Genomic DNA, 115343 nt, shown 5'->3' on the forward strand with positions numbered 1-115343 from the left:
TAATCAGTTTGAAAAAGCAAGGGTTAGTGCACTTAGACTCATGGCAGCATGATCGCTTTTCTCGCTACGACGATCCCAAGCAGCTATTGACGGATCTGAAATCGGGTAAGTTAGATATTGCGTACGTCCCTGACGATATTGTCCATAGTTTGATTGCACAGGACCAGGTCGATGGTTTAGTCATTAACGAGCATGACGCACTGACATTCTCTATCGCTTTTGCGGTGTCTAACCACAATACGCAGCTGAAAAACATGCTCGATAGTGTCATCGACACGATTGATTCAAACGAAATAGAAAAGCTACTTCGCTCACACCGAAACTTCAATTTAGTCTATGGCTATGACGATGAACACATGACAAGAATCGTTGTGTCAGGCGTCGTGGCGTTTATTGTGCTGTTAGTTGTGGCGTATTTTGTCTTAGCTCATTTGAAGTTAAAGGTAAATTTGGCCGAGCTGAATGCCAATAACGAAGAAAAAGAAAAGCAGTGGCTTATGGAAATTATTCAGGAAATCAACAGCCTGGTATTTATCCATGACGAGAATAACCACTTGGAGATGAGTAACTGCGCCCGCCACAAACATGGTCAATGCCAAGGCTGTAGCCTACAAAGTTGTGCGACGGGTCTGCGCCTTGTCGATAACGAAGATGAGCTGAGCAGAGTTATTGAAGGAGAACGCATTACCGAAGAGGTTGCGTCGGCAGGATGTAAGTTAGGCATTAACCATGTCTACCGAGAGCGAAAATCAATCTCTTCTCCGAGTGGTAAGAAAAAATTCGTCCTTACTGTAGTACAAGACATTACGCATCAGAAGGAACGTGAACAGGCACTTATCGATGCGCAAGAGAAGGCGCAGACGGCTGTGCGGGCTCGTGAAAACTTTTTAGCAACCATGAGCCATGAGTTGAGAACGCCATTGTCAGCGGCGCATGGCATTCTCGATTTGCTTCAGCGTCAGGTAGAGGATACGTCAAACCGTGAGCTTATCTCTCAGGCGATGCTAGCCCTAAATCATTTAAATACCCTGGTTGATGAAGTTCTGGATTATTCCAAATTGGAAGCGGGGCAGTTAACTGTCGTACCAGTACAAACGGATTTGTTATCAACACTTTGCGACGTTTTACGTAGCTTTGAGCCAAAAGCGTTAGATAAAGGGCTGGATTACAAGGTAACAGTTAAGCCTTTCAGACACCGTCTCGTGGAAATTGACACACTAAGACTCATCCAGATCATCACTAATCTGTTGTCTAATGCAGTCAAATTTACCTCTGAGGGTGAAATTGCGATTAGCGTTATTTTGCATGAGTCGCAGTTGACCATAAAAGTAGCGGACACTGGCATTGGAATGACAGAAAACCAGTTAAAAGGCGTTTTAGATCCTTTTGTTCAGGCCGATGACACGATTACGCGTAAATATGGTGGAACTGGACTAGGGCTCAGCATTGTCGATCGCTTGATCCAATGTATGGGCGGAGACCTCACGATTGACTCTCAATATGGTCTGGGAACGACGATGGTTGTGAAGCTACCGGTAACCTTGTGTGAACTCAACTACGAGTACTATCCAGAGCTAACTTACAGTGAAGCATTACCACTGTCTGTTCGTCAGTGGTGTGAAATCTGGAATATGAAAACACCGAATGAACCGTCTGACATAACGGCGAATTTAATCCCTGAAAAAGATCAGCAAGGGCGCTGTAAAGGCGTTCTGTTTAGTCAGCATGAAATCGCACCTATTTGTCTTTCATTGCGTGAGATTCAGTACCCAGACACCCTGTTAAGCTTGTTCGATCAAAGCCATCAGAATGTGATTTCAACGGAATTACCCCAAGAATCTATCGCTTGGGTTAAGGGTACCGTTTTAATCGCGGAAGATAACCCGATCAACCAGAGCATTATTTTGATGCAGATGCGTGAGCTTGGTATTGAACCCGTGATCGTCAATAACGGTCGTGAAGCATGGAAATATCTGCAGCGGAACGAACAAGTCTCCGCACTTCTGACGGATTTTCATATGCCAGAAATGGACGGCTTCGAGTTGGTTAAGAGAGTGAGAGCTTCACAGGTTTTTGAAACGCTGCCAGTTATCGGCGTAACGGCTGAAGATTCCCGTCTGGCAAGTGAGAAAGCGAACGAGCTAGGTATGGATAATGTGCTTTATAAGCCGTATGACTTGGATAAATTGAAGGCCATATTGCTTCCTTTTTTAGGTCAGAAAGAAAAAAAACCATCAATAAACTGGATTGATAAGTTTACCTCACAAGAAGCCAGAGAAATTGCTCAAGTGTTCCGCCAATCGATGGCGACGGATGTGGCTAAGTTGAAGAAAGCGACCACAGACAATGACAAAAAACGAGTGATTCACGGGATTAAGGGAGCGGTAGGCGCAATAGGCATTTCAGTGTTAACCGAGCTTTGCATTAAGGCAGAGAAGGTCAGTGCTACAGAATTGGATAAATTTGCAGCGGAACTCATTATACATATCGAGCAGGAGATCGAGAACGTACAGAACTGGACAGAAATACATGAACAGAACATTTAGTGCCATGGTGATCGACGATCATCCCCTTCAAACCACTTTGCTAACCCATGCCTTACGCAAGCATGGTGCTTTTGTTGCCCCATTTAACTGCGTAGATAAAGCAATTATGTGTGCGGAAACCACGCAATTTGATGTCATCTTCTGCGATATCATGATGCCCGGAAGAGATGGGGTCGACATGATGGAGTTGCTTGATGATATAAACTATCAAGGCAAGGTCGTGATAGTGAGTGCGATGGACCTGACGATCATTTCAGCGGTTAAAGCCATGTGCAATGACTTTAGCTTTGAGGTGGTTGGTAAGTTACAAAAGCCTTACGATCAACTTGAAGTCGCTGACATTGTTGACAAAATGCAGCAAGACACACAAAAGAAAGTGACATTTATTCAACCGATCGAAGTCGACGATCATGAGTTTATCTGGGCGTTGGATGAGGGGCGAGTAAAAAACTACTATCAGCCATTGGTTAGTACGAAAAGTGGCGAGGTGCTTGGTTATGAGGCTCTTGCGCGCTGGTATCATCCCATTTATGGCGTGCTATCACCTTACCACTTTTTGCCAATTGTTGAGCGCTGTGGTCTGTCGAAAGCGCTTTTTGATGCGGTATTTAACAATGTCATCTACGACATCAAACATCGTGGCTTTACACAAAAAGTATCCATCAATGTTGATCACGCCAACTTAGAAGATCCGCAGTTTGCGAGCCGTTTTCTTTCCCGGTGCCATGACAATGATATAGAGCCGGAACAAATCACGATAGAAATTACTGAACGTGATACGTTCCAGGCGAGTACCTCAATTTATAAAAACTTACTCAAGCTACGAATGAACGGTGTCACGGTGTCTATTGATGACTTTGGCACTGGCTCGTCTACGTTTGAAAAGTTAGCGCAACTGCCTTTTAACGAACTCAAAATCGATCGTTCTTTTGTACACGGTGTCGAAAGCGATCCCAAAAAACGAAATATTGTCGTTGCCATTCGCTCTTTAGCAAAAAGCTTAAATATTCACGTTGTCGCAGAAGGTGTTGAAAACGAGGCGACGATGAAAGTGATGCGTGAATACGGAATCGACCTTTGCCAAGGTTTTTACATCAATAAACCTATGCCCTTAGAAGCCATAACCATACTGAGCTAAAAAATGAATAGACTAAACTGCTTAATTTTTGACGATCATCCACTTGTTTGTGTTGCCATTAAATACCTGCTTGAAGAGTTAGGCGTCGCCAATGAAGTGATTACAGCCACTTCTTCGAGAGCAGCACTGACAGCAATTAAAGAGTGCGACATCGAATTACTAATACTAGATGTGAATTTATCCGATTGTGACGGCTTCGACTTCTATAAACGCATCAAATCACACGGTTATGCTGGGAAAGTGATTTTCTTCTCTGCTGAAACAAGCCAAATGTACAGCCAAATGGCATTTCGCTCGGGCGCAGATGGGTATGTATGTAAATCAGAAAATCACGAAATATTGAAAGATGCCATCGAAGCGGTATCGAAAGGGTACTCATTCTTTAAGTTTAAACAGGTGGCCAGCGAAGTAAGAGCGGCACCACAGCTTTCAAGCCGAGAGAGCTCGGTAATGAAGTACCTGTTACAAGGTAAATCGAACCGCGATATCGCAGAAGTATTATCTATCAGCGATAAAACCGTCAGCACGTATAAGCGCCGCGTGTTAGACAAATTTAATGTCGACAATATTGTTGAGTTGACAAGGGTTGCGGGAGATTTAAAGGACGTGATATGAACGTGAATCTAAGAAATGTCTCGTTGTCATTCTTCATCGCTACTTTACTGTTTGTTACGTCGGTCGTCACTATTGGCGCGGTAGTGTTCTCATACGAGAACAAGCAGTTTCGCTCTTATGTCGAGGGTTTATCTAAGGTAAAGCAGCAAGTGATTCTGTTAGGCTTGCTGACAGAATCTCAGCTTGATCAGCACCAGAATAGCAGCGCTGAAAGTATAGAATCGCAAACGAGCTTAAGTTTTCGCGATGCGATATATTCTTTAGATTCCAGTAAAAAGCTCAATTACGTTGAAGCAGTCGCACGTAAAGTGTTCCATGAGGCGGAACAGTATTTATCGAATGTTTATAAAGACACTGCATCGGTACTGTACTTTCGTTCTTACACCGGAAATAAACTGATCGTTGAGCGTCCGGTTGAAGGGCTGGAAAACAACAAAAGTGCATTCGATTTAGAAGTGTGTAAAGAGAATATTTCTTGTGCAAAGGAAGCATGGAAAGGTCAATTAACAGATCGTGTGTTGTTCTCAAAGCCGTTTAAGAGCAGCTCTACAGGTGAATACGCATTGAGCGTCATGAGCCCTGTGTATCATCATGATGAACTGGTGGGTGAATTCTCGACTCAGATGCATTTAACTGCGCTTTACCAAGAAGGAAAAGCGGTAAAGTCGATCATCAATAATGGTAATAAACAGTTGATCATCTACTTTCCGGGTTATCCATGGACGCATTTTTCCTATACCCAGTCGTATATGGCAGACAACAATAACCTGATCGTTTACCAATATCCTTTCAGTAAACTGCTGGTGGATTATAGCTATCTGTATGTGATCTTTTTTATTGTTGCGTTCGCTTACTTTTCCAAGGCTCATGAGTCAAATCAGAACAAAATGCAGCTTGCTAACGCATTAACTGATGTGACAAAAGATGAACTTACAGGCTTATATAATCGGAGGTTATTTAAAGATAACACCTTTAAAAACCGATTAGCTGAAGCCTCTTACTCGGTGATGGCGATAGACGGCAACCGAATTAAGAAAATTAACGATTGTTTTGGGCATCATGTTGGTGACGACGCTATCGCTATCATTGCTGAGTCGATGAAAAAAGTATTCAGAAACAGCGATTATCTTGTGCGAACCGGGGGAGATGAGTTTTTGGCTATCTTGCCTAGTTGCAGCGAAAGCCAGGCGTCCGTACTTGCTAAAAAATTACAGGGTGTCATAAAGGACAATCGACTAAAAGCGCTCGATATTGAAATTAGTGTTTGTACCGGCTTGGCCACAAGCGAAGAGCACGAAGTCCTTGAAGATGTGATTATTCGTGCGGACGAAGAGCTGTATGAGATGAAAAAGCGACGAGATTAGCACCGCAGGGCTGGTTTAATGTTGAGCGTATATGAAACGACAAACAGTGTGATGACATAACCATTTGATAAAGTTGACCAAACGAGAACTTTAGTCTTTTATATTAGGGCAGCCGCTTGTTAAAAGTCGGCTGCCTTACTTTTTCTGATAAAGAACATCCGACGTAAGTGGTGCCTCGTTTTGAATAAAGACCTCGATCTTAATCTATTAAAAATACTGGTTTTGCTAGAAAAGCATCGTCAGCTCAAACCCGTTGCTAAAGCTCTCGGGAAGAGTGAAGCATCAATCAGTAAATATCTCGCCCGCTTACGTGAACAGCTGAATGATGAATTATTTATTCGCCATCCCCATCGCTTTGAACCCACAGATTACCTGATACGCCAATTGCCTCAGATTGCTGACGCGCTTGATCAATTAGAAACATGCTTGCTTCGCTCTGAGTTTGATCCAGAAAACTACGAGAAAGATATCACCATCTCTTTGCCTCAAGTCGCACAATACTCGTTTGGTCACTTGCTCGCGATGGAATTGATGGCGGTGTTTCCGAAAGCTCATATCACGATCACAACTAATAATGATCATACAGTTGAGGACATATTGCTTGGTAAAGTGGATGTTCAACTGCATTATTTTAATGATGAACTGCCAAAATCCATTTACCAGCACTTTGTCGGTTATGCACCAGCGGTTGTTGTTGTGTCAGAGGAATCCGGTATTACCACTTTAGAGGGTGCCGCCGAATTACCTTTTGTGATGCTTGGGCTAGTCGGCTGGAAAGAGCGCGAACAAATAGCGAAACGAGTGATGGAAGAGAAAGGTCTCACCATCGACAGGGTTGCGACATTGGATAACGTCAGTGCGGTCCTCAAGCTCGTCAAAGAGATGGGCGCAGCAACCGTATTACACGAGTTTCAATCACCAATAGATGGTTATCGTTTTATACGTGTTCCTGAATCTTACTACGTGGATGGTTGGCCGAAAGTCGTGTTACAGATGAAGCAAAGCCATCGCTACGATGCAATGCACCAGATTTTAACTGGTGCCATTGCAAAACATATGGCGATTTAACCGAAAACCCGAGCGTTTTCTGATTGCGGAAGCGTATGCAGTAACTCTATTAGAGAAGTCGCATGGTACTTTTTCAAAATTCTTGTTTTATAAGTACTGATGGTTTTTGCACTCAGTGATAACTGCTCAGAAATTCGCTTGTTTGAGTAGCCCTGAGCTAAGTAGTGGAAGACCATTGCTTCTCTTTTCGACAAGGCAACACTGTTTGAAGACTGTGTGTGTTTCAGTTTAAACATCGAGTAACCACGAGAAACACTGACGATAGCGTCCATAATGGTTTGTTTACTCTCGTTCTTGTTCAAAAAGCCGTTTGCGCCAAGCTCGTAAGCCGCTTTAGACAAGCTTGAATAGTCTTTGGAAGAGATAAACAGAATCTTACCCTGGTACCCGGTCGCTAAAATATTTTTTGCTAAACGCATACCGTCTCTATCGCCAACGACCACGTCTAAGATAATTAAATCAATCCGTTGATTTCGAACTAAGTCCATCACTTCTGCGCTGCTTGTAGACTGTTTTACGTCTGCAGTATTCATTACATTGTTTACAAGTGTCGCAAGTGCGTCACTGTAAAGCGGTTGTGCATCAATAATAAGAACGTTTTTCACAGTGGACCTCATTTAATTATTAAAGTTAATTGTTTGCCCGCATACAACCTTATCGGATTGATTATGATTGTAGGAAAATTCCTGATTATTTGAAGGAAAATGACATTTTCGAAAAACGAAATTCACAAAAAATATTTTATATATCAAAGAATAAGTGGTTTTTTCTTATTTGAGGCTTTACGATAAGACTCTATTTTAAAATAATTTATGTAATTAGATTACAAAATTGACTACTTGAAGCTGCGAGTTAACTCTCACATTTAATGAAGATGAATTATGGGTGAGATTGCATAATAAATATCAGAGTAATTGTCTTTGAGTTGTAGAGCACACATTGTGCTGCGGGAGTAAGAATGACGAAACAGCGAGTTTGGATTGAACGTGGGGCTATTGTTAGTAAAAACAGCCCAAAACCATTAGCCATTTCCAACGTAAAAAATATTTACGTTAAAGAGTACGACAGTAAGAGCAAGGTAAAACGCGCTGCGCTAATAGGGTTTGTATTTAGTTTTGTTGCTGCTTTAGCACATCCAATACTGTCGGTAGTTGTATTTACGATTGTGTTTGGCTCAAGCTATCTCCTGACTAAGAAATATGAGCTTCGTGTTTCCGTTTACAATAATGAGGAGATCGGCGTCGTTGAGTCGGGACTGTGCTTGAGTAACGATCGCTCTGAGTTTGATAAAGTCGTTACTCAGGTACACGAGTTAAAATCAGAACAGCAAGAATCTTAAGTGTTTATAAGCACGTTAGCGGCTAATTCCTAACGCGCTTTTGTCCATTCCAGCCTAACTGTTTAATCTAATGTTATCTTTTGCAGACTGATACATCGCTGCGTAACTCATGGTGCTCAGTTCATCTCGGCTATATGCAGTCGTGACCACTTGATCACACTCATTAAGCTTAGTAAAAATTCGGTATTCACCGTGATAGGCAAAGGGACGAAGTGACGCCAGTTTTACGATGGCTAAGCAAATTTTTTCTGAGTGAGGAAAAAGATCATGCAATTTGAAATAGTGGTCGAAGTGAGAAGTCATTCCAAGTGTTGCGTTAGATTTTTTTTCAGACAGCTGTTTTCTTATTGAGTCGACTCTTAACTGAGCCTCCAGCAATCGCTCCTTCAATTTCTTTAACATATGCATCTGACTTCGACGAATACTTGGGTGCTGTAAATCCGAAATGGCCGAATGAGCGAGCGGTAGGACAGATTCCATTTCCTCCAAAAGTGAACAACGCTCAAGTAAGACACAAAGGTGATACAAGTCGTAAAAGTGCGTTAACTCATTCGTTTTTAGAGCTTGTTTTATACCAGACGTTGCAGATTTTAAGTCCCCGCGAATGAGTGAAATATGTGCTGATAGCAGAAGAGCATGCGTTTTAAATTGAGGGTGACTGTGTATATCACTGATTATCGGATTTAAACCAGACAACAAACTTTCAAAACAGTTACTCAGAGGGTTATTTAGCGCACGATATAGATAACACCGCGTGAAATTGAGCTTCGTGTATATCTCGTCTCTGAAGGTGTGAGCGTTTTTTTCTTCATAGCGTCTAATATAGGTCACGGCATCATCGTATGACTCGTTTGCTAAGGAGAGATTAGTGATCACCAGTTCACGTTCTGCCTCTGAATCTACAAGTGCGATCGATTGTTTAAGGTGTTTTATTGCTGTTGTGAAATCGTCTTTTTCAACCGCGATTTTAGACATCTCGTCGTGATAATAAGGGTTCTCTACTTGATCGTTAACCGAGTTGAGAACCTGCTGGGCTTTTTCTAGCTGATTGGATTTGATTAAGGTGTTTGCCAGTGCAATCTTAACCCAGTCAAAACCGTAATCGTCCAGTAGTCCTTGATACTCTTCTTGGGCGGCAACAAATTGCTTGCTGCTGACCAACGCCAGCGCACGATATTGCTTGATGACAATTGAATACTCAGGGTAGAGGGGAAGCAATGCGTCACAGGCTTCTGTTGCGCCGCTAAAATTCAGCCATTGAAGCTGCTTGTAAATAGGTAAAAGTGCAGCCCGTCTTTCCATCGCCGACAGAATTCGATTGCGAAAGATTTTAAAGTTTAAAGGTTTGAAAAAGTAATCGTCAGCGTCGCTGTCTTGGATGGAACGGATGATCTTTGGGTTATCTTCTCCACTGAGGAAAACAAACGTTGTATGCGCAGGAAGCAGTTTCGAATATTGCAATTCCTCTAAAATCTGGAACCCGTTAAGAGAAGCCTGAAAATTATAGTCGCAGAGGATCAAATCAAACTGGGTTTGCTCACATAGCCGGATTATTTCTTCCGGTTTGTGCGCATAACTAATGTCATCCATTCCTGATTGTTTGAGGATTGACGTTATGGTGCTGGTGACCAGTTTTGAGTCGTCGGCGATTAGCACTTTACGCTTGTTAAGGTTAGGGAGCATGGCGCTATCCTCAGGCATCAAACTTAGTGAATGAGATGAACATTTTGGTCCTACTTGAGATTTTAATAACAGTAAACCTTAGGTGAGTTGGCTTTTCGTGCGTTGTAAGCCTTCCAATTTTTTACATCGACGATGCTCTGTTTCACCTCTTTCATTAGCGATGATAAGGCGACCGAGTAATCAGGTGAGGCAAGCTTGCCGAGTTTTTCGGTATAAATAGCCGACTGGTTTATGGTTCTTAAACCTATTTGCGCCGTGCTGCCTTTTATCTTGTGCAAGATGGCTAATGCATCCTGAGTACTTGTTTCGCCCATTAATAACAACTGTTCCAACTGAGTGACGTCGTGGTTCATGGTTTCGATGTAGGTTTCCGCCATATGAATTCTCATATCTTTAGGGAAATTGAGTAACCATTGTGTGTTTAACATAGCGCGAGAATTCATAGTAACTGGTGGTCAACGGTAGTTTTAAAACGCCTATGATCGTGTACAAATTCACCAGATAGGTCAAGGTTATCAGTATTGGCCTTAATTTATAAGTTATTGATATATATTGCTTAATTTTTATGTAGGAGTAATCCTACAGCAGTTTAGGACAATATTGACTACGGGCATGATTTTCGTAGCGGAATATTTGTAGGACATATATCTTTGAGGCTACCCATAAGTGGCTGTTGAGATATTTTCGTTGAGTAAGGTTTCTCGATGTAAATTGGGATAAATACGTTGTATTTTCATTTACTTTCATGAATGCTACACGAGGTTAAGCGAACCACGTACGTAAGAGACTTGGTGACGCTTTCGATGTCTCATTAAAAATAAGAATGGCTCGATGGAATTCGATTCGATAAACTTGGTTGCGTTAGGTTTGATCTTTCTTGGATCCTACGTTCAAACCGCTATTGGCTTTGGCTTAGCAATTGTTGCTGCTCCTTTACTTATTATCTGGTCTCCAGAATATGTCCCTGCGCCTATCTGTTTAGTCGCTTTATTTATTTCTTTGATGAATGCAGTTAAACACCGCAGCAGCGTAGAAATTGGTGGCTTGAAAATGGCGTTGATAGGACGTATTCCGGGCTCTATTGCTGGTGGCGTCATGTTGTTCTTTGTATCAACCGAAGCACTTACGCTGTGGATTGGTATTCTAGTATTGTTCGCCGTGATTGTGAGTGTTTTGCCGTTTAGAATTGAACCAACGCCAACTCGTATGACATTTGCGGGTTTCTTTTCTGGCTTGTTTGGTACGAGTTCAGCGATAGGGGGGCCACCAATGGCGCTCTTGTTGCAACATCAAGAAGCTAATCAGTTACGCGGTAACCTATCGGCTTTCTTCGTCGTCAGCTCTATCATTTCATTGATCGTTCAGATACCCGCTGGCTTTTTCACGTGGAATCATTTAGTTATCACTATTCCTCTGCTGCCTGCAGCGGCGCTTGGTTATTGGCTAGCGATTAAAACGACTCAGTCTTTACCAAAAGAAAAAATCCGTGTTGGTGCGCTAACACTCTGTTTTGTTAGCGGTTTTACGGCCATTGTGCAGGGAGTGAACTTGTAGGTTGTCTGATGCCGCGTCGTGGATTAACTATAGTGATAGAACGATAAATCAAAAGGAATGGATATGATTACCGCTCTCTACGCTTGTATTTTGACTGTACTACTGATTTGGCTGGCAATTCAGGTTATTAAACTGAGACGCAAGAATAAGGTCGCTTACGCAGATGGTGGGGTCGAAGCGCTTCAAATAGCGCGAAGTGCGCAAAGCAATGCGAGTGAATACATTCCCATTACATTGATATTAATGGCGCTATTGGAGTACAACGGCGCGCAACCAGTTTGGATACACCTCACCGGAATCATCTTCGTGATTGGGCGTATTATTCACGCGCGAGGTATTTTGCAAGAGAGATTTAAAGGGCGGGTTAAAGGGATGCAGCTGACTTTTCTAATCATGGTTGCGTTGGTTGTTTTGAATTTGATTTATCTGCCTTACGACAAGATTTGGTAACAAGCCCAGCATGAGTGTTTTCTGCCGGGCCTGTTATTTTGATTAATCGCTTTTAAGCACTTCTGCGCGCGAAGGGTAATCGAATATGTCGACCAAACGCGTTAATCATCGCACCTGTGACGATTAACCCTGCGCCAATGTACGTCCATACTGACGGTAGCTCACCAAAGACGACAATACCTATCAGGCCAGAGAAGACTATCTGAATATAAGAGTAGGCTGAGGCTTTACCTGCTTCTTGAGTCTGCATCGCTTTCGTCATACCAAGTTGACCAATTTGGGTGAAAACACCAATTAAAACCAACATGATGGTCAGATAAAGATCAGGTACAACAAAATTGTCTCCCATCAAAACTATCGACGCTGGCAGGGCGACAAGTGGGAAATAGAAAATAATGACTGAACTGTCTTCTGTCCGGCTCAATTTTCTGACGATTACATACGCGATAGAGCTACCAAACGCGCCTAACAGTGCCATCATGACGCTAAATGGAGGCAGGGCATGTTCGGCTGATGCACCAGTTTCGGGGCGGACCATCACATAGATACCAAGTAAACATAACGCGATACAAACCAATGTTGATGGTTGAATCCGCTCTTTTAAGAAAAATACCGCGAGCAAAGCGGTAAATGCCGGATGAATATATTGGAATATGGTCGCTTCTGCCAAAGGTAAGGTGGTGACAGAGTAATAAACACAGACCAACGCAACGGTACCGACAGCACCACGTACGAGTAATAATGGTTTGTTGTTTCCCCAGATAGAAATTCGTTTACGCTTCACGTCTAAGTAACTGATCACTAAGGAAACCAGAGCCCTTGCTGCAACGATCTCAAATACGGGGATACCGTATAAACTGACGTGTTTAACCGTCGCGGACATCAGTGCGAAGCCAAAGGCAGAAAGAACCATAAAGCGAACACCAATGGGAACCATGGCGCTTAAAGAATTAGACATGAGAATGCTCGATTGTTGCGTGAGATCTCACTTTAACATACTAAGTGGTTAAAATAAGCCACTAGATAAAATGAAATTTGCCGATAAAATGAGATTGCACTTTGATATCTATCCGCTTCGCCAATCAATAGCAATTCATTGATACATTACGTTTTATGGTTGGTATAAATTTGCCTAACTCACAAGGAAATAACATGATTCCAGTACAAGCAACCCACGTGTCAGGTGTCGTCATTTCTGAGATTGATGGCGTGATCAAAATGTTGCTCTTAAAACGCGTGAAAGGCGGCTACTGGTGCCACGTTGCGGGCGGCGTGGAAGAGGGGGAGTTAGGATGGCAAACCATCTTAAGAGAACTTGAAGAAGAAACACAGATAACCGATGTAGAGCTGCATACCGCCGACTTTCTGGAGCAGTTTTATGAAGCGAAAAAGAACCGTGTCATGGTGATCCCTTGTTTTGTTATGTTCTGCCAGCCCAATCAAGGTGTTACGCTAAACCACGAGCATACTGAATATCGCTGGTGTACATTAGAAGAAGCGAAACAATTGGCGCCTTTTTCAAATCAACACAAACTTTATGAACACGTGTGGATGCATTACGTTGATAAGTCCAAACTGACTCCTTTCACACTCATAGAACAAGACTAAAGGAAGATAATGCTGCAAGCCGATGATTTAGAACAACGCTTTGCGATATCTGACAGAATATCGATGGAGCCGTTAGCGTCGAAACACACCTTAGAGCTGCTAGAAACCGTCAATGCCAATCGTGAAAGGTTAACTGTTTATTTACCCTGGCCTGAGTTTGTGACCAACAGACGTGAAGCTCGCCACTACATTTCACAAAGAGTGGATAGCAACGCAGTCGATGCGTATTGGTTTGCCATTTATTTTGACGACCGATTTTCCGGCGTGATTGGCTCAAAAGGGGTCGATCCAGAGACGTACGTGACCGAAATAGGTTATTGGCTTGCGGATCATGGCAGAGGTAACAAATTGATTGATCAGGCTCTTTCTGTTCTCATCCTTTATCTTAAAAAGAGAGGCAATGCCAAATCTGTCCAATTCCACTGCTTGGAAGAAAATATAGCGAGTATCAAAATTGCCGAGCGTACCGGGGCGAAATTGAAACACTATCTGGACCATGATTTCGATATGTTGGATCGCTCTCAGCGGTTGGGAGTTTATGAGTTGCCTCTGAGATAAAGTATTTAAAAAACCGCCTTAGTAGGCGGTTTTTGTTTTTCGAAAAGGCCTTCGCCAGACTTACCAAAGTCCAAGTAATTTCCACCATGCGCCGCCCACGAAGATAAATACTGGGATAACGATTAGTGAGAATATAAAGCCAATTTTCCACCAGCTTTGCAGGCTGTGGAATCCTGCGCCAAACAAGATTGGGGCTGGGCCAGAAGAGTAGTGGGTCGTTGACATGTAAAGGTTGCTGAAAATACCCAGTACGATAGCGGCCAGCATTGGTGGTGCGCCTGCTGAAATTGCAATCGCCAAGAATGCTGAATACATGGCGCTAATATGAGCCATTGCACTCGCCATCAAGTAATGGCTGTAGTAGTAAACCAGTAGCAGTACAACGACCGTTGTAACCCAGCCAAATCCAGACAACGAATCGCTCATTGACTGGCTAACCCAGCCGATAAAGCCAAGGCTGTTAAGTTGTGCTGCCATCATTACCAGAACGGCGAACCAAGTAATGGTATGCCAGGCTTCTTTTTCACCCAGCACCGCATCCCAGGTAATGGTGCGTGTCATAAGCAAGAACACCAAACCCAATAGTGCAGTAACGGTTGCATGAATGCCTAGTGTTGGGCCAAGAACCCAAAGTGAAACCATACCAACGAACGTGATACCAACCATGACTTCATCACGAGTCATCTTGCCCATTTCTGCCAATTTCTGACGAGCGATTTCGCGCATCTCTGGCGTTTTCTTTAATTCAGGCGGGAAAACAAAGTACATAACAAGTGGAATCAGGAACAAACACAGCAAGCCAGGTACGATTGCCGCTGTTGCCCAACCCGCCCATGTGATCTCAACGCCCTGTTCTTTTGCAAAGTTAGCAGCGAGAGGGTTACCTGCCATTGAAGTCAGGAACATCGCACAGGTGATCGCATTACATTGGAAGATACACTGAACCAAGAAAGCACCGATGCGGTTTTCTGTACCTTTTTCTGGATCAGAATCGTATGCGCTGGCGACAGAACGGAATAGAGGAGAGATGATGCCGCCACAGCGAGCCGTTGTACTTGGCGTTGCAGGTGCAAACAGTAAATCGGTTAAAACAAGACCATAAGCAAGACCGAGCGAGTTGTGGCCTAATTTTGAAATAAACCAGTAACCAACGCGTCGTCCAAATCCGGTCGTGATAAAGCCACGCGAGATAAAAAACGCAGCGGCGATCATCCAGATCGTCGGGTGAGCAAAGCCCGTGAGAGCGGTTTTAATCGGTAACACACCAAGTAAAGTCGCTACGGTTAAACCCGTTAAGGCCATTGCCCCAAGAGGTAAAGGGGCGAGAATCAAACTCAGCACCGTTGTGACAAAAATTGCCATCATTTGCCAGGCTTGATCAGACAGTCCTTCAGGGGTTGGGATAAACCACAATATACAGCCTATCGCCACCAGCAGGAGCATCTTCATTTTGGAATCATTCATACATCCATCTCCAAGTTAATTTTTCTCCATAATAGGGTCTGGATGGTGAGGAAAACTGAGGCAAATCAATTTCATGAGGAAGTGGTTTTTGCACTTGTATAACTTGGGTGCTGAGGTCGATTCGGGCTGCAAACGCATTGAGAATAAACTCATTAAAATAATAAAAATCATAAAATTCATCATTGAGATATCGGTCAAGTTTTATCGCGTATTCCTCAATAATTGGTACAGACTTACGGTAAGCTTGGGCTAGGCAACCTTTAGGAATTCTCACGTGTCTTTAACCTCTTTCAGCTTCACTAAACAACTGGCCGCTTTACTGAGTGGCGTAATGCTATTGGGTATGTTGAGTTGGTGGAGCTACAGCGCGTATCAGTTGGATGAAATCCTCACACATCAAATCAGTTTGCGAGCACAAGTCCAGTCTCAGCAGCTATCTCAGTTACCGAGCCTCGTTACCGCTGTTTCATCTGGAAAAGCCGAAGCGGTGTCAGAGATCATCACCGCAGTTCAGGCGGTAAGTGATGCCGACTTTATTACCGTTAGCGATAAAAACGGTATCAGGTTGGCACACCCCGTAGAGGAACGTATTGGTCTTCATGTTACTGGTGGCGATATTGAAAGAGCGCTAAGTAGTGGGGAATCTTACCTATCGTACGGTATTGGTTCTTTGGGGCCTTCCATTCGATACATTTCACCAATTTTGTCTGACGATGGCAGTGTGATTGGCATGATTAAAGTTGGCTATCTTATTGATACTTTGGATTTATGGACCAGCGAACGCCTGTTACCTTTGTTTATTTTCGGACTTGGTGCTGTATGCATCTGTATTTGGTTATCCTGGAAGTTTTCACACTATGTCAGAAAACAGATGCAGGAGATGGAACCCTGGCAGCTTAGGCAGGCATTAAAAACTTATCAAGGGGTTTTGCAAGCGACTTACGAGGGGTTAGTCGCGATAAATTCACAAGGGCAGTTATACCTAATTAATGATTCCGCTCGTTCGATGCTGAATTATAACAAAGAGCCTGGGGACGAATTCATCGAGAGTATTGATAACCCGACCTGTTTTTCTCTGGACGGGGAAGATTACATCAATGGTTTAATTCGCGTGAACGGTAAAAACTTGGTGGTAAACCGAGTGACACTGCGTACCTCTGGCGGAGAACCTTATGGTGCTGTGTTTAGCTTACGTGACCAAAATGAGATGCACGTACTCTCAGAGAAAATCAGTCAGGTAAACCAGTATATGGAAAACATGAGAGTCACTCGACACGAATATCAAAATAAACTCTCGACCATTTCTGGCTTACTCCAGATGGGGGCTTACGAAAAAGCACTATCAGTGTGTTTGTCTCAAGCGAAAGCCAGTCAGTCACAGTTGGATTCATTGCATGCCCTTCATAACCGGCCAGCTTTGTCTGCGCTGATTCTGGCTAAAGCAAGTAAAGCGAATGAACTCGGCGTTGCGTTTAGTATTGATTGCCAAAGCGATTTGAGTCGGCTCTCTAAGCGTTTATCCGAAGAGCAGTTGTGTGGTCTGATCGGCAATTTGGCACAAAATTCATTGGACGCAGTCAAAGGAAGAGAGAATGGCCGCGTGGATATTCATATCTCAGAATCTGAGTGCGAGTACACTATCCAAATAGTCAACAATGGACCGATGGTTGAAAGTGAACTGGAAACCTTGTGCGAGCTGGGTTTTACTAGCAAACAGAACAAGTCGGAACACGGAGTAGGAATGCACATTGTACGTTCGATTGTTGAGCAAGGGCTTGGCCATATGGAACTCGATAGCGATGAGTTAGAAACGGCATTCACCGTGTATTTTTCTAAGGAGATGGCATGATAAAAGTTGTGATTGTAGAAGATGATCCCAGCATAGCTGAGCTGCATCACCACTTTGTAGAACAGGTCGAACAGTATCAGGTGGTTGGTATCGCTGGTAGCGTCCATATCGCTCGCCAATTGGTGGAGAGAGTGCAACCAGACTTGGTCATCGTCGACAATTATCTTCCCGACGGCTTGGGCGTTGATTTGGTGTATCAGTGGCTCAATAGCGAACACAGACCAGAATGCATTTTGGTGACGGCGGCAAACGATGCCGATACGGTTCAAAAGGCCCACCGATTTGGCGCATTTGATTATTTGATTAAGCCAATGGATTATTCTCGCCTCACCGAAAGCTTACAACGATTAGCGAAAGTGAAAAATCATATGAGCAGCCAGGGTTCTTTTCGTCAGTCGCAGTTAGATGATCTGTTTCATTCAGGCAAGTCTAATAAGGTTGAACTGAATCACGTCGAGTTAGCAGGGCTAGACCCTTTTATGTATCGGCAGGTTATCGATCTGTTCACTCACATTAATATTGAACATACTGCCGCCAGCGTATCGGAACAATTGCCGATCAGTAAAAGTACATCTCGCCGCTACTTAGATAAAGCGGTAGAGCAGGGCGACTTGGTGGCATTTCTAGAGCATGGAAAGGTAGGTCGTCCGACCCGGGTTTATCGCAATAAGCACATCTCAGAAAGTTAAGTTTTCTAGATAAAAATAAAGGCTCTTAACGCAGAACGAAAAGAGCCTTTGTCGAGGTTTGGGGGAGCATCAATGTAGAACCTCACTACTGAACCTTAGGTATTTACAGTCGTTCATCAACTCTTTAAACGACTCTCTGTCTAGTTTGATCAACGTTTCATGGTCACCCGCTTCTAGATAGACATGATCCAGATTTGCTAATCTTTCATCGCACACCGTTGCCATGTGATAAGGGCTTCCAATTGGCGGAACCGCACCATGTTCACAGTCGGTAAAAAGTCGATAAACCATGCTTTCTTTAACCAAATGGAAAGAAGCGTTGAACTCATCGTTGAGTCTTGACAAGCTGATTTTATTGTTGGCTGGTAATACCGCCATCATATGATGACCTTCATGATCTTCAAGGATCACGGCTTTCGCCAAATTCATCAAAGGTATACCTGCAGATACACCACTTTGAAGCGAGCTATGACTGTGGCTGTGATTCACTGTTTGAAAGTGAATATTGTGATCAGTCAGGTATTGATCTAATCGGGTTGCAATCGTCATAAAGCCTCCACGTGTATTACACCTCTAAAAGTATAGGAGAGATGTGAAGCAAACGCTTATTTTCTCTATGTTCAATGACGCTTATACGCACCTGTCCTACGCTTACGTTAACGCCTGCGATAACGACAGGTGGTAACAGAACTGGAGGCAACATGAGTAAACCAATTATCGCCGATAACAAGCCAATCAAAGTCAACTTGGTGGAAGGGCAAGAATATTACTTCTGTCGTTGTGGGCGCTCCAAGAGCCAACCTTATTGTGATGGCTCGCATTCAGGGACCGGTCTGAAGCCGATGAGCTTTGTCGCCGAAAAGAATGAAGAGGCTTACTTATGTCGCTGCAAACAGACTTCTAACGCTCCATTTTGTGATGGTACCCATAAAAAATTTACGGCAGAGCAGGTAGGGCATGAAGCGCCGGAAGCAAAGAAAGAAAAAAGCGGAAAACCAGTGGCGGCGTCAACACAAGAAGAACCTACATTGGAGTTTATTCATCAACTGGCGAGAGAAGGGTTATCTAAACTCGGGCATCATGGCCCCATGGCTGCTATGGGGGTACCAAGACACCTGTTACCGCATTGGGACGCGATACAAATTATGGTCGCTCAGATGGCCACTCAGCCATTGATGGAAGATGTGCCAGTCGCAACCGAGTTAATTGTGGGGCCGAATGCACGTAAGCCTCTCAAGTCGGCGATCCCTTTGTTAGTCTCGGACATGAGTTTTGGCGCGTTATCGGAAGAGGCAAAAATTGCGCTCTCTAAAGGCGCAGAATTAGCAGGTACAGGAATTTGTTCCGGTGAAGGGGGCATGTTGCCTGAAGAGCAAGCCGCAAACTCTCGGTATTTTTATGAGCTTGCCAGCGCACAATTTGGCTATGAGGAGTCTAAATTGCATGGCGTACAAGCTTTTCATTTTAAAGGCGGACAGGGCGCGAAAACGGGAACCGGAGGACACCTGCCGGGTAGTAAAAACGTAGGTAGAATATCGGAAATACGTGGCATTCCTGAGGGCGAGCCCGCGATATCACCACCGACATTTAAAGACCTCCATTCCGCACGTGACTTCAGGAAACTTGCTGACAGAGTACGTGCCATCACCGGAGGCATACCCATCGGATTCAAACTCAGCGCGAATCATATTGAGCAAGATATTCAGTTCGCTCTGGATGCCAGTGCGGATTACATCATTCTTGATGGTCGTGGCGGTGGTACGGGATCGGCACCATCCATGTTTCGTGATCACATCAGTGTTCCAACCATCCCTGCTTTAGCGCGTGCTCGTAAATATTTGGATCAAAAAGGCGTTAGTGACAATGTCACGTTAATTGTGACTGGTGGATTGAGAGTGCCAATGGACTTTGTTAAAGCCATGGCATTAGGGGCTGATGGCGTCGCTATTGCAAACAGCGCAATGCAATCTATCGGGTGCGTCGCTGCGAGAATTTGCAACACCAACAACTGTCCCGCAGGTATTGCCACGCAAAACGCCGATTTAAGGCAGCGTCTTGATATCGACAAATCATCGAAACAATTGAAAAACTTTTTCGACGCGTCTGTCGAGCTGATGCAAGTGATGGCGAGGGCGTGCGGGCACGATGCGCTTAGTCAGTTCAACATAAATGATTTAGCGACATGGGATAGAAACATGGCGCAGTTATCTGGCGTGAAGTATTCGGGCGTCACTGATATTTATCGTTGATTGATGTTAACGCTAAATAGATACACGTTTAGTGACACTTACGTATTTCAGACATAACAAAATATTGACCAAAAAATCATCAGCAATCTGGTGTATAGACTACGCTGTTATAAATGAATATTTCTATTCATTTGATCGAGTAACGATTTTTATTAGCGGCTTCTGTGCCCCTAACAAAGGAGTTTTTATGAGCGACACAAGCGGCGGTTCAGTAGGTAAATGTCCGGTCATGCATGGTGGGCAAACATCTACAGACAAGTCAGTGATGGATTGGTGGCCAAATGCGTTAAATTTAGACATCCTGCATCAGCATGACTCCAAAACAAATCCCTATGGAAACGACTTCGATTACAAAGAAGAATTGAAAAAATTAGACGTCGATGCGCTTAAGAAAGATTTGAAAGATTTGATGACAGACAGCCAAGACTGGTGGCCAGCAGACTGGGGTCACTATGGCGGTCTTATGATTCGAATGGCTTGGCATGCTGCAGGTAGCTACCGCATTGCAGACGGTCGTGGTGGCGGTTCAACGGGTAACCAACGCTTTGCTCCTCTAAACTCATGGCCTGATAACGCTAACCTGGATAAAGCAAGACGACTCCTTTGGCCGATTAAAAGAAAATACGGTAACAAATTAAGCTGGGCGGATTTGATCCTTCTGGCCGGGAACATGGCTTATGAATCGATGGGCTTCAAAACCTTCGGTTTCGGATTTGGCCGTGAAGATATCTGGCATCCTGAGAAAGACACGTACTGGGGTTCCGAAAAAGAGTGGTTGGCACCGAGTGGTGGTGAAGGGACACGTTACTCAGGCGAGCGTGACCTAGAAAACCCACTTGCAGCAGTAATGATGGGGCTTATATACGTAAACCCTGAAGGGGTTGATGGCAATCCAGACCCATTAAAAACAGCCGCTGATATGCGTGTGACCTTTGCGCGTATGGCGATGAACGATGAAGAAACCGTTGCGCTTACCGCTGGTGGCCATACTGTCGGTAAATGTCACGGTAATGGTGATGCCGCAAATGTTGGCCCCGATCCAGAGGCTGCGGACCTTGAAGAGCAAGGCCTTGGCTGGATGAATCACACTACGCGTGGAATTGGTCGTGACGCTGTAACTAGTGGTTTGGAAGGCGCATGGACCACGCATCCAACCCAGTGGGATAATGGTTATTTCCACTTGTTGTTTAAGTATGACTGGGAACAGAAAATGAGCCCGGCTGGCGCTCATCAATGGGAGCCTGTCAATATTGACGAACAAGATAAACCCGTTGATGTTGAAGACAGCTCGAAACGCTATAACCCAATCATGACCGATGCCGATATGGCTCTGAAAATGGATCCTGAATATCGCAAAATTGCAGAGCGTTTCAAAAACGATCAAGCGGCTTTCGAAGATGCGTTTGCTCGCGCCTGGTTTAAGCTAACACACCGTGATCTGGGGCCGAAATCTTGCTACCTAGGGCCAGATGTTCCGGCTGAAGATCTGATTTGGCAAGATCCAACGCCTGCGGGCAGTACAGGTTACGATGTTGATTCAGTCAAAACCAAGATTGAAGCGAGTGGTTTAAGCATTGGTGAACTGGTCAGCACGGCTTGGGATAGCGCACGTACATTCCGTGGCTCGGATCGCCGTGGAGGTGCCAACGGTGCTCGAATTCGTCTCGCTCCACAAAAAGACTGGCAAGGTAACGAGCCACAACGTTTGAGTAAAGTGTTACCGGTTCTTGAAAAAATCGCTGCTGAATCAGGATGTAGCGTAGCAGATGCTATCGTTCTTGCTGGTAACGTTGGTGTTGAGCTTGCCGCACGTGCAGCAGGTTACAATGTCACGGTTCCATTCTCGCCTGGGCGTGGTGATGCGAGTCAAGAAATGACTGACGTCGACTCATTTGAGGTTCTCGAACCTCTGGCAGACGGATACCGAAATTGGTTGATGAAAGATTACGTCGTCAAACCAGAAGAATTGATGTTGGATCGTACTCAGTTAATGGGTCTGACTGCACCAGAAATGACCGTGCTCGTAGGTGGTATGCGTGTGATGGGCACGAACTATGGCGGTAGTGCAGATGGCGTATTTACTGACCGCGTCGGCAGCTTGACTAATGACTTCTTCGTTAACTTAACCGATATGGCATACCAGTGGGTTCCGAAAGGTGAAAACCAATACGAAATCGTCGATCGCAAGTCAGGTGCAGTGAAATGGACGGCAACCAGAGTCGATCTTGTGTTCGGGTCTAACTCTATTTTACGCTCCTACTCAGAAGTGTATGCACAAGATGATAATCAGGAAAAATTCGTTCATGATTTCATCAAAGCGTGGGTAAAAGTGATGGATGCCGATCGCTTTGATCTATAGGAAAACATACGAGTTCTCTTAATTAACTGTCATACGATAAATACAGGCGGACTTAATGTTCGCCTGTTTTTTATTGGTATTGTCGGCATCCCATCTGATAATCAAACCAGTTCTGAACATTAAGCGTCTGGAAATCAAAGAAAGTAGAATGAACAGCGATTAAACTGCATTGAACGACCAACCAAAGTGCCAGAGTTATGACTCAAAACGCTATTAACGAAAAAATCGCCAGCTTCTCTCGCATAGAAGACGCGTTGAATTATTTCGAGATCGAATTCGACAGCCGGTTTATCGAGAGTCATCGCACCGAATTAGTAAAGCGGTTTAACGGCTATTTAATTTTGACCAAACCCGATGATTGGTTCTCAGCACGTCGCGCACTCAAAAACGCTTACTGCAAAGTACAACGCAGCTTGCTGGACAAAACAACCCGATCAGCCTGTCGAGGCTGCACGTCGTGTCAAAGACGCTAAGTCAGTTATACGCTGTTGAATGTCTACATACTGCAAACATAGATTACTCGCGACTTCCGCCAGAGTATTTGGCATATGCTAATTACACATTTTTAGACCGTGTAAAGTGCCACTATGCTTACAGATACTGAACGTCATAAACCTCATCAGTCCCATGACCATTGCGCAGTGTGCGCACCAATTGAAAACAATCCCTACTCTTTATCCGTCCATTACCAACAGCTTTCAGATCATTCCATTTTTGGCGAATTCGATGTGCTTAACCGTCATCAAGGTTACACAGGATTGTTGCATGGTGGTATCGCCAGTTCATTGCTCGATGGCGCGATGACCAATTGCTTGCTGTCGATGGGTGTTGAAGCACTGACGGCTCAGCTCGATGTCCGCTATCACGCGCCTATTGCTTTAAAGGAACATATTGAAATTACCGCGCGTTGCGAAAGGGAAAAGCGGGGTGTTTATCAGTTAGTCGCTCAGCTAAGTGTCAATAAAGAAGTCAGAGTCAGTGCAATGGGAAAATTTATTCGCCCTAAAAGTTAGCTAACCGTATACTCGTAGCTAATGACTATTCCATGGAGGGAATATGAAAGAATTTGATGAACTACTCTCAATCGCGACGAGGAAGTCAGAGTTTGATCTGACCAATACCTGGTTTAAAGGTGTCGAAACCTATCTGGTTGCAATTGGTAAAGAAGTCGAAGAAGTACGTGAAGAGATAGCTGAAGATCGTCTTTGTTATCTGGAAGATGAACTTGGCGATGTGCTATGGAATTATTTGAATGTACTGAAAGCGCTGGAAAGAGAGAAAGGTATTGACCCTAAGAAAGTTCTCGATAGGGCTTGTAAGAAATACGAACAGCGCGTGTCCGCTATCGAATCAGGCAGCAGTTGGGAAGACGTCAAATTGAAACAAAAAGAAGCGTTAAGTATCGAGTTGGCAGAGCAGTCAGAAAACAAGCAGAGCGTCATCTGACGAAACAGGCGCGTACAGGTTCGGACTGCAATTGGCATAAGTCTTACTATAAACAGACAAAACCAGATGGTAAACTACACGTCTGTTTTACTTAGTGATTAAAGGTAATTTGATGAACCCGATTCTTGCAATGCTGAAAGAGAATAATATCAGTGATGCTCAGATTAATGAGCTATTTCAGGCGTTGACGCAAAACCCTCTGGCAGCAATGGCAACTATCAGCCAGTTGGGTCTACCTCAGGAGCAGCTTCAAGCGTTGATGGCGCAAGTGATGCAAAATCCTGTGTTAATTAAAGAAGCGGTTGAAGAGTTAGGTTTGGACTTTTCAAAAGTGGTTGAAGCAAAAGAAAAACTTCAGCAGTAACAGAGTATCCTCAAACAAATCTAAAAAGCCGCTAAAATATTACGTTTTAGCGGCTTTATTTTTACGCGATTTCTTATTTGCTTGTCAGCGAATGAGGTTAACCATAAGCAACACTAGGGAACCACAACACCAATTGTGGCCATATAACCAGACAGATTAACGCGATTAGCTGTATAGCGATAAACGGAATCACACCGCGATAGATATCCTTCAGGGAAACACCTTCAGGGCAAACGCCTTTTAAATAGAACAGAGCGAAGCCAACCGGTGGGGTAAGGAAACTGGTTTGCAGCGCCATTGCGACGAGCATAACAAACCATACCAGACTTGGGTTATCCACCACGCCATGACCATCAAGCTCAATGCCTAAACTTGCTACCACAGGTGCTAGCAGCGGCAGTGCGATAAGGGTGATTTCTATCCAGTCGAGGAAGAATCCAAGCAAAAATACGATTAACAGAATAAACGCGATAATGCCGTATTGACCGAAAGGTAAGCCACTCAGGAACGACTCGATCAGTTCGTCACCGCCTAACTCCCTTAGCACCAAAGCAAAGCAGGAGGCACCCAAGAAGATCATGAATATGTAGGCAGTCGTTCCGTATGAAGAAAGCATCACCTCCTTCAGAACTTTTAAGTTGAGCTTTTTATTATATGCCGCAAGTAGTGTCGCCCCTAAAGCGCCTATGCCAGAAGCTTCTGTTGGAGTAGCAATACCCGCAAATATTGAACCTAACACGCAGAAAATCAGGATAACGGTCGGTGTGATATCTTTGAATACTTGTAAGATAAGCTTCCAGTCAACAGGCTCTACATTTTCTGGAATTGGTGCTTTGCTCGGGGTCATTTTACCAACGGTAAGGATATACATAATGTATAAACTGCCCAGTAACAGACCCGGCATAATCGCGCCCATAAACAGATCGCCAACTGATAACCCAAGTTGGTCGGCCATAATCACCAACATGATGGAAGGTGGAAGCAGTATGCCTAATGTACCTGCTGAGGCGACCGTTCCAAGTGCCAGAGGAAGATGATAGCCCTGACGCATCATACTCGGCAGAGACATCACCGTTAACAGCACAACCGATGCACCAATGATGCCTGTAGAGGCGGCGAGTATGATACCAATCGCCATCACCGTAATGGCTAAACCACCGTGTACTTTGCCGAATAGCGCCTGCATCGAGGTCATCAGTTTTTCAGCAATGCCGGACTTATCTAGCATGTTGCCCATAAAGATAAACATCGGTAGGGCAACTAATATCCAGTTATCCATCACCTTATAAATACGGTTAACAACGAGACCAAGGGTGGTGTAATCGAGCCCGGTAAACGTATCAAGATAGAGATCGGCAAAATAACCGATTGCCGCGAAGACGATGCCGATCCCACCGAGCACGTACGCTACCGGAATACCAGTGAATAACAACAGGATGAACGAGCCAAACATGGCGATAACAATCCATTCATTCGCTTCCATGGTCGTCTCCTTTGATTAACGTATCCAGATCGCGTAATAATTTCGCCACCATTGAGAGCAACAGCAAGCTAAAGCTTAAAGGGATCACGGCTTTTATCATCCAGCGATAAGGTAAGCCGGAAGGTGCGGCTGAACTCTCGTTGACGCGCCAAGCTTCGTAAGCGAAGTCGTAGGAATGGAGAATGACGATAACAACAAATGGTGCCGCGAGAAACAGAATGCCGAGTATGTCGACTAGGGCTTTTTTGCGAGCGGAGAACTTGTGATAAAACAGGTCGACTCGAACGTGTAAGTTGGTCACCTGTGCATAAGCGGTTCCGAACATGACTGCTGTGGCATAGAGGTGCCATTGCAGTTCTTCAAGCGCAATTTGCCCGTTGGAAAAGACTTTGCGCATTACGACCTGAATGATGATCACCGCTATTAACGCGAGGTTTGTCCAGGCCAACGCTTTACTCGCGGAAATAACCAGCCTCTCGATTTGAAAATAGAGTGGGACGGTTGGGGAAGAATATAGCACTTTGCTCATTGGCTACTCCTAAAGGCCAGCGAGAGACGCTGGCCTTTTATTAACAACGACGTTTATTGGTTTTGTGTTTCACGAGGCAGGAATCCGTTCGCAGACCACAACGCATAACCCTTGCGGAAGTTGCTTAGGTCGGTCCAAACTTTGTCGAAGAATGGGTCTTCTGCTTTCTTCTCTTCCACTACTTCCATCCAAGTATTCTTGAATAGATTCAACATATCTTGGTTCCAGTAGCGAATCTCGACACCATTTTGTTTCGCTTTTTCCATGGCTGCGTATTGCATCGCTTCACCTTCTGCGATCGAGTAAGTCATTGCCGCCATACAAGTGGTTTCGACTGCAGATTGTTGAGTTGCACTCATGCCATTCCAAGTGTCTTTGTTGATCAACAGTTCAAATACCGTTGATTGTTGGTGCCAGCCTGGGAAGTAGTTGTACTTGGCTACTTTGTGGAAGCCTAAGCGGTCATCAACGGCAGGTTGTGAAAACTCAGAGGCGTCAATCGCACCTTTCTCAAGTGCACCAAAGATCTCGCCACCTGGGATCTGAACTGTACCCACACCAAGTTTTTCCATCACAGACGCCCCTAGTCCGTAGAAGCGCATATTGAGACCTTTTAGATCCTCTGGTTTTTCAATAGGTTTGCGGAACCAGCCTGATGTTTCAGGAGAGTTCATCGCACATGGCATTACTTTGACATTGAAGCCGCCTTGGTCGTACATCTCTTGGTAGAGCTTCAAGCCGTTACCAAAGAAAAGCCACGCCATAAACTCAGGGGCTTCAGGGCCGAAAGGGATAGACGAGAAAATTGCTGAAGCTGGCAGTTTACCTTGCCAGTAACCAGAAATGGCGTAGCCAGCGTTCACTTTACCCGTGGATACTGCATCGAGAATCTCCGGTGGGTTAACCAACTTACCCGGCTCGTAGATTTTCATTTTGATGGTGCCACCGGAGGTTTGCTCAATTCTGTCTGCAAACCATTGGATAGGGGTACCTAGAGCTGGAAGGTGGCTACCAAAAGCAATCGGGGTTTTTAGCAGTACCTTCTTATCAGCAGCCTGAGCACTAACAGAAAGACCAGAAGCGGTGAGCGTTAACGCAGTAGCAATGGCAACTTTCTTAAGATTCATGGAGATCTCCTTGTTTGGGTATTCCTTGTTAATATTGCTAAATGTGAACAGAGCGTATTAATTGATGTTAATGCAATGTTACATTGAGCTTTAGTTTAGGAAGGAGATTGGATGCTCTCCATTAGCAAAATTGCGCAAATTGAGTCGGTATTAAGTGCAATTTTTGACACGAAGATTCAGTAAAACTACGTATAAGAACGGATTCGGAAAATGGGATTGGTTAGCAACCGCAGGCTTACAATAAACATCATATTACTTTCAATCGTTCCATTGATTGTGGTGGTGGTCATCGTTGCAAGTATCTTATTTAGTCAGGCAAAACAGTTAGTTGATGACCAAGTCGCGTTAACACGACTTAATGTCTTGTCGGTCAAAAAGCAAGAGCTGAAGCAGTACGTAGAAATGGCAGTGAAAAGTATCAAGCCATACTACGAAGATGAGTCATTATCCCCCCAAGTTGCTAAGCAACTAGTGGCTGAAAAATTGAGCCAACTCACATATGGGGAAGACGGATACTTTTTTGTCTACAGCTGGCAAGGTGACGCTTTAGTCCTACCTTATCAACCTGAAAGGGTTGGTCGAAATTGGTGGGGCGTGGAAGATCTTACGGGCAAAAAGCTGCTTCAGGAGCTTATTCACGCAGGGCGAGCTGGGGGCGGATTTGTGAATTACCTCTGGCACAAACCATCGACAAAAGAACCACTCCCCAAGTTGAGCTATGCTATTTCTCTTGATAAGTGGCAATGGATGGTCGGAACGGGTGTCTATATAGACGATATCGAGAAACAAGTCGCGCAGATGGAAAATGGCTTCGATCAGAATATCGGAAAAACCAGTAGTGCGCTTTTTGTACTGATGTTTGTTGCCATCACCGTTATTGCAGGGCTGGGGGCGTCACTGAACCTAAACATGCGTCGTTTAGCCAACGAGCAACTCAGCGTCTTAAACCAGCAGATTATTGATTCGCAGGAAAATGAGCGGCATCGAGTCTCGCGCGAATTACACGATGGCGTAAATCAACTGCTGGTGGCAGCCAAATATCGCTTAGATAACGTGACTAAAGAGCAGGATGATGAGAAGAAACAGATTGAGTTAGATGCGAGTAAAAATGCCATGGAACAGGCGATTGTCGAGGTTCGGCGCATCTCAAAAGATTTAAGACCGCCACAGCTGGATGACTTAGGCTTAGTAGCAGGTATAGAGGCATATCTGAATGAGTTACGTGAGCGTACTCAATTAGAGGTGATATTTGAACACGATATCGAAGGTGAAGAGTTTCTTTCTCAAGTCGAAACCACACTTTATCGTGTCGTACAGGAAGCGTTGCACAACGTAGAAAAACACGCTAATGCGCAAGGTGTCGATATCATCATGCAGCGTGAAGGAAGGATGTTGATTCTGACCGTCAGCGATGATGGTGTCGGAATCCCTGCGAACCATCTCAAAGCGTATAAGAACAAGCAATCGACGCTAGAGCATATGGGGCTGCAAAACATGAAAGAGCGGATTCAAGCTATTGGCGGCATGTTTGAGGTCAATAGCGAACCAGGACAAGGCACGGAAATTCGTGTCAGTTTAAACATGGAGTTTATATGATTAAGTTGGTATTGGCCGATGATCATAGGTTAATGCAAGACGGGCTCAAATCACGGTTAGAACGTGAAGATAACTTGGAGATCCTCGATTGCGTCGGAAATGGCAAGGATGCTTTGAACAGTACATTGACCTTAAAACCAGACGTGCTGCTTCTTGATATCAATATGCCAAAGCTTAATGGGATTGAAGTGTTAGAGAAGCTGACAAAAAGCGCCAGCAAAACGGCAGTCATCATGCTTTCTATGCATGATAGTCGCGACTACGTTATGCGATCCATCAAAGCTGGCGCTAAGGGCTACGTATTAAAGGACGTTGGTTCAGAAGAGTTAGTCATGGCAATTAATCAAGTTGCGGAAGGGCGCTCTTACCTATGTTCTCAAGCGTCTGACCGTCTTCTTGAACAGATCAATCAAAAACCTGAGCCCAGTGATAACACGCTGTCAAAACGTGAATCGGATGTGCTTAAAGCGATTACCAATGGTGCCTGTAACAAGGAAATTGCGGATTCGCTCCATATCAGTGTTCGTACGGTAGAAACGCACCGGCTGCGGATCAAAAAGAAACTCGGAGCCACTTCGACAGCAGCTTTGGTTAAGCTCGCTCTGCAGAAAGGATTGGTGAGCTGATGGTTGCAAATTTACTGTCGAGCCGTCAGCCGATCCTAGATAAAATTGTGTTTTTCTGCGCGGTTGTCCGGTTGGGCTCGTTTCGAGAGGCCGCGTTGCAGCAAGGGATCTCGCCTGCCGCAGGAAGTCGCTGGGTGAAAGAGCTCGAAGAGTCGCTGTCGGTTGAGCTGATAAAGCGAAGCACTCGCCAGCTGGTGACCACACAAGCAGGTCAGCTTCTGTATGATAAATTCGCCCCTTTACTGCCAGATATCGCCAGTTTATGTGAAGAGGTACAAAATCTGGCAGAGGAACAACAGGGTGAAATTAAGCTCTCTTCTACGCCCTTATTCGCCCGGCAATATTTAACTAAAATTGTTGCAGAGTATATGACGCTGCACACGCAGGTGAATTTCAAAATATTCATTGAAGCGGGGGAATTTGATCCTCTCAATGTTGATTTTGCCTTTCGTGCCAGTGCGAGTTATCAAGGTGAGCCAGAGCAAGACTCGTTACTCGTTAAGCGCCGCTTGTTACGAGAGCCTTTGTATTTGTGTGCTTCCAAATACTATCTGGAGCAGCATGGGATGCCTGAAACACCGCAAGACCTCAGCCAACATCGTTGTTTGTATGCTCGAACGTTGGTGGGCGGGAATCGTTGGTGCTTCGAGTTTCAGGGGAATGTCGAAATCGTGACCATTTGTGACACTTTGGAGTGTGACAACAGTGAAATGCTGCTGGATCTTGCCTTGGAACACGCCGGGATTGCCTATCTTCCGCACTCGTTGGTCTCTGACTCAATAGAGCGAGGGGAGCTTGTTCATATCCTGCAAGATCACCAATGTGCCAGTTTCGATATCAATATGTTTTACCGTCCACGCTCACCAATGCCAGAGCGTTGCAGTGGTTTCAAAGAATACCTCTATAGACGAGTAGGAGAGCTATGCGATCATTCCTAATATGAAATTCTCAATCTCTAATTCTGCAATTAACATCTGGGTAACATCGCACTAAGCTGAAAACCAATAAAGTACAGTAACTAAGGAAGGTTAGTGTGGTTACGAAATTGACAGCAGAACAAGCGGCAGAGTGGATTGAAGATGGCGACGCAGTCTTACTGGGTGGTTTTATCGGTAGCGTAGTACCGGAAGCGATTGAAAGAGCAATAGGCGAACGTTTTAGAGACACTCAGTCACCACGAGATTTAACGCTGTTATTTGCTGCAGGTCAAGGTGACGGTCAAGGCCGGGCAATCAACCACTTAGCGGAACAAGGGTTAGTGAAATGCGCCATTGGCGGCCACTGGGGGCTGGTTCCTAAACTTCAGCAGTTAGCGGTAGATAACCTCATACAAGGATACAACTTACCACAGGGTATCATCTCTCATTTGCTTCGAGATACGGCGGCAGGTAAGTTGGGCACCGTGAGTAAAGTTGGCTTAGGTACCTTTGTGGATCCGCGTTTAGAGGGTGGAAAAATCAATCAGGCGACGTCCGATGATTGGGTAGAACTGATTGAGCTCGGCGGTGAGGAGCATCTTTTTTATCACAAGCTACCTGTGACGGTGTCTATTCTTCGCGGAACGACTGCAGATGAGAATGGCAACATTACCATGGAAGATGAATGTTTGATCGTCGAAAGTCTGGCGGCGGCACAAGCGGCACGTAACAACGGCGGTAAGGTCATTGTACAGGTTAAGCAAATAGTGTCCGCCGGTAAGCTTGATCCCCATGCGGTTAAGATTCCGGGAATCTTCGTTGATGCGGTTGTCGTGTGTGAAGATCCAGCGGAGCACATGCAAACTTTTGCAACCATGATGAACCCGGAGTTTGTTGGCATTGAAAATTCAGATGACAACCTCACAACGAGCTCATCCGCTTCGACCCAATCAAAGCTGGACGCAAAAACCATCATTGCCCGTCGTGCGGCTATGGAGCTAAAACCCAGCTCCATTCTTAATCTGGGCATTGGTGCGCCGGAATACATCGCAGAGGTCGCTAAACAAGCTGGCATACTTGATCAATTTACCTTAACCGTAGAACCCGGAGCGGTAGGTGGGATACCGCAAAGCGGCCTGGATTTTGGAGCTTCTCGTTTACCGCAAGCGATTATCGGCCAAGACCAGATGTTTGACTTCTACGATGGTGGCGGTGTTGACCAAGCCTTTCTTGGCTTAGCGCAAAGTGACGTTACAGGAAATATAAACGTATCGCGCTTTGGCAGTAAAATCGCTGGCTGTGGCGGCTTTATTAACATTACTCAGAACGCCAAACAGGTTTACTTTTGTGGCACTTTTACCGCGCAAGGCCTAGCAGTCGAAGTGAGCAAACAGGCTGTTAATATCGTCCAAGAAGGGAAGCAGAAGAAGTTCATCAAGCAGGTTGAGCAAATCACTTTCAGCGCAGCCCAAGCGTTAAGCAACAATAAACCTGTGATGTACATTACCGAGCGTGCCGTGTTCCAACTTTCTCCGTCTGGATTAGAGCTGATTGAAATCGCCCCTGGGGTGGACTTAGAAAAAGACATCCTTCAGCAGATGGAGTTTACACCTGTCATCAGTCCGTCACTGAAAGTAATGCCAAATGCCATCTTCCAGCCATCATTCGAACTTACTCTATAAATGCTGGATAACTATTTAATTTCTACCAAAGGATTAGGATATGTTTGAAAACAAAGTCTGCTTAGTCACTGGCGCGGCGCAAGGTATCGGCCGAGCGATTGTGGAGCGATTTGCCAACAATGGAGCACAGTGTGTTTACGCCTTGGATGTCAACGCTCAAACTTTACAAAGTGCGTTTAGTGACCACGAAAATGTTAAACCAGTCGTCATCAATATTTGTGATAGAGAGGCGATTCAATATTTGGTTGAAAGCATCAGAGAAACCTATGGTCGTATCGATGTTTTGGTGAATAACGCTGGAGTTACCCGAGATGCACTATTGGAAAAAATGACGGAACAAGACTGGGACTTCGTGATCGACGTTAATCTCAAAGGTGTTTTTAATCTCACTCAAGCAGTTGCACCAATTATGATGGCAAACAATTATGGCTCTATTGTCACCATGTCTTCGGTAGTGGGGACCGACGGTAATATTGGACAGTCTAACTACGCAGCAACCAAAGGTGGCGTGATAGCGATGACGAAAGGCTGGGCTAAAGAGTTTGCTCGTAAAGGTGCCCAAGTTCGCGCTAACTGTGTTGCACCTGGTTTTATTGAGACCCCAATGACGGCCGACTTACCTACAAAAGTCCTCGAACTCATGAAACAGAAGACTCCGCTTGGGAGAATGGGCACCGCAGAAGATATCACCAATGGCGTTGAATTTTTGGCCAGTGACAAGTCTAGCTTTATTACGGGGCAGGTGTTGAAGGTTGATGGCGGCTTAGTTTTGTAACGTCATGAAGATAACCGTTGGAGAGCGACACGATAACCTTGCGGTTTGCAAATAAACCAGTCTCACCGTAGTTAGATATCGGTCGCCCCATTTTGGTGATTCGTGCACGTAAACGCGAACGATTCTTTTGCACAAGTTCGTCGTTAGGTAAAAAATACAACTGTCTGAAAGGTAGGGCATTAAAAATCAATGAGTTACCGTTTTTGTTGAGGTGGTACAATCGTTGCAGTAATTTAGCTGTGGTGTTCCAATTGCTTCTCTCTGGCATGAACATAGCTTGGAAAAGGATGGTTCATTTGGAACACGAATGTCAGAAATATACATTAACGACTAGGTCGTTAACGGAGTGACCGGAAATAGCTAATGACGAATAACAACTCATTAAGTGCCCGTATTACGGAGCATTACTCTTCACTCAGTGATGGCAATAGACGCATCGCGGACTTCCTTCAGGTGAATCCAGAAAAAATATTGATGTTATCTACCAGTGAAATTGCTGAGGAATGCCTGGTATCCAAGACAAGTGTCAGCCGTTTTATTCGCAAACTTGGCTATAACGATCATGTCGCATTGAGAAATGAGATGATGTCTGAGCGGGATAAAGGCAACCCGGTAATCACCGGTGAGCTACAGGATACAGGCTTTTGCCAGGATGCAATTTCACTAGAAAAGTTATGGATGCAGCTAGCGGAAGGAAACACTGCGCACATTATCAGAAAGCTAGCGACTGCGAAGCGGATAAAAATTATTGGCTATCGTAATAGCTACCCATTAGCGATGCATTTTCGCCAACAATTAGCCCAATGTCGTCAGGGCGTCGAGTTGTTGCCTCTTCCGGGACAAACCATTGGTGAAGATTTAGCGTCGATAAACGAAGACGAATTTGTCATTTTGTTTGGTATTCGTCGTCGCGTAGCGAACTTTGAGCGAATTGTTGAGTTTCTTAAACCCTACGATTGTTTATTGATCACCGATCAATCGGGACAGAAGTATGCGTCGACGGTAAACGAGGTTTTCGTTTGTTATATGAATAATGAACTGCCGCTAGACAGTTACGCGGTTCCGATGAGTCTTATTCACTACTTTGTAAATGAAACTTTTATATTGCTAAAAGAAGAGGCTTCAAACCTCAGTCAAACGATCAGTGCTAATTATCATCAGTTAAGTGAACTAGAATAAACGGCCCAATAGCCGTGTGATCCCAACTCAATCTTTCCTCTCTAACAAATAGCTGTGGCTGCATTTAGTCACAGCTATTTTCATTCACCTTTGTTTCTCTTCACTACTCAATTACAAGAAAGATCACTAAGAAAGTGGTGCGATCCAGTATGCGTCGAAACGTTGAATAGCTTTGCTACATAATGGTGGTTATTGCACCAAAAATGATCCCCACTTTTTGGTCAATATTATCAATTTATCCAATCTTAAATGCTTAATAAAAATATTTCCCTTAAAAATCAGTCAAATATAAATTTGTTTTAAATGGGTACGATCGTTGCAGTGTACTAGCTAAGTGTTTCAATCGTATCTTATATGTATAGGGAAATAGCCATGAAATTATCTAAGTTAGTGTCTTTAGTCGCTGTTGCTGCGGCATTAGTGACCAACGTTTCTGCTGCGTCTGCAAACCAGTTGGAAGCCATCAAAGAAAAAGCGGTACTCAAAGTTGCGGTTCCACAAGACTTTCCTCCTTTTGGTTCTGTCGGAACGGATTTAAAGCCACAAGGGTATGACATTGATATGGCCAAATATCTGGCCAAAGAACTAAACGTAAAAGTGGAACTCGTACCTGTTACCAGTGCAAACCGTATTCCTTATCTACAAACTCAAAAAGTTGACTTGGTTATTTCCAGTATGGGTAAAAACCCAGAGCGTGAAAAAGCGATCGACTTCAGTGAAGCATACGCTCCGTTTTTCCTCGGCGTGTTCGGCACTTCAGATGAGAACGTCGCCGGAGCTGCAGATCTTGCTGATAAAACCATTGGTGTAACGCGTGGTTCAGTTGAAGATATTGAACTAAGCAAAATTGCGCCAGAGACGACAACGATTAAGCGTTTCGAAGATAACAACGCGACATTGTCTTCTTTCCTATCTGGTCAGATTGATCTCATTGCAACGGGTAACCTTGTCGTCACAGAAATCGCTACTCGTTACCCGGCTAAAGCACCTGAAGCGAAGTTCATGCTGAAGAACTCTCCGTGTTATGTGGGTGTAATGAAAGGTGAAACTGAGCTTGTCGAAGAAGTGAACAAGCTCATTTCAAAAGCGAAAGCAGACGGAGTATTGGAAGAGCTATCGCAAAAATGGTTGAAAGCGCCTTTCCCTAAAGATCTTGGCGCGTAAGGAATAAGAGCAATGAGTTACCAGTTAGAATTTACTGGCTTGGCTCCCTACCTGCCACAGTTTGTGGCAGGTCTAAGGACAACCGTCGAGTTAACCGTTATTTCAACCGTTGCTGGGTTGGCTGTGGGAACGTTGTGCGCAGCAGGACGCACAAGTAAGCAAGCATGGTTACGTTGGTTATGTGCGACTTATATCGAGTTAACACGTAATACCCCGTTTATTGTTCAGCTATTTTTCATCTTCTTTGGTTTACCAGCGTTAGGTGTCAAGCTAAGCGCGTGGGAGGCAGGTTTCATCGCGATGGTGTTTAACCTTGGTGCCTACAGTGCGGAGATCATCCGAGCGGGTATCGATGCAACACCTAAAGGCCAATGGGAGGCGGGTAAAACGTTAGGCTTAACCAGACGCCAAATATTTACTCGAATCGTATTGCCGCCAGCTTATCAGAAGGTTTATCCAGCGTTGGTTAGTCAGTGCATTATCGTCATGCTCGGCTCTGCCGTCGTATCTCAGATTTCAGTCGAGGAACTGACCTTTGCGGCGAACTTTGTGCAGTCCAGAACCTTTTTAAGTTTTGAATCTTATGCTGTTACTGCACTGATTTACCTTGTCCTTGCGATCTTAATGCGTCAATTGTTTGCGTTGATCAAAGCTCGCGTATTCAAAAACCCAGCGCTGTAGGAGAAGACGATTATGATGCAATTTACAGACTGGGACATTCTGCGCAACTTACTACTTGCAGCGCGTTGGACCGTACTGCTATCCATTATTGCCTTTATAGGTGGTGGTCTGGTGGGGCTTGGCCTTACCTTACTCAGAAGTATGAAGAACATTCATCTTGGGAAAGGTATTCAACTGTATGTGGAGCTTTTTCAGGGAACGCCACTTCTGATGCAGCTCTTTATGGCGTTTTTCGGTTTATCTCTGCTGGGGATAGAAGTCAGTGCATGGTCCGCCGCTGCGTTGGCGTTAACGCTATACAGCAGCGCCTATTTTCACGACATTTGGCGCGGTTGTATTGAGGCGTTACCTAAAGGTCAGTGGGAAGCGTGTCGTACTTTGGGTCTCAATTACATGCAGACCATGCGCAATGTCATTATTCCTCAGGCTTATCGAATTGCCATTGCACCGACGATTGGCTTCTCGGTTCAAATTGTTAAAGGCACCGCGCTTGCTTCGATCATCGGTTTTGTCGAGTTAACTAAAGCCGGAACCATGCTGAATAACGCGACATTCCAACCATTTAAAGTGTTTGCCATGGTCGCCGTACTTTACTTTGTTATCTGTTTCCCTCTGTCATTATTGGCTCGTCATTTGGAGAAAAAAACCTATGTCTCTCGTTAGTGTTGATCAAGTACATAAGTACTATGGTGAAAACCATGTTCTCAAAGGTGTGGACATGAAAGTTGAGGCAGGTGAAGTTGTCTCTATTATTGGCCGCAGTGGATCTGGAAAGAGTACGTTACTGCGTTGTATGAATGGCCTGGAAACCTATCAGGATGGCGCGATCATCGTAGACCGTCAGGCCGTAGAAGATGATGACTATAAGCTGCGTCTTCTCAGCCGAAGTGTTGGTATGGTATTCCAAAGTTTCAATCTTTTCCCTCATATGACCGTGGGTGAGAACGTGATGTTGGCGCCAAAGCTGGTATTGAAAAAGGACGCTAAAGCCTGTGAAGCTCAAGCGAGAGAGTTACTCGAAAAGGTTGGCTTAGCCGATAAGTTTGATGCTTATCCAGCGAACCTATCTGGTGGTCAGCAACAGCGTGTTGCCATCGCGCGTTCTCTAGCAATGAATCCAAAGGTGCTGTTATGTGATGAAATCACTTCTGCGCTCGACCCAGAGTTAGTCGGTGAAGTATTAAAAGTACTGGAGCAGCTAAAGAAAGAGGGGATGACGCTCATTCTGGTTACTCACGAGATGAACTTTGCCCGTGAAGTTGGCGATAGAGTCGTGTTCATGAACCAAGGGAAAGTGTGGGAAAGTGGCCCAAGCGAAGTGGTTTTCGATGATCCTCAAACCGAAGAACTGCGTAGCTTTTTATCTGCCGTGAAGTAATAAACAGGCTCTATTTTCTAACCCACCAAAACAGCGGATTTGGTGGGTTGCCTTCCTTTTAAAAAGCGCTTATCGAAGTAGGCGAGCGTAGGGCTTAATTTCGAACACTAACTATCGTTAAAGAAAGTAGTGGATTGAACAATAATTGTACAAATGAACGGTGATCACAAACAAAGTACTTTGATTTGCATCAAAATGTAATAGTATAACGTTACGTTTATTCCGCTGTTCTTGTCGTGTATTACTTCCATCATCTTAAACTAAAGAAATTGTTGCTTCTTGCGATGCTCTTAATCCCTTTGGGGTTGAGTACGCTCTCGCTTGCGCACTCGATGGAAACGGATCAAAACGTTCACGAACATCATACCTGTGAAATCTACGAAGCAATTTGTCATGCTTTAAGCTCACATTCTTCGCTGAGCATACTCTCTGATAAAGCGCAGTGCTATCAGCGATTCGATATCCAGTTCACGACCCTTACCTCTTCAGAGTTACCCCGAACACGCTCGCCACCTCAACTGGTCTAACGCTTTCTCCTTTTCGGAGAATCCAACACTTTTTAACTCAATACCCCAATAACCTCGCAATTTTTGTCAGGGCGAGTTGATGCTGGCTTGTGCTTGTAAAAAGTTCACGGCGGTGCATCAGCTATGTGCAGTTGTTATTTGGGGAAAATAGCGTCTAAAAAAATACGTTAGGGATCGTTATGACCGAAATATCTTATGCTTCTATCGCAAAGAAGAAGAAGCTTATTCGTGGCCTGGTTTTGGCTTCCGTAGTTGCAGCGGGTGCTGCTATCGCATTAAGTAACCTAGACACATCACCTGCGCAGGTTACACCAAACAAGAGTAATACATTATCGATTAGTGGACCTTGGGAGATCTCCAGCTTAGACCCTTCAAAACAGGGATATATGTTAATTCGTATGCAGGTAGTAGAGACCCTGCTCAACGTTGATGGTAAGGGGATTATTACCTCTGGATTGGCAACCAAGTGGCAAAGCAGTGAAGACGGCTTATCGTGGCATTTTACATTGCGCGACAACGTAACGTTTCATGATGGTTCTAAGCTGGACGCTGAAGCGGTCGTTCGCAGCCTTGCTATTGCTCAGCGCAAACACGGTACACTTAACAAGGCAGAGATACGCAGTATTTCCGCGATTAGTGACAATGAGATTCTAATCGAATTGAGTAAACCTTACGCTGCATTTGCCTCACTATTGACCAACTATTCTAACGCTATCTTGTCGCCTGAATCTTACGAGCCTAACGGAGCCGTAAAAACACTTTACGGTACGGGGCCATATCAAATGGAAAGCTTTGCACCGCCGCACAAGTTCTTGGTTAAAAAGTTTGATGGTTATTGGGGGGAAGAAGCAAAAATCGATTTCGCCACATACTTAACGGGCCATCGTGCAGAAAGTCGTTTGCTGCAAGCGAAGTCTGGAGAAGCCGATATCGTATTCAATCTTGAGCCATCCATGTTAGGGCAGCTAAAAAGTGGTAATGAGGTTCAAGTTCACAGTGACCTGATCCCGCGAACCATGTTGGTAAAAGTAAATGCGGGTCATCCATTCTTAAATGAAGCGAGAGCGAGAAAGGCATTAAGTATGGCAATTGATCGAGCGTCGATTGCAAAAAATGTGCTTGGTGTACCAGGTTCGGAAACCACGCAAATCATGCCAAGTTCCATGTCGCAGTGGTTTATTAAAGACGTGAAAAACAGCGATTTCGACCTGGACCTGGCACGCTCAAACTTGGCTGATTTAGGTTGGAAACGCGGAGAAAACGGCACTCTAGAGCGGGATGGTGTGCCGTTCAAACTGACGATGATCACCTATGCCGATCGCCCTGAATTGACCACGGTCGCAACCGCGATTCAAGCGCAATGGGCCAAGCTTGGTGTTGACCTAAAAGTCGATGTCACAAACTCAAGTATGATCCCAGCGGGTCATCAGGATGGCTCACTAGAAACGGCATTGATCGCGCGTAATTTTGGTTTCAGCGCTGATCCGCTACCTATCATCAGCTCTGACTTTGCGAACGGAGGCGGTGACTGGGGAACGATGAATTGGGAAAACGCAAAGGTAGACAGTACGATTGATCGCTTACTTCACAATCACGATGCGACACGTGCATTTGAGTTAAGCCAGATCGTCGCGCAAGAAATTTATCAGGATGCACCAGTGATTGCGATTTCTAGCTACAGCCAACATACCTCGGTGAATAAACGAGTTAAACACTTTAGGTTTGATCCGTTTGAGCGCAATTACTTCATCAACCAGATGGAAATTAACTGATGCTTCTGAGGATTTTAAGAAAGCGACTTTATCAACTGATTCTGGTGGCTTGGGGAGTCGGTACGCTCACATTTGTACTTATGAGAAGCTTACCGGGAGACATGGCGTATCTTATTGCGGCCAGTCGTTATGGGCAGGATAACGTGGATTCCGCAGCGGCTGAACTGGTGCGTCAAGAGCTCAATTTAGACCAAGGATGGTTCAGTAGTTATGTCAGCTGGTTGGGTGATCTGCTACAGCTCAACTTAGGTAATTCCCTCGTGAGTGGTCTACCAGTGAGTGAAGCGGTTGTGCATCAGCTTGGGCACTCTATGCTTCTTGCTGGAGTTGGTATCACGCTATCTGTATTGATAGCGCTTCCGCTAGGAACCTGGTCCGCGAAGAAAGGGGGACTGGTTAATTCTCTTGTCGTGTGGTTCTCGACCTTCACCCGTGCGATGCCGGTGTTTGTATTGGGTCTGTTGATGATCCTTATTTTCGCGATCAGTTGGAAATGGTTCCCTGTTGCGGGTTTTGGTACTTGGCAGCATTTGGTTTTACCAAGTATCACTTTAGCGATTAGTTTAGCGGCAGTCTCGAACCGAGTTGTGCATAACAGTGTGCGCAGCGTTCTTCGTTCTCCTTTCTATATATTTTCTCGCGTCAAAGGCTTAAGTGAAACGCAGACTTTCTTCCGCCATGGCTTACGAAATATGGCAGTACCGATCGTCGCATTTGTTGGTATTCAACTAGTCAGTGTGATTGAAGGCATCATTATGATTGAGTCGCTCTTCTCGTGGCCGGGTGTTGGCCATGGTCTCGCACACGCGATTTTTGCCCGCGACATTCCGGTGATTCAAGGCTGTGCACTGACGATGGGTATTCTGTTTGTGCTCCTCAATAGCATTATTGACGTGCTGTGCTACTGGATTGACCCAAGAGGTCAGCAAGAAAAATGATGAAACAATTTACATTAAATCAAAAGCTCGGATTATCACTCTTACTCGGTTTATTTAGCTTTTCGCTTTTTGTTGGATGGTTGTCTCCGTATTCAATTGACGAACAAAACTTGTCGACTCGACTATTGGCACCAAGCAGTGAACATTGGTTCGGTACTGATCACTTTGGTCGAGATATGATGACGCGCCTTGCGAGTGCCATCGGCTTATCTTTCGCACTGAGTGTGTTTTGTGTCATCACTTCATCAACTTTGGGCGTTTTGTTAGGAGTGTGTTCGGCTTGGGCTGGTGGACGCGTTGAGCAGGGGCTCGATATTCTCGTCAATGTTCTACTAGCACTTCCGGGGTTAGTCTTAGTTCTTCTGTTGTCAGCCATTGCGCCCGGATCGTTCCTGGTTATGTACCTGGCGATTTCACTGGTTCAGTGGGTTGAGTATTACCGAGTAACACGCGCTATCACTCGCACTGTCATTGATAGCCCAGAGCGACAAGTGTCGATGATGATGGGGTTTGGCAAATGGTATCAGTTTAAGCGACATATCTGGCCAGCGATTTCTTCATCGGTATTTACGATGGCGGCATTTGGTGGGGCCAATGCCATTTTAATGATGGCTTCTCTAGGGTTTGTCTCAGTGGGTATCCAGCCACCGTTAGCCGAGCTGGGGCTAATGAGCGTCGAGCTGTTCCCGTTCTATGTTGATGCACCTTGGGTTTTAGCTCAGCCATTATTGGTTGTGGCATTGTTGGTGTTGGGCTTTCATTTATTAGCAGGAGCGAGCCGTGAATCTCTTAATTCAACTGACTGATCTATCGATCAAAGCAAAAGGTGTCGAGCTGCTTCAGCCGCTGTCGTTAAAGCTATATCAAGATAAACCGGTAACCATTCTTGGCCAAACAGGTTCAGGTAAAAGTCTGCTCGCACAGGCAGTGATTGGTCTATTGCCGCGTTCACTAACACAATTCGGAACAGTCGAAATATTCGGTAATAACCATGACCGGGATTCTCTCACAAACCTTTGGGGAAAAGAGGTCATTATGTTGCCGCAAGAACCTTGGCGAGCGCTTGATCCCCTGATGCCTGCTTATAAGCAAGTTGCCGAAGTTTATGAGTGCCTGCATGGATTGAGTGAGGAGTCTGCCTTTCATCGAGCCATTGACGATTTAGACAATATGGGACTAAAAAGCAGCGCTTATAAACGGCCCGGGCAACTTTCTGGCGGTATGGCACAGCGTTTGGCTGTCGCTGCTGCTACCGCTGGTGGTGCAAAAGTTGTATTTGCTGATGAACCCACTAAAGGGTTGGATGTCAGTCGACGCAATGACATCGTTAGACTGTTACTTCAAAGTGCTCAAGGAGGTGGACTGCTGACGATCACTCACGATATCGAAGTTGCGCGTCAGATAGGCGGTGACATCATTGTGATGAAAGAAGGTGTTGTTGTTGAGCAGGGAACGGCGGACCAAGTGTTGAATCATCCTCAACACGCCTATACGCAAGCTTTGATTGCCGCCGATCCAAAACATTGGGTTGCAAGGGCAAAGTACTTGAGTGAGTCGATGCCCGTGTTAAACGTTGAGAATCTTGCTATAGGACGAAACGGCAATGCTTTATCACGAGAGATTAACTTTACGATACATACGGGTGAAGTGATCGGTATTGTTGGTGACAGTGGCTGTGGTAAGAGCACGCTGGGGGATACCCTACTTGGTTTATTGCCACCCGTTGAGGGTAAAGTTGCCAAGTTATCTCCGAATACAAAGCCGTATCAATGGTTGAAGCTATTTCAAGATCCTCCGGCTGCGTTTACTTCTAGTGTGACGCTAGGTGTGCTATTGGATGATTTGGTCAAGCTGCACAAGATAGATAGGGACAAAATCGCACCATTAATGAAAAAGCTAAAGCTCGCTCCCGAGTTGTTAGAGAGAAAAAGTACTGAAGTTTCTGGCGGAGAACTTCAGCGCTTTGCCATTCTCAGGGCTTTATTATTGGATCCGGTATTCTTGTTCGCAGATGAGCCAACATCAAGGCTCGACCCAATTATTGCTCAAGAGGTAACCGACTTGTTGGTTGATCTGGCTAAAGAACAGGGATGTGCGTTGCTGCTCGTCAGTCATGATCCAAACCTGATTGAAAAGTGCTGTGATACCGTTATCGATTTAAACTAATCTGCAAACCTAAATCCTTAATGCGCCTTTTATTCTAAAGGCGCTTAGTATTCACTCTACTCACTTATCCTTTTTTACTCCTTAATTCCCTCACATTGCCTCGTTAATTTGTGTGGCGATAGTTTAAATAATTCTTGTGATGTTTGAGTTTAATTAAGGATGTTTCTGGTGAGCATGCTGATTAAATTTACCCCAAATTGGTAAGTTAAATTAAATATGAAAGCGGTAAAAATCTCGTGTATTAGTTATTTATTGATAACGTCAGCCCAATCTCAAGCTGCTTTGTATCAGGTGATAGAAGTGACTCCTGATACGAGTTACAGCTATGAAAGTGCTTATGGTGTCGCGATTCAACCGTCCACAGTCACCGGTGAAAGTGACAACTGCTTTGAATCATCTTATGTAGAAGGGGATGGAATCTCTTGTTCAGCGTATACATTGGCGGGAGAGACTCGCCTTGTTGAGCCAAGTGAAGGGAAGGCCGTTGATGGATTGAGTTATCGTGAAGAAACGCCGTTTGGTATTGATAACCGCTTTATGTATGTCCAGGAACAAGGTGATTTTGAAGACTACTGTGATGCACAGTTACTGTATGGCACCTGTGAATCATGGGCGGCTTTACATTGGGCACAGTGGAGTGACGAGCTAAGCGGTAGCACAGAGCCCAATTCAATCGCGTTTCTCGGTGACTATGATACCGGCACTGCCTACAACGAAAGCTACAACATCGTCATCAACTCCTTAACTGAAGACGCTGAACCAGTGGGTATTCTGCATGATCTGGGAAATGTAACCAGTTATTTGCGTAATTACACCCAAGCTTTAGACGATACAAACCCAATTACGGATTCCTATCTGCAGTCGAGAGCGTGGAAAACAGACGGCGATTACACGGTAGGTAGCGTATCGACAAGCGCATCAACTGATTACGGTGACTTTTACTCGTCAAAGGCGGCGCTGTGGAGTTCGTCTTTAGGTTCGTTAGTTGAGCTGGATTGGGCAAGTTCGGTGTCTGATACCGCGGTATACAAAAACAGGACTGCACAAGGGAGCCTCCGCGATTTCGTTATTGTTGACAATACGTTATATAGCGTTGGCTACAACACTTACCTACATGATTCTTACTACTATTTCATGGAAGCAACGGTATTTTCTGTTGATTTAGATAGCGATGTTTTTGACGCAGATAACTGGGAAACAAAGAAAATCTCCGGAGCTGGCGTCGAAAGTGACGATGATTATATTTACAGCAATACCTTACTAACTGGCGTCAACAGTAACTTAGTCGCGATTGGTGAATCCAAGCGTTCTGGTAGTTATCCGTACGAAAATGCCGCATCAAACAGAATGTATGTTGTCGATGATATATCAGAGAATTCCCTATCGGCGACCTACTTGAGTGGTGGTATATTCTTTGACGGTGTTGGAGGCAAAGCGCGAGCAATTAATAATTTCAATGAAATTGTTGGACAAGTGGACGCTGAAAATACCAACGAAAGTAGTGGCAAACCAAGACGAAAGCGAGGCTTTATCTACCCATATGATGGAGAAGGTACCAGTGAAACACGTAGCGCAAGGTTAAGTGATCAAGCTTGGTGGTTAGATGATTTGACCAATGGCGGAGACTATTCAGACGATAACAACTATTACCGAATTATTGATGCGTCTGGAATAAATGATGCGGGCGTAATATCCGCGACCGCTTTAAAGTGTGAATCTGGATACGATGACACCAGTCACTTCGCCACCTGTGGTGATGAAGAAGAGGATGAACAAGTGGTAGCCGTTAAACTGGTTCCTATCGTTGGCGCTACTGCAGATGATATTGAAGAACGAAGTGATGAAGCGGAAGAGACAACCACAAGCCGCTCCGGAGGAAGCTTAAACTATTTCGGATTGTTTATTCTCTTGGCTTTATTTGGATACCGTACTTTCGCCAACAGGTCGTCCCTACGTACTAGAACACAGTAAATAGTGTGCCATCTTGTTGCTTGGCTAATTTCATTTTAGCCACTTTAAAGCGAGCTCAACTTTGAGTTCGCTCTTTTTCGTTTCACTGTTTCTGCAAATCAAAGCAGCCAATCTCCCTTGTCCCATTTATTTCGCATTACTCCATAATCTACTCACATTTTCTCGATACATTGAGCGTCGGTTTAATAGGGCAGTCGTACGCATAAATAGTATGAACTGACTAACTGGAGAGAAAACATGAAAAAATTTGTACTAGTCGCAACGACAATATTGATGACTTTCGGCTCATTGTCCGTATTCGCAGACGATAGACCAGCGCCTCCACCGAATGGCGACCGTCCAGAGCCGCCATCGTTTAGTGATATTGATACTAACGGTGATGGCGTTTTGACTAAGGACGAGCTTCGAGGTCCGTTCCTTGAAGACTTCGACAAGCTTGATGTTGATGGAAGTGGTTCGCTTACGGAAGATGAATTACCGACGCCGCCAGAGCCTCGATAAAAGTCGCTTCGTTAGTTTGACAAGCTAACAGCAGCAAGGTGAGTTACGTGATATCACACTCAGAAATGGTGACTTAAGATAGAATCGGTTATTGTGGAAGAGCATTAAGCGTTGTAACTCACCCATTGAACAAAAGTATTATCATCACATCCCGTAGGTCTACCGTGCGTATTTCTCTGTTTCAAAAGCTGTTTTCTGCGTTACTCCTAAGTAGTGCTCTGGTTATCGTGATCATGGCACTACAAATTAACGCCAGTTTTAAAGATGGATTTCAGCGGTATTTGAACCAGGAAGAAATAGCCAAAGTGGGATTAATGGCGGAACGCGCAAGCCAATATTATTCTCAATCAAAAGATTGGTCGCGGTTTGAAGATTCTCCCCATTGGTGGGAGGAATTTCTGATGTTGTCTGGTGAAATGCCGCCACCGAGAGACGACATGCTTCCGCCGGGAGATCGCCAACCATCGTTGCATGCAAAGCCCTTTAAAGACCCGATGATGGCACCATTGAGCGCTAGGTTAAATTTGTTAGATGCTGATGAAAGAGTGTTATTTGGTCATTATGCAAACCTGGATGTCAAAGAAGGGATGCATCTACACAAAGTAGAAATTCTCTTTGAAGGTAAAGTAGTCGGCTATATTTCGATCTTGCAAAGTGATTCTTTCAACAATCATTTAGCTGATCAATTCTTAAAGTCTCAAACCACGAACCTTATGATCATCAGTGTTGCTGCTATTTTCGTCAGTTTACTTTTTGCTGTTGTGTTTGTGCGTTATCTTTTGACGCCTTTGCGCGCGCTTCATCAAGGTGCTAATGCGGTACGAAATGGCAACCTCAGCTATCAGATTGAATACCACAGCAATGATGAAATTGCCGATGTAACTCAAGCATTTAATCACTTGGTCGACTCGCTGAAAACTCAAGAAGAGATGCGAGAACGCTGGCTGTCGGATATTTCTCATGAGTTGCGCACACCATTAGCAGTGCTCAGAGGGGAGCTTGAGGCGCTTCAGGATGGCATTCGTCGTCCTGAACCGGCCTATATTCAATCCCTCCACCAACAAGTACTTACGCTCACTCAGCTCGTGGAAGACTTACGCGCTTCTGCAAAAGCAGACATCACGGTTCGCTTGCAAACGGAGTCTGTGAACGTGAAAAGTGGCGTCGAAAATGTCTTGGTAAGCCATTTAAATCGCTTTGAGAAAAAGTCGCTGAGCCTGGATGTAGATTTTGCTATTGATGCAAACTTAAATATCCAAGCCGACAGACAAAAGCTGAGTCAGGTACTGAACAACTTATTGGAAAACAGCTTTCGCTATACAGACTCGGGAGGGCAGGTAAAAATCTATTTAGGGCAGGAACAAAGCTCAGTTTTGCTTGCCATAGAAGATAGCTCACCAGGTGTACCAAACGATGCACTGCCAAAACTTTGTGATCGACTTTATCGCGTGGATCAATCGCGTAGTCGAGCTTTTGGTGGTTCGGGACTTGGATTATCAATATGTAAAAGCATTATTCAGGCTCATAACGGTGACCTAAAACTGGAACATTCCAAACTGGGTGGCTTGAAAGTTTCTGTGCGTTTACCTATCGAATAGAGCCCGTTTTCCAGTTATACGTCTTTAGGATAAATAAGAAAAACCATGATACTAATTGTTGAAGATGAACCTTCATTGGCAAATGTTGTTTCCGACTATCTAATTCATAACGGATTCGAAACCCATATTATCGGTGACGGCAATCTTGTGATCGAATGGGTTAAGAAACACGACCCAGAATTGATTTTATTGGATCTGATGCTGCCGAATCGAAACGGGTTAAGTATCTATCGAGAGTTAAGAACCTTCAGCGATATACCAACCATTATGGCGACGGCGAAAGTCGAAGAGATAGATCGATTACTGGGTTTGGAACTCGGCGCCGATGATTATGTGTGTAAACCATACAGCCCACGCGAGCTGGTGGTACGCGTCCGCAACGTATTACGAAGATACAACGCTACCAATACACCAAAAGGCGACGACGAGGCTGCCCCAATGATTATTGATCAAAGCCAAATGAAAGTGTGGGTAGATGGTGAGTTGATCACGCTAACATCGGTGGAGTTTAAGTTGCTCTCTTATTTTCATCAGCATGAAGGGCAAGTGTTCAGCCGCGAGCAATTGATGAATAAAATCTATAACGATGAGCGGATAGTCACGGACCGTACGATTGATACACATATCAAGAACTTACGCAAAAAGATATTTGCCGTTAACTCTGAGTTGGACTGCATTAAGGCCGTGTATGGTGTGGGCTATCGTTTCGAGATTGCATAAACCTGGCTTAATCTAGGAGAAGGGTAAACTAACGTTGTCGATTCTTCGTGCAACGACGTTACGTTATCGTCAGGATTTGGTGAAATCCAATGGCTTGAGCCTGTTTAGACTGTTTCTATCTCAGGCCCGAGTATAAAATTTAATGGATTACATTGGATAAATAAGAGCTAACCATTGAAGACGAAAATAAAAGCAAAAATCTTTGCCTTATCCGCTGCGGCATTGCTGCTTAACGGGTGTGCCAGTTACAGCATCACTGAACGAGATATGAATCAATATCTCCAAGACAAAGCGACAATTAACCAATCCGTTGGGGTTGAAAATGTCATGTATGCACAAGTGTCAGTCGATGATCTAGAAGTAAAAATTGGCCGAGTAGACAATGACCGTATTTCGGTGTTTGCTAACACAACGGCGGATGTACAGTTTTTAACTCAACGAACGGTAGGCCTAGATCTCGACCTTGAATTTAGCGCGATTCCTAAATACGACCAAAAAACAGGTGAAGTGTTTCTGCAGTCACTTCGTCTGGAGAAGTTTGAAGACAAAAGCAATTTACTGACACCGGAAATTAGCAATCTTATTAAACCCGTTGTTTCGATGATCGGCTACGCACTGTCAAATCAACCAGTCTATAAGCTAGAAAGTGATAAAGTGCAGTCCATTCTTCTAAAGTCGGCAAGCCCTAATTTAGTTATCAAAAACAATCAATTAGTGATTGAGTTGTTTGATTAATCTCGCAAACTAGCATGATCTGCCGTGACCGGTCTAAGATAGACAGTGACGGCAGTAATCAACCTTTATTTGTCGACGCTCTTGCGCAAATTTGTGTCTAATTCGAGACACAGCACTCTCAACGCTTCAATACTTTCTGCCGTCATACTTGAGCGCGACTCTAGCTTTGCGGTCAATTCTTGCGCATCTTCCTGTAGCTGACTGCCTTTGGGTGTCAGTGAAATGACTTTCTTACGCTCATCTAACTCAGAAACTTTTCGGGTTAATAAACTCTTTGATTCCAATCGTTTAACAATAGGTGTCAACGTCCCTGAATCCAAATGAGTATCCTGAGAAAGTTCTTTCAAGCTCACGTTGTTTTTACACCAAAGTGAGTGCATCACAATGTACTGAGGGTAGGTAAGATCGTATTCGTCGAGCAAAGGACGGAAAGCACGTACCAACGAGTTGGTCGCCGTGTACAAAGCAAAACAAACGTTATCTGATAATTTCTCGGCCATAGATGAGTCCAATTTTGAGCAAGACGACAATATTAACAAATTCTGCGTCATTTAAAATCCATTGCGCACAAATTATTTTTGAGCAAAGTGGTTGCTTTACTCTCGAACTCAAGTTAACTTACTCGCAAATTGTTTGCGCGCAAACTAAATTGCGAGGCAATCAATCTGATTATCTAAGAGGTGATAACTGTTTATTACGAACGGTTAAACGCACATTGAAGCAAAAGTAAGAGAGAGCAATATGATCAGCCAACAAATCCATTTAGCATCACGCCCAGTAGGTATGCCAACAAAAGAAAACTTCAAATCTGTTGAAGTAGAGTTACCAGCAATTCAAGAAGGCGAAGTGTTAATTAAAAATACGTGGATGTCTGTTGACCCATACATGCGCGGTCGTATGTACGTGAGAGAGTCATACATTCCACCATTTGAAATTGACCAGGTTTTGGAAGGCGGGGCAATCGGAGAAGTTATCGAATCAAGAAATGAGAACTTCCCAGTAGGCTCAAAAGTCAGCAACATCAGTGGTTGGCGTACGACTTTTATCAGTGACGGCACCGATTTAACCTTGTTACCAGCAGTTGGTTTACCAGATCAACACTTCCTAGGTGTTATTGGTATGCCTGGTTTAACGGGTTGGGTAGGTCTGTTTAAAGTCGCTCAACTTAAGCCGACAGATACTGTTTTTGTTTCCGCAGCATCAGGCGCGGTAGGTAGCGTGGTTTGTCAGATTGCCAAACTGCATGGCTGTAAAGTGATTGGTTCAGTAGGCTCAGATGATAAAGCTGAAATGGTAAAAGCAATGGGTGCAGATGCGGTTATCAACTACAAAAAAGTTGATGACTTGACGCAGGCACTGCGCGAAGCTGCACCAGAAGGTATTGATGTGTACTTTGAAAACGTAGGTGGCGCGCATTTAGAAGCGGCGCTGGAAGTTATCAACCCATACGGTCGCATTCCGGTCTGTGGCATGATTGCAGACTACAATGCTGACAAGCCTCAACCGGGACCAAGCAACTTACTGCAAATCAACACCAAGAAGCTGACGATGCAAGGCTTCATCGTAATGGATTACTGGGATCTTGCTGGTGAGTTCGTTGAGCAAATGGGTCAGTGGATCAAAGAAGGCAAAGTGAAGTCTGAAGAGACCGTATACGAAGGGCTAGAAAACGCTGCTGAAGCGTTCATCGGTCTATTCGAAGGCAAAAACAAAGGTAAGATGCTGGTTAAAATTTAACTAGCTAAGTTACAACCACTGTCAACTCACAAAAGCCAGTCAGAAAATCTGACTGGCTTTTTTACATCCACTATTTTTGCTCGGGGCAATGGTTAGCCAGTTGTCGCGTTAATAGCACAAACTACATGAAAAGCTTACAAAGTCACGATATCCTAGCGGGACAATAAAGTAGCCTGTGCTCAGGTTCCGAAAGCCCCCATAGGCATACTAGAAAGTTATGGCAAAAAGTGAATTCGAATGAAGTTTATCCATACCTCAGATTGGCACCTAGGCCGACAGTTCCACAACGTTTCATTACTCGATGATCAGCAAGCGGTTCTCGAACAATTGATCTCCTACATTGAAGACAACCCAGTCGACGCAGTCGTCGTGGCGGGAGATGTGTATGACCGCTCTGTTCCGCCTACGGTTGCCATCGAACTTTTGAATCGTGTGGTAAAACGAATTTGTACTGATCTGAAAACACCGATGATTTTGATTTCTGGTAATCACGATGGTGCAGAGCGTTTGGGGTTTGGCTCTGAACAGATGAAAAACTCGGGTTTGCATATCATCAGTAACTTTGAAGATATGCTTTTGCCTGTTGTGATTACGACCAAAGCGGCTGGTGAGGTGGCACTTTACGGCATGCCTTATAACGATCCTGAGCAGGTCAGGTTTGCCTATAAAGAATCGGTTTCGACCCATGATGAAGCGCACAAACTGCTTGTTGAAAAAATTACGGAGCAGTTTCAACCGCAGCAAAGAAGAGTGCTTATCAGCCACTGTTTCGTAGATGGGGCGATTGAGTCTGACTCGGAACGCCCGCTTTCTATTGGTGGTTCTGATCGTGTAAGCCATGAGCACTTCCTGGATTTCGACTATGTCGCACTTGGCCATTTACATCAGCCGCAGAAGAAGGGTGAAGAATACATTCGTTACTCTGGCTCTTTGATGAAATACAGTTTTGGTGAACAGAACCAAAAGAAAGGTTTCACGCTGGTGGAAATCAACGAGAGTGGTTTTGCGTCTGCTGAGCATATTGAGCTGATCGCCCCGCATGAGATGCGAATTATTGAAGGTGATTTAGAACAGGTCATCGAGAAAGGAAAAACGGACCCGAAAAGCGAGGACTATTTACTCGTTCGTCTGATGGATAAACATGCCATTTTAAATCCGATGGAAAAACTTCGTGCGGTCTACCCAAATGTTTTGCACCTAGAGAAACCTGGCATGTTGATCGGGGTTGAACAGGAGATGGCACAAGCCAAACTTGCTCGCAGTGAAATCGATATGTTCCGCGACTTCTTTAGTGAAGCGCAGGACAGTCAGTTGTCGCAAGAACAAGAGCGAGCCGTCAACGATATTATCAAGCAATTATCTCAGCTGTAAGGACCCCAAATGAAGCCTATCAAACTCACAATGCAAGCTTTTGGTCCATTCGCAAAAACGGAAACCATCGATTTCGAGAAGCTTGGTAATAACCCGCTATTTTTAATTAATGGACCAACGGGGTCAGGTAAAACGTCGATTCTCGATGCGATTTGTTTCGCGCTTTATGGTGAAACTACAGGCAATGAACGTCAGGGTATTCAGATGCGGTGTGATTTGGCCACTGCCGATCTGCCAACCGAAGTTACTCTGGATTTTTCACTGCACGGAAAGGTATACCGAGTTACTCGTTCCCCGGAACAAGAAGCGCCGAAGGCTCGTGGTGATGGTATGACCGTGAAAAAGCACACGGCTTCTCTGTATGAGCTGGGTGATAGCGAAAAACTCATTACCAGCAAAACCACGCAAGTTAAGACCGAAATTACCAATATTATTGGCTTAACAGAAACACAGTTTCGCCAAGTGATGGTACTTCCTCAAGGGAAGTTTCGCGAGTTACTTCTGGCAAGCTCTAAAGAGCGCGAAGAGATTTTCGGCCAGCTGTTCCAGACAGACATTTATAAAAAAATTGAGTATGCGCTCAAAGATAAAGCGAGCGCGATCAGTAAAGCGAAGAATGAGTTTGATAACCAGATTCGCGGCGCTTTGCAGGTTGCAGGAGTGAGCTCAGAAGAGGAATTGATTCAGCAGAAAGAATCCGTTTCAGAACAACTGGAACAAGAGAAAAAGAGTGAGCAAGCTTGTCTGGAAAAGCTCAACACCATTAAGTCCGAGTTACAAAAAGCGCAGGCATTGTCTGCTGAGTTTACTCGCCGTGAACAAGCTGAGGCATCGCTGAAGTTACATTTAAACAATTCAGAAGCAATAGACGCGCGTCAGCAACGATTAGAGAAAGCGAAAAGCGCGAGCAAAATCGAGTTACAGTATGTTGCTGTACAGAACGCTAAGACGCAATCACAAGAGTTAACCCAGAAGATTAGTTCACTTAGCCATAACTTAACTGAAGCAACGAACGTGGCGGAAGGAAAAGAAGCTGAGCTCAAAACCGCGAAGCAGAATGTTGAACAAGTGCCTCAATTGACGCAATTGCAGTTTAACCTCGAAGGAATGAAAGAAAAGCTGATTGAAAAAGTGGGCTTGGAAGCAAAAATCGCCAACGGGTTACAAGAGAAACAGCAATTTGAAACAAAACTGCAGCAATACATCGCTTTAAAAGAAAAACTGACGCAAGAAGCACAGCAGGGGCAAAAAACGCTTGATCAAGCCCGTGTTGATGTCGCGTTAGTGGTCAGTGTCGACGCTGAAATTAAGCAAAAGCAACGCCTTTTACAAGATGTTCAAAAACTGTCTGGTTTGAGGCAAGAGCTTGCTAAGCATGATGCTTTGACCTCCAGCAAGCAACAAAACCTTGAGCAAGCTAAACAGGCCTATGTCTCGGCACAACAGTCAGCTGATCGCCTGGAACTAAAATGGCACAACGCGCAAGCGGCAGTTTTAGCCCAAAGGCTGCAAGTAGGGGAAGCGTGTCCGGTTTGTGGTAGTTGTGAGCATCCTCATCCTGCACAATTTAGTGAAGAAGAGGTGACAAAAGAGCAAGTTCAAACGGCTCGTGCTCAAGAGCGTGCTGCGCAAACGTCATACAACCAGCTTAGTAACCAACTGGAGCAACACTATGTTGTTGCTCGACAATATCAAAAGCAACTGGATGATCTCTCAGAAGAGCTTGGTGAACACGCTACGACTGAAGCGGTACAAATTCAGGCAGAACTTCAATCCGCTCATGAAAAATTACAGCGTTTGACAGCCATTGATATCGCTCAGTTAGAGAAAAACGTCGAGCAGCTTAACCAGCGCTGCGTTGTTGGCGAAACAAAGATCAATGAACTGCAAAATCAAATGGCGGCGAATGAATCAACAATCAAGGCAAATCAAGATCAGCTCAGTAAACTGTTGGCAAACATAGACCCGAAATATGGCTCGGTAGAAGTTTTAGAACAGGAAATTACTCAAACCAAAGAGCAGATTCAGCGCCTTAATAACAATCTGGAAAGTGCACAGTCGCAGCTTCAACAAGCGATGTTAGCCAAGTCGAATATTGAAAGTCAGCTAACCACCAACAAGCAGTGGTTAGTGGAGTCGGAGCTAAAACTCAACGAGGCAAATTCGAACTGGCAAAAAGCGCTGGGCGAAAGCCGTTTTGAGGATGAAGAAAATTATCTTCAAAGCAAAGCGACAGAACAAGATCTGCAATCGTGGCAGCAAGAAATCGATCAATTTAAGCAAACTCAAATCAAGCTTGAGCAAACACTTAGTGATCTTAAACTAGCATTACAAGATATTGAAAAACCCGACATTGAAGCTATTAATGCCAACTTAAACATTCAACAGCAACACTATGTTGAATCGAGAAACAAGCTTGATTCTGTCAGGTCAATTTTTGAACGGATGGAAAAAGTGCGCAGTGATATAGCGAGTTTGCATGACAAGAACAGCAAGCTAGAAGATGAGTACAAAGTCTTTGGTACGCTTTACGATGTGGCGAGTGGTAAAACAGGCAGTCGTATCAGTTTACATCGTTTTGTACTCGGTGTTCTTTTAGACGATGTCTTAATCCAATCCTCGCAACGATTAAGTTTGATGAGTAAGGGCAGATACATTCTGGCACGTAAGACAGAAGGGTTTAAGGGCGCTGCAGGCCGAGGACTTGATCTCGTCGTTGAAGATGGCTACACCGGTAAAATGCGAGACGTTGCGACGCTGTCTGGTGGAGAGTCTTTCATGGCTGCACTGGCTTTAGCGCTTGGTTTGTCTGACGTGGTGCAGTCATACAGCGGTGGTATTCGCTTGGATACACTGTTCATTGACGAAGGTTTCGGTAGCCTGGATCCTGAATCTTTGGATCTTGCCATTCAGACCTTAGTCGACCTCCAGCAAACAGGCCGCATGATCGGTGTAATTTCTCACGTCTCGGAACTTAAAGAACAGATGGCGCAACGCATTGATGTGGAGCCGTCTCGTGTTGGTTCAACTGTTTCGGTTAAGTCTCAAATGGCTTTAGCTGACTAATTACTGTATCAATCCAATCTACAAGTGCTTTGCTGCTAACATAGTCAACAAGCAGCAAGGCACCTATTCTCCACACCTCGTTCCATAATTTTTCGTTAGCTAACGCGAGAATTCAGTGATGGTTAATTAGTGCAGCCAAGAAGTATAAGCAATATTAACCAGTTAGAATTCTGCTTGATAAAAATATTAATAAAATATATGCAAATGGTTGTGTCACGCATAATCTGGAACTATATATTATACGTGTTTCATAGCACGTATCTTCCCGATTAAGTAGTCAGATTCGGGTTCATATTTCGCCTGAAAAGGAGCGTAATTATGGCCATCGGCGACGAACTATCCAGCATAGATTTTGAATCTATGATCGGCGGTCCACTCAATGCAGTGGTTCGCGCGCAAGCTCAATCAGCACAAACATCCGTAGACTTTATCAAGTCTGTCGGCTTTGAAGCTGAGAGTAATGAACCAACGATGATCACCTTCAGTTATATGAAGGCGATTGAAGTCAAGAACGAACAGGGTGAAGTCACAGGCACAGAGCCTAAAAAGTACGATCTTACCGTCCCTATCTTAACGATGTTACCTATTCCATTTATTCGCGTGGAAGAAACAACGATTGCATTTAACGCCAAAATTAATTCAGTCCAGCAATCAACGACATCTTCTTCACATGACCTTAATACCAAGCTATCAGTAAAAGCGGGTTGGGGGCCTGTATCGGCCAAGCTTAGTGCGAGTTACTCTTATAAGAAATCCACATCTAGCTCATCAAAAATTGAACGAACTTACAGTATGTCCGTGAATGTTCGTGCCGTTCAAGATGAATTGCCCGCAGGCACAGAGAAGTTGCTCGGTATTCTTGAAAACTCCATCACAGAGGTTGAGTCACAGGCTTAAAGCAGTCTATGACGAGTTCGATAACAAATAGGGAGGTTGTATGTCTGAGTTAAGTGAAGTCTTGGGTGCGCTGATGATCAGTCTGGTCCATGCGCGCAGGCTTGCCGATGAGGAAACGGCTGCGGTTGCCGAATATTATAAGGATCATCCTCTGCTTGAAGGAATGAGTCTCCCGCGAGTGCGGGTTCCGGAGCTAACCATTGATATGCCGTTAACCATCGACAAACAGATCCCTGCGAAAGTTGCAGAGCTCGACAGCCCGCGTGTTTTACACCAAGCGCTGATGGCTCAGCTAACCAAGTCACTAGACGACGAAGACATACTTAGCCGAACTAAAACCTTCCAAAACAACTTCGATAAAGAGCTCAAACTCGCTCTGGAAAATATAGCCGAGCGTCAACGCAGTGGTGACGTTCGGATTACCAAAGAAAGCCTGGTGCGCGCGGTTGATGACGCATTTCAAAAAGCACTCAAAAAGACAAGCTCTACGCAGGAGATTCCTTTTGACAGGCTTGAATCAGTGAGCAAGCAATTACGTCATCGCATAGCAGCTATCGCGTTAAAATCTCAATCTATCCCAATCACATTAAAGACCAGCGTGGTCAGTTCTGAAGTCAAAGAAAGCGCGACGCCACTCAATGCGATTCGCTTAAACATCACTATACGTGAAGAGGGTCTGGAGTGGGCAACGAGCATTGAAAATGGACGAACCAAAAGCAAGCTTATGCCGGAGTGAGTATGGAGTCGGTACTGAAAGAAACCATCATCGCAAGGCTAATGCTGTTACCACAACTGAGTGATAAATACCTCGCGCAAGACCCTAGCTATGTAATGGATGTCGCCCTCTGGCTAAAGCAAACCGAGCAAAAACTTGAGCCGCTACGCTGTCCGCTTGTTTCGACTCTTGCATCATTACGCGGATTGTTAGAAGCCTGCGACGATGGTTATCAAGACGATAGGATAATGAATTCAAGCAGGAGTAAGCGCAAAGGGAAGCGCGCGTTGGCTGCGTCATTGTTAACTCGAGCTGATACGATTCTTAACGCGGAGTTGCAACGTATAGACAGTAACTTTGCAGAAGTGAATGAGAAATTGGCGCAGCTTATTGCCTTGGTATTTGCAAATCAGCCTTTGCCTATCGTGCAAAATATTACCTCTGCATACCTAAACTCAATCTGGAAAACACTTGGTGAGCATCAGGAAACCAAATCCATGTACTTATACTTGCAAGCGCGTATCAGCGCGACCGACAGGCGTTACCTACTAAGTCATTTGCTAATCAACATGATCCGCGAAACCGATTAGAGCTTTAATACGTGAAATGTACTCCTGCCAGGCTTACGAAATGGAGCCTTGCTGTGAGTGAGCTTATCGGTTCTATTGTAAAACCACTAGTTATTGGCTTTAGCCTCATCATATTGTTGTTGCGCGTTCAAAATGTCACCCAGATTAGATTCAATCCAGTCGACCAATTGTTCGACTTTGTGGGCGACCTCCGTTCCTTTGTCTGTCAGACAATATTCCACGTGAGGCGGCACGACTGGATGCGCGGTACGTAATACAAATCCATCAGCCTCTAATGCTTGCAAGGTTTGGGAAAGCATTTTTTCGCTGACACCTGTGATTTTTTTTCTAAGTTCACTGAATCGATGTGTTCCACCGAGTAATGCAAACAAGACAAGTACGCCCCAACGACTGGTCACATCTTGCAATATACTGCGAGAAGGGCATTCCTTCGCGAGTACATTTCCTCGGCTAAATTTTTCCGATAGCAAATTACCCATAGTTTCGCTCATATATTCGATAACCTTTATTGGAATTGTCAAAATAATTCATACTTACCAAAAAGTACGTACTTACCAAAAGTAAGTTAGTGTGGCAGATTATACATAAACAAGCTCTTCATTAACAGACGAGGAAAGTACAATGATTGCAGTTACAGGCGCTACTGGCCAATTGGGCCAATTGGTCATCAAACATTTATTGAACAAAGTTGAGCCTCAGCAAATAGTCGCTCTAGTTCGAAACATAGAAAAAGCAGCATCACTGACATCTTTGGGCGTCCAGGTTCGTCAGGCCGATTACTCAAAACCTGAGACTTTAGAATCTGCTTTAGACGGCGTGGCCAAATTACTATTGATCTCGTCGAGCGAGGTAGGTCAGCGAGCTACTCAACACAAAAATGTTATTGATGCTGCGAAGAAAGCGGGCGTAGAGCTACTTGCATACACCAGTCTTTTGCATGCTGACACTTCGCCACTTGCTTTAGCTGAAGAACACGTAGTGACAGAAGCGTATTTAAAACAAGCTGAAGTCCCTCATGTGCTTTTACGCAATGGCTGGTATACAGAGAACTACTTAGCTAGCGTTGCACCAGCACTGGCCAATGGTGGCTTTATTGGGTGTGCTCAAGATGGAAAAATTAGCTCTGCGGCTCGCGAAGATTATGCCGAAGCAGCGGCAGCGGTGTTGACCAGTGAAGCTGAGCAAAGTGGTAAAGTATATGAGCTGTCCGGGGATGAAGCTTATATCTTGAGCGAACTTAGCGCGTTAATCAGCAAGAAGTCAGGAAAGGCGATTCCTTACATTAATATGGAAGAAGCGGATTTTGAAAAAGCATTAGAAGGTGCAGGGCTTCCGGCACCATTTGCCGCTGTGTTAGCTAACTCTGATACTGGTGCATCTCAAGACGCGTTGTACGACGATAGTAAAACGCTCAGCGCGTTGATTGGTCATCCAACCAAGTCATTAGAACAATTGATCTCTGATTACATTTAATAAATTCAAAAAACATAAATAAGGTCGCGCTAGCTCAGACATACGCGACCTTAAAAACAAAGTTCCTTTACGCTTAGTAATAGTATCTATGCTCAATTGCTATTTGCCTTGTTACTTCTCCCAAATCATTACATCGATACAAACTTATCGACACCCAGTCGTATGTTTTCTGCAAATACTTTTGCGAGTTGAGACATTGGCTTATGAGCTGGTGTTAGTATCGCGTGGTCAAATATCACCGAAGGTGCAAACGGTCGAAACACAATATCACCATGGCCGGACTTGTATAGCTTGTAACTGGCGGCGCTAATTGGGTCACATATGCAGGCACACAGCTTCTGCTCAACAAATTCGAGTCCTGAAATGTAGTTTTGCAGCTCAAACCTTGGATGGTATGTAGCACCATGCTCCTCGAACAGCATTCGAATATGTTCGCTCACTGAGTGACGACCATAGAGGGCTGCGAGAGGGAAGTTATCCAGATCGGTAGGGATAATCGTATCTTTTTGTGCAAGAGGATGATCTTTATGGATCGCGCAGACACCTTCCAGGTGAATCGGTTCTACGTGAAAAGAGTCGCGATCTTTTGGTAGTTCTGAATAGCCAATATCGTACTGCTGGGAGGCGACCCAGTCTTGTACCATTGTTGAACTTCTCATCATCATCGATACCTCTACCTCTGGTCTGCCTTTAACAAACTCTGCAATCAAATGAGGCATAAAAAAGAGTGCGGCTGCGGGCATGCAAGCGATACGCAGTTTACCCCTGGTGAGGTTTTTTACTTCCGCCATCAATTGTGTGGAGCGCGATAATCGTTCTAGTATCGCGTCTGTCTCTTCCAGTAAAAAATACGCCTCTGGGTTTGGTATCAATCTCCCTTTATGTCGCTCAAACAGAGCAAACCCAAGTTCCTTCTCAAGACTCACCAGCATGGCACTGATCGCAGGTTGTGTGCGGCACAGTGTTTTTGCTGCCACAGTCACCGATCCTGAGCGCATTACGGTACGGAATGTTTCTAACTGTTTGATCGAAATATTGCTCATGCGTCCCTATAAGAAAAATTTATGACTTTAGAGAAATTTTAAATTTGTTTTTATTGATTGTCACCATTAAATTAACGATACATTTACAAATACAACAAAAGGGAAATGTGCTGTGGAGCAAAAATTTAGATATCTACTGACTTGCCTGATTGCATCTGTTGCATTGATGCAATTTATACAGGTGGTCACGCGATACGTCTTTGAGGTTCCTATCATGGGCCTGGAGGAGTCAATGGTTATCCCCACTGTTTGGCTCTATATGCTTGGTGCGGTGAATGCTTCTAGGGAAGATACGCAAATCCGTGCAAATGTATTGGAGATATTTATAAAGACGGAGCGCGGACACACCATCCTTGCCCTGATTAGTGAGACGATCAGTTTTGTCATTTCAGCTTGGTTAACCTATTGGGCGTGGGATTACGCAAAGTACGCATGGCGAGTCTGGAAAGAGAGTCCAACGCTTTATATACCAACTTTCTATCATGAGATCTCTGTTTTCATCGGACTGATCTTTATCACTCTCTTTATAGCAATACACATCGGTAAGTTGATTCGTCAACTTAAACAGTCTCCATCCTACACTGTGAGTAAGGTTTAAATTATGGTTGAAGTAGCTCTATTAGCAGTGTCGGTTTTAGTCGTATTGCTAACATTTGGCGTGCCATTACCGTTTTGTTTTGGCGGGGCATTAATGGTGATGAGCTTTGTCGGCGATATGTCGATGAAGGGAAATATGATGTGGGGAGCAGGACAATTAATGAATCCGGTTCTGCTTGCAATACCACTGTTTGTGTTAGCTGGCACGATTATGAGTAGGAGCGGAATAGCTGCTAGTTTGCTCGGCTTCGTTAACGTATTTGTTGGCCATATTCGAGGTGGTTTGGGCATTGTGGCCTCCGTAAGCTGCGCAATCATTGGCGCAATCTCGGGCAGCGGTTTAACTGGTGTGGCTGCAATTGGGCCTTTGCTGATTCCTGAAATGGAAAAGCGTGGCTACCCAAGAGCGTACGCCACGGCACTGATTGCAAATTCATCTATCTTGGGACTTTTGATCCCACCTAGCGTAACAATGATTGTTTACGGTTGGGTGACGGATACATCTATTCTGGCGTGTTTCTTGGCAACGTTAGGCCCTGGCTTACTGGTGACGTTTAACTTTGCTGTGATTAACCTTTTTATGGCACGTAAGTTCCCGTTGGTTCTGGACGACAAACCAACCGTGTCAGAGATCTTTAAGCAGGCCTCAAGCAAAACCTTTAATGCGATTCCTGCACTGTTGATGCCAGTGATTATTTTAGGCGGCATTTACGGCGGTATTATGACGCCGACTGAGGCAGCAGCGGTAGCGGTTATCTATGCCGTACCCGTTGGTTTTATGATCTACAAAGGGTTGAGTTGGAAAACGCTGCTTGAATCTGGAAAAGAATCGGCGACGGCAGTGGGTTCAATTATGTTTATGATTCTATTCAGCCTGATCCTAAGCCAGATGTTTGTTGTTGAAGATATTCCTCAGCAGCTGGTAGAAGCTATCTTCGGCATCACTGACAACAAAGCGCTGCTTCTTATATTCATCAATATTTTGCTCTTTTTAGTCGGCATGGTGGTTAACGATCTAACCGCGATTATTCTTATCGCGCCACTGTTATTGCCACTAATGACGGCGATTGGCATCAGCCCGATTCAATTTGCGGCCATTATGGGCGTGAACACCGCGATGGGGGGCGTAACTCCGCCGTACGCATCGATTCTTTACCTAGGCGCTCGTATCGGTAACGTCAAGTTTTCCGAGGTTGTCGGCCCTGCAATGCTATTGATTTTACTAGGTTATCTGCCAGTCGTGATACTGACTTCATTCTGGTCTGATTTATCTCTGTACCTACCTAATGTGTTTGGTTATTAAAAGGAAATTAACATGACAAAAACAAGTAAGTTTGCACCATCAAAAGTACTGAAAAAATGCACTGTGATTGCGTCGTTAGTTGCTGCTTCATTAGCAGCGATACCATCTCAGGCAACAACGCTAAAAATCAGTCACGTTCGTCCACAAGGTACGGTTGTCGATAACGATATCAAGCAGCTAAGCAGCGATTTAGAAACTGCAACCGACGGTGATGTAAAACTGAGAATATACGCTGCAAACGCTTTGGGAGATTACACGTTAGTTCAGGAACGTATCTCTGTAGGTGCTGTCGACATGGCGTTGCAGCCAGCAGCCACATCAACAGACAGAAGAATGCAACTTGGCGTGTTGCCGTTTCTAGCTAATAACTGGGAAGAAGCGAAGAACATTTATGGTTCCGGTTCTCCTGTTCGTGTAGCCATGGAAGAGTTGTTTGAACAACAAGATATTACCTTGCTTGCCGCTTACCCAGTTTACTTCGGGGGCATCTCGTTAAACCGTGACGCGATAGACGCGGGCGATCCAGATGCAGCGAAAGGGATCAAGCTGCGTGTACCACCAGTTAAGAGCTTCCAACTACTGGCAGATAATGTGGGTTATATAGGTTCACCCCTTCCATTTTCTGAAGCGTTTACGGCAGTGCAAACGGGCGTAGTAGACGGTGTAATTGGTTCTGGTGCTGAAGGTTATTACGCTTCATTCCGTGATGTGACGAAAACGTACATTCCTTTGAATACGCATTTTGAACTTTGGTACTTATTGATTAATTCTGAGCGCCTTGCAGACCTTGATGATAACGAACAGCAAGCTCTTAAAGCGGCGTCCGAGAAATTTGAATCTCGTCGTTGGGATGCTGCTCAAATCGATCAGAAAGAGAATGAGCAAAGACTTGTTGAAGCGGGTGCAACCATTGTTGAAATGACACCGGCACAGCTAAGCAAAACCGCTGAAAAAGTACGAGCGACAGTTTGGCCACAAATCATTAATGATATGGGCTCTGAGTGGAGCCAACCAATCCTGGACAAAGCGCTGAACTAAGCGAAACGCAAATTTAAGGGGGCAAACCTGCCCCCAAACTATCAGTCTGAAGAGAATGTTATGAAACCGGAATACATTGTTGTCGGTGGCGGTGTTGTGGGCTGCGCAGTGGCTTACGGGCTGCTAAAAGCTGGCCATAAAGTTACCGTTTTGGACGGTGGAGACAGCGCACATCGGGCATCACGTGGAAACTTTGGCTTGGTGTGGCTTTCCAGTAAAGGGTTAGATGCACCGCACTATGCAGCGTGGACTCGCCGTTCTGTTAACTTGTGGAGAGGGTTGGCTGATGAGCTAGAAAAAGCGACGGGTGAAGACCTCAACCTAAAGCAACAGGGCGGATACGACTTTCATTTTTGTGAGAAAGAGATGGCGGCCAAAGCAAAACAATATGAAGCTTTAAGAAAAGCGTTAGGTACCGACCATCCTTATGAGGTTTGGAACAGAGAGCAACTACTTAAAGAAGATCCGCATATCGGTCCGGATGTGATTGGGGCAATCTATGGCCAAGAAGACGGTCATGTTAATCCGTTAAAGTTACTCAAGGCATACATCAAAGCGATACAGGATCTCGGTGCGAATTTGATCACGGGTGTTAACGTAACTGATGTAAACAAAGACAGTCGCGGTAAATTTCAGGTCACGCTTGAAGATGGTACCCAGTATATAGGCGATAAAGTCATCCTTTCTGCAGGATTAGGTACTGCGAAACTTGGTCCTAAACTCGGGTTTATTGCGCCTATATCACCACAGAAAGGTCAGGTTCTGATCACTGAGAAGCTTGCTCCAACCTTGAAGCGACCTTCAGGGATTATTCGTCAGGTCGACGAGGGCGGCATTCAAATCGGCGACTCTAAAGAGAACGCGGGCTTTGATGACAGTGACACACTCGAAATGACGGCTGCCATTGCAGAGCGTGCTATTGCTGTGTATCCATTCTTGGCGAAAACCAAACTGGTCCGTAGCTGGGGAGCCATCCGGATTATCTCGCCTGACGGTTTGCCTATTTATCAGCAATCTAAAACCAATTCAGGGGCCTACCTGATTAGTTGCCACAGTGGCATTACGTTGGCCGCGGTCCATTCGTATTTACTACCTCATTGGCTAGAGCAGACGGCTGATGCACCAAATTTGGAGTTGTTCAGTGAAGACAGATTCTAAGTTTCAACGGATTTCAAACTCCGGTACACGACCTCGAATAGTTCGATTTTATTGGGAAGGCAAAGAATATTCTGCCTGCGAAGGGGACACGATAGCTGTGGCACTTTTAGCTGCTGATGTGAACCACACTCGCGAGACGCCACAATCAGGCTCACCACGCGCACCGTTCTGCATGATGGGTAGCTGTTTTGAATGTCGTGTAGTCGTTAACGGTGAACAGAATGTGCAAGCCTGCATGAATTTGATTGAAGACGGCATGACGATTAGCCGCCAAAGAACTTAAAAGGAGAAATCATGCAAGTCGAAATACAAAATGTGGTAGATGTGTGCGTGATTGGTGCTGGCCCGGCGGGTATGAAAGCCGCGGTACGCTGTGCTGAGGCAGGTGCCAGCGTCACCGTTATTGATGAACAGCCACGTCCAGGCGGTCAAATCTATCGAGCGGTACGAGAAAATGGCCATCCTAACGGCGATGTTTTTGGTCCTGATTACCTTCGTGGATCTGCGCTAGTCAAAGCCTTTAATAAGGCACCGATCAAACATATAGCCCAGGCAACATTGTGGCGTATTGATGACGACAATACGGTGTATTGGAGTCAACACGGAAAAGCACAAAAGACTGTGGCTAAGCAGATCATTATTGCGACTGGTGCAATTGAACGCTCTTTTCCGTTTTCTGGCTGGACATTGCCCGGAGTGATGACGGCGGGTGCTTGTCAGATCATGATGAAAACATCAGGTTTGGTACCTAAACAGGCAGTGATGGTTGGAACCGGACCACTGCTTTATCTGTTAGCTGCGCAAATGATTGACGCTGGTGCACCACCTAAGGCGATTGTCGATACCCAACAATCGGACAGCTATGTAAAAGCCATCAGTTATGCTTCAAATGCCTGGAAAGGGCGCAAATACCTGATCAAAGGACTTGGTCTGTTAGCCAAATTACGTAAAGCAGGTATAAAGCGTTACACGGGCGTAACTGACATTGAGGCTGAGGGTTCAGACAGTGTGAAACGCCTCAATTTTCAATGTGGCGGAAAATCGATCTCGTTAGAGACGGAAACGGTACTGGCGCATATTGGTGTGATTCCTAACGTGCAATTAACCAGAGCGATGGGCTTAGATCATTACTGGGACAAGCTGCAAGTTTGCTGGAAGCCTGCGCTGGATGAAAACAATATGAGCTCTCGCCAAAGTGTTTACATTGCTGGAGATAGCGGTGGAATTGGCGGTGCGCTGGTGGCAGAACTTCAAGGAGAGCTGGTTGCTGTGAATGTGCTCAGCGCTCTACCTATTGGAGACAGCCAACATCAGATCAGTGAGTCGGCAACACTTAAAAAATCAATCCAGCATGAACTGGCCGTGCGACCGTTTTTAGACACATTGTACACGCCGCCTAAACAAGCACTGGTACCATCTGATAAAACTATTGTGTGCCGCTGTGAGGAAGTCACGGCTGGACAAATTCGACAGCATGCTGCCGATGGCGCAAATGGTATCAATCAAATTAAAACCTTTACCCGTTGTGGAATGGGACCATGCCAAGGCAGATATTGCGGCTCGACCGTGGCACATATCATTAGCGATAAAATCGGGCAATCGATGGAACAAGTCGGATATTACCGTCTGCGAAACCCAATAAAGCCGTTAAAACTGGGTGAGCTCGCAAGCTTAACGCCAGCAAACAAATCATTTATGAAAAAGTATAAGAGTGAAGGAGTGAACAATGAGCGAGATTCAAAGACAGTACACTAACCAGCGTATGAGCAAAGTAGTGATTCACAATGATACGGTTTACCTATGCGGCCAAGTTGGCGTGCGTGGCACAAGCGTTGCGGAGCAAACCGAAGAAGCACTGAAAAGAGTCGAAAGCCTGCTTATCGAAGCGGGAAGTGACCGCAAGCACGTACTTCAGACCATTGTGTGGTTAGCCGATATGAAAGACTTTGATGAAATGAATGGTGTATGGGATCAGTGGTTTGAAGAAGGTTATGCGCCTGCCCGAGCATGTGGCGAAGCCAAACTTGCCAGCCCAGACCTCAAAGTGGAGCTTATTGTTACAGCCGCACTTAAAAATTAAAACCTAGCGGTCTTATATGCCTAAAAAGCCCCAGATTAGGGGCTTTCAAGGTTTGAAATCACTGTTCGCAGAATTTCCCTTCGTGTGGTGATTGTGTAATAGAGTAGTCACCATCCAAGTTGCGATAAACGATCGTGTTCCAAACCACACCATCACCCATTTCAAATTCAATCGCGTAATTCACGCCGCTGACGATTTGTGCATGAACATTTATAATTTGTTTGAACGATGAAGCTGAATCCATTTCTGTCAGTACAAAAGCCATCGCCTTTTGAACGTCGGGTGTAGACTTAAACATTTTCCACCCACCTGGCATATTTCCCTGACTACTGCATACGTCTGCCGAGGCTGTTATTTCTGTCGTCTCTTCGGGACTGTTTTGTTGGCAACCAACAAGCAATACCAAAACTGCACAAGCTGACATTGTCTTAAACTTCATAACAATAACCTCAATTTATATCGGGGCGTATTATAAAAGGCTCCTATGCAGAGAAATGTCTATGTTGTGCAAACTTTCGATAGGCAGGACGTCAAAATGCAAAATAAATAACTGAATTTGTAGGAATATTTGTAGGAACGGTACTTTAATTACCAAAAACATAGGTATGATTGTGATGCCCCCCATACACAAACAAATAGGGTTTATGATCCGTTTTGGATCATATTCAGTAAAATCAGTCACTAACTAATATGGGAACTTGTAATGAAATTGATAAAGTCGCTTCTGTTGCTGTCTGTCGCTGTTTTATTTGGTTGTACCTCGAAGCCCGAAGGTATTGAGCCAATTCAGAATTTTGAACTGAAACCTTATTTGGGGAAATGGTTTGAAATTGCGCGATTAGACCATTCTTTTGAGCGCGGATTATCCAATGTAACCGCTGAATATGAACTTCGCGAAGACGGCGGTGTAACGGTAATAAACCGTGGCTATTCACAAGAAGAACAAAGTTGGAAGCAAGCGGAAGGGAAAGCGTATTTTGTTGAAGAACCGTCAACTGGCCATTTAAAAGTTTCTTTCTTTGGCCCATTTTATTCGTCGTATATCATCTTTGAGCTTGGTGAAGATTATGATTACGCGTTTATATCTGGCTACAATCGCGACTATCTTTGGTTGCTATCACGTCAGCCGCAAGTGGATTCAGCAACGCTTGAAAGATTCAAACAAGTAGCCCGAGACAAAGGCTTTGCTGTAGGCGAGTTAATTCTGGTTGATCAGACTCAATAGCTTAGACGGTAGATAGAATAATCCCCCTTAATCGGGGGATATGATAGAACTGTTTAATGCTATTTAATCAGGCGAACTAGGAGTGATCCCGCCGCTCGAATCGATTCGACATTATGGCTGATGACGGTGCCCGAAGCAGGAGCAGTGTACCGTTGTATCTCGTCTCCAAAACTATCATATTGGATTGCCACCAGTTGACCTTGGTCCACCGATTGCAAAATATTGACTTGAGGTAGTACGAAACCACCCAGTTCTGCTCGAACGTTTACTATTTCACGGCCTTCCACACAAGACTGAATCGGCGTTGGAACACCAGAAAGCAATTCGAACTGTTTAAGAATATTGAAGATACCGGTTACCGTCCGATCGATCAGAGCTTGATCGGTATAACGTCCTGTCCCAACTTCAACCGTGACAGCTGGTACTCCCACGTTGTTCCATGCCGTTTCCAATACACCATTTTCGCCCGGATCATCCAAAATAATGTCTGGATTAATATGGCGCGCCATTTTTAACGAGTCCTCAATGCGGAAATCGGCGAAGACATAAAGTGGGTAGGCTGCGCCGCTGGTTTGGGTGTGTAAGTCTATTGCTAAGTCAGCATTTGGCTTTAATAACTGATTCCAAAGCGTGTACAAGTAGCGGTTCGCTTCATTACCGAACTCGTTGCCTGGAAAGAAGCGGTTTAGGTTCGCGCGTGCAGCATCCGGGTCAGGAGAACAAAAATCCCGGCTTTTATTCAACATGCCGCTCAAGTTGATCCCCGGTACGATGGTTACTGTACCAGCAAGGTCAGCGCCAATCAGTTCCCTGGCCGTTTTTTGTGCTGCCAATACTCCGTTGTATTCGTCACCATGAACACCAGCGGTAATCATTATTTTCTTACCAGGTTTCTGACCTTTAAACACGAGTACAGGCAGGTGTTGCCATTGCGAAAGTGCATTGGTTGCAATACGAAACCAGAACTTATGTTCACCGGATGGGAGATCTTCCACATCTAGGGCTTGTATTACTTTGTGTCCTTGAATTACGTCATCGGAAAATTGTGTTGCCATTAAGGTGATCACTCCAAAAAGCATTTGTATTGATGCTTGCTTACTGAATTGGATTCTAATAACCGATAGGGTAAAGAGTACTAGGAGAAAGTGCCAGTAGAATTGTGCAAGTTAACTTTATGTCGCCGTAATTTTAGAGTACATCAATATCAACGAGTTAGTTGTTCCGCATAAAACGCAGCCACGTCTTTCAGATCTTCATCATTGAGCATTTTTAATTGGCTTGCCATCATTTCTGCTAAGGGGCCTTGGCGCTCACTGTTTTGATAGGACTTCATTGCGTTAAATAGATACTGAGCGTCCTGGCCTGCGAGGTTAGGGTAAGTTTCATTGACACTGATGCCCGTCGCACCGTGACAATAGACACAACTGGGTGACTTAATTTTACCTTTGGTTGCGTCACCAGAAGGGTTTGCCATGGTGGCGGGAGCAAAAATAACAGAAATAAACAACAGGTACTTTAACATTAGCGAGCTCTTTATGGTGCGAATACTCGCTGTAGATTAAAGCTTCCCCTAAGGGGAAGCTCAATGATCAAAATCAAGTCAGAGAGCAGATTTTAACGCAGATAAGAACGTGGCAACATCTTGTTCTGAAATGTCTTTATGGGTCACAAATCGGATAGGATTCCCCGGCGTGATAATGATGTCTTGCTGTTTTAGTTTCTCAGCGATGCTCGCGATATCCACTTGAGGCTGTAACTTAGCAAACACAATGTTGGTTTGGACTAAATCAGGATTGACAGAGAACCCAGGAAGTTCTGCCAATCCTTGAGCTAGCGTTTTGGCATTAATATGATCTTGCTTTAACTGGAGGACTTGCTCGGTAATCGCGAGTTTACCCGCAGCGGCTAAGATACCTGCCTGGCGCATTCCACCGCCAACCATCTTTCTTAGGCGTCGTGCTTTTGCAATGTACTCTTTGCTACCGAGAAGGAGAGAACCAACAGGTGCGCAGAGTCCTTTTGAAAGGCAAATGGTCATTGAGTCAAAATACTGCGCAATTTCTTTAACAGGTACATCGAGCGCCACTGCAGCGTTAAACACGCGTGCACCGTCAAGGTGTAGCTTGAGGTTGTGCTGATTAACAAATTCACGAGCTTCTGCAAGATAGGTAAGCGGTAGAACCTTACCATTTATGGTGTTCTCAAGACTCAGCAAACGCGTTCGAGCGAAGTGCATGTCATCGGGCTTGATTGCAGCTGCGAGTTTATCAAAAGGTAAGGTACCGTCGGGATTATTCTCGATTGGTTGAGGTTGAATGGAGCCTAAAACCGCCGCGCCACCCGCTTCGTATTTGTAGTTGTGCGCTTGTTGGCCGCAAAGGTACTCGTCTCCGCGCTCACAGTGAGCCATCAAACCTAACAAGTTCGCTTGAGTGCCAGATGTAGTAAACAGGGCTGCTTCAAAGCCTGCTAGTTCTGCAGCGTATTGCTCCAGCTCATTCACTGTTGGATCATCACCGTAAACGTCATCCCCAACTGGCGCTGTAAACATGGCTTCGCGCATGGCTTGAGTCGGTTGAGTTACTGTATCTGATCGAAAGTCCATGAATATCTCCTCTTAATCCCTAAATATATCCGCAAAGTCGAGCTTTGCTTAAACAAGCGATAGTTTTAGCATCGGTAATCGTGCCGTCGATAATTTTTTCTTCTAGCTGTTTTAGTGACAGCGTCACTACTTCAATCACTTCGTCTTCATCACATTCATAGCGATGAGTCGCGGTTAACTCCTGTGCGATAAATAAGTATTGGATTTCATCACAGAAGCCAGCTAAAGGCGTAACTTGTCCGAGCGAAATAAATTTTTGTGCGCTAAACCCGGTTTCTTCTTCCAGTTCTCGCTTTGCACATGACAAGGGGTCTTCAACACCTTCGCGTGTTCCTGCCGGCAGTTCAAGCAACCATTTTTTCAGAGAAGGACGAAACTGATTCACAAGTACGACTTCATTGTTCTCTGTTATAGGCAAGATAACCGCCGCTCCAGGGTGATGAATCGTGGTGTGTGAAATGACCTGACCAGTGGGTAGTTCAACGTCTTCTTCTACCAGTGAGATTTGCTTCCATTTATGAATGGTTTTAGTCATGAAGTGGTAATCCAAACTATTAAGGCTTGTATGAACATTAACGATATTCGTCATCAAACAAAAGTAAAAGTCTGTTTACAACCCAATAACTTGTACAGAGTAAACAATTCTATTGTGTGATTTCTTTGAGCTTGTGTCAGCGAGAAATCATTGCGTTCTGTATCTGAAATCCATTCTAACACTACAAAAGTGTACATATTTTCAGTGATATGCATCTCATAAATGGAAACTTTGATTGCTCGGCGATGTGCTAAGTAAGCATCTGTTATAAGGGGAGGTAGAATAAATTACACTTGTAACAAAGTGATAACAAATGTATAAAAATAAATATACCGCATCAGTCCAGCAGCCGGAGCCCTCATGATACAACCCTCTTTTGCATCTAATGCCGATAAAGCACTTCTTTCCGAGCGTATCAATAAGTTAGCGAAAGCGTTGACTGATGGCGTTTACGAACGTGAACATACCATCAAACTTTGTCTTCTAGCAGCCCTTGCTGGCGAAAGCGTTTTTCTTCTCGGCCCTCCGGGTATTGCGAAAAGCTTAATTGCTAAGCGCTTAATTCAGGCGTTTGATAACAGCAGCTATTTTGAATACTTGATGACTCGATTCTCGACCCCAGAAGAGGTGTTTGGCCCGCTTAGTATCCAAGAATTGAAAGATAACGGCCGTTATGTCCGTTTGACTGAAGGCTACCTTCCGACGGCTCAAGTCGTTTTCTTAGATGAAATTTGGAAAGCTGGTCCAGCAATCCTGAATACTTTGCTGACAGTAGTGAACGAAAAAACATTTAAAAACGGCAGTGACATCGAACGCGTACCAATGCGTTTGTTGGTATCGGCATCGAATGAACTCCCAGACGAAGACAGCGGCTTAGACGCATTGTATGACCGTATGCTGGTACGTGTGTTTGTAAACCGTATTCAGAACAAACAGAATTTTAAGTCAATGCTAACCGTGGGTACTTCTCAGGAAGCAAAAATACCAGAAGGCCTGGCGATTACCGACGACGAGTATCATCAATGGCAACAACAGTTCGATAAATTGTCGTTGACAGATAATGCTTTCGAAAAGCTGTTCCAGCTCAAGACCATGTTAGAAAGTAAGGTTGAAGCTGAGTTTGGTGATATCGCGAATACGGACATGTATGTTTCCGACCGACGCTGGAAAAAAGCGGTGAAGCTACTTAAAGCGAGCGCGTTCTTTAATGGCCGAGATGAGATAAACCCGCTCGATCTTTTGCTTCTGCAAGACTGTTTGTGGAACAGTCCTGAATCTCGTGATGTCGTTCGAAATGTTGTCCAGGAATTTGCATTGAAACACGCTTTCGATCAGCAAGATGCAGAACAAGAAATCGAATATTGCCGAGAGTCACTAATCGACGTGCAACACGAGCTCGAAGATACCTACCGCATGACTCTGACATCAGAAGCCGCAACGGGCATTCTGCGTAAAGAAACCATGCGTTTTGATACGTCTAAAGCGAAAAGCTACAAAGTCGGCGCGGCGGTGAACTTAGTGAAACTAGTGATTTTGCAGAGCAACATGTCGGTATCTGAATCTGAGAAAGGTGACAGTCGCTGGGTGTATGTTCCTAAGGACGAACTAGACCGCGTGATTAAAGACGGCCACGGTGATGTGTACGGTTATGTGAACCAAAACACCAATATGTGCCGCTTACGTTTTGATGTCGACGCAGCCAATAACCTGGTGATTCGTGATATAGCCAATCGAGGTATTCTTGTCGGCCTAGTGACGCAAGAAGGTTTAGATATGGAACGCTACCAAAATTGGCTTGCTCAGAGTGAAAAAGCAGTGAGTCAGTTAAGTGAAGCAGAACATCACATGCGCAAAGTCAAAGCCAACTTTCACGATGCGCTGCCACACAGTTTTGTCGACCCAGAATTGCCGCGTTTAATGGAATCGAGTCTGCAACAGGTTAGCCAAAGGCTTGAATCTATCCAGGGAGAAAGCGAGAAAATTGTTCAGCGCTTTAAGAACTTACAACAGTTTTTCTCGTAAGGAGGCTTCATGTTAGGTGCAGATGGATTCAACTTGGCATTGATGATAGCAGACTCGGGGATCATCGACAGCGCAGTTAACGATCTTATGGCCCGCTCTCAAGTCATGATGATGGCAGAAAACCGAGGAGTAAAATCCTCCGTGAAAAGTCACCTGTTAAAATGGCGTGGCAATGTTAAGAAGCGTATTACTAAGGTATGTGAAACAGAGCGATTTCAGCAAGAACTTGCTTTGTATCAAGAAGTGATTCACTGGAGTGAAGATGAGTTTTTTGATCGCATCGAAGACGTAATCAAAAAGCTCGAATGGCACTCTGCCTTTTACATGCAAGCGCGTCGTATGATGGAGAAGAACAAAGGGGTCAACAACCCGATGTTCCCACACTATTTTTGTGACCAGTGGTACCAGAGCTTGGCGGATGCCATCAAACAAGCTCAGGTGAGCGAACTGGAAGCGAATAAAGAAAAAGTGCTCAACGATCTTTATCAGCGTATGGAAACCATGCGCAATATGGATAAAGTGACCGAGTCTGGTGATGCGGAAAGCGTAGGTCGATTATGGGATATGGCGTCTGCCAAGTTGAGTAAGACCGACCTTACGGTAATGAAGCGTCATGCGGAGTTTTTGAAAAAGCATAAAGGTTTACAAGAGATAGCTGAACAACTTGGTCGTATGGCAGGGCAGGTGAATGATCCTGATCTAAATCGCGCTCCGGCTGAAGAATTGCAAATGGTTGAGGAAAAGAGTGACGAAGCGACCGACGACATTGTTGGTATTCACGAAAGTGACGATTTAAATAAACTCCTCCCAAATGAAACCATGTTTTTGGCATATCCAGAGCTTGAAGTTGTGTTCTATAAACATCTTGTCGACAAGCGTTTGATGAACTATCGAACTCAGGGTAAATCTCGTACGCTGCGTAAAGTGAAAGCGCATCGCCCTGATAACAAAGCGGTGGATATCGAAAAAGGTCCATTTATTGTCTGTGTAGACGCGTCAGGCTCAATGAGTGGTTTTCCAGAACAATGTGCTAAGGCAATGGCGTACGCACTGATGCAAATTGCGTTAGCAGAGCAACGTGACTGCTACGTCATCATATTCTCTACCGAGCACATTACTTACGAACTGACTAAACAAGATGGTTTGCGCGAGGCGGCTGATTTCCTGACCTATAGCTTCCATGGCGGTACCGATTTGGAACCGACCTTGATCAAATCTATCGATCTGATGAGTGGTGACAAGTACAAAAACGCCGATATGGTGGTGATTTCGGATTTCATTGCACCAAAGCAGCAGGATGAGCTACTCGAAAAAGTAAACGCGCTTAAAGCGAAGAAGAACCGTTTTCATGCGATCAGTTTGTCCAAATACGGTAATCCGGCGTTAATGTCGATGTTTGACCATGTGTGGTCTTATCATCCAAATGTCGTTGGGCGATTACTCAAACGTGTAAGCAACGGTTAGATAAACAATCAAACATAATAAAGCGGCCACTTGAGCCGCTTTATTTTTGCAGAGTTAGCAAGGCACAGAAACAAACGAGAGTGCTAATAAATACGCAAATTGCTCGAGTCTTGATCTAACTGTCTTAAAAGGAAGCAAACAAACAGGAAATAGTGGATTTATGTTTGACTATCTTTTCTGAATCCGTAAAGTAGCAACCAACGCAACGGGGGAGACCTCTTAACGCGTAAATGTGACGGCGCCTTGGCAGAGTGGCTATGCAGCGGATTGCAAATCCGTGGACCTCGGTTCGATTCCGGGAGGCGCCTCCATAAATTATTCAGATATGGCTTCATACTTATCAAAGTTTGTCTTAGCGATATCTCGATGCTAAAAGCATCAACATTAAGCCAGCGAAAGCTGGTTTTTTTGTATCTGCCGTTTAGGTGGTGTGATTGGTATAAGTGTGACTCTACTTTCAGCACCTGTTACATAATCCACCTACAATACGCTCTTCTAAAGGATTTAATGAAGCAGCATGAGAAACACCGACGATTACATCATCTTTTATCATTTGGTCGAGCAGGGCTCGTTTAGTGGTGCGGCTAAGCAAATGGAGCTGACCAAGTCTGTGGTCAGTAAACGCATTGCGAAGCTCGAGCAGGGTCTCGGTGTTCAGTTGCTCTATCGTACGACACGTACCATAACCCTGAGTGAAGCGGGTCAGTATTTCTTTGAGCACGCAAAATCCGTTTATAAGGCGGTTGCTACTGCAGAAGAATCAATTGTTGGGTTAGGTAAGGATTTATCCGGCAACATCAAAATTACCGTTCCTACTATTTCTGGCGAATTGATTCTGCCTGGTGTTATTGCTGAATTTAATAACAAATACCCTGACATCAAGATCGATATGGAACTTGATAATCGTTTCGTCGACATCGTGAATGAGCGCTTTGATTTGGCGATAAGAACGGGCGTATTGCCAGACTCCAGTCTGATCGCAAGAAAGCTTGTCGACGCAAACTGGATAGTGTGTGCCTCACCTCAATACCTTGCCAGACATGGCATTCCAAAGCAGCCTACTGAGTTAGAAAAACACAACTGTCTCGTTTATTCTTACCAGGAAACGGGCGCGCGCGAATGGGCTTTCAAAGATGGCGAAGACGTGTATCAAGTGACGGTAGATGGCAATCTATGTATTAATAACTCGTCGGTTCTAAGAAATGTCGCACTTTTAGGGCAAGGCTTAATCTACGTTCCCCGCGTTTTGGTTTATGAAGATTTAAAACAAGGCCGATTGATCCAACTGTTCAAAGAGGAAACGGCAAAGTGTCTCGGTATTTATGCTGTGTATCCTTATACAAGGCAACAGCCAGAAAAGGTTAAAATCTTTATTGACCACTTATACGCCTGCTTTCAAAGCCAGAGCCATCGCTTTTAATTTCTCTATTTGGTACATAAACGCAACATTCCCAATGTGTTGAATGATGTGTTTGTGCTTCGTTCACACCATTTAAATCTCCTTCCTATTTAGCACGTTACGTGGCTAAGCCAAAATGTTCACAAACCTAATATCTTGACACTGCGCACACATGTTAACGATTGGTTTTGTTATTGTTTCTTTTGGGAAACAATCTGTTTCTTTCGTTAAATTTTATATAAATCATACCTAACATCATGATAATTAAAAACATTATTGTGATTGTTTGTCGTTGGATTCAGATTGCTCGAATGACATCGATAGACGCAGGAAAATGGACTGCTTATAGTGAGCCAAACTCAATCAACCCAGTTTGAGTGAGTGAAGCAAAATAACTAGAGATACGGATATGAAACAAAAGCAGCTGATAGAAGAATTTAAAACGATCGTCGGTGAAGAAAACGTCCTGACCGATCAAGTTAAAACTAAGTATTACCGTTCAGGTTTTCGCTCTGGTAGCGGTACAGCGCTTGCAGTCGTGTTTCCTAACACATTATTAGAACAGTGGAACATCATCAAACAGTGTGTCGAGGCGAACTGCATCATCATCATGCAAGCGGCGAAGACAGGTCTGACTGAAGGGTCTGCTCCAAGTGGTAATGATTACGACCGCGATGTTGTCGTTATCAATATTACAAAAATTAAGAAAATTCATTTGCTCGATGGTGGCAAGCAGGCGGTTTGTTTACCGGGTGCTAGCTTACACTCACTAGAAAAATCGCTTAAAGCCGTTAACCGCGCGCCACATTCCATTATTGGTTCCTCTTCGTTAGGAGCGACCGTGGTGGGCGGTATCGCCAATAACTCTGGTGGCGCGTTAGTTAAGCGAGGACCGGCATACACGGAACTGGCGATTTATGCTCAGGTGGATAAGCAGGGTAACCTGAACCTCGTTAACCACCTTGGTATTGAAGGCTTGGGTGAAACCCCGGAAGAAATTTTGACAAACTTGCAGGAAGGTAACTTCGATCCTGGCAAGATCATTCACGATGATCGTATGGCTTCGGATAAAGAGTACGATGAGCGTGTTCGTGATGTTACCTCTGATATCCCATCTCGTTTTAATGCCGACGAACGACGACTCTTCGAAGCCAGTGGTTGTGCGGGTAAACTTGGTGTATTTGCGGTTCGTGTCGACAGCTACCCAGTACCTGACAAAGAGCAGGTCTTTTATCTTGGTACGAATGATCCAGCAAAATTAACTAAGCTAAGAAAAGATTTTTTATCGACTTTCGAAAACCTGCCAGAAATGGGGGAGTATCTACACCGCGATATCTTCAACATGGCAGAAAAGTATGGCAAGGATGTATTTCTTTCCATCGACAAATTGGGTACGGACAGATTACCTAAAATGTTCGCGCTGAAAGCGAAAGTAGAAAACTTTTTAGAGCGTGTGCCTTTAGTTAGTAAGTATCTGCCAGATTCCATTTTGTATTACGCGAGTAAGCTGTTTCCGCAACACTTACCTGAACGCATGCTGGATTACCGTGACAAGTACGAACATCACTTGATACTAAAAATGAGCGATGGCGGTATTGCAGAAGCTCAAAAATATCTGCAAGAAGTATGGGCGGTTGAAAGCGATTGTGATTTCTTCGAATGTACCCCAGACGAAGGCAAAAAAGCGTTCTTACATCGTTTTGCGGCGGCTGGAGCTGCGATTCGTTATGAGACCATTCATCGTAAAGATGTGGAAGATATTGTTGCGTTAGATATCGCGCTGCGCCGTAATGACGAAGAATGGTTGGAAACCTTGCCAGAAGAAGTGAGCAAGAACTTGGTTCAGTCGCTCTATTATGGCCACTTTATGTGTTATGTGTTCCATCAGGATTATGTGTTCAAAAAGGGCACAGATACCAAGCTGATGAAGAAGCTAATGCTAGAGCATCTAAACAGCCGTGGTGCGAAATATCCAGCTGAGCACAATGTGGGGCATTTGTATGAAGCGGAGAACTCGTTGCAGACGTTCTACCATCAATTAGACCCAACTAATACCTTCAACCCGGGTATAGGTAAAATGGATAAATATAAGCGTAACTGTAACTGCTGCGCTTAATTCATTCCGTTTTAAGTGAGTCCTTATAAAAAGTAGAGCCCCTCCACGCATTGTCGTGGAGGGGCTTTTTGTTTGGAACGCTTAGCAACTAGGTTTGTTCCTCTAAATTGCCCGCACTGCTGCAGCAGCGACTATTCCGGCTGCAATAGCAGGTAGCGGTTTTTTGACGATGAACATCACTACGGTAGTAGAAAGCAGTGCCATGCGCGCCCCGATGTCACCTTCAACGGCAATTGGTGCTAAAAGAGCAACTAACACGGAGCCGGACATGGCAGTGATAAAGCGTTGTACGCGCTCGCTAATAGGAATGAATGACATCACAAATACGCCACCCCATCGCGTCGCTAATGTCACTAGCCCCATGGCGAAAATAATAAGAAGCGTACCGCCAAAACTTGTTTCTATGCTCATGCTTTTTTCTCCTTCCAACAAGCGCCAAGTATGCCACCCGCAAAAGCGCCAACCACCACGTGGCTATTTTCAGGTAGGTACCAGTAAGCCAGTAAAGAAGACCCAGCTGCGGCTCCCCAAATTGCGAATATACGTAAGTTTTTAGGGCCAACTACAACCATAGACAGTAAGAAGCATCCCATTACCATATCCAAACCAAGGCTTACAGGATCTTTTATTGCGCCACCGAAGTAGATGCCCATCCAGGTACCGACGATCCAGAAGCCCCAAAGTGCTAAGCCACCACCTACGAGTAAGCCGAGACCAGGTTCTTTTTTAGCAAATGCATTCATTGCCATTGCCCAGTTCGCGTCTGATGCAACCAACATGACACCGTAACGTTTAGCGGGTGGTAGTTGACGTAACCACGGGTAAAGTGTCGCCCCCATTAGCAGGTGACGTGCGTTGATCGCGAAGACGGTGATCAGTACTGGAATCAATGGGACTTCGGCTCCCCACATTTCTAACGTCGCAAATTGAGAAGCTCCCGCGAACACGAGGCCACTCATTAACAATGTAGGAAATGCGTCTAAGCCAGTCTGTACTGCCGCTACACCGAACGCGAGACCGAATATGACCACGAATATGGACAGGGGTAATAGTTGTGTAAAGCCACTCCATACATCCATACGCGTAAATTCGTGCAGCGTACTCGAAGGAGTTTGGATATGTTGTTGATTTTCTGTCATAGAAATACCTAGCCAGCGGGAAAGGAGGTTACCCAAGTAAGATGATTGTTATGTTTTTGTAAAGCGTATCTCTATCATCAATTGTGGCGGTTTTCAAACACAAACGGCGTTTATAAGAAGATCCCATAATTGAAGTGCCAGCATCACATCGACTCAATGAGCCATTGTGGCTGATTGAAAATAAGTTGCGAAGGAATTGGGGTAACTATGATGAGTGAATTATCTTCAGTTTGCGCGCGGTTTATACCGGTCGGATCGCTTTTTAAGCACTTAAATCAAAAAGATAAAATTTATTGTTGACCAGATAAATTATTCCGTTAAAGTACGCCTCGTTCTCACGGCAAGGGTCGTTGAGAAAGATGGTGTCTAACCCATCGCATGATTGCGTTGCCCTGGTGGTGGAATTGGTAGACACAAGGGATTTAAAATCCCTCGGCGTTCGCGCTGTGCCGGTTCAAGTCCGGCCCGGGGCACCATCAAACAAAAGATGAGTGGATTTAAAATTCCGCCGTCGAGCTGACCGGCCGAGTGTCGGACCATCAAGCACGGCACAGAGCACCATCTAATCTCTTCTTACAGAGAAACAAAATATATTAAAGGCGCCTTGGCAGAGTGGCTATGCAGCGGATTGCAAATCCGTGGACCTCGGTTCGACTCCGGGAGGCGCCTCCATTATTTAGAAAGCCAGTCTCAGGACTGGCTTTCGTCGTTTTGAATTCTCCAAAAACTTTTCTATTCTTACTCTTCTTAACATGACGCGATAAACAATCTGAGTAATTTTACTATTACACACGCAGTTTTCTTTAAAACTATAAGTTTAATCAATGGGTTGTTTGATATTTATTGGGTTAATGAGTAACCTTTATCTAAGCAAAATTTAGAGGAATAAAAGAATGGAATCTGTTGCTGATGTATTGGTAGTTGCTATTGTGTTCGGTTCTTTGTTTGGCGGCGGGATAGTCAAACTTATCTTGAACCATAAAAAGGAATTGAGAGCGCTAGAGGTCTCTGAGCGTAATGCCATGAGCCAAGAAGACCAGGACAATCTCAAAAAGCAAGTCGTGGAATTAAAACAGCGCGTTGAAGTATTAGAAAAAATCGTCACTGACAGTAAATATCAATTGGATAAAGAAATCGCATCTTTGTAATTTAGATACTACCGATAAGCCGATTGAGTTCGGCTTTTTCAAGCCTTTCACCTTTCGTCAAAGAAGTCCTTATTACGAATATACTTGCTCATCAAGTGATAAGAGAAGGGGCGAAATAGCCAACTTATCAATGAGCGCCCTAATCGAATCATGGTCGGCGTATTTTCGTAAATTCTGCCGTTATATAACCAAAGCATTTTGCCAACGTGCCAGTACAGAAAGGGAACGGGTGGCATGAAAGTGACAATATCGATATCACAACAGATTCGATAGGTTTTGTGTCCCAACTGATATCGTTTCTTGAATGTCCAGTCACCAATAGCAGGTTGGCCAAATGTCACGACGCGTTTGATACTTTTGGGATATTTGCTCTCGATATAATCAGCAAAAACACTGCCGATTGCACCACCAGAAGAATGCCCAGTAATGGTAATTCGTTTGCCTTGCAAAATCAGAGGGACAACGGTGTCTTCTAACCGCTCAATTACACTCAAACCTAACCTGTCTTCATTTCGGCTTGGCATACTTTCTTGGAATAACAGGTGGTAGAAGCCCGCGTGGATACGATATTTCAGACCTAATAGACGACAACTTTTGGTCCACATTGCGAAGTTTAGTAACCAATCAGAAAGGCTATGAGAACCTTTGATTACCACAACGACCTCTTCGCTCTTTTTACTCCAGAGGACACGAATCATGATTTTTCCGTGCTCGTTTTTAATGACTCTCTGACCGTTAGGATCAAATCCGTAACGAGTTTGTTTAAAAACGCGAGGATAAGCCAGATTACATAACACGGCGTAACGTTCGTATTGGTATCGTTTTAGTGGTTTCACGTTATCGTTCTTATTCTTGCCCAGCTCAATACTTTAGAGTGAGTTTATGAAGAATACGTGAAAAGCCATGTTACAGAGAAACGAGCACTATTGAACGATGCTTGTTCAAACTCGGTACAAATCCAAAGCGGATGATTCCTGAAGGAATTGATGAAACAGTTTTACATCACTCACGATGGTCTGGCGAGTTTGTTTGTGTTGGTTTTTTATCTCTTTGATCAGCGCTTTCAGTGCTTTTCTGTCTTCTTTTTGTTTGGCTGAAGTCGTTCTCAGGCGAGAGAAAAAAGCGATTTGTGTGGAGGTATCGTTAAAGTTTCCGAGTTTATCTTGCAGTAACTTAAGTTGTTTAACGTTATCTTTATGCTGATCTTTCGAATAGAGCGCAGAAAAGCATTCTAGGAGATAGCGAAGCGATTTGCATTTAATTCTCAATGCGTGAATATCGCTATCCTCACTTGTGTCAGAAATCTTGTTGATCGACTTACTCACTCGGCGAAACTGGGTCACAATCTTATTGTTTGCAAAACTTAGTGGATCAATAGGCTCGGATTGATCTTCGCTGCGTAAAGCACGGCGTAGGCTATTTTCAATCAAAATTGACGTACTAAGGTATCTTCTACTTGTTAACCAATCTGCCACGCGCTGCTGCTCTTCAAATTGGTGGTCTTCTATGATGGTAAACATACGCTCTAATGACGCCTTATGCTCTGGGAGCATGGTGACATAGCGTGCTTTATCCATAATGAATACATCTAGATCACGTAACAAGTTGGTTTTTTTCATTACTAGTTTTAAGCTTGGCTTGAGTAGCTTTCGTTCAAATTGCGGTAAGAGTTCTTTTAACAAAAGACTTAGCGAACGCATTCGTCTTAAAGTGACGCGGTATTGATGGTTAAACTCTGGGTCTAGGCCAAGGATGACGTCTTTTTCTAAGGATCTCGCATAGAAAAATTCGCTGATAAGAAAATTAGGAAGGATAAAGTTAAGATCAGAATCAGAATATAACGGCAAACGAGACGGTGGCTTTTTAGACATAGTCAGAAACTCCCAAACGCAGACGCTTTAGATAGTTAATGGTATACCTAAATGCAAAATTCTTCGAGATTGGGGAGGCGTACCAGGTGAAAAGCTTGCCTACTTACTATGCTCGTGTTTTACCCTAACTCTTGCGTATAGTCATGATAAATAATGACTTGGTTTCTACCCTGATGTTTCGCGTTGTACAACGCTTTGTCAGCTTCCTCAAGCATAGCTTCAAAGGTGTCTTGCTGATTAAAGGCTGCGATGCCAATACTAACGGTTAAATTGATCAACTTACCATGAGAAACACAGGGGCTCTTCTCAATGAGCACGCGAATTCTGTTTGCAATTTCTTTTGCTTTTTTAGCATCTGTTAGAGGTAAAATAATGGCAAATTCTTCGCCACCTATTCGACCCAAGATATCGGCTTTTCTTAATCCAGTTCGACACACTTGAGTAAAATGCGTCAACGCTTTATCGCCAACACTATGCCCAAACTTGTCATTGATACTTTTAAAGTAGTCGATATCCAAAACCAAAACGGAAAGCCGCTTTTCTTCTAATAGATTGCAGGTATTAAACTCATTGACACCCATCATCATAAAATAGCGTCTATTTTTCACTTTGGTTAAAGAGTCAGTCGTTGCTTCCTCGAACAACTGGCCTTCATATTCTTCTCGACTGACTTGCTCTTTCTTCAAGATATACATTGTCACCGCTGTAATAAGGAAGGCAAACAAAATCGTTATGAGCGTGATTGTTGGGATGATCGCCTTACTAGGAACGTGAGGTTGCCAAGAAAGGTAGCCAACGATGCCTCCGGAAGGGGAGTAAAGCGTCTTGTAACTGACAAGTCCATCTGCGCTGTTGTTTAAATTGAGCCCGAAAAGTTGATAGTCGTTTTCAAGTTCACTGAGGTAATCGGTATCAATACGTTTTCCTAACGCTAGATACGTCCCTTCGCGCGCTTGTTTATTCTGCTCACTGATAAAAGGTCCGCCAACGATGTGATACACATCTTGGCCAATACGGAACAAGCCGTTGGTGAGCTTTTTCTCAGTATTCAGCTGCTTGGAGACAGCCATCATCTCAAGAAGCGGCTGCTTTAAATCGTTATAGTTGATGGTTTTAGCATCGCCGCTTTTAATTAGGTAGACTTCTTGATCCCCGCGAGTAATGGCAACACTGAAATCAAAGTCATGCTTATCCATGAGATAATCGCCTGAATTTTTTGCGACCCAAGCCAAGTCACGCTCAACCTCTATTTTTTGGTATGCCTCATCCCAAAAAGAATATTCCTCTAGAGAGTCTCTGGCGTTACGCTTCTCAAGTTGCAAAGCTAACTGGACTCTATGGGACAATTCATCGGCTGCAAGGCTATCTAACGAGTTTAAGAAGTAGACAAGACAACCAAACACAGAAACCACCATCACGAATAGTAGCCAGGTAATAGTGCGCATCAATGACCTAGCCGGTAAGAATGTCCGAGTTTGCAGTTTTGTCATATCTATTGGAGTAGTAGTGTTCTGGAGGCGATCGATCATAAGTTGCTACATTAGCACAGCATGATGTTCATTTACCATATTAATCGGGAGGGTATTGTTCATAACATCTCATGATGCGTATAGAAGGTTTGGGGCCATTGTCACAAGCGATAGGGGATTGTCTTAAGCCTTATGGTTTTATCTTGAAAGGTGTTTGGGCGAGTATCCTGAGTACTATTCTTGGCGTTAGTAGCTTATATGGCAACTTGAGAAAACTGAAAGAGCACAAAAGCTTAAAAATGATTACGTTAAGTTAGCACATGACAGGTGCTCTTTCAGCGATACTAGCCCATCTAACGGCCAAGTGTAATACAAACTAAGAATACTAAGCACGCGATGACTAAGAGGGTAAGTTCTTTATTACGCAATGTCATAATAGATCCTCCCTATATTTCATGTATAAATAAAAAGTGACGGACAAAACAGAAAATTATATATAATTCATGTGTTAAACGTAAAATTACCAATCTCTATAATTAATGTTAGTTGAAAAGTGGGTTTTATTTTTTACTTCGGCGAAGAAATTGATTTAAATCAAATCAGTAGACAATAAATGTTCGAAATATGATGTTGGTTTATCAGTTAGTCAACTGTTAATTGAGATTACCACTGGTAACCTGCTTTATTAATACTTTTAGATTTTATTAAAGTGGCACATTTAATGACTAGATTAATAGGTTTAAATCTTATTTATGGTACTAATGAGGTATAACTCTGATTTATAAGCCATATTTATCGTTATAAGCCAAGTAACCTTATTACGTAAATTGACTTATGTTAACACGTTGACAATACTTTTTAACAAATTGAAAGAAGTGACTGTTTAATAATAAGTTGTAAATTTATTTATGCATCTAGGGTCATTACTAGTAATGAGATTCCTCGACAAAGTCGTATCTAAAACCCATTACTGATATATGTAACACTAGTGAGGTGTAAACAACTTATCTTCAACATCTGGGAACGGAACAACTTTCATTTTTGCAGAGCAAGGTACGAGCTAGTCGTATCGACACTGTTTTATAGTGGGGGCATAGCATGTTAAGGAACATAGTGAGATTGGCAGCTCCGTTCGTTTTACTGCCATTAATTTCTGGCTGTCAGTCAGAAGATACGGATCAGTTGAAATCTGAAATAGAGTCACTTAAGCAGGAGATAAGTCAACTTTCCGAGTCAGTCGGTAAGATTGAGAGTGAAGTAAAAGATATGAAAGAGTTGGCATTCAAACCGCCAAAAAAAGAAGCACCGATACTGCCTAATCAACCTAACTTTACTGAGGACGGCAACCTTCCGGTTTTGGGAAGTACAGAAGCAAAAATTGCGATCATTGAGTTCTCAGATTTCCAATGCCCTTATTGCAAACGCTTTACGGATACTGCTTTCAAACAGATAAAGGAAAACTTCATCGATACAGGAAAAGTGCAGTACGTCGCGCGCGATTTTCCTCTCAACTTTCATCCCCAAGCCATGCCAGCCGCCATTGCTGCGACATGCAGTTTTAAACAAGACTCTTACTGGCCAATGCGTGATATGTTGTTCACCAACGTTAAACAGCTAGGTGATGAGTTCTATCAAAAAGCCGCAACAGATTTATCTTTAGACATGCAAGCGTTTACTGACTGTTTAAAAGATCAATCGGTGGCAGATAAAGTTGAAGGGGATTTAACTCTGGGTAAATCACTCGGTGTGAGAGGTACTCCAAGCTTTCTTATTGGTCGGGTAGAAAATGGTGAACTTATCGAGCCTCAAATCGTAGTGGGCGCTCAGCGCTATCCCGCTTTTGAATCGATACTTAATGAGCTAGAGAAAGAAAAGAATAAACCCGAAGAATAAAAATAGATGAATAAAATAGGCAGCCGAATTGGCTGCCTTTTTTAATATATAGAAACTATATTTAAATCACAAAAAGAGAAAATATTCCAGTTATAAAAAGGCCAGATAATCCGCTTGGAAACTATTTCTATACGATATGCAAACTTTTCATTAAATTGTCTTAATTGATAACAAACTGTAATTATTATGTTAAATTATGGTGTGAAATATAATTTGTCATTATTTAGTTAGATAAAGGTCATGAGTATGACAAGTCATTAATATTGATAGTGATAAAGTGTAAATAATAGAGAACTGAAGTTCTAATATTATTCTTATTTCATATTATTAGAGTAAACATTTTAACAATCGTAATGTTTTCCTACATTCATGATTTTAATGAAATTATTCAAAATTTATTGTTTTTATTATCAATATGGTTGAAATTTAATCTATGTATTTGCTAGTATTTTGACCTTCTAAGAAGTACATAAATACTATTTTAAATGTCAGTGGGGGATATTAGGCTATTGGTATAAATATTATACAATGACACCTTTGGTGCGATAATAATGTGATTTATTATATTCCAATCATCAATATTGAATTACGTATTTATTGGTTGGTTTGAATTTAAATTTCAAGATCCTATTATTATCACCTAGAGCTTACCGTTAATCATTACACGATTTTGTTGTATTCAACGATTGTGGGAACTGCTCGTCTCTAATGGTTTTCTTTACTTAAAGAAAACTAAATATATGCAAAAAAACATTGCTTGCTGGCTAATGATCCGGCGGCCATTGTGTGGCTGTCATTTTACGCTGGGATGAAATTTAACTTCCAAAACGAAACGGACCTGAAAAATTTACGTATGTTTAATATCCTCTATAACTCAAAAATATTGGCTACTAATGCTTTTAAGTTTTCCATAACAACCCTGTTTGGGGCTTCTGCGCTTTTGTTCAATGCATCGGCTGTATCTCAGGACGATACTTATGGTATCGGTTTAGATGCAAATCACCATCATAGCTATGGACAAAATATCGCGTCAGAGAAGCGTCAAAATGCTCAATCAAATACCAAAGCATTGATGAATGCGATGGCTGCCTACCAAAACTCTACAAAAAGCGAAAAAAGTAACAATCTAAATAAGATGATTTCACTAGCAGAAGAGCGTCAGCAACTGTTAACTGAACTAGTAAAATCATCTCCAGCATCTGTGGCTAGTGTTGCGATTACCACCGAAGAGCAACAAGGTATGCCAAAGGAAGTTAAGAAACTTCTAGAGCAAGAACAAGTGCTTGAAGGTGAGCTTGAAGTCTTTTACGAAGACTATGAAGATCACAGCAAGAGTCGTTTACATCATGTACTTAAACCAGCCGATGAAAGAGTTGAACTTCATGTATCAAAGAATACAGATGTCAATCAGCTTCATTCAGGCCTACGGGTTAGTGCCAAAGGGTGGTCAATTGATGGAAATGACAATGCATTGTTTTTGGATGAAGATAAAAACAGCATTATTATATCAGCCCAAGATAGTACATCTACTTCTACGACTTCCTCTGGAACTACAACGACCTCAATCGACGGTACATTTGGTGAGCAAAAGACATTGGTCCTACTGCTTAACTTCCGAGATAAGGTTCAAGAGCCTTGGACTGTTCAGGAAGCTGAAGAATTAGTTTTTGGTACAGTTAATGATTTCTATAGAGAAAACTCGAACGACCAAACTTGGCTTAGTGGCGAGGTATCTGGGTATTTAACATTAGCGGTTGATGAAGTTTGTGATATCAATACTATTGATAATTATGCTAAACAGGCAGCGACAAATAATGGCATAGATACAGATAGTTATGATCGCCTCGTATATATCTTTCCCGAAATTAGCAATTGTGGATGGACAGGAATGGGGACCATTGGAGCTACTCAATCGCGAGCTTGGATAAATGGTGCTTTTACTGTTAATACAATAGGGCACGAGCTTGGTCATAACTTTGGTCTTCGCCATGCGCAATCTTTAGATTGCGGAGTAGATATAGTGGGTTCCAATTGTACTAACTTTGTTTATGGCGACAACATCGACATTATGGGCAATGGTGATGGCCACTTTAATGGATTCAATAAAGAGTCACTAGGATGGCTTTCATCTACAGAAATAACTTCTGTTACTAGTGATGGTAGCTATCTAGTTGAGCCTTACGAAATGTTACACTCAGGTATCGCTAAGGTTTTAAAAATACCACGAGGAACTGACCCAGAAACCGGAAAGCAACTTTGGTACTACATTGAATATCGTCAGGCTTTAGGGTTTGATAGTTTTCTTGAAGATAAGGACGGTATTACTGGTGGAGTAGTTATGCGTCTGGCTACTGAATCAGATATGAAGAGTAGTCAAATGCTGGATATGACGCCTGGGAGTGTTTATGACGATTTTTCTGATGCCGCATTGAGTGTTGGGGAGAGTTATACCGACAGTGTAGCCGGTGTAACTATTACTACTGAGTGGGCAGACAGTACTGGTGCAAGTGTTTATGTTAGTTTTGCAGAGCCGACATGTACTCAGAGTGAGCCAGCTATTTCTGTTACTTCTAACCAGAGTACCGCTATGGTTCCTGGTAGCCTGAAGAGCTACACGGTATCTGTGACCAATAACGATAGTGATAGCTGTTCATCTTCTAATTTCTTAATTGAAGCGGAAGCTCCAGCAGGTTGGACAACAACGGAAGCCACTATCGATTTAGCGCCGGGTGCAAGCGATACGGTAACGCTTGATGTCACTTCGGACGAATTAGCTACGGATGGTACTTATACGATTACTTTCAACGCCTTTAATAGTGTTGATAGCAGTTACTACACTAGTACAACTTCGAGTTATTTAGTCGAAACACCAGTCGAAGCATGCGAAGTCGGTACTCCGCTGTTGAGCGTGGTTCCAAACCAAAGTGGTGAACTTGAGCCGGGTAGTACAATCAGTTACACCGCGACAGTAACCAATCAGGATAGTGTGAATTGTGATTCTGCTGTTTTCAATGTAGCGCTAAGCGTTCCTAATGGTTGGAATGGAGACAATGGAACATTAACTTTGGCCCCTGGTGAAAGCAAATCGGTGGTATTAGATGCAACCATTAGCTCTGAGGCGTTAGACGGTAGTTACGATGTAATTATATCTGTAGAGCATACAGCAGATTCAAGTTTGAGCGTTAGTGAGGTGCTGAGTGTGCTTATTGCAACTTCGGTTGAACCTAATAGTGCGCCTATTGCTTTGGATGATACCGTTACATTAGCTACTAAAGATCCAGTTGTCATCAATGTACTTGCGAATGACAGCGATCCAGAAGGCGATAGCTTAAACATTGTGTCTGTAACTCAAGGATCTAAGGGTTCCGTACAAATTATTTCTGATGGTCAGATTCTTTATACACCAGCGAAAAACTTTAAAGGAAGCGACAGTTTTACCTATAGCATCAGTGACGGTAATTTCACCTCGACTGCAACGGTAACAATTGGCTTATTAAGCACAGATGGTGGTGGTAAAGGTAAGGGTAATAGAAAATAATATTGTTTAGACCTTGACTAATTTTAGGTGTTTAATTTTATAAAAGTGCCAGTCAAGAAAGCTGACTGGCACTTAATTCTAAAATAAAGTTATTACTTTATAGAGGACCATACGCTGTAGTTGTTAGGTCTATTTCGGCTTCAAATTTGACTGAATTGCCTTCAGGATCCGATAGAATTATTTCTACAGGGCCCAAACCGGATTTCAGAGCTTTGAAATCGACATCATCGAATATTGGAAGAAGTTGAATAACAAAGTAGCAGAGTTTTTGAGTATCTGCTGCAACAATATCACCCACTTCACAAGCGTTGAAACCTAAACCATCACGCGTTCTTGTATCCGATAGGTTAAGAAGACGCATACTTGCATCGCTTGTATCATCTTCGCTTCCTTCAAGAGGAATATCTACGTTACGAATCCTTAGTGCATCGATAGTTAGATCTTCAAACGCACCTACGCCTCGGGTATCGATGTTAGCAAATACAACTGCTGTGTAAGCAAAATCAAGTGTTAGCTGAGGTCCAACATCTGCAAATGTTACCGTCGCATCGTTATAAAGGCTATAAAGCTCTTCTTCACCGTCAGTAATCTTAACACGTGCACTATTTACTAGATCGTTGTTAGGCTCTCCTGTTACTGCTGCGTCAATGTAACAAACGTAAGAGTTCGCGGCACCATAGGAAATAACAGTAGTAGAGAAGTTACAAGTTGATGTGCCTAGAGTTACACGAGGGCTAGTTTCCAGAATAGTATCTTCAAAATCAATTAAAGTAATATCCTCGCCTGAAGGTGAAATGTTAGTAATTTCAAATCGGTAGGTGACATTTCCTCCTGGCTCATTCAGCTCAACAGTCTCAAAGTAATCATTAGGATCGTTAGGCTCTGAACCATCATCTGTTCTAACTTTCTTGTCAAATAATACTGCAGGAGCAACATTCATTATAGTTACTAATGCTGTATCATCATCAAACGTACTATTGCCTTCTGATTGATCGCTTTTCTCTATAGCATGAACGTAGGCTGTATTAGTAATACCTGCGTTGACATCTCCAGATACATTACGAACAAACATACAACTATCGACTTCGTCAACGTTTAGATCCAAGTCCATGCTATCACATGTATTGCCAGAAATAGCGGACAGTAAGTTTATCGCAGTACTGCTAACTGTATCTGTCAAAATATCAATAGTTAGAGTATCTACCTCGCTAGTGTTTTCAAATATTAGTTTATAGGTTACATCACCACCTGGCTCTTTTATCCATACCGAACCATCACACTTACCATCGGCGTCTACGGAGCCTGTACATGAGACATCTGGATTAGGGCTTGGGAAGTAGACAAACTTATCAATAGTGATTGATACACCAACATCTTGCATTGCTACTTCAACTACATTAGTACAAGTACCATTACTAGGGTCGGTAGGGGTTGTTGGGTGAGTTGGATCACATGTGTTGTCACCTACTGCAGAACCATTTTTATCGACTACGGTTGCACGAACAAAGTCTTGGTAAAGCTCATCACTTTGATCATTTGGTAAGTCATCATCGTTAATTTGAACCACAATGACACATGTAACAGTTGTTGATGTAGGAGTCAGAGTCAGTGGGAGTCCACTAAAAGCTTCGTCACACGTATGATCTACATGTTGTGCTAACAATGTAAGGTTACCAACGGTTGTGTTTGTTGAAGTCGACAGATCGAAGTTAGCAAAAACTCCAGAGTCAGTTGGTGAACGTACGATGTCTTCTACAGCATTGATTGTAATATCAGACTTAGTACTTACATTTTTAATCGAAACTTGATATTTAAATACGCCACTAGGTTCATCAGCTGCCGCGTCACCGATCAATGTTTTAGTCATTTCTGGTGGCTCTGGCTTAATAAAGATATTTGTGGTTAGGACATCACAATTACATTTCGATTTGGTGTTAGGAACCTGCCCACGAACAGGGTCGCGGTCCAAAGTACAGTTATCACGACTTTGATTATCCCAAGCTGCACAATAGCTGAAATCAGCTTTGTCATCGTTATCGACATCTTCACACAACATGGTGATTGTTTGACCATCAAGTGTGTACGTATCCACGCCATTGGCTTTTGTGATATCACCACATGCATCGAGATCCAGGTCAGAAAACACAAAATTATCCGCTGCGCTGGCATCAGGAATAAGTAAACTACACAAATAAGGATATGATGTATCTGGATCGTTTGGTAAATCAATAGATTCCCCGGTATCCGGTTGTACAAAGTTTGGAGCAATTCCTGTGAGAGAGTTATAAAAAGTTGTATCGTAACGCTCATTCGCGTTTGTAACGATAGTTACACTAGCTGTAAACTCCACAACTTCACCAGGAGTACATTCATCGATACTTTCGTTAAAAATTTCAGCTATTTGTACGTCTTCTGCGGTACAATTTAGTTCATCCTTAGGTAAGCTATTAAGATTATTTACTTCCATATATGCATCTGCCATACACATCTCTGGCACAAAATCCGAAGCATTTGCGGGCGTTGAATTTGCCAACCCATAAAGACTCGCAGCACTTATGAGTATCGTGCTGAGCAGCCCTTTATGTCGGCTATATATTGAATGTTCCATCATCTACCTTCTTTTTTCATTGAAAGTTGATAAAAGGGCGATGTGAGTATCCAATGATGCCAACACTGGATCCGGCATCATTGGACACACTAACTAATGTGCCCCCGTCCCAAGACAGATGCTCCAAAATGATTAGTACATAGTGACAACTCGAAGCTTCTGTCAGTTGCACACTACAGAGCAAGAAATAAACCAAAACATAACTGTCTGATATCTAAGGATATAGGGTGTTTGAAAGACTGTATTTTTAAGATTGTGGTGAACAGTTTGTTAACCAGTTGTTGAAATGGTTTGATTGTAAATTCTAAATACGCTTTTGATTCAATCAGTTAGGGTAGAGATAAAACATTACATCAAGTAGGTGTACTAAGTGAACAGGTGTACAGTTGGTTTACAGTTTGGCATGCGACTTCTTAAAAGAAGAGATCTGAGGTGTTATATCAATTGCAGATTTTTTGGAATACGAAGGTTGCAGATTAAATTCAGAATATGCATTCAGATTTCTTTGTTTAACTATGTTTAATCGTTGTGCGAATTGTTTGACTATTAAGCCGCACAGATCGCATTTTAATCACTTGAATAAAAAAGATAAATTTTTTGTTGACGGTTAATCTCAATAGGTTAAAGTACGCCTCGTTCTCACGGCGAAGGTCGTAGAGATGATGGTGTTGCCATCGCATGATTGCGTTGCCCTGGTGGTGGAATTGGTAGACACAAGGGATTTAAAATCCCTCGGCGTTCGCGCTGTGCCGGTTCAAGTCCGGCCCGGGGCACCATCAAAAAGATGTGTGGATTGAAAATCCCACCGTCGAGCTGACCGGCCGAGTGTCGGACCATCAAGCACGGCCCGGGGCACCATCTAATCAAATTAGAGAACAAACAATTTAGAAAGGCGCCTTGGCAGAGTGGCTATGCAGCGGATTGCAAATCCGTGGACCTCGGTTCGACTCCGGGAGGCGCCTCCAAAATTCTTAGAACCAGTCAATATGACTGGTTTTTTTGTATCTGCTGTTTTATGCAGGTGTGTAATTACCGAGTAATGACTATCTCAACTTGTCAGTAAGTTAAGTGAGCTCGATAAACGCGACGCCATTCTTGCCATTTTTCTTTATCTCGTACATGGCTGCATCGGCTTTTTGATATATCTCTTCGAAGTTACCCGTACTTGCCTGGAAAATACACACACCAATACTTAATCCAACGTTCAGTGCGTTTTCATAATCTAGATTTATGATGGACTGCATGGTGGAAGGCACGCAGGTTAAAAGCCGGTCACACAACTCACTTAGTTCTTTTCGAGTGGACTCTTTACATAGGATTACGAATTCGTCACCACCGATTCGAGCGATTTGTGCGTCAGTAGATGTGAGCTCTTTGAGACTGTTCGCAATGCTAATCAATAAACTATCACCCGCGTGGTGACCCAGTTCGTCGTTGACGGTTTTAAAATTATCCACATCGAAAAAGATGAGAGAGCGTTTAATTGATTGGCAAAGGTCCGCATTTTCTTTGAAGCATTTTTCCATGGCACTTCGGTTTAGTAGGCCGGTAAGCGGATCGCTATTAGCAAGTTTTGCCAGTTGCTGCTCGTAGCGTTTTTCATTAGTAATGTCGATGTGGGTACCCATCATACGAAGTGGGGAGCCATCATCTGCATACTCTACAATCCGGCCTCTGTCGGAAACCCAACTGTCAGTCCCGTCTTTATGCATCATGCGGTGAACGACTTGGTAGAGGTCAGTCTTTCCTGCTAGGTGATCCTCAAATGCACCAACAGCGAGATCGTAATCCTCTGGATGCAGATTGTTTTTCCAGGTTTCGACCGTGGCAGTAAGTTCGTGAGGCTGATAACCCAACATTTTACCCCACTGCATGTTGAATATCGTCAATGTGCCGGAGGGGATATGTTGTTCCCACAAACAAAGGCCATTGTTATCGAGTGCGGCGTTGAGCTTTTCTTCCAGTCGAGCATTTTGACGTCGGAGATCTTCGTTCTCTTTTTCCAATTGCTCTATTCGCTTTAAGTACTCTTCCATGTTCCGGGTATGACGGTTTTCGGTGCATTCAATATACGAAACATATCGAAAGTTTTCTATTCGGTATCATTGAATTAAGGGGAAATATAAGCGAATAGTTTAGAGTATGCTGCCAAATTGGCACGAAAAAGTGGGCTGGAAAGATAAGCGCTCCTGGTGCAAAGTTATGGTGTTCCTTTGCACCGGGACAACTGAGGCTAGCGAGTTAGGGCACCACTTTGCTCAGGTTGGTAGGTAACATTGACTATCTCAATGGTTTTTGTTTGTTTATTTGGCATTGGCCAGTCGAGCTTTTGTCCAATAGCTAGTCCGATTAACGCGCTGCCAACCGGAGCGAAAATTGAAATATCGTCGCTGCTTTTTAGGTCTTGCGGATAGACAAGTGTTCTGGTTAACACCTTCTCATCACCAGAGAACTTAAATTCAACAGTAGAATTCATCCGTACAACGTTGTCTGGCATTTCTTCTGGCTCAACAACGATTGCTCTATCAAGTTCTTCTTCCAGCTTTACTAACTCAGCAGCGACACTTGGCATCTTGTCCAGCATAGCTGTGATTCTATTAATATCTATATTTGATATATAGATAGGGTTGCTTTCTGACATTTTCTGACTCCAAAAACAAAAGGCCGCCTCATAAATATGGGACGGCTTTTATATGTCGAATAGGGTATGTATCACATGAATTAACCACATGAATGAAATCTGATTCTAGTCCTTATAATGCTTATTAGCTAGTAAAAGATTTTTATTGATAAGATTGATTTTTATAAAGAAATCAGAAGGTTCATAAGTGTGAAGGGAGATGAAAACTAATGAATTAAATTGTACTTATTACTGTATTTCAATCATCAGTTTTATGTCTTTAAATTACGGTATTTGATTGAAATTATGCGAAAATACAGGCGTCTACCCCTTTAGGGTAGTTTGAAATTGTAATTGATTTACATCATGTATTAATTTTCTTACACAAATGACAATGAGCTCAGTGATAAAAACCTAACCCTTAGGAATTATAATGAGCAAGTTGAAACTAGTAGTCATCGGTAACGGTATGGTAGGGCATCGTTACATTGAAGACTTAGTCGAGAAAGCGGATGTCTCCGAGTTGGATATCACCGTTTTCTGCGAAGAACCACGAGTAGCCTACGATCGTGTGCACCTTTCCTCTTACTTTTCACATCACACTGCCGACGAACTTTCATTGGTAAAAGAAGGTTTTTACCAGAAACATGGCATCAATATGTTGATCGGCGAACGTGCCATCAACGTTAACCGTGAAAACCGTATTGTGTATTCAAATACAGGCCGTGAAGTTCAATACGACAAGTTGATTCTAGCGACTGGCTCATTTCCTTTTGTTCCACCTATCAAAGGCCATGAAAGTAAAGATTGCTTTGTTTACCGTACTATTGAAGATCTCAAAGCGATTGAAGCATGTGCGAAGAACAGTAAATCTGGTGTGGTCATCGGTGGTGGTTTACTAGGTCTTGAAGCGGCTGGTGCGCTAAAAGCATTAGGTGTGCAAACGCATGTTGTTGAATTCGCCCCAAAACTGATGGCAGAACAGCTTGACCTTGCAGGTGGTAATCAACTGCGTCAAAAGATCGAGCGTATGGGTGTGAACGTTCACACCAGCAAGAACACGCTTGAGATTGCTCCGGAAGGGGAAAACGCACGCAATGTGATGCGTTTTGCTGACGGCACAGAGTTAGAGACTGACTTCATTGTTTTCTCTGCGGGTATCCGCCCTCAAGACAAACTTGCTCGTCAAATGGAATTGGAAGTGGGCGCGCGCGGCGGTATCGAAGTCAATGACCACTGTCAGACCTCAGACAAAGACATCTACGCAATTGGTGAATGTGCCTCTTGGAATGGCATGTTCTATGGCCTTGTCGCGCCAGGTTACAAAATGGCAACCGTCGCAGTTGATCACCTGTTAGGTAACACTGAAAGTAAATTCCAGGGTGCAGACATGTCTGCAAAACTGAAACTGCTTGGCGTGAAAGTAGGTTCAATCGGAGATGCGAATGGCCGTACTGAAGGTTGTAAGAGCTACGTTTACCAAAACGAAGAGCAAGAAGTTTACAAACGCCTGATTGTCTCTGCAGATAACAAAAAGCTACTTGGTGCAGTGCTAGTTGGTGATACGTCTGACTACGGCGATCTACTGCAGCTCATGCTAAACGAAATCGACCTACCAGAACATCCGGATGCGCTTATCCTGCCTGCACACGCAGGTGCTGAGAAACCAGCACTAGGTGCTGACGCCCTACCTGAAAGTGCGGTGATCTGTTCATGTTTTGATGTGACAAAAGGCAAAATCGCACAGGCGGTAGCGGATGGTCACCATACATTAGGCGACATTAAAGCCGTCACTGGTGCAGGTACTGGTTGTGGTGGTTGTATTCCTCTTGTGACTTCAGTACTCAACGCAGAGCTTGCGAAATCTGGTATTGAAGTGAAGAACGACGTATGTGAACACTTTGCGTACTCTCGCCAGGAGCTGTTCCATCTTATTCGTATTGAAGAAATTAAAACGTTCGATGAGCTACTAGAGAAGTACGGTAAAGGCTACGGCTGTGAAGTATGTAAGCCGCTAGCTGGTTCGATTTTAGCGTCTTGCTGGGGTGAGCACATTCTTAAGCCACAACTGGTTAAGTTACACGACACCAACGACAACTTCCTGGGTAACATTCAAAAAGACGGTACTTACTCTGTGATTCCGCGTATGGCTGGCGGTGAAGTAACCCCTCAAGCCTTAGGCTCGCTAGCAGCAGTCGCAGAAGAGTACAACTTATACACCAAAGTGACAGGTGCTCAACGTATTGGTTTGTTTGGTGCTCAAAAAGACGATCTTCCGGAGATCTGGCGCAAGTTAATCGACGCTGGTTTTGAAACCGGTCAAGCGTACGCTAAAGCCCTTCGTATGGCTAAGACGTGTGTGGGTTCAACCTGGTGTCGTTATGGTGTTCAAGATTCGGTTGGTTTGGGTTCATTCATCGAAAATCGCTACAAAGGCATTCGTACTCCACACAAGATGAAGTTCGGCGTGTCTGGCTGTACTCGTGAGTGTGCCGAAGCGCAAGGTAAAGATCTTGGCATCATCGCAACAGATGCTGGTTGGAACATGTACGTGTGTGGTAACGGCGGTATGAAGCCTCGTCACGCAGATCTGTTAGCAAGCGATCTGGATAAAGAAACGCTAATTAAGTACATCGACCGTTTCATGATGTTCTACATCCGTACGGCTGCGCCACTACAGCGCACCTCAGTTTGGATGGAAAACATGGAAGGTGGTGTCGACTACCTACGCGAAGTGATCGTAAACGACAAACTTGGCATTAATGATCAATTAGAAGCAGACGTTGCGAAGCTTGTTGATGAGTACGAGTGTGAATGGACAGCAACCATCAACGACGAATCACAACTGACTCGCTTTGCACACTTTATTAACTCAGATAAACGCGATGAAAACGTTGTGTTTGTACCTGAGCGCGAACAGCACCGCCCGGCGACCTTCACGGAGAAACACCCTGAAGCGAAAGGCGACATCCTACACGTAGCCATGACTGAAGCTTAAGGGAAGGTGGATTATGTCATTTGAAAAAATCTGTCATATCAACGAAATCGTACCGGGTACCGGTGTTTGTGCACTGTTTAATGGTCAGCAAGTTGCGGTATTTCGCCCGACTGAAGCGGAAGAAGTGTTGGCAATTAGTAATACCGATCCGTTTTTCCAATCAAACGTGTTATCGCGTGGTTTGATTTGTCAGCACCAAGGCGAGCTTTGGGTAGCAAGTCCACTTAAGAAGCAACGTTTTAACCTAACCACCGGTGTTTGCATGGAAGACGAAGGTTTTAGTGTGAAAGCGTACAAAACACGTGTTACCAATGGTGACGTCGAGATACAAGCTTAGCGAATATGCCCTCCTCAAACGAGGAGGGCATTGATTGAATACTTAGATTTAATAGATAAAGGCTTCCCGGAGGTCGTTTCTGGGAGGACACCGAGAAATGACCACGACAACCGCGAGTCGTAATTGGGAAGCCTTTCTCTATTCAATCTCTAACTTTTAACTTTCATTTTTGAATAAGGACACGTTCATGTCTACAGACTTTAAACCAGCTGAGTTCGTGCAAACTATGATCAACGTTGGTGAAGCAAAAACCAATACCAGCACTCGAGACCTACTGTTACGCGGTACGATGGCAGGTATTATTCTTTCTTTGGCGGTTGTTGTCGCGATAACGACCATCGTACAAACAGGTATGGGTGTAGTAGGGGCTTTGGTCTTCCCTGTTGGTTTTGTCATCCTAAGTGTAATGGGCTACGACCTGGTTACTGGCGTATTCGGCCTTGCTCCGCTGGCTAAGTTTGCAAACCGTCCGGGTATTACTTGGGGGCGTATTTTCCGTTGTTGGGGTCTTGTTGGTTTAGGTAACCTTATCGGCTCTCTTATCGTAGCTTACCTTGTCGCGATCTCTCTTACCGGTAACTTCTCATTAGAACTCAATGCGGTAGCGAAGAAATTTGTCGCGGTATCAACGGCACGTAGCCTTGGCTTTGAAAACATGGGCATGGACGGATGGATCACCTGCTTTGTACGCGGCATCTTCTGTAACCTAATGGTGTGTTTAGGCGTAATTGGTAACATGACTGCGCGTTCTGTATCTGGCCGTGTTGCGATGATGTGGTTCCCAATTTTCATCTTCTTCGCATTAGTGTTCGAGCATACCGTGGTAAATATGTTCCTATTCCCGCTAGGAATGATTCTGGGTGCTGACTTTGGTATTGCAACTTGGTTGAACTTCAACCTTATCCCAACCATTTTAGGTAACATTGTTGGTGGCTTGGTGATGACATGTCTGCCACTGTACTTAACGCACGCAAAAACTGCACCTTCTCTAACTGCGGAATCAGAAGTAAAAGCAGAGCCTGCAATGGCTAAATAATTCGCTTGTTATGGTCCCGCTACTTGATGGGTGGGGCCATTCTTTACTCTTAACTTTCGCACTATATTTTATAGGTTTAGAGATAAAAAGTAATAACTCCTTAGAGTGGTTTTAGCCCTAAGAGCATAGTGAGAGTGTTACTCTTTATATCTAAATTTCTCAATAGGCCATTTTATGACTACTATTAACACCTCGTTAAACAGCGGTTTTGTTTCACTTGTTGGCGCAGGGCCTGGCGACCCGGATTTGCTCACCGTAAAGGGTTGGAAAGCGATTCAATCTGCAGATGTGGTGGTCTATGACCGATTGGTATCTAAAGACATTTTGGCGTTGGCGAATGCGCGAGCAGAAATGATTTACGTGGGGAAAAAGCTAGATTTTCACTGTGTGCCACAAGAGCAAATTAACCAGATTTTGGTACAGAAAGCGCAGGAAGGTAAACGTGTAGTTCGCTTAAAAGGTGGTGATTCGTTCATTTTTGGCCGTGGTGGTGAAGAGTTAGAAGAGCTTGCCGAATACGGAATAAAATACGAAGTGGTACCGGGTATCACAGCGGCAGCTGGCGCAACGGCATACGCTGGTATTCCACTTACGCATCGCGATCACGCTCAAAGTGTTCAATTCATTACTGGTCATGTACAGAAAGATGGTCGTGAAATTGAGTGGCACTCTTTAGCGCAGTCAAACAACACCTTAGTGTTTTATATGGGGCTCAAACAGAGTGGGTATATCATGGACAAGCTCATTACACATGGTTTAGCGCCAGACATGTCATGTGCAATTATTGAAAATGGTACAAGGCCAGAGCAGCGTGTGCTTGTTGGCAAACTGAATGAATTATCTCGTATGGCTGCGCAGGCAGAAAGTCCGGCGCTGATCGTGGTTGGAAGCGTTACGCAACTTCAAAACAAGTTGGCTTGGTTCCCCCAAGAGGTCAACGATTAAATTTTGCAGGGGCTGCTTTGGCTTTGCATTTCTTGCTTACGCATTGGCATTTCATCAATTAACTCGTTGATGAATTGCCAGTCCGTTTCTGCGCCCCAGCGATACTTTTCCAGGCCATCTTTTCCAAGCAAAATAGCAGTGTACTCTCCCTGTTTTACATCATATTTCTTCGACAAAACAGAGACATCCAGTTCCTCTTTTATCCCCTTAGGAAACGTAAAGCCATCTTCGGCAATGACTAAAGTGACGATGTCACGTTCTTCAAGTTCACATTCGTTCATTAGTGTTTCAAGCAGGAACTGTTTAACACGGGCATCGTTCGCTGGCGCGAAGAAAAGTACACTGCGATGCGGCCAGTATTGAGCGTAAGAGGGGTAGCTAAAGGTTGTCGGTGATACCAAGCCTAAAAGTAGTATCAAAATGATTGGTTTACTCATGACTGATCCTTTATATGCTAACACTCTCGCTTATACGTTAAGTTTAGTGGAAATGGCTCATTGTGCTTTTTTGCAAACTGGCTTAGGGTAGGCAGCAAATAAACAACGTATAGAATTAAATGACTTCGGAAAGTAAACAAAAAATAGCGATTCTGGTTGATGTACAGAACGTGTATTACACCTGCCGTGAAGCCTACCGTTGCAATTTCGATTACAACCAGTTTTGGTATGTCGCTACGCAAGGTAAGGACGTTGTCAGCGCGAAGGCTTATGCGATTGCGAGTAATGATCCTAAGCAACGACAGTTTCACCATATCCTTAGAGGTGTTGGTTTTGAGGTAATGTTAAAGCCTTTTATCCAAAGACGTGATGGCAGTGCGAAGGGCGATTGGGACGTCGGTATTACTCTGGATGCAATCGAGATTGCGCCTGATGTCGATACAGTGATTCTTGTTTCTGGCGATGGTGACTTTAGTTTGCTGGTGGAGCGCATTCAACAGCGATACAACAAGAAAGTTACGGTTTATGGCGTTCCGAAATTGACATCGCAAACACTCATTGACTGTGCAGACACTTTCGTTGAAATAGATGAGAATTTTCTGCTTTAAACAGTAAGAAACAATAGATTATGGCTGGAGTGCAAGCGCCAGGCATGAAAAAGACGAGTCATTTCAGGCGTACACTTTGTACAATGACTCGTCTTTATTCAAATAGCAATAACTATGATGGGATGATCATTTGTCCTAATACGTAACCTAAGCAACAAGCACCAATCACACCAATCAGACCTACCGACATAAATGAGTGGTTGAAATACCATTTGCCAATCTTCGTCGTACCAGACGTATCAAAGTTAACGGTTGCGATATCTGAAGGGTAGTTAGGGATGAAGAAGTAACCGTATACTGCAGGCATCAAACCAATCAACAAGGCCGGATCAAGCCCCAAACCTAAGCCAACCGGCAGCATCATACGTGCTGTTGCTGCTTGCGAGTTTACCACTACAGACACGATGAAGAGCGCAAGTGCAAACGTCCACGGATAGTCGGTGACCATCGCCACAATGCCCGTTCTAAACTGAGGCATTGCGTATTGGAAGTATGTGTCCGACATCCAGGCGATACCAAAGATAGCGATGGCAGCCACCATACCCGATTTGAAAACGACACCATCAGGCACTTTACGAGGATCGGTTTTCGTTGCCAGCAGAATAATACCGCCAAAGCAGAGCATCATCATTTGGATGACGACGGCCATGCTGATTGGCTTTTCACCATCGACAATCGTACGAACTTCCGGCCACATCGCGATAACGACAATAACCAAGATAGCCGAAATGAACATAAGTACGGAATTACGAGCGCTAGTCGGAAGCACTTCATCTAAAGATGTCGCGGTTGTGGTTAAGATCTTTTCACGCCACACCGGATCTTTCAGGCGATTTTGGTATTCTTCATCGTCTTCTAGCTCTTTACCACGTTTTAAGCTGTAAAGTGACATAAGCAATGTACCAAATAAGGTAGCTGGCACTGTCACAAGCAGAATTGAAAGCAGAGTGATTTCATGCTGAATATCCGATAACTGCGCTAAGTAGTAAACCACTGCGGCAGAAATTGGAGAAGCCGTAATCGCAATCTGAGAAGCGACAGAGGCAGCAGCCATTGGGCGCTCAGGACGAATACCATTTTTCAGTGCAACGTCACCAATGATCGGCATGATCGAATACACCGCATGGCCAGTACCTAGCAAGAAGGTCATAAAGTAAGTAACAAAGGGAGCAATCAGAGTCACGCGTTTAGGGTTCTTACGCAGCACTCGCTCCGCGACTTGAAGCATGTATTTCAAACCACCCGCAGCTTCTAGAATCGATGCACAAGTAACCACGGCTAATATGATTAACATTACGGTGACGGGAGGAGAGGTCGGCGGCATCTTAAAAATGAAGACTTCTATCACCAGACCGATACCAGAAACGACCCCAAGGCCGATACCTCCATAGCGTGAGCCGATATAAAGCATCACGAGCAAAAACAGAAACTCTAGATACAGCATGAGCAGATTTCCTTATTCAAAACAATTGCTTCCATTGTTTATCTATTCTCAGGAAAAGTACTTTATGTTGTTCACATTACCTTAGATGACGCAAAGTAATGTTTAAGAACGAGTATTAACTCACGCTACAGACTCCATCTGTTAATGTACGTTTATCGATGTGTATGAATTGTGTTTACTATTTTGACGAGCTAAGGCATAAAAATGCGACGCACTTTAAATATATGTTGTGATTTAGCCTGATTTTTCGTAACCAAGTATGTCTGGATAGTCATTGTCGGGACTCACTTTCATGGAATTCGATGGCTTTATGCTTCAGTGATAAAGAGAATGGTTTGCATTTAAATTAATGTTTGAGTATAAAGATACAGCCCATATACCATCAAACTGAATAGTCATGTCCGAATCATTCTTCCCACAACTTTTCCAAGCCACAAATGCGATAACGCCGTACCTGCATGGTGATTTAGGGAGCATAAGCGAAGGCGAGATTCATACTGATAACGACATCAACCCAATTATTCAGGATTTATATCAGCAGCTATCTGAAGCTTTTCCAGAAGCGGGCAGAGCTTACTGGCTGACCAGAACATGGGATTTATTATGTTGGCAACCAGTCTATGTGGCCTTGATATCCATCTACCACTTTCATTCACTACCGAACCTGTATGGTATGGCTCAATCCGTTAAGCCCTGCTTTGTCAGCGGTTATCGTTTTCAAGATAAATCACTTGTTCAGGGCGATCATCAGACGCTGATAAACACTGCTGGTGCACAGATAAAATCACTTTTCGACTACTATCAAAATCAAATGAGTGAATGGACCCGTATTCGACCGGGGTTTACCCATCAATTAATCTCAGACGGTATTTTGGTTGGGTTAATGCGATTGCAGCAGCACTTTCCGCAGATGACAAACGCCATGATAAGAGAGCATGCCGTGTTATGGCTTCAGGCGCTTGATATGGATACCAACAACGCGCTGTCACTTTATGAACCGTCTGTGGCTCTACCATTGAAATTAGTGAGAAAAAGTTGCTGTCTGGTTTATAAATGTGAAGGTAGAAAACTTTGCGATAATTGCCCTAGATTGGCAGAAAACAAAAAGCTTATTGCGGTGAAAAGTGACGAAAATCAACTTAGTTAATTGTTAATTAGTATAAGTTCTTTCTATATAGAAAAGCCGCTATAAGCGGCTTCTTTTATGCTTCGTCACTGACTTGCGTGTTTACGCTCTGTTCAGCTGACTCGGTCACTTGGTTTTGTTCTTCAGCTTCCATTTTGGCTCGCTCAGCCTTTGAAATATAGCGAGGCTTATTGCTCTTATGTAGCTTAGCGTTATGCTTTTTCTGTTTTGCCTTTAAGATTTGATTGATTTTCTTCTTGCGGTTCATGGTGCTGGTCCTTTAATTTAGCGAGGCAGGATAGTGATTTTTCCACTAAGTTACAACTTTAATGGGTTTCTGATTTAAAAAACCTGACCACTGAGCGACCGTCACTAAGTCTATTGAGTATAAATAGATTCTAATATCTAAACGTTTAATTTGGTTAATGTAATGAGTGATATTTTACTCGGCAAACTTGCCACCGAATTTAAAACCGTCAAAGCGATGGTGGAAGTGTATTGTCGGGCTAATCATGGTTCGAAAGGTGAGCTTTGCACTGAGTGCCGTGATTTACTGGATTACGCAGAAATGCGTCTTGATCGGTGTCCTTATGGCGAGAATAAGCCAACTTGCAATAAATGCCCAATCCACTGTTATAAACCTGAGCCGAAAGAACAAATGCGCTTAATAATGCGCTATTCCGGCCCGAGGATGCTGCTGAAACATCCTGTGTTAGCGATCAGACATTTGCTTCACGAAAAGCGAGGCGTTCCAGACAAACTTGCTGCAAATGCATCGAATCGTTACAAGCGGCGTAGTAATTAAAAAACGAGAGCGACTTGCTCTCGTTTTTTGTATTCAGATTTTAGTAATAAATGATCAGAGACCAGCTGCCATTTGTTGTTTGGTTTTACTCGCCGCCAACAACATGTAAATACATGTCGCGACTAAAGTGGCAAATAAGTAACCTAACAAACCATGTACCTGACCCATGAAGCTGTCAGCTACGACAGGGCCTGCTACTGACCCGATGCTGTAGCTAAATAGCATTACTTGAGTCGCTGAAACAATAAAGCGCTCGTCTAGCCCTGCACAGCCTAAGTTGATCGCAACCGGGTATAGAGCGAATGTCGCTGCACCCAATAAGAAAAGCGATGCAGCAAGTACCGCCGTTGACGTTGAAATAAACGTGATACCGATAGAAAACATGCCTAACAGACAGAAAAATGCCATTAGTACTGTACGGCTCATGTACTTATTCAACGCTGTCACTAACGGTTGCACTGCCATACCACCTAGGATCACTAATGCCATTAATGTTCCAATTTCTTGGTGGCTGATTTGACGATTAATCAACTCAAGAGGCATCAGGCCATAAATCGCACCTAGTGTTAAACCAGAAACGATGCAGCCGATGATTGCCGCATGATTAAGCTTCATAATTTGTTTAAATGACAACGCAGTCGATTCGTGGCTGTTTGGTTGTTCACAGTCAACAAACTTAAGTACTAGTATCGCCATTAAGATTAACGTAGTGATGGCGATGAAAGGAACACCACCGCTCACGCCAAGTACGCCAATACCGAATTGACCTAAGGCTGAACCACCATAAAGTGATAGCATGTACAAGCTCAGACGCTTTGCACGTGAGGTTTCGTCACCAGACATTAGCCATGACTCAACTATCACAAAAACGCCAGCAACAGCGATGCCCGCGATAAAACGCGCAACTAGCCATACAAAGCCGTTTGCAAATACAGGCATTGCAACAATCGTTAGCGAGAAAGCCATCAAGCAAGCAATAAACGCGTTTCTGTGTCCAACGGAACGTACAATGCGTTCAAAAAAGATAGCACCCGTTAATAAACCGCCATAAAACACGCTTGCTAACCAACTCGCGTAGTCCGCAGAAATGTTGTACTCACCAAGCATTAAAGGTATCAGGCTCATTAAATAACCAGAAGCCACCGCATATAGAGATAATGCGATGACAGGAACGGTGATACGTGGTGATGCTGGAAGGAAGGCTTTGTTTTCCACTGCTTTGCGCCTATTAGTTTATGTTTTACGGGTAGTTTATGGGCGCGAATATGAAGCTAATTATTTTGCAAGTAAAACGATAAATTTGAGTCGTATCGACAAATATTCTTTATCAAAAAGAGGTGGGATTTTGCGGAATAAAAAGCCAGCTAAAAGAGGTAGCTGGCTTGATAGGTCACTTAGTAACAGCTTGATTTAGCCACTGTTCGAACTGAGATTTAGGTAGCGCTCCGTTGAGTACATCAACACGCTGTCCGTTTTTGAAAACCATGATAGTAGGAATACTGCGAATGCCAAATTGAGCCGCAAGCTGTTGTTGTGCTTCTGTGTCAATTTTGACAAAACGAGCCGTTCCCGCTTTTTCCTCTGCGACATCTGAGAAAACAGGTGCAAAACCAACACATGGGTTACACCACGGAGCCCAAAAATCAACGACGACTGGCGTAGGGCTTTGTAATAGCGCGGAAAAGTTTTCCGTTGTCCCTTCTATAGGCGCACCATCTAAAAGAGAGCTTTTACATTTTCCGCAAGTCGCATTTTCTGCAACGCGCTCGTTGGGTACATGATTTAAACCGCCACATGATGGACAGCGAGTTTTAAACGATGACATGACTTCTTCCTTTATGACAACTTTGTGAAAACTTGACTTATCAGTCAGCTCCATAAAGCGTATAATTTTCTTCTTTACTTTGGACTTGCTACGAACTGGCAAGTCTTTATTTGAACCTACTTAGGTTCTAAGAAACTTAACTAAATTACAACAATAAATAGGTCTGTGATGTCAAATTACTACGCTGAAATTACAGGTTGGGGAAAATGTGTACCGCCAACTGTACTTTCTAACGATGATCTTAGTACATTCCTTGATACCTCTGATGAGTGGATTCGCTCTCGCACTGGCATCGAAAACCGCCGCATTAGTCACGTAAACACTTCTGACATGGCAACAGTCGCTGCAAAGCACGCGTTAGCTCGTGCTGGTGTTGATGCGAGTGAAGTTGACCTGATTATCGTCGCGACGTGCTCACCCGATTCCCTAATCCCAAATATCGCATCGAAAGTTCAACAAAATCTGGATATTCGTTCAGCTGCATCTTTTGATTTAAATGCTGCCTGTACCGGCTTTGTATACGGTCTGGAAACGGGCACGCGTTTGATTCAGTCGGGAAATTACCGTCATGCCATTATTATTGGTGCTGAAAGGCTTTCTTTCTTCATCGATTGGGCAATGCGTGATACTGCCGTTTTGTTTGGCGATGGCGCAGGCGCTGTTGTTTTATCTAGAACTGACAAAGAGACTGGACTGTTACAATCTAAAATCGGTTGTGACGCAAAAGGGCGCGACATACTTGCAGTGCCTAAGTTTGGTTCTTGTATGGATCGATTTGCGGAAGATAACGGTTTCTGGGACTTCAACTTTGTAGGACAAGAGATCTTTAAACGCGCAGTGAAGGGCATGGGCTTAGCAGCGAAAAACGTGCTTAAAGAATCTGAGCTCACAACCGAACAAATTGATGTGGTGATCCCACACCAAGCTAACATTCGAATCATCCAGACCTTGTGTGATCTTTCGGGCATCCCACAAGAGAAAGCGTTTGTGAACATTCATAAGTATGGCAATACCTCAGCAGCAACGGTGCCAATTGCATTGTGTGAGGCGTTAGAGCAAGGGCGAGTCAAGCCAGGCGATAACTTGCTTTTAGCGGCTTTCGGTGCCGGTCTAACATGGGGTGCCGCCGTTCTTAAATGGGGTGACCGCGTAACGCCAATTGCGGAAAGTGACGCAGCGTTACCAGAGTGCGATAAATCCGCACTTGAATTACTTGAACGTGCAATCCGACTGTGTAACGAGCGTCGCCGTACCGAAGCATAATCTGATTCATTAAGGGAGCAAATCTGCTCCCTTTTTTATGCCTCTAAGACATAAACCCAAGATTCGAGTCTGCAAAGTTGCGGATATTAGGAAATACATACTCCAATGCAGCGTTATCGCTGACACCCATCCATTGAGCAAGTGTGGCACCTACTTGGTCCGCCGCTACTTTCGGAATAAGTCTGCCTCTTGAATAGTCGTCCTGTCCACCCAGAACTAACTCGGGCCATGTACCAATAGGCTGGTTGCTGTTGACAGCGCCACCTAACAGCAGTTGATGTCCGCCCCAACCATGATCCGTGCCATTTCCATTTCCCGTCATTCGACGTCCAAAATCAGACATCGTAAAAGAGGTGACATTTTTGCTCATCCCCAGTTTATCGAGCGACTGATACATTGCGAATAAATTTGTGGCTAAGTCCTCTAATAACACCGGGTGTCGTGCGAGTTGTGAATCGTGAAGGTCATACCCGTTGTGCTTTACAAAAAATATTTGTCGTTTTTGGTTCATATCATTCTGGCTGGCAATCAGCTTAAATACCGTTTGCATTTGTTTGCCAAGTTCAGATGACGTGAAAAGGGGAGAATCTTGTATTTGGTTGAGCTGTTCAGAAAGTACGTGACTCATTGTCATCGACTCGTTAATCATGACATGAAAGTGATCACTGAAAGGGTTATTTGTACTTCCAGATAGTAATTGATTGTAAATCCCCTTGTAGACGAGATTATCGAGCGCGGACAGTTTTACGACTCGGTCCTTTTTTAATACTGTCTGTCGATGCTCCATCGCCCTTAACCAGAGTGATTCGCCATAGACACTATAAAGGGGAGTCACTTCAGCGTTTGAATTTAACACGTCTAAGATGCGGCCAGCCCAGCCCAAATTACGTGATGCCTCCATTCCGCCTCGCAGCCAGGAATCCGTCTGAGAGTTGTGAGAGAAAAGCTGTTCAGGTAAGGGTAACTCGCCAGATTCAATAGCTTGTTTGGTAAGAGGTTGCTCGAGTATGCCAGTATTGACGGCAATGTTCGCGTCACCACGCTCAAAAAGTGAAGAAAGCGCACTAAGCTGAGGATGTAAACCCAAAGGTACCTTTCTGCCATTTGTGTCCAATACACTCAGTCCGGTAGGGACAATGGCATCTTTGGGAACGGCTAATGCACCTCTCACGTCTGAATACTGCTTATAGTGAAAATCTGACAATGGCAAAACCGTATTAATGGCATCATTTCCGCCCATTAAGTAGACACAAATAAGGGCGCGAAAGTCGTTTGTTGGCGAAGCGAGTGAATAGGCAGGTAATCCCAACGATGCAAAAGCCCCAAGGGATGCAGATCCTTTAATAAAATGACGTCGTGAATGATCCATCGTTCACTCCTAGTATTGAAGATAAAATTCTTCGCCTGAAATAGCGGTGAAGATAACGATTGAGAGCTTTGCTTTGGGCACATACTCGGATGGATAATCGTCTAGCACGTTAAGCATGAGTGTTATTAGCTCAGAAGATGCTGTACCAGCGAAGAACCGTTGATTGATCTGTTCGACGAGTGCTGGATGATCATCAAGCAGCGCATAAAGACCATCGAGGTTAAGTGAGTATGTGTTATCGCCTCCATCTCGGATATCGGTAAGCATAAAATTAACGATATCGGTATAAGCTGACCAATTAAGTAACTGATACTCTGGTGACACCATCGAAGACTGCATAAATTCGTTCGATGGCTGGTAATCTGGCGAGTAGAAGTTAAATACTGAAGGTGCGCGCAGTGGACCTTGGTTGGCGATATTCATAACGGTCGTGGCATCATCATATCGCGCACCTTTCAGAGTAAAGCCTGCGGCGCGATGAAAATTGGTCAGAACCAAAATAGGCTCTTTGACTTTTTTAGGTTGACGTTCAGTCTGCAGCGACGCTTCTTCATCCAGTAATATCGCTTTCATTACCGCGCTTAGATCCCCTTTGATTCCTTTACCATTGTCATTAAAAACCGTAGAAATACGGGTTACATACTCAGGACTTGGATTGGAGGTAACGAAACGCTGGATTAATCGTTTTGACACAAATGGCGCGATATTAGGATGGGACATTAAAATATCGATGACGCGGGATAGTTCCTCCTGACCAGTGAGCCCTGCTGGGAGAGTAGTATCTAAGATCTTCTTTTCGCCAGAGTCATGCAGTTTATTAATGACTTGCATAGGCTCCACAAAGTCAACATCGCTGCTTTTCCATCCGGTTAAAGCACGGGCAAGTTCCTGAACATCATTTTGTGTATAGCTCGGGATAGGTCTACCAGTATTGTTATCAACGACCGTACTTCCATCCATATTCAATTTGTAAAGTCCGAGCGTGAATAACTGCATTAGCTCTCGGGCAAAGTTCTCATCTGGCAACGCACCGGTAGACGGGTTTTCTTTAGCACTCCCCATCATTGACAGGTAGTTTCCCATAACGGGATGCGTTGCGATTTCAAATAGCAGATCGCGATAATTACCAAATGCGTTTTTTACAAGCACATCGTAGTAGTTCGCTAAGCCAGCAGGTTTGCCAGACAGTACGCCTCCATAGCGGGAAACCACCAATATTTGACTGAGTGCAAAGGCCATTCGCTGCCTGAGTTGGTCTTCGGAACTGATGACGATTTGGTACCACGCATTTTCACGGTTGGCTTGTGCACCTTTGGTAAAAGGCGTGTTGAACAGAGGTTCATGATACGTAGGAGGGAGCTTCATTTGTTGATTGACCCAGCCTTCGACGCCTAGCTTTTCGACGGTCTTTATAAGAGCGGGTGTGGGGCCAAACGTGGTTTGATAAAGAATACGGGCAGTATCATCTGACGTTTTACTTGCTGAATAAACAGGTTGTATCGAACACACAAGTGCCACAAACAACCCTAAAAACCAATAAGACATTCCATTCTTTATATGACGTATCATCACTGACTCGCTTACCTGAGAAAGAGTATTAAGTAATCAACTTAGTGAGCGAGTATAGAGGTCTGGATTCGCCTAAAAAAAGCATTCTGGGTGAAATTAGTACTATTTTAGGTAATTGAAGGTGAGTAGGCGGCATGTACTCGTCGCTCGGGTAAGACCAACGAGTACATGAGATAAATAGGGCTGGATAATTTATTGATGTGGCAGAGTTAGCTTCAAAGAAAGCAAATCTGCCTTCTTTGGATATATGGGGTTATTTTCTTGCCAGTTTATGATGAGCACGGGAAAAGTGATCCGCACAAAATGCGCCAATAATTGAGAGCTCACCCGCGAGACATAATGCAGCCGTGACTTCGGCAAGTGCCTTCGCTTTTCCGTTGCCATGTAATCCGAGAATATCGAGACAGGCTTTTTGTGTTGGCAGCCCTGTACCGCCACCAACTGTGCCCACCATGATATTCGGCAACGTGACACTCGCGTAGAGATTGCCTTTTGAATCAACCTCCATTCGCGTAATACCTATCGCGGATTCAGCGACGCAAGCCGCATCCTGACCGCATGCAATATAAAGTGCGGCGAGTGCGTTAGCGTAATGGGCATTGACGCCGATAGTGCCACTCAATAAACCACCCACGGTGCTCATATGGGTAAACTGAGCCATTGATTCTGGCGTTGTATGTAGGTACTTCTTGACTAATTCTGCAGAAATCGTGACTTCGGCTGAGACTTTTTTACCACGTACAGACCGCAGAGTATGGGCATTTGGCTTTTTATCACCCGAGAGGTTGCCATCAAGAAAAGCTTGAACCGGCTTAACCGGACTAACCGCTAAAATGTGATGGAACACTTGGTTAGTCGCTATGGTCACCATATTCTGACCAGAGGCATCACCGGTGACATACTCAAAAACCAAATAGACATGGTTGCCTTCTATATTGATGTTGATGTCTTTGAGTTTCCCGTGAGAGGTAGTCGACTCTGCAATCTGGCAAAAAATGTCGAACTGGGTAGTGACCCAACTTACGAACTGTCCTGCTTCTGCTAAGTTGTTAAAGCCAAACACCGGCGTACGGCTCACGCCTTCACTAAGTAGCAATGCACTGGCACCGCCTGCCGCAGTGATTAGGTTGGCGCCACGGTTGTAAGAAGCAACGAGAGCCGCTTCGGTGGTTGCGAGTGGAACTAAGTAGTCGTCGTTTGCATGTAAACCGTTTACTCGCAATGGGCCAGCAATACCAACGGGCACATTCACAGTGCCAATGAAATGCTCGATATTGTTGGAATATGACTCACAATGTTCTCGGGTAAAAGGATCGAGAAGAAGGTCTTTATTCGTGGTTTGTTCCAGGACTGCCCAGCGGCGAGTTAAGTGCTCATGCGACAGTTTTGGACTTAAACAAAGGCGCGTCGTTGGCTTGTGGAATTTCGGTTCTAATGCCGATTGGATTTTACTGCTGGTCTCAATATTAGAAAGAGCGGAGTGTTGGGCGGTATTATCTAGGTTTAACTTCGGCATACAAACGTTCACTGAAAAATCGAACCAGAGATTGTAGTGATTGTGGCCTTGATTACAACGTTGATTATACGTTTTGCAACAAATACCACGGATAATCTTCGTTTATACGCGATAGGTTTAATATCTTGATAGGTACTATCACTGAATCAAACCTCCACTGAGTATGCTCTTCGATTACGGCGCTGGGCTATAAAGCCTCGGTGCTCCGTGTTTTGGCAAGTGAATCAAATTGAGATGATTCCGTCTTGCCCATTCCACAGTTAATGCGGTTGGCGCGGAAAGGCAAACCAGAGTAGGGATGCGAGCTCGTACCGCTTTATGGATCAATTCTAAACTACAACGGCTAGTCATGATCGCAAACCCATTTTGTGGTTCGATGTGATTATTCGCCAGCGCACCGATGAGTTTATCTAATGCATTGTGACGACCAATGTCTTCGCGACAGGACAAGATATTTCCCTGTAAATCAGCAAACAGTGCAGCATGAAGCGCTCCTGATTCACGAGCTGCATTTTGATGCAAAGCGACTTTCTCTCTCAACCCTTCAAAAGCATCCGGGCGAGGGGGAAGAGAAGGGGAAAGCGGTTCTAGATCAGGTAAGGCTTGCTCTAACGCTTCGACCCCACAAATGCCACATCCGGTTGTCCCTGCAAGGTTTCTGCGCTGCGTTTTTAGAGACCAGAATGCTCGGTTGCTGATTTCGACTTCTGCATAATGCGATTCGTTGTCACCACCAATTTCAATATCTTTAATCTCTTTAAAGTCGTTGATGATTCCTGTGCTCAGACTGAACCCTTTAACAAAATCTTCTAAGTGCCCCGGAGTCACCATCATTACAGCTTGGCTAATCCCGTTATAACTGATAGCGAGCGCGGATTCACTGGCCAGCGAAGTTTGCTGCAGAGGGCGACCGTCTTTCATTTCACGATAGTTAAACGCGTTTGGCTGAGGCGGAGCCTGGTTAAAGTCCGACAATTCAAAATAAGATTGAGTGGTACATCTCATGAAATCACCTCACGCTCGTCTAACTGATGCGTATTCGTTGTTAATTAAATATGGTTTTTGCGATTGAAAAGCACTGATCTGTGAGTGCAGAAAAAGGCTCTTGTTTACGTTTTAGCAAGCCTAAAGGCGCATGAACGGCGGCTTCTTCAATCGGTACAATACGAAGCGTATCGTTTAACTCTTCAAGGCCACAGTTTCTAGGCATAATCGCACAGCAAAGACCGCTGGTTACCGCCTGGACAAGGTGAAAGGTGGAGTTACTTTCAATGACCGTTTGAGGGACAAGCCCTTTGCTAATAAAGCTAATATCAATAGAGTGTCTGTAGTGCATCCCTTTTGATAGTAAGCCAAGCGGGATGTTATTTAATGATTTCCACATTACTTCTGATTCGGCAAAATCAAAATAACGCTCGTCAAACAACACCCCGAGTTTTGTTGAGTCCAATTCAATAACGTCAAAATAGGCCGTGTTCACCTGATCGACGTAGCACATACCCAAATCGAGTTGGTTTCGATTGAGCTGGTCTATGATCTGTTCCGTCGTCATTGAGAGGATCTGAAATTGCAATTCCGGAAACGCTTCAGCGAGTGGTTTAATCAGCTGCATAGGGTTTTGACTGGCTAAAGGCACCATACCCAGCCTAAGCGAGCCGACCAGTTGTCCTCTGCAGTTGGCGGCTTCAGCTTGTAAACCATCGTGAGCCGCTAACACGGTTTTGGCCCACGCTAAAATACGCTCTCCAGCTTCCGTGAATCCTTCAAAGCGTTGACTTCTTTGGATTAATTCTAAGTCTAGCTCTTCCTCTAAACTTCTAATTCTCATCGAAAGTGTCGGCTGAGTAATGTGACACAATGCCGCCGCCTGACCAAAGTGTTTGGTCTGCTCGAGTGCTATTAGGTATTTAAGTTGTTTGATATCCATCTTGGCTAACTTAACCTTGCTTTGTGAGTCACAGTAACGGGTCGCGCGATTTGAAAAGGCAATATTTATGCATTCTTTATCTTCATCAATATTTGAGTTACCTGTTTCTACTCTTTTTATGTCAAGAGCGAAAATGTGCTCAAAATTGATCTAAATCAAGGCTATTCCCGATACTGATTGGGGTCAAATCTAAAGTATCTATAGGGTGATAGATAATGTCTATCGTAAATCTCATCGTAATTACTGAGTCGAGCGTGAGATCTCAGTTTAAACACCGCATAAAACGAATTCTCTGATAAATTCAATTGATGAAAAATGTGATGAATGTCTTGTCTTAAAGTCGTGATAGATTTTATTTATCAGCCGGTCAGGGATATCAATTGGACGCATACAAAGTAACGACTTAACCTTTGATTCAGATCAAAACACAGCATTAAAGATTGTGTCTGAACATTCTGAAACAGTAGACGGGTACCAGAACTCATACAATCTGGACAAGTAAAGTCTTACACATACAGAGCCTTTACTTGTCCAGATTGAAAACGCCCCTTCATGACTCCCGCGATTTTGCGCGCTTGTTTTCCCGGGCAGCCTGTTTGCTGTTGTTCCTATATACGAGGAGTAAAGTCGTGAGCCAAAAAGAAAGAATAAAAGAATACAAAGGTCCAGCAGGTGGTTGGGGTGCGCTCAAAGCCGTGACAAGAAGCTGGTGGGGAAGCGAAAATGCGGTGAAAAACATCCGCACCATGATGAAAACCAACCAAAATGGCGGTTTTGATTGCCCAGGATGTGCTTGGGGTGAATCACCAGAAAGCGGTAAAGTAAACTTTTGCGAAAATGGCGCAAAGGCTGTTAACTGGGAAGCCACCAATCGACTGGTTGATCCTGAGTTCTTCGCTAACCACAGTGTATCTTCTCTTTCTACTCAAACAGATTACTGGCTCGAATATCAAGGGCGTATTACACACCCAATGAAATACGATGCCGAGTCTGATCACTATGTTCCAGTTTCTTGGGAAGAGGCTTTTCAGTTAGTGGCAAAACACCTCAATGATCTGGAATCGCCACACCAAGCGGAGTTTTACACCTCCGGCCGCGCCAGCAATGAAGCCGCGTTTTTATATCAATTATTCGTACGTGCATTTGGTACCAATAACTTTCCTGATTGCTCAAATATGTGTCATGAAGCCAGCGCGCTTGGCATGAAAGACACCATTGGTGTAGGTAAAGGCACGGTTATCTTTGATGACTTTGAAGAAGCGGACGCGATTTTCGTTATTGGCCAAAACCCGGGAACCAACCACCCACGTATGCTGGAGCCGTTACGTGAAGCGGTGAAACGCGGTGCACAAGTTATCTGTTTCAACCCATTAAAAGAGCGTGGTTTGGAGCGATTCCAAAACCCACAAATGCCGATAGAAATGCTCAGTAATGGTTCAGAGCCGACGAATACAGCATATTTGCGTCCAGCACTGGGTGGGGACATGGCAGTGTTTCGTGGTATGGCTAAGTTTTTATTGCAATGGGAACGTGAAGCATTAGAAACCGGTGGTAAAGCCGTGTTCGATCGTGAATTCATTGAACAGCATTCTATTGGTATCGATGACTACTTAGCTGAAGTAGATGCCACTTCATGGGAGCACATCGCTGAGCAATCTGGATTAGATTTAAGCGAAATCGAAACGGTCGCTCGCATGTATTTACGCGCTGAGCGTGTGATCATGTGTTGGGCCATGGGTTTGACGCAACACCGTCACTCCGTGCCAACGATTAAAGAAGTGGCTAATGTACAGATGTTACGTGGTAACGTTGGTAAGGCGGGCGCAGGTCTTTCTCCGGTACGTGGACACAGTAACGTTCAGGGTGACCGTACAATGGGCATCGATGAAAAGCCATCTGACCAACTGCTTGATAGCATTGAGCGTCGATTCAACTTCGAAGTGCCTCGTGGTGTAGGTCACAATACGGTTCAAGCAATTAAAGCAATGGAAGAAGGCCAGGCGAAAGTATTTATTGGTTTAGGCGGCAACTTTGCTCAAGCGACACCGGACACCGAACGTACTCACGATGCAATGCGAAACTGTAATCTGACCGTTCACATTTCGACTAAGCTCAACCGTTCGCATTTAGTGATTGGTAAAGATGCATTGATTCTGCCTTGCTTGGGGCGCACTGAAATAGATACTCAGGAAAACGGGCCGCAGGGTGTAACGGTTGAAGACACTTTCAGTATGGTGCACATCTCTTATGGTCAGTTGAAACCTCGTTCCAAAGCCTTACGTTCAGAACCCGCAATCATTGCTGGTATTGCGAATGCGACGCTAGGCACGCATCCAATTGATTGGAACTGGGTGATAGAAGATTATGATCGAATTAGAGATCTTATCGCCGACACAATTCCTGGGTTCACAGACTTCAACAGCAAGCTTAAAAATCCGGGTGGTTTCCATTTGGTGAACCCAGCCGCTGAGCGCAGATGGAATACGGCGAGTGGCAAAGCCCAGTTCAGCGACAGCGAACTACCAAAACAGTTGATCAGTGAAGCTCTATTAGAAAAAGGTCAGAGGCCTGATCTTATTCTGCAAACCATGCGCTCGCACGATCAATACAACACGACTCTATATGGTTTAAATGACCGCTATCGTGGCGTTTTTGGGATGCGAGAAGTCTTGTTCATCAATGAAGCGGACATCAAAAAGCTTGGTTTTGAATCAGGCGACAAAGTGGACATGGTGTCATTGTGGGAAGATGGCGTAGAGCGGAGAGTGAGCGGATTCACGCTGGTTGCGTATGATGTTCCTGCTGGTCAGGCTGCCGCATATTATCCAGAAACTAACCCATTGGTACCGCTGGATAGCTATGGGGACAGAACCTTTACGCCAACTTCTAAGTTCATTGCGATTAAGTTGGAGAAATCCACATCAGATGAGATAGCGCTTATTGAAACAGAATAGATAGCTAACATAGCACTACAAAATTCGGGATAAGAAAAACGGCTGACAATCACTAT

At 44.1% G+C, this 115343-nt stretch carries 104 protein-coding genes and 5 tRNA genes (1 of these 109 running past the window's edge); 73 read left to right on the top strand and 36 right to left on the bottom strand.

Going from position 1 to position 115343, the window contains the following annotated elements; translation table 11 throughout:
- From VEJY3_RS19235 to VEJY3_RS19255, 5 genes are all read left to right on the top strand, one after another.
- On the top strand, positions 1 to 2546 hold the 3' portion of the coding sequence (locus VEJY3_RS19235) for an ATP-binding protein (RefSeq protein WP_014234089.1). 1135 nt of this gene lie to the left of the window's left edge; the window shows 2546 of its 3681 coding nt (coding positions 1136–3681); its start codon lies beyond the left edge, outside the window; the stop codon is at positions 2544 to 2546.
- The gene (locus VEJY3_RS19240; protein ID WP_014234090.1) at positions 2530 to 3684 is read left to right on the top strand and encodes an EAL domain-containing response regulator; all 1155 of its coding nucleotides are present in this window, start codon (positions 2530 to 2532) and stop codon (positions 3682 to 3684) included. The genes VEJY3_RS19235 and VEJY3_RS19240 overlap by 17 nt, the downstream gene beginning before the upstream one ends.
- A 3-nt stretch (positions 3685 to 3687) precedes the next feature.
- Entirely contained in the window at positions 3688 to 4299 is a 612-nt protein-coding gene (locus tag VEJY3_RS19245) for a response regulator transcription factor (protein WP_014234091.1), read from the top strand.
- Positions 4296 to 5663 (top strand): GGDEF domain-containing protein, encoded by a 1368-nt coding sequence (locus VEJY3_RS19250; RefSeq protein ID WP_014234092.1) that lies wholly within the window; start codon positions 4296 to 4298, stop codon positions 5661 to 5663. Before VEJY3_RS19245 ends, VEJY3_RS19250 begins: the two co-directional genes overlap by 4 nt.
- A 180-nt stretch (positions 5664 to 5843) precedes the next feature.
- Positions 5844 to 6731, top strand: a complete 888-nt coding sequence (locus VEJY3_RS19255; protein ID WP_014234093.1) for a LysR family transcriptional regulator — start codon at positions 5844 to 5846, stop codon at positions 6729 to 6731.
- Here VEJY3_RS19255 and VEJY3_RS19260 read toward each other — a convergent pair.
- A complete protein-coding gene (locus VEJY3_RS19260) occupies positions 6728 to 7336 on the bottom strand; it encodes a response regulator transcription factor (protein WP_014234094.1) in 609 nt (202 codons plus the stop codon). The genes VEJY3_RS19255 and VEJY3_RS19260 overlap by 4 nt on opposite strands.
- Positions 7337 to 7689: 353 nt before the next feature.
- Here VEJY3_RS19260 and VEJY3_RS19265 point away from each other — a divergent pair, with 353 nt between their 5' ends.
- Positions 7690 to 8070, top strand: a complete 381-nt coding sequence (locus tag VEJY3_RS19265) for a hypothetical protein (protein WP_014234095.1) — start codon at positions 7690 to 7692, stop codon at positions 8068 to 8070.
- Between the two features lie 54 nt (positions 8071 to 8124).
- Here the strand turns inward: VEJY3_RS19265 and VEJY3_RS19270 are convergent, their stop codons facing one another.
- Both VEJY3_RS19270 and VEJY3_RS19275 read right to left on the bottom strand, forming a co-directional pair.
- Positions 8125 to 9753, bottom strand: a complete 1629-nt coding sequence (locus VEJY3_RS19270; protein WP_014234096.1) for a response regulator — start codon at positions 9751 to 9753, stop codon at positions 8125 to 8127.
- A 62-nt stretch (positions 9754 to 9815) separates the two neighbouring features.
- Positions 9816 to 10181, bottom strand: coding sequence for an Hpt domain-containing protein (locus VEJY3_RS19275; protein WP_237708200.1), 366 nt, complete (start codon positions 10179 to 10181; stop codon positions 9816 to 9818).
- A 403-nt stretch (positions 10182 to 10584) separates the two neighbouring features.
- Between VEJY3_RS19275 and VEJY3_RS19280 the strand changes: the two genes are divergently transcribed.
- Complete coding sequence (locus tag VEJY3_RS19280; RefSeq protein ID WP_014234098.1) at positions 10585 to 11307, top strand: sulfite exporter TauE/SafE family protein; 723 nt, start codon at positions 10585 to 10587, stop codon at positions 11305 to 11307.
- A gap of 63 nt (positions 11308 to 11370) precedes the next feature.
- Positions 11371 to 11757, top strand: a complete 387-nt coding sequence (locus VEJY3_RS19285) for an MAPEG family protein (RefSeq protein WP_014234099.1) — start codon at positions 11371 to 11373, stop codon at positions 11755 to 11757.
- Between the two features lie 52 nt (positions 11758 to 11809).
- Here VEJY3_RS19285 and VEJY3_RS19290 read toward each other — a convergent pair whose 3' ends face one another.
- On the bottom strand, positions 11810 to 12715 hold the full coding sequence (locus VEJY3_RS19290; protein WP_014234100.1) for a DMT family transporter: 906 nt from the start codon (positions 12713 to 12715) through the stop codon (positions 11810 to 11812).
- Between the two features lie 194 nt (positions 12716 to 12909).
- Between VEJY3_RS19290 and VEJY3_RS19295 the strand changes: the two genes are divergently transcribed.
- Together VEJY3_RS19295 and VEJY3_RS19300 are read left to right on the top strand one after the other, a co-directional pair.
- Entirely contained in the window at positions 12910 to 13365 is a 456-nt protein-coding gene (locus VEJY3_RS19295; RefSeq protein WP_014234101.1) for an NUDIX pyrophosphatase, read from the top strand.
- A gap of 9 nt (positions 13366 to 13374) precedes the next feature.
- Entirely contained in the window at positions 13375 to 13923 is a 549-nt protein-coding gene (locus tag VEJY3_RS19300; RefSeq protein WP_014234102.1) for a GNAT family N-acetyltransferase, read from the top strand.
- A gap of 60 nt (positions 13924 to 13983) precedes the next feature.
- Here the strand turns inward: VEJY3_RS19300 and VEJY3_RS19305 are convergent, their stop codons facing one another.
- On the bottom strand, positions 13984 to 15387 hold the full coding sequence (locus tag VEJY3_RS19305; RefSeq protein ID WP_014234103.1) for an anion permease: 1404 nt from the start codon (positions 15385 to 15387) through the stop codon (positions 13984 to 13986).
- On the bottom strand, positions 15380 to 15661 hold the full coding sequence (locus tag VEJY3_RS19310; RefSeq protein ID WP_014234104.1) for a hypothetical protein: 282 nt from the start codon (positions 15659 to 15661) through the stop codon (positions 15380 to 15382). The genes VEJY3_RS19305 and VEJY3_RS19310 overlap by 8 nt, the downstream gene beginning before the upstream one ends.
- Here VEJY3_RS19310 and VEJY3_RS19315 point away from each other — a divergent pair, their 5' ends adjacent.
- Positions 15662 to 17236, top strand: a complete 1575-nt coding sequence (locus tag VEJY3_RS19315; RefSeq protein ID WP_014234105.1) for a sensor histidine kinase — start codon at positions 15662 to 15664, stop codon at positions 17234 to 17236.
- The gene (locus VEJY3_RS19320; protein ID WP_014234106.1) at positions 17233 to 17925 is read left to right on the top strand and encodes a response regulator; all 693 of its coding nucleotides are present in this window, start codon (positions 17233 to 17235) and stop codon (positions 17923 to 17925) included. Before VEJY3_RS19315 ends, VEJY3_RS19320 begins: the two co-directional genes overlap by 4 nt.
- A gap of 69 nt (positions 17926 to 17994) precedes the next feature.
- Here VEJY3_RS19320 and VEJY3_RS19325 read toward each other — a convergent pair whose 3' ends face one another.
- Entirely contained in the window at positions 17995 to 18474 is a 480-nt protein-coding gene (locus VEJY3_RS19325) for an aminoacyl-tRNA deacylase (protein WP_014234107.1), read from the bottom strand.
- A 152-nt stretch (positions 18475 to 18626) separates the two neighbouring features.
- Between VEJY3_RS19325 and VEJY3_RS19330 the strand changes: the two genes are divergently transcribed.
- The 6 genes from VEJY3_RS19330 to VEJY3_RS19355 all read left to right on the top strand — a co-directional run bounded on the left by VEJY3_RS19330 (position 18627) and on the right by VEJY3_RS19355 (position 24343).
- The gene (locus VEJY3_RS19330) at positions 18627 to 20174 is read left to right on the top strand and encodes a glutamate synthase-related protein (protein WP_014234108.1); all 1548 of its coding nucleotides are present in this window, start codon (positions 18627 to 18629) and stop codon (positions 20172 to 20174) included.
- 187 nt (positions 20175 to 20361) lie between these two features.
- A complete protein-coding gene (katG, locus tag VEJY3_RS19335; protein ID WP_014234109.1) occupies positions 20362 to 22533 on the top strand; it encodes a catalase/peroxidase HPI in 2172 nt (723 codons plus the stop codon).
- 197 nt (positions 22534 to 22730) lie between these two features.
- The gene (locus tag VEJY3_RS19340; protein ID WP_014234110.1) at positions 22731 to 23006 is read left to right on the top strand and encodes a nitrogenase-stabilizing/protective protein NifW; all 276 of its coding nucleotides are present in this window, start codon (positions 22731 to 22733) and stop codon (positions 23004 to 23006) included.
- A 114-nt stretch (positions 23007 to 23120) separates the two neighbouring features.
- Positions 23121 to 23546: a PaaI family thioesterase gene (locus tag VEJY3_RS19345; RefSeq protein ID WP_014234111.1), complete on the top strand. Its 426-nt coding sequence runs from the start codon at positions 23121 to 23123 to the stop codon at positions 23544 to 23546.
- Positions 23547 to 23589: 43 nt separating this feature from the next.
- Positions 23590 to 23979, top strand: a complete 390-nt coding sequence (locus VEJY3_RS19350; protein ID WP_014234112.1) for a MazG nucleotide pyrophosphohydrolase domain-containing protein — start codon at positions 23590 to 23592, stop codon at positions 23977 to 23979.
- Between the two features lie 112 nt (positions 23980 to 24091).
- Positions 24092 to 24343 (top strand): DUF2999 family protein, encoded by a 252-nt coding sequence (locus VEJY3_RS19355; protein WP_014234113.1) that lies wholly within the window; start codon positions 24092 to 24094, stop codon positions 24341 to 24343.
- A 97-nt stretch (positions 24344 to 24440) separates the two neighbouring features.
- On the opposite strand, the gene VEJY3_RS19360 is transcribed toward VEJY3_RS19355, so the two are convergent.
- From VEJY3_RS19360 to VEJY3_RS19370, 3 genes are read right to left on the bottom strand one after another with little or no spacing between them, the layout of a single operon-like run.
- Positions 24441 to 25826 (bottom strand): TRAP transporter large permease subunit, encoded by a 1386-nt coding sequence (locus tag VEJY3_RS19360; protein ID WP_014234114.1) that lies wholly within the window; start codon positions 25824 to 25826, stop codon positions 24441 to 24443.
- Positions 25813 to 26355: a TRAP transporter small permease subunit gene (locus VEJY3_RS19365; RefSeq protein WP_014234115.1), complete on the bottom strand. Its 543-nt coding sequence runs from the start codon at positions 26353 to 26355 to the stop codon at positions 25813 to 25815. Before VEJY3_RS19365 ends, VEJY3_RS19360 begins: the two co-directional genes overlap by 14 nt.
- Positions 26356 to 26408: 53 nt before the next feature.
- Entirely contained in the window at positions 26409 to 27482 is a 1074-nt protein-coding gene (locus VEJY3_RS19370) for a TRAP transporter substrate-binding protein (RefSeq protein WP_014234116.1), read from the bottom strand.
- A 210-nt stretch (positions 27483 to 27692) separates the two neighbouring features.
- Here VEJY3_RS19370 and VEJY3_RS19375 point away from each other — a divergent pair, with 210 nt between their 5' ends.
- The 19 genes from VEJY3_RS19375 to VEJY3_RS19465 all read left to right on the top strand — a co-directional run bounded on the left by VEJY3_RS19375 (position 27693) and on the right by VEJY3_RS19465 (position 48408).
- Complete coding sequence (locus VEJY3_RS19375; RefSeq protein ID WP_014234117.1) at positions 27693 to 29078, top strand: cache domain-containing protein; 1386 nt, start codon at positions 27693 to 27695, stop codon at positions 29076 to 29078.
- The gene (locus tag VEJY3_RS19380) at positions 29075 to 29704 is read left to right on the top strand and encodes a response regulator transcription factor (RefSeq protein WP_014234118.1); all 630 of its coding nucleotides are present in this window, start codon (positions 29075 to 29077) and stop codon (positions 29702 to 29704) included. Before VEJY3_RS19375 ends, VEJY3_RS19380 begins: the two co-directional genes overlap by 4 nt.
- Positions 29704 to 30642 (top strand): LysR family transcriptional regulator, encoded by a 939-nt coding sequence (locus VEJY3_RS19385; RefSeq protein WP_014234119.1) that lies wholly within the window; start codon positions 29704 to 29706, stop codon positions 30640 to 30642. Before VEJY3_RS19380 ends, VEJY3_RS19385 begins: the two co-directional genes overlap by 1 nt.
- Positions 30643 to 30737: 95 nt before the next feature.
- Positions 30738 to 32303, top strand: a complete 1566-nt coding sequence (locus VEJY3_RS19390) for an acyl CoA:acetate/3-ketoacid CoA transferase (RefSeq protein WP_014234120.1) — start codon at positions 30738 to 30740, stop codon at positions 32301 to 32303.
- A gap of 40 nt (positions 32304 to 32343) precedes the next feature.
- A complete protein-coding gene (locus tag VEJY3_RS19395; RefSeq protein ID WP_014234121.1) occupies positions 32344 to 33078 on the top strand; it encodes a beta-ketoacyl-ACP reductase in 735 nt (244 codons plus the stop codon).
- Between the two features lie 363 nt (positions 33079 to 33441).
- Positions 33442 to 34257, top strand: a complete 816-nt coding sequence (locus VEJY3_RS19400) for a MurR/RpiR family transcriptional regulator (protein WP_014234122.1) — start codon at positions 33442 to 33444, stop codon at positions 34255 to 34257.
- A gap of 372 nt (positions 34258 to 34629) precedes the next feature.
- Positions 34630 to 35421, top strand: a complete 792-nt coding sequence (locus tag VEJY3_RS19405; protein ID WP_014234123.1) for a transporter substrate-binding domain-containing protein — start codon at positions 34630 to 34632, stop codon at positions 35419 to 35421.
- 12 nt (positions 35422 to 35433) lie between these two features.
- Entirely contained in the window at positions 35434 to 36102 is a 669-nt protein-coding gene (locus VEJY3_RS19410) for an amino acid ABC transporter permease (protein ID WP_014234124.1), read from the top strand.
- A 12-nt stretch (positions 36103 to 36114) separates the two neighbouring features.
- Positions 36115 to 36765, top strand: coding sequence for an amino acid ABC transporter permease (locus VEJY3_RS19415; protein ID WP_014234125.1), 651 nt, complete (start codon positions 36115 to 36117; stop codon positions 36763 to 36765).
- Positions 36752 to 37480 carry an amino acid ABC transporter ATP-binding protein gene (locus VEJY3_RS19420; protein WP_014234126.1) on the top strand — a complete coding sequence of 243 codons (729 nt, stop codon included), beginning with the start codon at positions 36752 to 36754 and terminating at the stop codon, positions 37478 to 37480. The genes VEJY3_RS19415 and VEJY3_RS19420 overlap by 14 nt, the downstream gene beginning before the upstream one ends.
- Before the next feature lie 706 nt (positions 37481 to 38186).
- Positions 38187 to 39779, top strand: coding sequence for an ABC transporter substrate-binding protein (locus tag VEJY3_RS19425; RefSeq protein WP_014234127.1), 1593 nt, complete (start codon positions 38187 to 38189; stop codon positions 39777 to 39779).
- Complete coding sequence (locus tag VEJY3_RS19430; RefSeq protein ID WP_014234128.1) at positions 39779 to 40717, top strand: ABC transporter permease; 939 nt, start codon at positions 39779 to 39781, stop codon at positions 40715 to 40717. The genes VEJY3_RS19425 and VEJY3_RS19430 overlap by 1 nt, the downstream gene beginning before the upstream one ends.
- Positions 40714 to 41523, top strand: a complete 810-nt coding sequence (locus VEJY3_RS19435) for an ABC transporter permease (RefSeq protein ID WP_041170398.1) — start codon at positions 40714 to 40716, stop codon at positions 41521 to 41523. The genes VEJY3_RS19430 and VEJY3_RS19435 overlap by 4 nt, the downstream gene beginning before the upstream one ends.
- Positions 41498 to 42883 (top strand): ABC transporter ATP-binding protein, encoded by a 1386-nt coding sequence (locus VEJY3_RS19440; protein WP_014234130.1) that lies wholly within the window; start codon positions 41498 to 41500, stop codon positions 42881 to 42883. Before VEJY3_RS19435 ends, VEJY3_RS19440 begins: the two co-directional genes overlap by 26 nt.
- A gap of 216 nt (positions 42884 to 43099) precedes the next feature.
- Positions 43100 to 44854 carry a DUF3466 family protein gene (locus tag VEJY3_RS19445; protein WP_041170399.1) on the top strand — a complete coding sequence of 585 codons (1755 nt, stop codon included), beginning with the start codon at positions 43100 to 43102 and terminating at the stop codon, positions 44852 to 44854.
- A 237-nt stretch (positions 44855 to 45091) separates the two neighbouring features.
- Positions 45092 to 45355 (top strand): hypothetical protein, encoded by a 264-nt coding sequence (locus VEJY3_RS19450; RefSeq protein WP_014234132.1) that lies wholly within the window; start codon positions 45092 to 45094, stop codon positions 45353 to 45355.
- Positions 45356 to 45519: 164 nt separating this feature from the next.
- On the top strand, positions 45520 to 46953 hold the full coding sequence (locus VEJY3_RS19455; protein WP_014234133.1) for an ATP-binding protein: 1434 nt from the start codon (positions 45520 to 45522) through the stop codon (positions 46951 to 46953).
- Between the two features lie 45 nt (positions 46954 to 46998).
- Positions 46999 to 47673, top strand: a complete 675-nt coding sequence (locus VEJY3_RS19460) for a response regulator (protein WP_014234134.1) — start codon at positions 46999 to 47001, stop codon at positions 47671 to 47673.
- Between the two features lie 174 nt (positions 47674 to 47847).
- Positions 47848 to 48408, top strand: a complete 561-nt coding sequence (locus tag VEJY3_RS19465; protein WP_014234135.1) for a DUF1439 domain-containing protein — start codon at positions 47848 to 47850, stop codon at positions 48406 to 48408.
- A 65-nt stretch (positions 48409 to 48473) separates the two neighbouring features.
- Here VEJY3_RS19465 and VEJY3_RS19470 read toward each other — a convergent pair whose 3' ends face one another.
- Positions 48474 to 48908 (bottom strand): MarR family winged helix-turn-helix transcriptional regulator, encoded by a 435-nt coding sequence (locus VEJY3_RS19470; protein WP_014234136.1) that lies wholly within the window; start codon positions 48906 to 48908, stop codon positions 48474 to 48476.
- Between the two features lie 241 nt (positions 48909 to 49149).
- Between VEJY3_RS19470 and VEJY3_RS19475 the strand changes: the two genes are divergently transcribed.
- The 6 genes from VEJY3_RS19475 (at position 49150) to VEJY3_RS19500 (ending at position 56784) form a co-directional block, all read left to right on the top strand.
- Positions 49150 to 50145, top strand: coding sequence for an NADP-dependent oxidoreductase (locus VEJY3_RS19475; RefSeq protein WP_014234137.1), 996 nt, complete (start codon positions 49150 to 49152; stop codon positions 50143 to 50145).
- Between the two features lie 237 nt (positions 50146 to 50382).
- Positions 50383 to 51516, top strand: a complete 1134-nt coding sequence (locus VEJY3_RS19480) for an exonuclease SbcCD subunit D (RefSeq protein WP_014234138.1) — start codon at positions 50383 to 50385, stop codon at positions 51514 to 51516.
- Between the two features lie 9 nt (positions 51517 to 51525).
- A complete protein-coding gene (locus VEJY3_RS19485; protein WP_014234139.1) occupies positions 51526 to 54582 on the top strand; it encodes an AAA family ATPase in 3057 nt (1018 codons plus the stop codon).
- 318 nt (positions 54583 to 54900) lie between these two features.
- On the top strand, positions 54901 to 55479 hold the full coding sequence (locus tag VEJY3_RS19490) for a DUF2589 domain-containing protein (protein WP_014234140.1): 579 nt from the start codon (positions 54901 to 54903) through the stop codon (positions 55477 to 55479).
- 40 nt (positions 55480 to 55519) lie between these two features.
- The gene (locus VEJY3_RS19495; protein WP_014234141.1) at positions 55520 to 56215 is read left to right on the top strand and encodes a hypothetical protein; all 696 of its coding nucleotides are present in this window, start codon (positions 55520 to 55522) and stop codon (positions 56213 to 56215) included.
- Between the two features lie 2 nt (positions 56216 to 56217).
- Positions 56218 to 56784, top strand: coding sequence for a hypothetical protein (locus tag VEJY3_RS19500; RefSeq protein WP_014234142.1), 567 nt, complete (start codon positions 56218 to 56220; stop codon positions 56782 to 56784).
- An 86-nt stretch (positions 56785 to 56870) separates the two neighbouring features.
- Here the strand turns inward: VEJY3_RS19500 and VEJY3_RS19505 are convergent, their stop codons facing one another.
- Complete coding sequence (locus VEJY3_RS19505; protein WP_041170400.1) at positions 56871 to 57275, bottom strand: helix-turn-helix domain-containing protein; 405 nt, start codon at positions 57273 to 57275, stop codon at positions 56871 to 56873.
- A 130-nt stretch (positions 57276 to 57405) separates the two neighbouring features.
- On the opposite strand from VEJY3_RS19505, the gene VEJY3_RS19510 reads away from it, so the two are divergent.
- Complete coding sequence (locus VEJY3_RS19510) at positions 57406 to 58257, top strand: SDR family oxidoreductase (protein WP_014234144.1); 852 nt, start codon at positions 57406 to 57408, stop codon at positions 58255 to 58257.
- 128 nt (positions 58258 to 58385) lie between these two features.
- On the opposite strand, the gene VEJY3_RS19515 is transcribed toward VEJY3_RS19510, so the two are convergent.
- Positions 58386 to 59300, bottom strand: a complete 915-nt coding sequence (locus tag VEJY3_RS19515) for a LysR substrate-binding domain-containing protein (RefSeq protein WP_014234145.1) — start codon at positions 59298 to 59300, stop codon at positions 58386 to 58388.
- A 166-nt stretch (positions 59301 to 59466) separates the two neighbouring features.
- On the opposite strand from VEJY3_RS19515, the gene VEJY3_RS19520 reads away from it, so the two are divergent.
- From VEJY3_RS19520 to VEJY3_RS19550, 7 genes are read left to right on the top strand one after another with little or no spacing between them, the layout of a single operon-like run.
- The gene (locus VEJY3_RS19520; protein ID WP_258164893.1) at positions 59467 to 59898 is read left to right on the top strand and encodes a TRAP transporter small permease; all 432 of its coding nucleotides are present in this window, start codon (positions 59467 to 59469) and stop codon (positions 59896 to 59898) included.
- Between the two features lie 3 nt (positions 59899 to 59901).
- The gene (locus VEJY3_RS19525; RefSeq protein ID WP_014234147.1) at positions 59902 to 61200 is read left to right on the top strand and encodes a TRAP transporter large permease; all 1299 of its coding nucleotides are present in this window, start codon (positions 59902 to 59904) and stop codon (positions 61198 to 61200) included.
- 12 nt (positions 61201 to 61212) lie between these two features.
- On the top strand, positions 61213 to 62238 hold the full coding sequence (dctP, locus tag VEJY3_RS19530; RefSeq protein WP_014234148.1) for a TRAP transporter substrate-binding protein DctP: 1026 nt from the start codon (positions 61213 to 61215) through the stop codon (positions 62236 to 62238).
- A gap of 60 nt (positions 62239 to 62298) precedes the next feature.
- Positions 62299 to 63396: an FAD-binding oxidoreductase gene (locus tag VEJY3_RS19535; RefSeq protein WP_014234149.1), complete on the top strand. Its 1098-nt coding sequence runs from the start codon at positions 62299 to 62301 to the stop codon at positions 63394 to 63396.
- Complete coding sequence (locus VEJY3_RS26090) at positions 63356 to 63679, top strand: (2Fe-2S)-binding protein (protein WP_065303551.1); 324 nt, start codon at positions 63356 to 63358, stop codon at positions 63677 to 63679. The genes VEJY3_RS19535 and VEJY3_RS26090 overlap by 41 nt, the downstream gene beginning before the upstream one ends.
- 11 nt (positions 63680 to 63690) lie before the next feature.
- On the top strand, positions 63691 to 65151 hold the full coding sequence (locus VEJY3_RS19545) for an NAD(P)/FAD-dependent oxidoreductase (RefSeq protein ID WP_014234151.1): 1461 nt from the start codon (positions 63691 to 63693) through the stop codon (positions 65149 to 65151).
- Positions 65123 to 65476 carry a RidA family protein gene (locus VEJY3_RS19550; RefSeq protein WP_014234152.1) on the top strand — a complete coding sequence of 118 codons (354 nt, stop codon included), beginning with the start codon at positions 65123 to 65125 and terminating at the stop codon, positions 65474 to 65476. Before VEJY3_RS19545 ends, VEJY3_RS19550 begins: the two co-directional genes overlap by 29 nt.
- 58 nt (positions 65477 to 65534) lie before the next feature.
- Here VEJY3_RS19550 and VEJY3_RS19555 read toward each other — a convergent pair whose 3' ends face one another.
- Positions 65535 to 65915 carry a cystatin domain-containing protein gene (locus tag VEJY3_RS19555; RefSeq protein ID WP_014234153.1) on the bottom strand — a complete coding sequence of 127 codons (381 nt, stop codon included), beginning with the start codon at positions 65913 to 65915 and terminating at the stop codon, positions 65535 to 65537.
- A gap of 264 nt (positions 65916 to 66179) precedes the next feature.
- On the opposite strand from VEJY3_RS19555, the gene VEJY3_RS19560 reads away from it, so the two are divergent.
- The gene (locus VEJY3_RS19560) at positions 66180 to 66701 is read left to right on the top strand and encodes a lipocalin family protein (RefSeq protein ID WP_014234154.1); all 522 of its coding nucleotides are present in this window, start codon (positions 66180 to 66182) and stop codon (positions 66699 to 66701) included.
- Between the two features lie 59 nt (positions 66702 to 66760).
- Here VEJY3_RS19560 and VEJY3_RS19565 read toward each other — a convergent pair whose 3' ends face one another.
- From VEJY3_RS19565 to VEJY3_RS19580, 4 genes are all read right to left on the bottom strand, one after another.
- Positions 66761 to 67756 (bottom strand): succinylglutamate desuccinylase/aspartoacylase family protein, encoded by a 996-nt coding sequence (locus VEJY3_RS19565; protein ID WP_014234155.1) that lies wholly within the window; start codon positions 67754 to 67756, stop codon positions 66761 to 66763.
- A gap of 149 nt (positions 67757 to 67905) precedes the next feature.
- Positions 67906 to 68223 carry a cytochrome c gene (locus VEJY3_RS19570; protein ID WP_014234156.1) on the bottom strand — a complete coding sequence of 106 codons (318 nt, stop codon included), beginning with the start codon at positions 68221 to 68223 and terminating at the stop codon, positions 67906 to 67908.
- Between the two features lie 78 nt (positions 68224 to 68301).
- Positions 68302 to 69306: a low-specificity L-threonine aldolase gene (gene ltaE, locus VEJY3_RS19575; RefSeq protein WP_014234157.1), complete on the bottom strand. Its 1005-nt coding sequence runs from the start codon at positions 69304 to 69306 to the stop codon at positions 68302 to 68304.
- Between the two features lie 19 nt (positions 69307 to 69325).
- On the bottom strand, positions 69326 to 69841 hold the full coding sequence (locus VEJY3_RS19580; protein ID WP_014234158.1) for an NUDIX hydrolase: 516 nt from the start codon (positions 69839 to 69841) through the stop codon (positions 69326 to 69328).
- Positions 69842 to 70201: 360 nt separating this feature from the next.
- Between VEJY3_RS19580 and VEJY3_RS19585 the strand changes: the two genes are divergently transcribed.
- The 5 genes from VEJY3_RS19585 (at position 70202) to dld (ending at position 76842) form a co-directional block, all read left to right on the top strand.
- Positions 70202 to 71863 (top strand): ATPase RavA domain-containing protein, encoded by a 1662-nt coding sequence (locus VEJY3_RS19585; RefSeq protein ID WP_014234159.1) that lies wholly within the window; start codon positions 70202 to 70204, stop codon positions 71861 to 71863.
- Positions 71864 to 71872: 9 nt separating this feature from the next.
- A complete protein-coding gene (gene viaA, locus VEJY3_RS19590) occupies positions 71873 to 73327 on the top strand; it encodes an ATPase RavA stimulator ViaA (RefSeq protein WP_014234160.1) in 1455 nt (484 codons plus the stop codon).
- A 237-nt stretch (positions 73328 to 73564) separates the two neighbouring features.
- Positions 73565 to 73638 (top strand) — tRNA-Cys (locus VEJY3_RS19595).
- 206 nt (positions 73639 to 73844) lie between these two features.
- On the top strand, positions 73845 to 74747 hold the full coding sequence (locus VEJY3_RS19600) for a LysR family transcriptional regulator (protein ID WP_014234161.1): 903 nt from the start codon (positions 73845 to 73847) through the stop codon (positions 74745 to 74747).
- Positions 74748 to 75135: 388 nt separating this feature from the next.
- Positions 75136 to 76842 (top strand): D-lactate dehydrogenase, encoded by a 1707-nt coding sequence (gene dld, locus VEJY3_RS19605; protein WP_014234162.1) that lies wholly within the window; start codon positions 75136 to 75138, stop codon positions 76840 to 76842.
- Positions 76843 to 76944: 102 nt separating this feature from the next.
- Here dld and VEJY3_RS19610 read toward each other — a convergent pair whose 3' ends face one another.
- Both VEJY3_RS19610 and VEJY3_RS19615 read right to left on the bottom strand, forming a co-directional pair.
- The gene (locus tag VEJY3_RS19610; protein ID WP_014234163.1) at positions 76945 to 77253 is read right to left on the bottom strand and encodes an AzlD family protein; all 309 of its coding nucleotides are present in this window, start codon (positions 77251 to 77253) and stop codon (positions 76945 to 76947) included.
- On the bottom strand, positions 77250 to 77981 hold the full coding sequence (locus VEJY3_RS19615) for an AzlC family ABC transporter permease (protein ID WP_014234164.1): 732 nt from the start codon (positions 77979 to 77981) through the stop codon (positions 77250 to 77252). The genes VEJY3_RS19610 and VEJY3_RS19615 overlap by 4 nt, the downstream gene beginning before the upstream one ends.
- 389 nt (positions 77982 to 78370) lie before the next feature.
- On the opposite strand from VEJY3_RS19615, the gene VEJY3_RS19620 reads away from it, so the two are divergent.
- The 3 genes from VEJY3_RS19620 (at position 78371) to VEJY3_RS19630 (ending at position 79129) form a co-directional block, all read left to right on the top strand.
- Positions 78371 to 78457, top strand: a tRNA-Leu gene (locus VEJY3_RS19620).
- Between the two features lie 122 nt (positions 78458 to 78579).
- Positions 78580 to 78653 (top strand) — tRNA-Cys (locus VEJY3_RS19625).
- Between the two features lie 221 nt (positions 78654 to 78874).
- The gene (locus tag VEJY3_RS19630) at positions 78875 to 79129 is read left to right on the top strand and encodes a hypothetical protein (RefSeq protein ID WP_014234165.1); all 255 of its coding nucleotides are present in this window, start codon (positions 78875 to 78877) and stop codon (positions 79127 to 79129) included.
- Between the two features lie 47 nt (positions 79130 to 79176).
- Here VEJY3_RS19630 and VEJY3_RS19635 read toward each other — a convergent pair whose 3' ends face one another.
- The 3 genes from VEJY3_RS19635 to VEJY3_RS19645 form a co-directional block, all read right to left on the bottom strand.
- A complete protein-coding gene (locus VEJY3_RS19635) occupies positions 79177 to 79965 on the bottom strand; it encodes a lipase (protein WP_014234166.1) in 789 nt (262 codons plus the stop codon).
- 105 nt (positions 79966 to 80070) lie between these two features.
- The gene (locus tag VEJY3_RS19640) at positions 80071 to 81000 is read right to left on the bottom strand and encodes a CHAD domain-containing protein (protein WP_014234167.1); all 930 of its coding nucleotides are present in this window, start codon (positions 80998 to 81000) and stop codon (positions 80071 to 80073) included.
- A gap of 119 nt (positions 81001 to 81119) precedes the next feature.
- On the bottom strand, positions 81120 to 82445 hold the full coding sequence (locus tag VEJY3_RS19645) for a diguanylate cyclase (RefSeq protein WP_014234168.1): 1326 nt from the start codon (positions 82443 to 82445) through the stop codon (positions 81120 to 81122).
- A gap of 1122 nt (positions 82446 to 83567) precedes the next feature.
- Between VEJY3_RS19645 and VEJY3_RS19655 the strand changes: the two genes are divergently transcribed.
- Complete coding sequence (locus tag VEJY3_RS19655; protein WP_041170402.1) at positions 83568 to 84362, top strand: thioredoxin domain-containing protein; 795 nt, start codon at positions 83568 to 83570, stop codon at positions 84360 to 84362.
- Positions 84363 to 85119: 757 nt separating this feature from the next.
- Positions 85120 to 87900, top strand: a complete 2781-nt coding sequence (locus VEJY3_RS19660; protein ID WP_014234171.1) for an Ig-like domain-containing protein — start codon at positions 85120 to 85122, stop codon at positions 87898 to 87900.
- Positions 87901 to 87997: 97 nt separating this feature from the next.
- On the opposite strand, the gene VEJY3_RS19665 is transcribed toward VEJY3_RS19660, so the two are convergent.
- The gene (locus tag VEJY3_RS19665; protein WP_014234172.1) at positions 87998 to 90382 is read right to left on the bottom strand and encodes a hypothetical protein; all 2385 of its coding nucleotides are present in this window, start codon (positions 90380 to 90382) and stop codon (positions 87998 to 88000) included.
- Positions 90383 to 91197: 815 nt separating this feature from the next.
- On the opposite strand from VEJY3_RS19665, the gene VEJY3_RS19670 reads away from it, so the two are divergent.
- Together VEJY3_RS19670 and VEJY3_RS19675 are read left to right on the top strand one after the other, a co-directional pair.
- Positions 91198 to 91284 (top strand) — tRNA-Leu (locus VEJY3_RS19670).
- Positions 91285 to 91399: 115 nt separating this feature from the next.
- Positions 91400 to 91473, top strand: a tRNA-Cys gene (locus VEJY3_RS19675).
- A 99-nt stretch (positions 91474 to 91572) separates the two neighbouring features.
- Here the strand turns inward: VEJY3_RS19675 and VEJY3_RS19680 are convergent.
- Both VEJY3_RS19680 and rnk read right to left on the bottom strand, forming a co-directional pair.
- On the bottom strand, positions 91573 to 92544 hold the full coding sequence (locus VEJY3_RS19680) for a sensor domain-containing diguanylate cyclase (RefSeq protein WP_014234173.1): 972 nt from the start codon (positions 92542 to 92544) through the stop codon (positions 91573 to 91575).
- Positions 92545 to 92741: 197 nt separating this feature from the next.
- Positions 92742 to 93149 (bottom strand): nucleoside diphosphate kinase regulator, encoded by a 408-nt coding sequence (gene rnk / locus VEJY3_RS19685; RefSeq protein ID WP_014234174.1) that lies wholly within the window; start codon positions 93147 to 93149, stop codon positions 92742 to 92744.
- 412 nt (positions 93150 to 93561) lie between these two features.
- Between rnk and nirB the strand changes: the two genes are divergently transcribed.
- The 4 genes from nirB (at position 93562) to cobA (ending at position 98444) form a co-directional block, all read left to right on the top strand.
- Positions 93562 to 96126: a nitrite reductase large subunit NirB gene (gene nirB / locus VEJY3_RS19690; RefSeq protein ID WP_014234175.1), complete on the top strand. Its 2565-nt coding sequence runs from the start codon at positions 93562 to 93564 to the stop codon at positions 96124 to 96126.
- Between the two features lie 13 nt (positions 96127 to 96139).
- Positions 96140 to 96463 carry a nitrite reductase small subunit NirD gene (gene nirD / locus VEJY3_RS19695; RefSeq protein ID WP_014234176.1) on the top strand — a complete coding sequence of 108 codons (324 nt, stop codon included), beginning with the start codon at positions 96140 to 96142 and terminating at the stop codon, positions 96461 to 96463.
- Between the two features lie 187 nt (positions 96464 to 96650).
- Positions 96651 to 97499: a formate/nitrite transporter family protein gene (locus tag VEJY3_RS19700; RefSeq protein ID WP_014234177.1), complete on the top strand. Its 849-nt coding sequence runs from the start codon at positions 96651 to 96653 to the stop codon at positions 97497 to 97499.
- A 174-nt stretch (positions 97500 to 97673) separates the two neighbouring features.
- Positions 97674 to 98444, top strand: a complete 771-nt coding sequence (cobA, locus tag VEJY3_RS19705; RefSeq protein ID WP_014234178.1) for a uroporphyrinogen-III C-methyltransferase — start codon at positions 97674 to 97676, stop codon at positions 98442 to 98444.
- Here cobA and VEJY3_RS19710 read toward each other — a convergent pair.
- A complete protein-coding gene (locus VEJY3_RS19710) occupies positions 98441 to 98881 on the bottom strand; it encodes a DUF4174 domain-containing protein (protein ID WP_014234179.1) in 441 nt (146 codons plus the stop codon). The genes cobA and VEJY3_RS19710 overlap by 4 nt on opposite strands.
- Before the next feature lie 119 nt (positions 98882 to 99000).
- Between VEJY3_RS19710 and VEJY3_RS19715 the strand changes: the two genes are divergently transcribed.
- On the top strand, positions 99001 to 99489 hold the full coding sequence (locus VEJY3_RS19715) for an NYN domain-containing protein (RefSeq protein WP_014234180.1): 489 nt from the start codon (positions 99001 to 99003) through the stop codon (positions 99487 to 99489).
- Positions 99490 to 99601: 112 nt separating this feature from the next.
- Here VEJY3_RS19715 and VEJY3_RS19720 read toward each other — a convergent pair whose 3' ends face one another.
- Positions 99602 to 100933: an anaerobic C4-dicarboxylate transporter gene (locus tag VEJY3_RS19720; protein ID WP_014234181.1), complete on the bottom strand. Its 1332-nt coding sequence runs from the start codon at positions 100931 to 100933 to the stop codon at positions 99602 to 99604.
- A gap of 397 nt (positions 100934 to 101330) precedes the next feature.
- On the opposite strand from VEJY3_RS19720, the gene VEJY3_RS19725 reads away from it, so the two are divergent.
- Complete coding sequence (locus VEJY3_RS19725) at positions 101331 to 102080, top strand: siderophore ferric iron reductase (protein ID WP_014234182.1); 750 nt, start codon at positions 101331 to 101333, stop codon at positions 102078 to 102080.
- Positions 102081 to 102135: 55 nt separating this feature from the next.
- On the opposite strand, the gene VEJY3_RS19730 is transcribed toward VEJY3_RS19725, so the two are convergent.
- Entirely contained in the window at positions 102136 to 102327 is a 192-nt protein-coding gene (locus tag VEJY3_RS19730) for a DUF2986 domain-containing protein (RefSeq protein WP_014234183.1), read from the bottom strand.
- Positions 102328 to 102489: 162 nt separating this feature from the next.
- On the opposite strand from VEJY3_RS19730, the gene VEJY3_RS19735 reads away from it, so the two are divergent.
- Positions 102490 to 102864 carry a nitrous oxide-stimulated promoter family protein gene (locus VEJY3_RS19735; protein ID WP_014234184.1) on the top strand — a complete coding sequence of 125 codons (375 nt, stop codon included), beginning with the start codon at positions 102490 to 102492 and terminating at the stop codon, positions 102862 to 102864.
- A 54-nt stretch (positions 102865 to 102918) separates the two neighbouring features.
- On the opposite strand, the gene VEJY3_RS19740 is transcribed toward VEJY3_RS19735, so the two are convergent.
- Both VEJY3_RS19740 and trxC read right to left on the bottom strand, forming a co-directional pair.
- Positions 102919 to 104079, bottom strand: a complete 1161-nt coding sequence (locus VEJY3_RS19740; protein ID WP_014234185.1) for an MFS transporter — start codon at positions 104077 to 104079, stop codon at positions 102919 to 102921.
- A gap of 175 nt (positions 104080 to 104254) precedes the next feature.
- Positions 104255 to 104689 (bottom strand): thioredoxin TrxC, encoded by a 435-nt coding sequence (gene trxC / locus VEJY3_RS19745; protein ID WP_014234186.1) that lies wholly within the window; start codon positions 104687 to 104689, stop codon positions 104255 to 104257.
- A 168-nt stretch (positions 104690 to 104857) separates the two neighbouring features.
- Here trxC and VEJY3_RS19750 point away from each other — a divergent pair, with 168 nt between their 5' ends.
- Positions 104858 to 105952 carry a ketoacyl-ACP synthase III gene (locus VEJY3_RS19750; protein ID WP_014234187.1) on the top strand — a complete coding sequence of 365 codons (1095 nt, stop codon included), beginning with the start codon at positions 104858 to 104860 and terminating at the stop codon, positions 105950 to 105952.
- 43 nt (positions 105953 to 105995) lie between these two features.
- Here VEJY3_RS19750 and VEJY3_RS19755 read toward each other — a convergent pair whose 3' ends face one another.
- The 5 genes from VEJY3_RS19755 to VEJY3_RS19775 form a co-directional block, all read right to left on the bottom strand.
- A complete protein-coding gene (locus VEJY3_RS19755; RefSeq protein ID WP_014234188.1) occupies positions 105996 to 107321 on the bottom strand; it encodes a DUF1501 domain-containing protein in 1326 nt (441 codons plus the stop codon).
- Positions 107322 to 107330: 9 nt separating this feature from the next.
- Positions 107331 to 108890 carry a DUF1800 family protein gene (locus tag VEJY3_RS19760; RefSeq protein ID WP_041170403.1) on the bottom strand — a complete coding sequence of 520 codons (1560 nt, stop codon included), beginning with the start codon at positions 108888 to 108890 and terminating at the stop codon, positions 107331 to 107333.
- 253 nt (positions 108891 to 109143) lie between these two features.
- Positions 109144 to 110406, bottom strand: a complete 1263-nt coding sequence (locus tag VEJY3_RS19765; RefSeq protein WP_014234190.1) for a hydroxymethylglutaryl-CoA reductase — start codon at positions 110404 to 110406, stop codon at positions 109144 to 109146.
- A 174-nt stretch (positions 110407 to 110580) separates the two neighbouring features.
- Entirely contained in the window at positions 110581 to 111411 is an 831-nt protein-coding gene (gene fdhD / locus VEJY3_RS19770) for a formate dehydrogenase accessory sulfurtransferase FdhD (protein ID WP_014234191.1), read from the bottom strand.
- A gap of 40 nt (positions 111412 to 111451) precedes the next feature.
- Positions 111452 to 112333, bottom strand: coding sequence for a LysR family transcriptional regulator (locus VEJY3_RS19775; protein ID WP_014234192.1), 882 nt, complete (start codon positions 112331 to 112333; stop codon positions 111452 to 111454).
- Between the two features lie 629 nt (positions 112334 to 112962).
- On the opposite strand from VEJY3_RS19775, the gene VEJY3_RS19780 reads away from it, so the two are divergent.
- Complete coding sequence (locus VEJY3_RS19780) at positions 112963 to 115287, top strand: FdhF/YdeP family oxidoreductase (protein WP_014234193.1); 2325 nt, start codon at positions 112963 to 112965, stop codon at positions 115285 to 115287.
- Positions 115288 to 115343: the final 56 nt, after the last annotated feature.

It is taken from the genome of Vibrio sp. EJY3 (genome assembly GCF_000241385.1).
GTDB lineage: Bacteria > Pseudomonadota > Gammaproteobacteria > Enterobacterales > Vibrionaceae > Vibrio > Vibrio natriegens.

What these genes read in the sequence shown, in the direction of transcription:
- VEJY3_RS19240 (WP_014234090.1), top strand. Translation starts at nt 2,530, where the DNA reads ATGAACAGAACATTTAGTGCCATGGTGATCGACGATCATCCCCTTCAA.
- VEJY3_RS19245 (WP_014234091.1), top strand. Translation starts at nt 3,688, where the DNA reads ATGAATAGACTAAACTGCTTAATTTTTGACGATCATCCACTTGTTTGT.
- VEJY3_RS19250 (WP_014234092.1), top strand. Translation starts at nt 4,296, where the DNA reads ATGAACGTGAATCTAAGAAATGTCTCGTTGTCATTCTTCATCGCTACT.
- VEJY3_RS19265 (WP_014234095.1), top strand. Translation starts at nt 7,690, where the DNA reads ATGACGAAACAGCGAGTTTGGATTGAACGTGGGGCTATTGTTAGTAAA.
- VEJY3_RS19270 (WP_014234096.1), bottom strand. Translation starts at nt 9,753, where the DNA reads ATGCTCCCTAACCTTAACAAGCGTAAAGTGCTAATCGCCGACGACTCA.
- VEJY3_RS19275 (WP_237708200.1), bottom strand. Translation starts at nt 10,181, where the DNA reads ATGTTAAACACACAATGGTTACTCAATTTCCCTAAAGATATGAGAATT.
- VEJY3_RS19280 (WP_014234098.1), top strand. Translation starts at nt 10,585, where the DNA reads ATGGAATTCGATTCGATAAACTTGGTTGCGTTAGGTTTGATCTTTCTT.
- VEJY3_RS19285 (WP_014234099.1), top strand. Translation starts at nt 11,371, where the DNA reads ATGATTACCGCTCTCTACGCTTGTATTTTGACTGTACTACTGATTTGG.
- VEJY3_RS19290 (WP_014234100.1), bottom strand. Translation starts at nt 12,715, where the DNA reads ATGTCTAATTCTTTAAGCGCCATGGTTCCCATTGGTGTTCGCTTTATG.
- VEJY3_RS19295 (WP_014234101.1), top strand. Translation starts at nt 12,910, where the DNA reads ATGATTCCAGTACAAGCAACCCACGTGTCAGGTGTCGTCATTTCTGAG.
- VEJY3_RS19300 (WP_014234102.1), top strand. Translation starts at nt 13,375, where the DNA reads ATGCTGCAAGCCGATGATTTAGAACAACGCTTTGCGATATCTGACAGA.
- VEJY3_RS19305 (WP_014234103.1), bottom strand. Translation starts at nt 15,387, where the DNA reads ATGAATGATTCCAAAATGAAGATGCTCCTGCTGGTGGCGATAGGCTGT.
- VEJY3_RS19320 (WP_014234106.1), top strand. Translation starts at nt 17,233, where the DNA reads ATGATAAAAGTTGTGATTGTAGAAGATGATCCCAGCATAGCTGAGCTG.
- VEJY3_RS19325 (WP_014234107.1), bottom strand. Translation starts at nt 18,474, where the DNA reads ATGACGATTGCAACCCGATTAGATCAATACCTGACTGATCACAATATT.
- VEJY3_RS19330 (WP_014234108.1), top strand. Translation starts at nt 18,627, where the DNA reads ATGAGTAAACCAATTATCGCCGATAACAAGCCAATCAAAGTCAACTTG.
- katG (WP_014234109.1), top strand. Translation starts at nt 20,362, where the DNA reads ATGAGCGACACAAGCGGCGGTTCAGTAGGTAAATGTCCGGTCATGCAT.
- VEJY3_RS19340 (WP_014234110.1), top strand. Translation starts at nt 22,731, where the DNA reads ATGACTCAAAACGCTATTAACGAAAAAATCGCCAGCTTCTCTCGCATA.
- VEJY3_RS19345 (WP_014234111.1), top strand. Translation starts at nt 23,121, where the DNA reads ATGCTTACAGATACTGAACGTCATAAACCTCATCAGTCCCATGACCAT.
- VEJY3_RS19350 (WP_014234112.1), top strand. Translation starts at nt 23,590, where the DNA reads ATGAAAGAATTTGATGAACTACTCTCAATCGCGACGAGGAAGTCAGAG.
- VEJY3_RS19355 (WP_014234113.1), top strand. Translation starts at nt 24,092, where the DNA reads ATGAACCCGATTCTTGCAATGCTGAAAGAGAATAATATCAGTGATGCT.
- VEJY3_RS19360 (WP_014234114.1), bottom strand. Translation starts at nt 25,826, where the DNA reads ATGGAAGCGAATGAATGGATTGTTATCGCCATGTTTGGCTCGTTCATC.
- VEJY3_RS19365 (WP_014234115.1), bottom strand. Translation starts at nt 26,355, where the DNA reads ATGAGCAAAGTGCTATATTCTTCCCCAACCGTCCCACTCTATTTTCAA.
- VEJY3_RS19370 (WP_014234116.1), bottom strand. Translation starts at nt 27,482, where the DNA reads ATGAATCTTAAGAAAGTTGCCATTGCTACTGCGTTAACGCTCACCGCT.
- VEJY3_RS19375 (WP_014234117.1), top strand. Translation starts at nt 27,693, where the DNA reads ATGGGATTGGTTAGCAACCGCAGGCTTACAATAAACATCATATTACTT.
- VEJY3_RS19380 (WP_014234118.1), top strand. Translation starts at nt 29,075, where the DNA reads ATGATTAAGTTGGTATTGGCCGATGATCATAGGTTAATGCAAGACGGG.
- VEJY3_RS19385 (WP_014234119.1), top strand. Translation starts at nt 29,704, where the DNA reads ATGGTTGCAAATTTACTGTCGAGCCGTCAGCCGATCCTAGATAAAATT.
- VEJY3_RS19395 (WP_014234121.1), top strand. Translation starts at nt 32,344, where the DNA reads ATGTTTGAAAACAAAGTCTGCTTAGTCACTGGCGCGGCGCAAGGTATC.
- VEJY3_RS19400 (WP_014234122.1), top strand. Translation starts at nt 33,442, where the DNA reads ATGACGAATAACAACTCATTAAGTGCCCGTATTACGGAGCATTACTCT.
- VEJY3_RS19405 (WP_014234123.1), top strand. Translation starts at nt 34,630, where the DNA reads ATGAAATTATCTAAGTTAGTGTCTTTAGTCGCTGTTGCTGCGGCATTA.
- VEJY3_RS19410 (WP_014234124.1), top strand. Translation starts at nt 35,434, where the DNA reads ATGAGTTACCAGTTAGAATTTACTGGCTTGGCTCCCTACCTGCCACAG.
- VEJY3_RS19415 (WP_014234125.1), top strand. Translation starts at nt 36,115, where the DNA reads ATGATGCAATTTACAGACTGGGACATTCTGCGCAACTTACTACTTGCA.
- VEJY3_RS19420 (WP_014234126.1), top strand. Translation starts at nt 36,752, where the DNA reads ATGTCTCTCGTTAGTGTTGATCAAGTACATAAGTACTATGGTGAAAAC.
- VEJY3_RS19425 (WP_014234127.1), top strand. Translation starts at nt 38,187, where the DNA reads ATGACCGAAATATCTTATGCTTCTATCGCAAAGAAGAAGAAGCTTATT.
- VEJY3_RS19430 (WP_014234128.1), top strand. Translation starts at nt 39,779, where the DNA reads ATGCTTCTGAGGATTTTAAGAAAGCGACTTTATCAACTGATTCTGGTG.
- VEJY3_RS19435 (WP_041170398.1), top strand. Translation starts at nt 40,714, where the DNA reads ATGATGAAACAATTTACATTAAATCAAAAGCTCGGATTATCACTCTTA.
- VEJY3_RS19445 (WP_041170399.1), top strand. Translation starts at nt 43,100, where the DNA reads ATGAAAGCGGTAAAAATCTCGTGTATTAGTTATTTATTGATAACGTCA.
- VEJY3_RS19450 (WP_014234132.1), top strand. Translation starts at nt 45,092, where the DNA reads ATGAAAAAATTTGTACTAGTCGCAACGACAATATTGATGACTTTCGGC.
- VEJY3_RS19460 (WP_014234134.1), top strand. Translation starts at nt 46,999, where the DNA reads ATGATACTAATTGTTGAAGATGAACCTTCATTGGCAAATGTTGTTTCC.
- VEJY3_RS19470 (WP_014234136.1), bottom strand. Translation starts at nt 48,908, where the DNA reads ATGGCCGAGAAATTATCAGATAACGTTTGTTTTGCTTTGTACACGGCG.
- VEJY3_RS19475 (WP_014234137.1), top strand. Translation starts at nt 49,150, where the DNA reads ATGATCAGCCAACAAATCCATTTAGCATCACGCCCAGTAGGTATGCCA.
- VEJY3_RS19480 (WP_014234138.1), top strand. Translation starts at nt 50,383, where the DNA reads ATGAAGTTTATCCATACCTCAGATTGGCACCTAGGCCGACAGTTCCAC.
- VEJY3_RS19485 (WP_014234139.1), top strand. Translation starts at nt 51,526, where the DNA reads ATGAAGCCTATCAAACTCACAATGCAAGCTTTTGGTCCATTCGCAAAA.
- VEJY3_RS19490 (WP_014234140.1), top strand. Translation starts at nt 54,901, where the DNA reads ATGGCCATCGGCGACGAACTATCCAGCATAGATTTTGAATCTATGATC.
- VEJY3_RS19495 (WP_014234141.1), top strand. Translation starts at nt 55,520, where the DNA reads ATGTCTGAGTTAAGTGAAGTCTTGGGTGCGCTGATGATCAGTCTGGTC.
- VEJY3_RS19500 (WP_014234142.1), top strand. Translation starts at nt 56,218, where the DNA reads ATGGAGTCGGTACTGAAAGAAACCATCATCGCAAGGCTAATGCTGTTA.
- VEJY3_RS19505 (WP_041170400.1), bottom strand. Translation starts at nt 57,275, where the DNA reads ATGAGCGAAACTATGGGTAATTTGCTATCGGAAAAATTTAGCCGAGGA.
- VEJY3_RS19510 (WP_014234144.1), top strand. Translation starts at nt 57,406, where the DNA reads ATGATTGCAGTTACAGGCGCTACTGGCCAATTGGGCCAATTGGTCATC.
- VEJY3_RS19515 (WP_014234145.1), bottom strand. Translation starts at nt 59,300, where the DNA reads ATGAGCAATATTTCGATCAAACAGTTAGAAACATTCCGTACCGTAATG.
- VEJY3_RS19520 (WP_258164893.1), top strand. Translation starts at nt 59,467, where the DNA reads ATGCAATTTATACAGGTGGTCACGCGATACGTCTTTGAGGTTCCTATC.
- VEJY3_RS19525 (WP_014234147.1), top strand. Translation starts at nt 59,902, where the DNA reads ATGGTTGAAGTAGCTCTATTAGCAGTGTCGGTTTTAGTCGTATTGCTA.
- dctP (WP_014234148.1), top strand. Translation starts at nt 61,213, where the DNA reads ATGACAAAAACAAGTAAGTTTGCACCATCAAAAGTACTGAAAAAATGC.
- VEJY3_RS19535 (WP_014234149.1), top strand. Translation starts at nt 62,299, where the DNA reads ATGAAACCGGAATACATTGTTGTCGGTGGCGGTGTTGTGGGCTGCGCA.
- VEJY3_RS26090 (WP_065303551.1), top strand. Translation starts at nt 63,356, where the DNA reads ATGCACCAAATTTGGAGTTGTTCAGTGAAGACAGATTCTAAGTTTCAA.
- VEJY3_RS19545 (WP_014234151.1), top strand. Translation starts at nt 63,691, where the DNA reads ATGCAAGTCGAAATACAAAATGTGGTAGATGTGTGCGTGATTGGTGCT.
- VEJY3_RS19550 (WP_014234152.1), top strand. Translation starts at nt 65,123, where the DNA reads ATGAGCGAGATTCAAAGACAGTACACTAACCAGCGTATGAGCAAAGTA.
- VEJY3_RS19555 (WP_014234153.1), bottom strand. Translation starts at nt 65,915, where the DNA reads ATGAAGTTTAAGACAATGTCAGCTTGTGCAGTTTTGGTATTGCTTGTT.
- VEJY3_RS19560 (WP_014234154.1), top strand. Translation starts at nt 66,180, where the DNA reads ATGAAATTGATAAAGTCGCTTCTGTTGCTGTCTGTCGCTGTTTTATTT.
- VEJY3_RS19565 (WP_014234155.1), bottom strand. Translation starts at nt 67,756, where the DNA reads ATGGCAACACAATTTTCCGATGACGTAATTCAAGGACACAAAGTAATA.
- VEJY3_RS19570 (WP_014234156.1), bottom strand. Translation starts at nt 68,223, where the DNA reads ATGTTAAAGTACCTGTTGTTTATTTCTGTTATTTTTGCTCCCGCCACC.
- ltaE (WP_014234157.1), bottom strand. Translation starts at nt 69,306, where the DNA reads ATGGACTTTCGATCAGATACAGTAACTCAACCGACTCAAGCCATGCGC.
- VEJY3_RS19580 (WP_014234158.1), bottom strand. Translation starts at nt 69,841, where the DNA reads ATGACTAAAACCATTCATAAATGGAAGCAAATCTCACTGGTAGAAGAA.
- VEJY3_RS19585 (WP_014234159.1), top strand. Translation starts at nt 70,202, where the DNA reads ATGATACAACCCTCTTTTGCATCTAATGCCGATAAAGCACTTCTTTCC.
- viaA (WP_014234160.1), top strand. Translation starts at nt 71,873, where the DNA reads ATGTTAGGTGCAGATGGATTCAACTTGGCATTGATGATAGCAGACTCG.
- VEJY3_RS19600 (WP_014234161.1), top strand. Translation starts at nt 73,845, where the DNA reads ATGAGAAACACCGACGATTACATCATCTTTTATCATTTGGTCGAGCAG.
- dld (WP_014234162.1), top strand. Translation starts at nt 75,136, where the DNA reads ATGAAACAAAAGCAGCTGATAGAAGAATTTAAAACGATCGTCGGTGAA.
- VEJY3_RS19610 (WP_014234163.1), bottom strand. Translation starts at nt 77,253, where the DNA reads ATGAGCATAGAAACAAGTTTTGGCGGTACGCTTCTTATTATTTTCGCC.
- VEJY3_RS19615 (WP_014234164.1), bottom strand. Translation starts at nt 77,981, where the DNA reads ATGACAGAAAATCAACAACATATCCAAACTCCTTCGAGTACGCTGCAC.
- VEJY3_RS19630 (WP_014234165.1), top strand. Translation starts at nt 78,875, where the DNA reads ATGGAATCTGTTGCTGATGTATTGGTAGTTGCTATTGTGTTCGGTTCT.
- VEJY3_RS19640 (WP_014234167.1), bottom strand. Translation starts at nt 81,000, where the DNA reads ATGTCTAAAAAGCCACCGTCTCGTTTGCCGTTATATTCTGATTCTGAT.
- VEJY3_RS19645 (WP_014234168.1), bottom strand. Translation starts at nt 82,445, where the DNA reads ATGCGCACTATTACCTGGCTACTATTCGTGATGGTGGTTTCTGTGTTT.
- VEJY3_RS19655 (WP_041170402.1), top strand. Translation starts at nt 83,568, where the DNA reads ATGTTAAGGAACATAGTGAGATTGGCAGCTCCGTTCGTTTTACTGCCA.
- VEJY3_RS19665 (WP_014234172.1), bottom strand. Translation starts at nt 90,382, where the DNA reads ATGGCAGATGCATATATGGAAGTAAATAATCTTAATAGCTTACCTAAG.
- VEJY3_RS19680 (WP_014234173.1), bottom strand. Translation starts at nt 92,544, where the DNA reads ATGGAAGAGTACTTAAAGCGAATAGAGCAATTGGAAAAAGAGAACGAA.
- rnk (WP_014234174.1), bottom strand. Translation starts at nt 93,149, where the DNA reads ATGTCAGAAAGCAACCCTATCTATATATCAAATATAGATATTAATAGA.
- nirB (WP_014234175.1), top strand. Translation starts at nt 93,562, where the DNA reads ATGAGCAAGTTGAAACTAGTAGTCATCGGTAACGGTATGGTAGGGCAT.
- nirD (WP_014234176.1), top strand. Translation starts at nt 96,140, where the DNA reads ATGTCATTTGAAAAAATCTGTCATATCAACGAAATCGTACCGGGTACC.
- VEJY3_RS19700 (WP_014234177.1), top strand. Translation starts at nt 96,651, where the DNA reads ATGTCTACAGACTTTAAACCAGCTGAGTTCGTGCAAACTATGATCAAC.
- cobA (WP_014234178.1), top strand. Translation starts at nt 97,674, where the DNA reads ATGACTACTATTAACACCTCGTTAAACAGCGGTTTTGTTTCACTTGTT.
- VEJY3_RS19710 (WP_014234179.1), bottom strand. Translation starts at nt 98,881, where the DNA reads ATGAGTAAACCAATCATTTTGATACTACTTTTAGGCTTGGTATCACCG.
- VEJY3_RS19715 (WP_014234180.1), top strand. Translation starts at nt 99,001, where the DNA reads ATGACTTCGGAAAGTAAACAAAAAATAGCGATTCTGGTTGATGTACAG.
- VEJY3_RS19720 (WP_014234181.1), bottom strand. Translation starts at nt 100,933, where the DNA reads ATGCTGTATCTAGAGTTTCTGTTTTTGCTCGTGATGCTTTATATCGGC.
- VEJY3_RS19725 (WP_014234182.1), top strand. Translation starts at nt 101,331, where the DNA reads ATGTCCGAATCATTCTTCCCACAACTTTTCCAAGCCACAAATGCGATA.
- VEJY3_RS19730 (WP_014234183.1), bottom strand. Translation starts at nt 102,327, where the DNA reads ATGAACCGCAAGAAGAAAATCAATCAAATCTTAAAGGCAAAACAGAAA.
- VEJY3_RS19735 (WP_014234184.1), top strand. Translation starts at nt 102,490, where the DNA reads ATGAGTGATATTTTACTCGGCAAACTTGCCACCGAATTTAAAACCGTC.
- trxC (WP_014234186.1), bottom strand. Translation starts at nt 104,689, where the DNA reads ATGTCATCGTTTAAAACTCGCTGTCCATCATGTGGCGGTTTAAATCAT.
- VEJY3_RS19750 (WP_014234187.1), top strand. Translation starts at nt 104,858, where the DNA reads ATGTCAAATTACTACGCTGAAATTACAGGTTGGGGAAAATGTGTACCG.
- VEJY3_RS19755 (WP_014234188.1), bottom strand. Translation starts at nt 107,321, where the DNA reads ATGGATCATTCACGACGTCATTTTATTAAAGGATCTGCATCCCTTGGG.
- VEJY3_RS19760 (WP_041170403.1), bottom strand. Translation starts at nt 108,890, where the DNA reads ATGATACGTCATATAAAGAATGGAATGTCTTATTGGTTTTTAGGGTTG.
- VEJY3_RS19765 (WP_014234190.1), bottom strand. Translation starts at nt 110,406, where the DNA reads ATGCCGAAGTTAAACCTAGATAATACCGCCCAACACTCCGCTCTTTCT.
- fdhD (WP_014234191.1), bottom strand. Translation starts at nt 111,411, where the DNA reads ATGAGATGTACCACTCAATCTTATTTTGAATTGTCGGACTTTAACCAG.
- VEJY3_RS19775 (WP_014234192.1), bottom strand. Translation starts at nt 112,333, where the DNA reads ATGGATATCAAACAACTTAAATACCTAATAGCACTCGAGCAGACCAAA.